Genomic DNA, 115,343 nt, shown 5'->3' on the forward strand with positions numbered 1-115,343 from the left:
GGGAGACCGTCGCTTCGTTCGGCGCGTACGGCTTCTGCCGCGCGCACGCCGTCGCCTTTGCCGTTCCCGCCCTCCAGTCCGCCTTCCTCAAAGCCCATCACCCCGCCGCCCTGTACGCCGGCCTGCTGGAGCACGATCCGGGCATGTGGCCGCGCCGCGTCATCGTCGCCGACGCCCGCCGCCACGACGTGCCCGTCCTGCCCGTCGACGTCAACCACTCCCGCCCGCAGCACAGCGTCGAACCAACCGAGCAGGGCTTCGGCGTACGACTCGCCTTCTCCACGGTCAAGGGCATCAGCGAGCACGAGGTCGCCCGCCTCGCCGCAGGCCAGCCCTACAACAGCCTGCAGGACCTGTGGCAACGCGCCCGACCCTCTCTGCCGATCGCGCAGCGTCTGATCCGCATCGGTGCCCTGGACGCCCTCGCCGCCGACCTGACCCGCCGGCACCTGCTGCTGCAGGCCACCGAACTGCACCGGCAGTACGCCCGCGCCGCCACCGACGGACAGCTCCCGCTCGGCGGCGAACTCGTCACCGCCGAACCCAGCGGCCTGCCCGAGATGACCCGACGCGACAAGCTCAACGCCGAACTGGACGCCCTGTCCATCGACGTCAGCCACCACCTGATGGAGCACCACCACCGCCTGCTGCGCGAGCTCGGCGCCACCGACGCCGCTCACCTCCGCACGATGACCCCCGGCCAGAAGGTACTCGTGGCCGGCGTACGCGCCTCCACCCAGACCCCGCCGATCCCGTCCGGCAAGCGCGTCATCTTCGTCACCCTCGAAGACGGCTCCGGACTCGTCGACATCGCCTTCTTCGAAGACAGCCACGAGCAGGTCGCCCACACCGTGTTCCATTCCGGGATGCTCCTGGTCCGCGGCACCGTCGAAGCACGCGGACCACGCCGCACCGTCGTCGGCGAGAGGGTGTGGGACCTCGAAGAGGTCGCCGCCGCCCGCCGCGACCACGGCCCCCAGGCCGCCCTCGATCTCCTCGGGCGCACCACGCCCGCCCCCACGCCGGCCCAACCCGCCGCACCGGCACGGACCCTCACCGACGGCACCGCCGGGGCCCGCCTCCACCCGTACGCCGACCTCCAGCCCGCCGGCAGCCGATCCGCCGATCTGCGTCGTCTCGGACACCGAAGCCAGGGAAGCGCAGGGTGACCATGGGCGAACAGCACATCCTCCACGTCCACTTCGAGCTTGAGCCCGGCCACGACCCCGAAGTCCTCCAGCGGCTGCGCCGCCTCCTGGAGGACTTCACCCCGCGCGTGCAGATGCTGGAACCAGACAGCGCCGTACTGGACCTCACCGGTGCCCTCAAGTTCTGGGGCGCGACGCCCGCGGCATCACCGAACTCATCCAGCTGCGCGCCCTGGCCTATTTCGGGGTCCGCAGCGCGGCCACGGTCGCCCCCAACCCAAGCCAACGGGTTCGCGGATTCCTGGAGGGGAAATCCAGGGAACCCGAGGGTGGCTGAGCTCCTGGAGGCAGAGTAGCCCGCGGGTTCCGGGCTTCCAACTGGCCTGGACAGCGTGAGCTGGCTCCCTGCCGCCAGTGGGTTTCGGCCCCACTTAGCGATCATTCGGGCATGATCTGTAAGTGTGATTCGACCCCACCCTCGCGGTTCGGTGTGCAGTGCTGGGGTCGGTCATGCCAGATGGGGAGACGTCGGTGATGGGGAGATGCGTGTGATCGTCTGGGTGAACGGTGCGTTCGGCAGCGGGAAGAGCACGCTGGTCGATGAACCTTCGTTCGCGGTGGCCCCGCAGCGCTGGTCTATGACCCGGAGATGGTCGGTTATGTGCTGCGCGAGATCGTGACTGTTCCGACCGGCGACTTCCAGGATCTGCGGTTGCGGCGGCGGCAGGTCGCGCATCTGGTGGGCGGAGGAGATACGCGTGATAGCCGCCGCTTCGTAGCAGAGCGTGACGCTCGAATACGGTGAGTGTGCGTACGCTCCGTGAGCCGACCCTGGCCCCGCTACCGGGATCCTCGCTGTTTATGGTGGCCGCTGTCAGTCGGTCGGGCGGGCGTGGGGACGGGTGATGTGGCGTCGCTGGAGCGGACGGCGTATCCGAGGTTCAAGAGGCTGATCTCGGAACGGGAGTTGCGGGAGTTCTTCACGCCGTCGGCGGAGGATGGGGTCTGTACGGTGGTCGGCGTAGGCCCGGGCGATCGGGTACTCGCGCATGTAGCCGTAGCCGCCGTGCAGTTGGAGGCAGCGGTTGATGACGCGGTTCTGCAGTTCGGTGGCCCACCACTTCGCCTTGGCGGCGTCGATGGCGGTCAGCGTGCCCGTGTTGAGGGCGAGTACACACTGGTCCAGGTAGGCACGGGGGCGGTGCCGACTGATGCGGACACGGATTCGGACATGCTGAAACTCCATTCGGCTGGGGCGATGGGGGTGGCAAGACCTGCCGTCGCGCCGGGGGTGACTCGGCCGTCAAGGAGGCTGCCGCTCTTCCGAGCCGGACATCCGGGGCCCTTGAATCAGAGATGACTGGGAGTCAACTCACGTGGACGTTCGGATTCCATGTGGTCGATATTCCGGAAGGGGTCATCTGTCCCAAAGATGGCCTCAGCAGAGGGCCGGGGCTTCACGCGAGGGGTGGTAGTGATTGCAGTCTTCCGACCGGTTGTCCGAGCGACCTGGTTGAGGAGCGTGGGGTCTGGGCGATTCCTTGGGTTCCGAAGGCGGGCACGCCCTCCAGCAGCCGGCTCGGCCTCCACGGTCCGAGGGCGGACCGTAGCGGCGATGCCCGCCTTCGTGGTGGCCGGCGTCCGAGAGGGGCACCCGGCTGCCGAACGTCAGAGCACTACGTCGAGTCGGGCCGGGCGTCGGATCATGACGAGGCCCTCAGGCGGCTCGCGGTGGTAGCCGGGAGCGAGACGCAGGTCGGGGAAGCGGTCCAGCAACTGCTCCAGGACGACGCGGGCCTGCAGTCGGGCCAGTGGCGCGCCGAGGCAGGTGTGGATGCCGTAGCCGAAGGTCATGGTGGTGGCCTGCCCCGCGGGCCGGTCGAGCGAGTAGTCCGCGGCGTCGGCGCCCCAGGCCCGTTCGTCCCAGTTGGCGGACTGGAGGCTGACGGCGAGGCGATCGCCGGGCTTGACGGGACAGCCGGAGATCTCCCGTTCCTCCGTCACCGTACGCAGCACGTACTGCAGCGGCGCGTCGTGGCGCAGTGACTCCTCGATCGCGGCGGGGACGAGCGACCGGTCGGCGAGGAGGCGTTCCCAGCGGGTGCGGTCGACGAGCAGTTCGTGGAGCAGGTTGGTGATCAGGCTCGCGGTGGTGTCCGTGCCGGCCAGGATCAGCTGGAAGGAGTGGATGACGGCCTCGATGGGGGTGAGCGGTGGCTCGCCGTCGGCGGGGTGCGCGAGACCGTCCAGGACGTCCGCCCCGGTGGACGGGGCGGCGGCGCGGGCGGCGAGCTGCTCTCCGAGGTAGCCGGTGAGGGCCCCGAACTCCGGCATGTCGGTGCGGAGTTCGGGGAGGATGTCGTCGATGGCATCGGCCCACTGGTGCAGACGCTCCCAGTCCTGCTCCGGCAGACCGAGGAAGGCGTACACCACCCGGGTCGGGATCTGACGGGCCAGGTCGGTGTAGATCTCGGCCTTCTGGCCGGGCTGCCAGGTATCCAGGACGCCGGCCACGATCTCGCGGACGCGCGGTTCCTGCGCGCGGAGCTTGGCCGGAGCGAACCAGCGTCTGAGGCGCCCGCGCAGTGCCGTGTGGTAGGGCGGGTCCGCCATGGTGATTGGGATGGCGGGGAGGTCGGCCGTCCTGGTGCCGCCTTCGAGGGAGAAGTTGTCGACCGACGAGTAGGCCTCGTGGTCGGTGAGCACGTCCCGTACGTGCTCGTGGCGGGCGAGGAAGTGCACGCCGGGGCGAGGTTGGGACACCGGGCAGCGGTCACGGGCTTCGGCGAGCCGGGCCGCGGGATCGGCGTGGTGGGCTGGATCGATCGGATCGTAGGGGGCGTTGTGCGGATGAGCCATGGTGTCGTCCTTAGGTACGGGCTGGGGCAGGGGCGGGTGCTCCGGCGCCGAGCCGCTTGAGTTTGATGACGGGGAGGCGGTGATTGACGGCGACGGCTGTGGCCGAGCCCCCGTCGGGATGCCATCTCAGGAGCGCACTGCGGTCGTTCACTGACCCGGCGAGGATGTCGGGGGTCCCGGTGAGCGGCAATTCGCCGCTGATCTTGATGTCGAGCCCGCACTGCTCGGTCCAGAAGTACGGGTCCGGTCGGTACGGCCGCGCAGACGCACCCTGCAACAGGCCGGCCGCGGCTGCCCGGCCCTGCTCGACAGCGTTGGTCCAGTGAGGAGTTCGGCGTCCCTGCCGCGACACGACGTCCCCGGCGGCGACGACCCCGGGGGCGACGCGGCAGCACGCGTCGGCGATCAGGCCGCCGTCGGCGTCCAGGGGAAGGCCGGAGTCCTTCAGCCATTCGGTGTTCGGTACGTCGCCCACCGCGCACACGATCACGTCGGCCTCCAGGACCGACTCGCCGCAGCGGACGCGGTGTTCGCCCATCATGGTGACGCCGTCCGGCGCGACGCGGATACGTATGCCGCGGTCCCGTGCCGCCTCGGCGGCGAGATCGGCCAGCCACGGCCCGAGCAGCCTCAGCAGGGGCGGGACGAGGTCGACCACGGTGACCTCCAAGCCGAGTGCGCGGCAGGTCGAGGCGACCTCCATGCCGAGGAAGCCGCCACCCAGCACGATCGCGCTGCGGGCGGTGGCCAGCCGGGAGGCGAGGGCCTCGGCGTCGTCCAGAGTGCGCACCACCAGGTCGGCATCGCCGGTCAGGCGGCGGGCCCGGGCCCCGGTGGCGACGACCAGCCCGTCGTACGACACCTCGGTGCCGTCGTCCAGCGTCACCGCACGGTTGCGGGCGTCCAGCCGTACGGCCCGCGCCCCGGTACGGAACTCGATGTCCTCGCCCGGCGCGGGAAGCAGGGCGGATTCCGCGGGTTCGCGGCCGGCAAGGACGCCCTTGGACAGCGGGACGCGGGAGTAGGGCTGGTGGGGTTCTTCGGACAGGACGGTCACCTGTCCGTCGAAGCCCTCGGCCCGCAGGCTCTCCGCCGCCGTCAGCGCGGCGATGGACCCGCCGACGACAACGATCCGCTTCACGGCCGGACCCTCAGCGCCGCGACGGGGCACACCCGCACCGCGGCGGCGACGGCCCTTTCGTCCTCCGGGGCCACCTCCTCGTGAGTCAGCTGCAGCTCGCCCTCGTCGTCGAGCCGGAAGACCTCGGGCGCGGTCTGCTCACACAGTCCGTGGCCCTCGCAACGGTCGAAGTCCACCACGATCCTGGACATCTCACTTACTGCCTTTCTGTGCGTACCGTGACGGGCAGCGAAGCCATGCCCCAGATGACGTTGTTGAGCTTGCGGACCGGCTCGCCCGCGAGCTCGATCGACGACACCCGCCATACCAGCGCGCCGAGCACCGCGTGCGCCTCCAGCCGGGCGGGCCAGGCCCTGGCCGGCGCAGCCGTGCACGCCGTAGCCGAGGGCGACGTGGTCGACCGGGTTGCGGCGGACAAGGAACTCCTCCGGGCATTCCCACTTGCGCTCGTCCCGGTTGGCCGAGGCGAACGACAGCAGGACCCTGCTGTCGGCCGGGATGGTGATGCCCTCGATGTCCACCAGCTGGGTGGTGCGCCGGAAGAAGCCCTGTGCGGGGGACTCCAGCCGCAGTGACTCCTCGCGTGGTCGGCCAGAGCCGCGCGGACGTGGTCGTAGCGGGGGAGGACCCAGGCGTCGTAGACGGTCAGCCGTACCGCGGGGCCGGCTTCCCGGAGCTGGCGGAGCGCGGGGTACGGGTCGTGCAGCACGTCGTCGGCGAACAGGCCGACGTCGGAGGTGGGCAGAGGCAAGGTCGCATGCATCGACAACTCTCCTTCGAGTTGCTCGGGCCACGACGGAGCTCCGGAGGTGGGAGAGGACCTGCGCTGTCGGCACGAGGGCGTGGGAAGCGAAGAGAAGCAACCTATGTGTGAGTCAGCACTCACACACGTGGTGAGCATGAGCTCACAACCGCTCGTGCCGCGTCAAGACCTGTGCGCACATGTGTGCGCAACGGCGAGCCGGGAGGTCAGCGGCCGCCCGGCGTGCCGAGGAGGTAGGAGATGACCGCGGTCTGGAGGTGACTGCGCAAGTCGCCCCAGGGCAGCGGGCGGTCGGACTCCAGAAACTCGCCCTGCGTGATGCGGTGCGCGATCGTCGCGTAGACCAGGCGGAAGGCGAAGTCCAGCGCGGCCTCGGGATCCGGGTGTGCGACGGGGATGTGACGCAGAGCCTCAGCGAAGTTGTGGTTGCCCTCGACGCTGACGCGCGTGCCCTCGGCCCGTACCGCTTCATGACGGGTGCCGAGCAGCAGGAAGACGCGCAGCAGGGACTCATGGGCCTGGAAGACGTCCGCGATCGCGCCGACCGCCTCGGCGATCGCCACCGCCGGATCGCGCAGGAGGCGCAACCGCTCCGGGGACATGCGCTGGCCGATCTCGGCCTGGAGGTTCTCGGTGAAGGCGTGCTGGATGGCCAGCAGGAGTCCTTCCTTGTCGCCGAACCGGCGGTAGATGCTGCCGACCGCCATGCCGGCCCGCTCGGCGACCGCGGCCACGGTCAGCGCGTCCTCTCCGCCCTCTTCGAGCAGCGCGTACCCGGCCTGCATGAGGTCCTGCTGCGAACGGCGACTGCTTTCCCGGAGGGCAGCAGGCCTAGGGGTGGGGGACTTGGTCATCTGCGCAGTTTATCGACCGGGCTCTTGACGTCCATGTTGCCGTCGTGTGAATCTCGCTTCACTCCTAGTGTGAATCTAAATTCACACTAGCGGCGGCGTGCACCACACGGTCGAGCCGCGCCCCTCTCCCTTCCCACCACGACCCCTCGCAACGGCGCGGGGCTGTCTTTGGAGGTGTCTGATGGCTCCGCACTATGACGTAGCCGTCGTCGGCTACGGCCCGACCGGACTCGCCGCGGCGTCCCTGCTCGGCCGGCTCGGCCACCGGGTGGTGGTCTGCGAACGCTGGCCAGCCTTGTACGGGCTGCCCCGGCTCACCCACATCGACGACGAGACCGCACGGACCGTCCAGGCGGCGGGCGATGTCGACGAGGCACTGCGGGACTCGTCCCCGTGCGAGTACCTGTGGGTCAACGGCAAGGGCGAGACGCTGGTGCGCATCCCGGCGAACCCCGACGGCCCGATGGGATATCCGGACCACGTCGCCATGTACCAGCCGGACGTGGAGCAGGCGATCGACAAGCGGCTGCGCGGTTACGGCACGGTCGACGTCCGCCAGGGCTGGGCGGTCACCGGCCTCGACCAGGACGACGACGGCGTCACCCTGCGCCTGTGCGGCTGGAACACCGAGACAGGCTGTGCGGATGGTCCGCGCGACGAGGTCCGGGCCCGCTATGTGATCGCCGCCGACGGCAGCCGCAGCGGCGTGCGGGAACTGCTCGCAGTGGAGCGCGAGGACTTCGGCTTCAACGAACAGTGGCTCAACATCGACACCGAGTGGCTGCGCCACCAGCCACCGGAGTTCGCCCACGGCACCCAGTACTGCGATCCCGCACGCGGCCACATGACCATCAACATCGGCACAACCCGCCAGCGCTTCGAGTTCGCCGTCCTGCCGGGCGAGACCCGCGAGGAGATGACCGCGCCCGAGACGGCCTGGCGGCTGCTGCGCGACCACCACGACCTGGGCCCGGACGACGTGCGGATCACCCGCCAGCTCGTCTACCGCTTCGAGGCCCGCATCGCCACCCGCTGGCGCACCGGCAAGGTCTTCCTCGCCGGCGACGCCGCCCACACGATGCCCCCCTACCTCGGCCAGGGCGCGTGCAGCGGCATCCGCGACGCCACCAACCTCGCCTGGAAACTGCACCTCGTCCTCGGTGGCCTGGCGCCCGAGGCGCTGCTGGACACCTACGAGAGCGAGCGCCGTCCGCACGTCACCGCCCTCACCCACATGGCGATCGGCCTCGGAAAGGTCGCCAATACCCACGACGTCGAGGCCGCAGCGGCCCGGGACGCGGCCTTCTTCGCCGGCAAGGTACCCCCGCCGCCGCCGTTCCCGCCGCTGAGCGGCGGAGTGCTGCGCAAGGAAGCCGGCACACCGGTCGGCACCCTCACCCCGCAGGGCCGCGTCCGTCTGGCCGACGGCCGCACCGGACGCCTCGACGACCTGACCGGATACGGCTTCACGCTCGTCACTTGGGAGGATCCCACCGCCGCCCTCGGGCCGCAGCGGCTCGCCCGGCTGGAGCGCCTGCGCTGCGCCGTGGTCGCCCTCGACACCGTCGACGACCTCGACGGACGGCACCGGGAGTACCTCTACCTGCTCGGCGCGGTCGCGTATCTGGCGCGCCCCGACTTCGTGCTGTTCGGTACGGCGGTCGACAGTAAGGACCTGCGCGCGCTGGTGGACGACCTCGACACCACACTGTCCGGGGCACCCGCAACGGCAGGGGCAGCCGGATGACTGCCAACAATCCTGCAGCGGAGGCCGTGCTGCCGCCGCTGGTCGCCGCCCAGCACCGGGCCATGCCCTTCACCCGGCTCACCGACTGCGGCATGGACCCCGCCGACGCCCGACGGCTGCTCGCCGACACCACCGCCGGAATCCCCTGGCAGGATGCCGCCACGACCATCGCCGACGTACAACTGGAGCGCGCTCGGGTGTCGGAAGCAGCGGGCCACCGCACGACCGCCCGGCAGGCATACCGCTACGCCTCCGCGGCCCTGATGTTCGCGCAGATGGCTCACCAGAGCGACACCGCGCAAAAACGGCAGCTGTACGCCCGGCACACCACCGCGACCGCCGCTCTCGCCCCCGGCGTAGAGCGAGTGGAGATCACTCACCGCGACGGCGTCCTCGGTGGCTGGCTGTGTCTGCCGGAGACCGCCGCGCCCCGGGCCACCGTCATCGTCTGGGGCGGGCTCAGCGGCTGGGGCGCCGCATACCTGCCCGTCGCCGACGCCTATACCGCACGCGGCCTGGCCTGCCTGCTCGCGGAAGGTCCCGGGCAGGGCGAGTCGCGGCTGCGCCACGGACTGTACGTCGACGAGCGCGTCACCGAGGGCTTCGCCCGCTTCGTCGACCTGGTCGAGGCCGATGCACGCCTCGGCGGCGCGATCGGGGTGCAGGGCATCAGCTTCGGCGGCTTGTTCGCCGCACATCTGGCCGCCGCCGACCCGCGCGTCGGCGCGGTGGTGGTCAACGGCGCCCCGGCGGTCCCGGCCGTCCCGGAATTCCGGACCGCCCGCGAGCAGATGGCCGCCGTGGTGGGCACCGACGACCCGGGCCGGGTGACCGAGGTCATGGACGCCCTGCGCTTCGACCCGGACAAGCAGCGCATCTCCTGCCCGCTGCTCCTGCTGCACGGCGGCCAGGATCGCCTGGCCCGCTACGAGGACCAGGAGCCGTTCCTGCGCGCCGCCGACCCCGCCGCCGCGACCGTCCGCGTCTGGCCCGACGGCGAACACACTCTCTACAACCACGCGGCCGAACGCGACGCGCTGACCGGAGACTGGTTCACGGACCACCTCACCGGCCAAGCCACCACGAAAGGTTAGGGCCACCAGTGGACTTCACCGTCGAGACCGCCACCGACGAGGTGGTGGAAAGTTTCCTGGAGACCAGGGATCAGCGGCTGCGGCAGACCATGGAGAGCCTGACCCGCCACCTCCACGCCTTCGTGCGGGACATCGAACCCACGATGCAGGAGTGGGAGGCCGCGATCGGCTTCCTCACCGCGGTCGGCCACACGTGCGACGACACCCGCCAGGAGTTCGTCCTGCTCTCCGACGTCCTGGGCGTTTCCATGCTCGTCGAGACCATGAACGGGGCCGAGGAGGGAACCGAGAGCACCGTCCTCGGACCCTTCCACATGACCGAATCCCCCCGCCGCGAGTTCGGCGACTCCATCGACCTCCTCGGCATCGGCCGCCCCTGCGTGGTCTCCGGCCGCGTGCTCGCCCCGGACGGCACCCCGCTGCCGGACACGGAACTCGACGTGTGGCAGTGCTCGGAGGACGGTTTCTACGACGTGCAGCAGCCCGACGTGCAGCCCCCGGGCAACGGGCGCGGCCTCTTCCGCACGGACGAGCACGGCCGCTACCGGTTCCGCACCGTCGTCCCCTCCCACTACCCGATCCCCACCGACGGCCCCGTCGGCCACCTTCTCGAAGCCGCCGGCAGGCACCCCTACCGGCCCGCCCACATCCACTTCATCGCGCGCGCCGAACATCACCGGCCGGTCACCACGCACGCGTTCGTCGCGGGCAGCCCCTACGTCGACTCGGACGCCGTCTTCGCCGTCAAGCGGGGCCTGATCACCGACTTCACCGAGTCCCACGATCAACAGGACGCGGAGCGCTTCGGCGTCACCACACCCTTCACCCAGGCCAGGTTCGACATCGTGCTGGCACCGGAGGCGAAGACGACACCATGACCTTCACCTACGAGGCCCTGCCCATGCGGGTGGTCTTCGGCCCCGGCAGTCTGCGCCAACTGCCCGAGGAAGCAGACCGCTTGGGCCTGCGCCGCCTACTGGTGCTGTCCACGCCCGGTCAGCGCGCTCTCGCCGAGCTCGCGGCCACCCTGCTGGGCGACGCATGCGCGGGTCTCTTCACCGAAGCCAGGATGCACGTGCCGGTCCACGTCGCCGAAGCAGCTCGCACGGCCGCCCACGAGGTCGGCGCGGACGGCTGTCTGGCCATCGGCGGCGGCTCCACCATCGGCCTGGGCAAGGCGATCGCCCTGACCTCCGGGCTCCCCGTGATCAGCGTGCCCACCACCTACGCCGGCTCCGAGATGACCACCGTCTGGGGACTCACCGAGAAGGGCCGCAAGCACACCGGCCGCGACCGGGCCGTCCTGCCCCGCAGCGTGCTCTACGACCCCGAACTCACCCTCGGCCTCCCCGTGGACGTGTCGGTGACCAGCGGATTCAACGCCATCGCCCATGCGGTGGAGGCCCTGTACGCGCCCGACGCCTCGCCAATCGTGTCCCTGATGGCCGAGGAAGGGGTGCGCTCACTGGCCGCAGCCCTGCCCGCCATCGCCACCGACCCCAGCGACATGGCGGCCCGCACCGACGCGCAACGCGGGGCGTGGCTGTGCGGGGCGTGCCTGGGAGCCACCACCATGTCACTGCACCACAAGCTCTGCCACATCCTCGGCGGCACCTTCGACCTGCCCCACGCCGCCACCCACACGGTCCTGCTCCCCTACGTCACTGCCTTCAACCTCCCCGCAGCACCGGCCGCCGAGCAGGCCCTGCGCCGCGCCCTGGCCACGGACCACGTACCGAAGCACCTCGCGCACACATCCGCCGAACTCGGCGCTCCACGCTCACTGGCCAAACTCGGCCTGACAGAGCGCGACCTCGACGAGATCACCGCCCAGGCACAGACCCAGCCCTACGCCAACCCACGCTCCGTCACCGCGCAAGCCCTCCGCTCGCTCCTCACCCAGGCACTGAAAGGAACCCTCGTTCAGTCCCACTGACCCCATCGAACGGTGATGGCCGATCGGCTCGACGTCCTCTGCCATTCGGCGGGCGTGGTCCGGAAACTCGGCAGACGCGTCAGGGCGTCCCCACCGGCGACCTTGGGCGCATGACTCAGACAGAGATCTCGCACGAAACGCCACCCCCGCGGCACGGGGCACCGGCTGAGCCCGTCGGCGTGGTCGAACAGCAGTCGTCGGTGGGGCGGTTGGTCGGGGTGGACGTGGCCCGCGCGCTGGCGGTGTTCGGCATGTTCGCGGTACACGTCGGACCGTTTGCCGTGGATGTGGGTGGCTTCGGCGGCTGGCTGCTGGAGCTGGCCGAGGGCCGGTCGTCGATCCTGTTCGCCACCCTGGCCGGGTTCTCGCTGATGCTGATCGCCGGCCGCCGGGAGTCGAAGACCGGCCTGGCCGGCCGGCAGGCTAGGGTCCGGATCGTGATCCGGGCTGTGGTCCTGCTGGTACTGGGCACCGTGCTGACGATGCTCAAGACCGGGATCCTGGTGATTCTGGCCTTCTACGGGGTGTACTTCCTGCTGGCGCTGCCCCTGATACGGCTGCGGGCCAGGACCCTCGCGATCATCGCGGCCGTGCTCGCGGTCGTTGGCCCGCAGGCGGCGTTCGGCCTGAAGTGGCTGCTGGGGGAGTCGGGGGCGAAGAGCATCGACGCGTACGACCCGATCGCCCGGCTCGGCGGCGACGGACTGTTGGGCCTGCTGCTCCACGGTAACTACCCCGCGATCACCTGGATGCCGTTCGTGATCGCCGGCATGGCGCTGGCCAGGCTCGACCTGGCCGCCGGCGCAGTGCAACGCCGGCTGGCCGCGCTCGGCCCCGCGCTGATCGCGCTCGGGTACGGCACCGCCTGGCTGGCAGCAAAGCTGTACCCGCCCATTCAGGCGGACAGGGCCAAGTTGAAAGAGATGTTCGCGAGCGTGGATTCGAGGTCCTTCAACTCCCTGGAACCGGGATCGGCGGCTTTCGACGCCATCCAGAACAAGCTTGCGAACAGCTCGCCCACGGTCTGGTCGCTGCTGGGATCCGATCCGCACAGCGGTACGACCTTCGAGATCATCGGCGGCCTCGGCGTGGCGATCACCGTGCTCGTCTGCGCGACCGCGGCCATGGCCCGGCTGGCGTGGCTGCGTCGGCTGGCGAGCCCGCTCATCGCCGTGGGCACCATGTCCCTGACCCTCTACGTCGCCCACGTCGCCGCCTACACCATGCTGCCCGACGACGCCACCAACACCCTGGTGCCGCTGTTCGGGTTCATCGCCGGGTCCATCCTGTTCGCCACCGTCTGGTCGCGCTTCTTCCGCCGCGGACCGCTGGAGTACCTGCTCAACAGCACCACCAAACTGGCGAAGTTCGTCCGGTGAGACGCGGCGTGTCAGGGCCCGTTCGCCCTTCGCCCGAACGAGGTCGGCCCTGGCCGGGCCCGGATACGATGACCACGGCCCCCGTCCTCGGGTACGGTCGGCGCCGATCACGGGCTACCGGTCATCACCGCCGCACTGCTGCGGCTGGTGACCCCGGCCGGCGTGGCCCGGAGGCGGCTGCGCTCACCGGTCGGGCGACCGCCCGGCTCGGCGGCCACCGCCGTCGTCGTGGAGGTGCCGTGACAGGCCACGCGAAACTCGCCGAGGTCGTCACCGCCGAGGCGGTGACGACCTGGCAGCACCTGGCACGACAGGGCCGGTTGCTGTTGGCGTGGTGGTTGTTCCTGCCCGCCACGGCGATCGTCACGGCCGTCATCAACGTGCCCGGGCAGTCCGCGACAGCGATCGGCCTGCTGGCCGCCGCTGTTGCCCTGCTCTGCCGGTTCACCTGGCCGATCACCTCACTGCTGGCCGGGACCGGCGTCGCGGCAGTGGCGTTGATCTTGCAGAGCACGACCCTGTTGGCTTCTATCTGGCCGGTGAGCGTGATGCTCGCCTATGCGGTGGGCCGCCAGGTCACGGAAACCCGCCTCGCCGTGGCCGCCTTGGCGCTCGCCACCGGCGTGCAATCCGCGGCCAGCCTCGTCGACCTCGCCGGGCTGACGGTTGACCTGGAGGATGTCGGCCGCATCGTCGTCATCACTGTGCTGCTGGTGGTACTGCCGGGCGCCATCGGTATGCGGCAGGGGGAGCGAGCCCTGGCCATGGATGCCCTGCACGAACGCAACGCCCTGCTGGAACGCGCCAACCTGCTCGGCGAGTCGCAGGCCCGGATGCAGGAAAGGGCGCGCATCGCCGGCGAGATGCACGATCTGCTCGGGCACCGGCTCAGCCTGATCGTCCTGTACGCCGGGGCCCTGGAGATGCGCACCCGCACCGTGGCTCCCGAGATCAACGAGCAGGCCGACCTAGACGAGTCTGTCCAAATGCCTGCGGGAACGGAGAGAGGGTGCTCAAGATCCGTTTGTGACGACAGACCTGAACACCCTCGTGACCGCACTGTACGTGAAGATCGACGACGAGTGGGCCGGCACTGCCCGGCTGCCCGGACGGCCGCCCAGGCTCAGTCACTCGGAGTTGATGTGCCTGGCGGTCATGCAGGCGATGCTCGGCTTCCACTGCGAGGCCCGGTGGCTGCGGCACCTGCGTAAGCACTACCGTCACCTGTTCCCGTTCATCCCGCAGGACTCCGGATACAACAAGCGGCTGCGGGCCGCGCTGCCGCAGATCAAGCGGCTGATCCGGCTGCTGGCGAAGGACACGGACTTCTGGCACGACACCGTAGGGATCACCGACTCGACCCCCGTGCCGTGCGGGATGCCCCGCCCCACGGTCAAACGCTCGGAGTTGGCGTGCTGGGCCAACTACGGCTACTGCGCGTCGCATTCCCGCTTCTTCTGGGGGCTGCGGCTGTACCTGGTGTGCACTCCGGCCGGGATGCCGGTCCTGTGGGCCCTGGCCGATCCGAAGCTCGGCGAGCGGGAAGTGTTGGCCGCGATGCTGGAGATCGACGCCGGCCTGGTCCGCGAGCGGCCGGGCCTGCTCCTGATCAGTGACAAGGGCTTCGCGTCCAAGCCGTTCGAACGGCCACTGTCCGAACAGGGCATCACGCTGCTGCGGCCGTCCCGCAAGAAGGAGGTCCTGCGTCCAGGCGAACCCATGCTGAAGAAGGTCCGCCAGCTCATCGAGTCCGTCAACGACACCCTCAAAGGCCAGCTTGACCTGGAGCAACACGGTGGACGTACCGTCGAGGGCGTAGCGGTCCGGGTTGCCCAGCGCGTGCTGGCTCTGGCTGCAGCGATCTGGCACAACTTCCGGACTGGCCAGGCGGTCAGCCGTTCACTGACCGCCTATGACCACTGACCGTATTCGGACAGACTCGTCTAGTACGGACCACCTCCCGGACCGCACTCGAGGAGCTTCGCGCCGTGCTGGGCATCCTGCGCCTCGACGGCGCCGAACCACCGGACGGCACCGAATCGGTGGTCGGCACGCGCGAGGATGTCACCGACCTGGTCGCCGAAGCCCAGCACGCGGGCCTGCCCCTCACCCTGTCCTGGCGCGGCGGAGACCTCACCGACGCCGACATCGGCATCCGCCGAGCGGTGAACCGCATCGTGCGCGAAGCCCTCACCAACGTGCACAAGCACGCCCCGGGTGCGCCAACACGGCTGACCGTCACCGTCGACACCGAACAACTCACCATCAGCGTCCGCAACGTCGCACGCCCGCCCGCCGTCCCACCGCCCAGCAGCGGCCTGGGACTGGCCGGCCTGCGCGAACGCGCCCGCCTGGCCGGCGGCGACTTCACCGCCGGCACAGACCCGATCACCGGCAACCACGCCCTCACCGCCACCCTCCCCTTGCGCCATAAAAGCCCCGGCACCATGAGCCCGACCATCGATCGATCCGCCCCCGCGGACCGGCAGATGCTCCCCTCCCGTACCGGGGCCGAGGACGGGCCCCACCACGACGCATCACGACGGAAGACCAAGAAGGCCTTCCTCGCCCTCACTGGAGCGGCCGTTGCGGTCTGCGGCGGCCTCGGCTTCAGCGTCTACGACTACCTCCAGTCCGCCGTCGCGCCGCACACCTACCGGCAGATCAAGATCGGCGACACCCAGCACAGAGTGCGCGAGCTGACCGGCGGCGACAACATGACCGCCCGCACAGTGAGCCAGGCAGAGCAACCGGCGGCGCCGGCCGGCACCACGTGCGAGTACGCGCTGGCCGAGGGCTTCGGGCACGTGTTCCGGTTCTGCTTCCAACACGGCAGGCTCGCACAGAAGGACGAGCTGGGGAGGTCGTAGGCGGAACCCGGCAAGCCGATGCTTGGCGTGGGCTCGACGAGGCGGATCAGGAACGGCTGCTGGGCGGAAGAACTCCGGCGTCGTGCGCAAGGATCGCCGCCTGGACCCGGTTGGTGCAGCCAAGGACGGAGAGGATGCGGCTGACGTGAGACTTGGCGGTGCCTTCGCTCATCAGCAGCGCCTTGGCGATCTCAGCGTTCGAGCAGCCCTCACGCAGCAGGCACAGCACGTCGCGCTCGCGGTCGGTCAGAGCCGCGACACGGCGCCGCGCCTCGTCGGCCTGGCTCACGTCGCGGTTGACGTGGCGATCGATCAACTGCTTGGTGACCCGGGGCGACAGGACGGGCTCACCGGCGGCCGCCGCCCGGACAGCCCTGATCAGGTCGTCGGGCGGGGTGTCCTTGAGCAGAAACCCCGCAGCGCCGCAGCGCAGGGCCCGGGTGACGTACTCCTCCTCGCCGAAGGTGGTCAGCATGACCACGCTTGTCCGAGGTGCCACCGTTCTCATCTCGGCGGCCGCGGCCAGCCCGTCGACGCCGGGCATGCGAATGTCGAGCAGTGCCACGTCGACGAGGTGCTTGCGAGCGAGTTCGACGGCGCCGGCACCGTTGTCCGCCTCGGCCACGATCTCGATGTCATCGGCGACATCGAGCACGAACCGGACCCCGGCGCGGATCAATGCCTCGTCGTCGGCCACGAGCACCCGAATCACTTGCCACCCCTCAGGTCGGCCGCGACGCCCCCGACGGCCGACGCGCCGGCCGACTCCGGTCAGAACACCGCGAGTGCCGCAGGCGTTGGCACCCCATTATCGACGGACGGCGTGGCGGCGCGCACCGAACGGCAAAGTACGGCATTTCAGGCTGGTCTGATGGCAATTTCCCGCCCCGTCGCGGCAGCGTCGCCCGAGGGTCAGCTCCCCGCCGGTCATGCGGTGCGCCGAGCCGGCGCGGTCGCCCCGGTCAGCCGGCGCCGTATCACCGCGGTCATCGCCCAGCACACCCGAGACTCCGAACGGCGCGGGATGCGTTCCACGACCTCCACCTCGATGCCCACCGACGGGAGGCGCTGCCTCTGTGGCTCGGACGACGAAGGAGTCATCATCATGGCTCGGCATCGCGTTGTGCTGCGCGGCGGCAACGTCCTCACCATGGATCCGCACCTGGGAAACCTGCCCAGGGGCGATGTGCTGATCGAGGACGGTGTGATCGCCGCGGTGGCACCGGACCTCTCCGTCGACGAGGCGGAGACGGGGGACGTCGCGGGAGACATCGTGGCGCCCGGCATGATCGACACCCACCGGCACGCCTGGCAGACGCAGCTGCGCGCCCTGTACGCCGGCTGGACCCTGGCGGACTATCTTTTCGGCATCCGGCTCGGCGTCTCACCGGCCTATCTCGCCGAGGACGTCCAACTCGGCAGTCACCTCGGCACCCTGGACGCACTGAACTCCGGCGTCACCACGATCCTGGACTTCTCGCACTGCAACAACACGCGCGAGCACGCGGACGCCTCGATCACCGGGCTGCGGGACGCGGGAATCCGCGCGGTGTTCGGCTACGGCTTCGGGACGCAAGGACAGGAACAGACTGACAAGGAGTGAGGAAACCCAGTCCTGCTCGACCTCGCTGACCTGCAAGGACGTCAAGGATGCGCACGGATCGGCAAGGGCCGCCAAGATCCTCAGAGGACTCATAATCCGTCGGCCGTGGGTTCGAGTCCCACCGCCTCACCGGGCAGCACTTTGACCTGCGGAAACGTCTCAGCGGGCGTGCGGATTCAGGACTTTGGGCCATCGGGCCGGATCCGCTGCTCGTGAGTTCATCTGCGGTGGCGTGCACCGGGGTTGTTGCTCGCTGACCTGCCGAGATGGTTCGGCCATGTGGATCGTGAGGGTGTCTGTGAAGCGGATGGATGGCGCGCACGCGACGACTACTGGTGGTGACGCCGTGGCCCGGCGGAGCAGGTCAACGTGACGCGATCCGCCGGGCCGGTGGTAGGAGACGGAGAGCTGGGAACTCTGCTCGCTCCGGGGGGCAGGACTCACTTGAAGGTGTAGCCCTTGCCGCTGGGGCCCTCGTAGGTCTTGCCCAGCTTGAGACCGCCCGGTGTGTCGGCGTCCGCACGGGAGATGAAGACGGTGCGCGTCGGCGGCTGCGACGGGTCGGTGTAGTCGAGAGACGTGGTGAGCAGGCCGTCCAGGTCGAGGTCGGAGGTCTTCCGCATCGCTTCCACGACACCCTCCGGGGTCAGGTTCCCGGCCTCGCAGGCGCCCTTCATGGCATCGGTCAGCAGCTCCGCCTGCGCGTACGCCAACGGCACCTCAAAGCCCTTCGCCCCCTTGGGTGCGGCGGCCTCGTAGAGGTCCACGGCCTTCTTGACCCCCGGCTCGTCCGAGCTGTACGGGGCCGTGCTGGTGAACGCGTAGTAGTTCTTGATCAGGGCCGGGCCGGCCGGGCTGTCCAGCAGGGCCGGGTTGAACGTCGGGGCGTGACCGATGACCGGGACGTTCACCTTCTGGGAGGCGAGGACACCGGCGAGCGAGGCGAGCTGCGGGGGAGCGGCGGCAAGGATCACCGCCGACGCCCCGGCCTTCTTCAGCGCCGACGCCTGAGCGGACATGTCGGTGTCCTTGGGGGTGACTTCCTGCGGCACGATCTTGAGGCCGCGCTTTTCGGCCGCATATTCCGCACCGGCCAAGGAGTCGTTGCCGTAGTCCCCGGTGAAGTAGACGACGCCCACCTTGTCGCCCTTCTTCACTCCGAGCTCGTCGACCAGGTAGTCGATGGCGTTGGCGGACTCGACGCTGTAGGTCGTGCCGGGGATCTGGGCGTTGTCGTACTTCAGGGCGTTGCCCGCCCAGCCGAAGCCGCCGAGGTAGAGATGGTCGGCCTCGGCCAGGGGCAGGACAGCGGCCGACGTCGGGCCGCCCAGCACCTGCTGCAGCGCGACGACGTTCGGTGCCATGCTCCGGTAGAGCGTGACGGCCTTCTGCGGGTCGTAGCCGTGGTCCTGAACGTCCACCTTCACGTCGCGGTCGCAGACGCCGCCGTCCTTGTTGACCTGCTCGTAGTACGCCTTCGTCTCGGCCACCTGGACCGAGGCGCCGGCGGCGAAGGGCCCGGAGAGGTCGGTGAGCATGCCGACCGTGATCGTGTCGGCGGTGACACCGGCGCCCGTCTTGACGTCGCCCTGACCACTGGCCCCGTCTTTGGAGGCGTTCGGGTTCTGGGTGGAGCACGCGGCGAGCGTGGCGATGCAGCAGCCGGCGATGGCCAGCGTGGTGCGGGTCCGGTTTCTCATGACTTCTCCTCAGCGCTGATGGAGACGGAGGGTTGCGAGGGTGGGGGTTCGGTCGTGCCGGACGGATCCGGTGACCGTGTGGGGACAGGGGGCGGGCCGCTTGTGTCGCGCTGCTGTGCTGCGCGCCGGTGGCGGATGCGGCTCGCGGCGCCGGCCAGGCCGCCGCGCAGGAAGAGCAGGACGGCGATGATGGCCGCGCCGTAGAGCAGCCGGGCCAGGGTCGACGCGTCCAGTCCTCCGGAGCCCGGAGCGGCGAGGAACGGCAGCTGGGAGCTGTACTGCGCGAGGATTAGCGGCAGCGCGACCACGAACACGGCGCCGGCCGTGGCGCCCGCGATCGACCCGAGGCCGCCGAGCACGATCATCACCAGGAAGTCGATCGACAGCTGGATGCCGAAGATGTCGGGAGCGATCCGGCCGTAGGCGAGGGCCATCAGCGCACCGGCGGTCCCAGCGTAGGCGGACGAGATGACGAACGCGGTGGCCTTGGCCCGGGCCACGTTGACGCCCATGGCCGCGGCTGCCACCTCGCTGTCGCGGACGTTGGCCAGAGCACGGCCGGTGCGGCCGGCGCGGATGTTGCGGCCCAGCCAGGCGGACAGCACAGCGATGCCGAGGAACAGGTACCAGAGCCGGTGCAGGCCCCCGAACTCGACGCCGGCCACGGCGAGGTAGTCCGGGTCGGCGTTGCTGAAGCTGAAGCCCGGCACGGAGAACGGCTCGACGGTCCGGCCGTTGAAACCACCCGTCATCGACTCGAGGTTGACCATGAGATGCCGGGCGAGGAAGACCAGCCCGATCGTGGCCAGGCCCAGGTAGATGCCCCGCAGGCGGCCGGAGATCGGGCTGAAGAGGCCGCCGGCCACGGCGGCCACCACTCCGGCGAGGACCAGTGCGACGAGCGGTGGCAGCCCGAGGCCGGCTTCCCGCCCCGAGGGATCACCGACCGTCCAGGCGTATGTGTACGCGCCCAGGGCGGCGAAGAAGGCGTGGCCCAGGGAGAGCTGGCCGGCGACGCCGACCAGGAGAGTGAGACCGATCGCTCCGACGACCGAGGCCATGGCGAACAGGCCGGTCTGCAGCCAGAAGTCATCGAGGAGCAGGGGGAGCGAAAGGGCCACGAGCAGGCCCAGGACCACCGGGCCCCGGCGGATGAGGTCAGACACGGACGGCCTCCTTACGGCCGAACAGCCCCGACGGCCGCACGAGCAGGACGAGGATCATCACGGCGTAAGGCACGACCTCGCCCAGGCCGCGTCCGAGGAAGTGCAGTTCGGCTTCGTAACCGACTGCCAGTGCCGTGACGACACCGATGATCAGGCCGCTGATGATCGCGCCGACGACGGAGTCGAAGCCGCCGAGCACCCAGGCGGGGATGGCGGCGAAGGAACTGAGCGCGAGAGAAGGCGCCACGCCGGGCGTGGGGAAGGAGGCGAGGAAGATGCCGCCGACCGCCGCGAGTGCTCCGGCCAGTGCCCAGCCGGCGGCTCCCGTGCGAGACGGCCGGATACCCATCAGCTCCGCGGTGTCGCTGTCCGCGGCCGCCGCCCGCATGGCGACGCCGGCGCCGGTGCGCGCGAACAGGAACCAGAGAAGGCCGAACACAACGATGGCCAGGCCGGCGGCGACCACCCGGCCCGTCGGCAGGGTGATGCCACCGACGGACACCACGTCCGCCCCCCAGGGGGCGCCGATGCGAAGCACTTGGTTGCCGATACGACGGGTGAGCTCGGTGAGCAGCAGGATGTCGACCCCGAGCATCAGGATGGCTGCTGTCCCGGGATTCGCCTCGGCCAGGTTGCGCACGAGGACCGCGTTGATCAGTACCCCGAGCACGGCCGCACCGAGAATGCCGACGGCGGCTGCCGCCCAGAAGCCGATCGGATCGTGCAACGTGGCGACGATGTACGCGCCGCTCAGGAGTACGGATCCGTGCGCGAAGTTCAGCACGCCGGTCGAAGTGAAGACGATGACGAAACCAACGGCGATCAGGCCCAGGATCAGACCGTAGGAAAGGCCGTTGGCCATCTGGGTGAGGAAGTAGGTCATGCCGCCGCCGTTCCGAGGTAGGCGCGCAGGACCTCGGGGTCCTGCTGTACGTCCTGTGGTGATCCCTCGGCAATGCACTTGCCGAAGTCGAGTACGGTGATCCGTTCAGCCAGGCCCATGACGAAGGGCATGTCGTGCTCCACGAGCAGGATGGACAGCCCCAGTTCCTGCTGGACCGCCCGGATGGCGTCCGCCATGGCCATGGACTCTCCGTGGGCCATACCGGCGACCGGCTCGTCGAGCAGCAGCAGCGTGGGCTTGGCCGCGAGCGCGCGGCCCATCTCGACCCGCTTGCGGTCGCCGTACGAGAGGGTGTGCACCTCACGGCCGAGGAGTCGCTCGATACCGAGCAGGGCGGCGATCCGGCGCACGGTCTCGCGTTCGGCGCGCTCCTCTTTCCTCGCCCGGGGGAGCCGCAAGGCCTGCGCGGCGGTACCGGAGTGCATGAGGCGGTGCCGGCCGACGAGCAGGTTGTCCTCGACCGTGGCCTCCAGCGACAGTGAGATGTTCTGGAAGGTGCGGGCGACACCGAGGTCGGCGATCCTGTGCGACGGCAGGGCGGTGACTGTGGCGTCGCCGTAGTGCACCGTGCCGCTGGTGGCGCGGTAGGCGCCCCCGAGGACGTTGATGCAGGTCGACTTGCCGGCACCGTTGGGGCCGATGAGCGCATGGATCGTCCCCGCCTCGACTGTGAAGGACACCTCCGACAGCGCGGTGAGACCGCCGAAGCGGACGGTCAGGTCCTCGACCCGCAACTGCCGGGCTGTTCTCGACGGGCGCTCCAGGTGCACCGGCACATCGACCGGTTCCTTTACCGGGGTCGTCCGCTGGGGGGAGGTGGAGCCCACGCCGAGGTAGCGGTCACGGATCTCGTCGGTCGCCGCCAGCTCGGCCGAGGGCCCTTCGGCGGTTATCGCCCCGACCTCCAGCACGTAGGTGTGGTCGGCGACCCGCAGGCCCATCGCGGCGTTCTGCTCGATGAGCAGTACCGAGGTGCCCTGCGCATGGATCTGCTGAATGATGTCGCCGATCTGCTCGACCATCTGCGGGGCCAGGCCCAGCGACGGCTCGTCGAGCAGCAGCAGCTTGGGCGACGCCATCAGCGCCCGGCCCATCGCGAGCATCTGCTGCTGGCCGCCGGAGAGCAGTCCGCCGCGCGCGTCGCGGCGTTCCGCGAGGGCAGGGAAGAGGTCGAAGACCCGGTCGGACGCCTCCTCGCGGGCACGCTTGTCGCGGACGGTGGAGCTGCCCGCACGCAGGTTCTCTTCGACGGTGAGGTCGCGGAAGATGCGCCGTCCTTCGGGGACCATGACGAGCCCCGAGCGGACCACCCAGGAGGCGTCCCGCCGGGCGAGGTCCTGGCCCTCGAAATGGATGGTGCCCCGGGTGATCGCGCCGTTGACGCTCTGCAGCGAGCGGGAGATCGCCCGCAGCAAGGTCGTCTTGCCGGCGCCGTTGCTGCCGAGCACCGCCACGACGGAACCGCTGTCCACACGCAGGGAGACCCCACGCAGTGCCTGAACGGCGCCGTCGTAGGCGACGGCGAGGTCGTCCGCGGTGAGGAGTGGATCGGGCACGAGAGGCCTTTCCGTCAGGGAGGGAGGAGAGGGGCTCACGACCCGGCGCGGAGCGTCGGCAGGTCGCGGCTGATGCGCTTGGCGTCAGGCAGAAGTTAGATGCCTTCGTGACGCACGTCAATCATCTGTCTAATATCAAAATGAGGGCGGAAGCGGAACTGAGACGGATCGGCGGCTGGGCGGGTTTTGGCAGACTGCGCGACGGTCTCTGCATCGCGCCGGGCACAGTCGACGTCGGTGCCGCCTTCACCGATGCCGGCCTCACCGAGGCGGCGGGCATGGCGGAGTGGTTCGCAGCGGCGCGCCGTCGCCAGGCGTCGGGACGGGGGTCCGAAGGGCGTTGTCCGCTGGAGCGGTTGACACTTCTCGGGGAGGACTGGCTGCCGGTTCTGCGGGCGGAGCCCGACCTGCCGACGCACCTCTTGTCCGCGGATTGGCCGGCTGCCCGGAGCGCCGCGGTGTACCGGCGGTGCTCTGCCGCGTTCTTGCCGGCCAGTCATCATCGCTTGGGCGTGGACCTCGGACTGGCCGCCCGGCTGGCGCCCCACCTCCGTCCCGCGAGTCCTGCGGCGAGCGGCGCCCCCACCGGGCCCACCGGCCAATCGGCTGGCGGTGCGGGCCCGGGTCCGGCAGCGGCCGGCCGGTGGTTTGCAGGAGAACGAAGCACCGGCCGTCGGCTGACTGGCCGTCGGCTGGGGGCGCGGGCCCCGGGGCTGGCAGCGGCCGGCCGGTGGTTTGCAGGGGAACGATGCACCGGCCGTCGGCTGGCTGGCCGTCGGCTGAACAGCGCGGGCCCTGGCCCTGGCAGCGGCCGGCCGGTGGTTTGCAGGGGAACGAAGCACCGGCTGTCGGCTGGCTGGCTGTCGGCTGGTGGTGTGGGCCCTGGGTCCGGCAGGGGGCCTGGCCTGGCCGGGGTCGGTGGTCCGTAGGGGAACGATGCACCGGCCGTCGGCTGGGGGCGCGGGCCCCGGGTCCGGCAGCGGCCGGCCGGTGGTTTGCAGCAGAACGATGCACTGGCTGTCGGCTGGTGGTGTGGGCTCTGGGTCCGGCAGGGGCCTGGCCTGGCCGGGGTCGGTGGTTTGCAGGGGAAGGATGCACTGGCCGTCGGCTGGCGGTGCGGGGCCTGGGTTCGGCAGCGGCCGGCGGGGGGTCTGCGGGGTCGGCCGGCGGTGCGCACGGACATGTGGCACATACCGGGGACCGAGCCCATTGGGGGGAACGCCGATGAGAACGACTGTCTGTCCGCATGCCCTGGACGTGATGGGCAAGGATCTCGCCGCGGAGGCGGCGATGCTGCGGGAGCGGGGGCCCGCGGTGCGGGTGGAGTTGCCGGGCGGGGTCCTGGCCTGGTCGGTGGTGCGCCAGGAGTACGTCGAGCGGCTGCTCACCGACGACCGTGTCTCGCGTGATCCGCGCAGGCACTGGCCGGCGTTCATCGAAGGGAGGATCACGCAGGACTGGCCGCTGTATCCGTGGGTGGCCAACGAGAACATGCTCTTCTCCTACGGGCGGGACCATGCCCGGCTGCGCCGGCTGATCGCGGGGGCGTTCACCGCGCGGCGGTCGCAGGCGCAGCGTCCCAAGGTCCGCCGGATCGCGCGCGAGCTCCTCGACGGCCTGGCCCGCACCCCGCCGGGGACCGAGGTCGACCTGCGCACCTGCTATGCGGATCTGCTGCCGCTGCGGGTGATCTGCGAGCTGTACGGAGTGCCCCGGGGCGATGCGACCGACGAACTGAGCGCGGCCCTGAGCACGGTCTTCTGCAGCACCCTCGGTGCCGGCGAGGTGAGCGCCGCCCGCCTGCGCGCCTACGAGCTGCTCGCCGAGCTGGTCAGGACCAGGCGCAGGGAGCCCGGTGACGATCTGACCACCTCGCTGATCGAGGCCCGGGACAAGGAGGACCGCCTGTCCGAGGAGGAACTGCTCGGCACGCTGTTCATGATGATCGCCGCGGGGCAGGACACCACCTCGGTCCTGATCACCAACGCGGTCGCCGCGCTGCTGGCCCACCCCGAGCAGCTCGATCACGTACGCGCCGGCCGCGCCGGCTGGAGCGACGTGATCGAGGAGACCATGCGGGTCCACACCCCCCCGGCGTTCGCCCCCCTGAGGTACGCGGTGGAGGACATCGACCTGGACGGGGTGCTGATCAAGCAGGGCGAGGCCATCATCGTCGCCTTCCACGGGGGAGGCCTGGAGCCGGAACGCCACGGGCCCGACGCCGCGCGCTTTGACGTGCTGCGCCCGCGGCGCGGGGCTCACCTCGGCTTCGGCCACGGAACGCACCGGTGCCTGGGCGCCCCGCTCGCCGAGATCGAGGCCGGCGTCGCCTTCGCCGAACTCTTCGCGCGTTTCCCGGATCTGTCCCTGGCCTGCACCCCGGCCGAGCTCCAGCCGATGCCCACCTTCATGCTCCACGGCCACCGCTCGCTGCCGGTGCTGCTCGGCTCCTGAAACGAACCCCCGCGCCCTCGCGTGCCCGCCCGGCCCGGCCGCCTGCAGCAGGGCCGCGGACCGGACGGGCACGCCAGAGGCGGCATCCCGGCACCGGCCGCATCCCGGCACCGCGCACCCCGCACCGCGCACCGGCACCGCGCACCCCGCACCGTGCGCTGCCGGGATGCTGCCGGAGCTGCGCAACCGGCCCCTCACGCCCGCTTGTTTCAGCCCTCCCCGGGGGGCAAGGGGGCGGGTGCGGACCGCACGTCACCGGTGCGGCGGACGGGCGCCGGGTCCCTGCGGGCGCGCACCTCGCCGCGGCCCGGGAACACGGCGGGGCCTGGGGCCACGGGCGGGGGCGTGCGTCTCACGCACCCGCCCTCCCTCCGGCGTGAGGTCCTGGTCCTCCGCCGACGCCCCCCGGGGGAGGTCGCCCTCCGCCAGGAGAGGTCCGGTCCCCGTTCCCGTCCCGATTCCCCAGCAGCCCCCCGCAGATTCCCCCGCAGTTTCCCCCGGCAGAATCCCTGTCCCGCGCCGATGTCCCCGGCCGGTTCCCCCGCAGATTCCCCGGCAGACCCCCCCGCAGAATCCCACGCCGGGTTCCGGGCGGGTTCCGGGTTCCGTGGTGCCGGGTGCGTGTCCCTGCGGCGGTGCGGCGGCCGGCCGGTATCTCTCCAGCGGGCCGGAAGCGGTTCTCGAGCCCGGTGGCCGACGGTTGCGGGGAACGGGGACGAAGGGGGGAGAGGGCCGATGAGCAGCACGGACGCCGTACTTCGAGTGGAGCGGGGCCGGGCCACGCGGGAGGAACTGGCCGCGGTCGCCGTCGTGCTGGCGGCGCTGCTGTCCGCGCCGGGCCCGGAAAGCGACCCCGAGCAGCCCCAGTCCCCGCTGTGGCGCCCCGAGCAGGCGCGAGGGGTCTACCGCTCTCCGTACAGCTGGCAGTGAAGCCGGCATTCCACATGATAAATTCGTGTGCGCGCCACCTACAAACCGTCCTTACGGTTTGTTACTTTGACTGGTGTGTTGTTGGCCGCACCGCGAGGAGGGAGTTGTCCCATGACGGTCCTCAATGACCTTCCCCGGGTCTCGGCGGACACGGCGAGCGCGCGCGAGCGGGTGGCCGAGCTGGAGATGGTGCGGGCCGAGGCGCTGGCCGGCCCCGGCCGGAAGGCGACCGAGGCGCAGCACGCCAAGGGCAAGCTGACCGCCCGCGAGCGCATCGGGCTGCTGCTGGACCCGGGCTCCTTCAGCGAGGTCGAGCAGCTGCGCCGGCACCGGGCCACCGGGTTCGGCCTGGAGGCCAGGAAGCCGTACACCGACGGTGTGGTCACCGGCTGGGGCACGGTGGAGGGCCGTACGGTCTTCGTCTACGCGCACGACTTCCGGATCTTCGGCGGGGCGCTGGGCGAGGCCCACGCCACGAAGATCCACAAGATCATGGACATGGCCGTCGCGGCCGGTGCCCCGCTGGTCTCGCTCAACGACGGCGCGGGCGCCCGGATCCAGGAGGGTGTCTCGGCGCTGGCCGGCTACGGCGGCATCTTCCAGCGCAACACCCGGGCCTCGGGCGTCATCCCGCAGATCAGTGTGATGCTGGGCCCGTGTGCGGGCGGCGCGGCCTACAGCCCGGCCCTGACCGACTTCGTGTTCATGGTCCGCGAGACCTCGCAGATGTTCATCACCGGCCCGGACGTCGTCAAGGCGGTCACCGGCGAGGAGATCACCCAGAACGGCCTGGGCGGCGCGGACGTGCACGCCGAGACCTCCGGCGTGGCGCACTTCGCCTACGACGACGAGGAGACCTGCATCGCCGAGGTGCGCTACCTGCTGTCGATGCTCCCGCAGAACAACCGCGAGTTCCCCCCGTGCGTGCCGTGCACCGATCCTCCCGCCCGGACCTCGCAGAGGCTGCTCGACCTGGTCCCGGCCGACGGCAACCGGCCCTACGACATGACCGAGGTCATCGGGGAGATCGTCGACGACGGCGACTTTCTGCAGGTCCACGAGCGCTGGGCCCGCAACATCATCTGCGCCCTGGCCCGCCTCGGCGGCCAGGTCGTCGGCATCGTCGCCAACCAGCCGCAGTCCCTGGCGGGCGTCCTGGACATCGAGGCCAGCGAGAAGGCCGCCCGCTTCGTGCAGATGTGCGACGCCTTCAACATCCCGGTCATCACTCTCGTGGACGTGCCCGGCTTCCTGCCCGGCGTCGGCCAGGAGCACGAAGGGATCATCCGCCACGGCGCGAAACTGCTCTACGCCTACTGCAACGCCACCGTGCCCCGGATCTCGCTGATCCTGCGCAAGGCCTACGGCGGCGCCTACATCGTCATGGACTCCCAGTCCATCGGCGCCGACCTCACCTACGCCTGGCCCACCAACGAGATCGCCGTCATGGGCGCCGAGGGCGCCGCCAACGTCATCTTCCGCCGCCGGATCGCCGAGGCCGAGGACCCCGAGGCGATGCGGGAGCGCATGGTCAAGGAGTACAAGGCCGAGCTGATGCACCCCTACTACGCGGCCGAGCGCGGCCTGGTCGACGACGTCATCGACCCCGCCGGGACCCGCCAGGTGCTGATCGACTCCCTGGCCATGCTCCGCACCAAGCACGCGGACCTCCCCTCGCGCAAGCACGGCAACCCCCCTCAGTAACGGAGCACGCGATGGTCAAACAGGAAAGGGCGGCGCGAACCAGGCAGAAGCTGATCAGATCCGCGGCCGAGGTCTTCGACCGGGAGGGGTACGCGGTCGCCTCGCTCACCACCATCAGCGCACGGGCCGGGGTGAGCAACGGCGCCCTGCACTTCCACTTCGCCAGCAAGACCGCGCTGGCCGAAGCGGTCGCGGACGCGGCGGCCCTGCGCCTGCGCGACATCGTGGACCAGCCGCCCGCCGCCGGCAGCCTGCAGAACCTCGTGGACACCACCCACCGGCTCGCCCGCCAGCTGCGCGCCGACGTCGTGCTGCGCGCGGGGTTCGAACTGGGCCGGGACGCCGGCCGTGAACCGCCCGCCGACGTCTGCGGGCACTGGCAGCACTGGGTCGAGCACCTGCTCGAACGGGCCGACAGCGCCGGCGAGCTGCGCACGGACGTCTCCACCCTGGCCGTGGCCACCGCCGTGGTGGCCACCACCGCGGGACTGGAGGTGCTCGCCCGGCGCGAGGAGCACTGGCTCTCCCGGCAGACCGTCGCCAGGTTCTGGGACCTGCTGCTGCCCACGCTGGCCACCAGGGACCTGCTCCCCGCCCTCAAGCCCAGCGGCACCCACTAACCCGACTCCACGGTCTTTTTCTCTACGCTTCAACAGCACCGAACAGTCTCGACGGTCTGATTCAAAGGTCAACCACCGCGATCTTCCGCAGTGGAAATGCCCCCATTGGGCAGGCTTTAGTGGCGGCTCTGGTGCCGGATCGCCCTCTCTGGCGTGATCATTTCCTCGGGTGTGGCCGGATGATCCTTATAAACAGTAAAGCGAGTCTGGTATTGACAAACCGACTGTGCTGTTTTTTTATGGAGTCACAGGTCGAGATGCATCGGTCCTGAAGCCTGACTCCAGGGGGAGAACGTGGACATCGAAGTGCTGGGTGCGCTGTCGGTGCGCGAGAACGGAGTGTCGGTCGTCCCGACGGCGCCCAAGCCGCGGCAGGTCCTCGCCCTCCTCGCGCTCAACGCCGACCAGGTGGTCTCCGTCGCCACCCTCATCGAGGAACTGTGGGGCCAAAAGCCCCCGCGCAGCGCGCGCACCACCCTGCAGACGTACGTGCTGCAGCTGCGCGAGCTGATCGCCGAGGCGCTGGCGCACGAGGAGAACGAACGCTGCACCGCCAAGGACGTCCTGACCACCGTCCCCGGCGGCTACCGCCTTCAGAGCCGGGGCGGCACGGTGGACTTCCGGGAGTTCGAGCGGCGCGCCGGGGCGGGCTACCGGGCCATGGACGCCGAGGACTACACCGCGGCCGCGCGCCGTCTGGCCGACGCGCTCTCGCTGTGGAACGGCCAGGTGCTCACCGACATCCAGGCCGGCTCCCGGACCGACATGGAGATCCGGCGCCTGGAGGAGTCGCGGCTGTGCGCGCTGGACCAGCGCATCGAGGCCGATCTGCGGCTGGGCCGCCACCGGGAGCTGCTGTCGGAACTGACGGTACTGGTCAAGCAGTACCGCATGCACGAGAGCCTGCACGGCCAGTTCATGCTGGCACTGCACCGCTCCGGCCGGCGCGGCGAGGCACTGAGCGTCTACCAGCGGCTGCGTGCCACCCTCGTGGCCGAGCTGGGCCTGGAACCCTCCACAGCGCTCAGCCGCCTCCAGCGCGCGGTCCTCATGGCCCGCCCCGAGCCGGCACCCCCCGCCGGCGCCGGCGCCGCCGGAGCCCGCCTCATGACCCGCGGCCCCGAACTGGCAGGCCGCTGAGACACCTCCCGGCGGCGCCGCACCCCGCGGCGCCACCCCCGGCACCACCGACACACCCCCAACCCCCACCCCAGCCACACCGCCCTACCGGCCACAGCGGCCCGCCGCCCTCATCGGCCACACCGCCTACCGGCCACACCGCCTACCGGCCACAGCGGCCCGCCGCCCTCATCGGCCACAGCGGCTCACCGGTCTGATCGGCCCCAGGGCCTCACCGGCCCACCCGGCCCACTGGCTCATCCGGCCCAGCGTGCTCACCGGCCCACCGGGACGCCGGCGCTCTAACGGCCCACCGCCCGCGCCCCGTCCACCCGGGGGACGACCCCCTCCACACGGGCCATGAGGTCCACGCGGCCCGCCCCGTCCACCCCCTCCCCGCCGTCCACCCCGGGAACCCCCTCCCCGCCGTCCGCCCCGTCCGCCCCGTCCGTGCGGTCGGCCCGGGCCATGCGGTCCACCCGGTCCGCGCGGTCTCCGCCCGCGCGGTCCGCCCGGTCCAGGCGCTCGGCCAGAACCCGCTGTTCACGGCTCAGGCGCTCGACCTGGCCGCGCAGGTGGAGCAGCTCCTCGTGCAACGCCCGTACCCCGAGCCCGTCGCCCCCCGGACACCCGCCCGCCGGATGCCCGCCCTCGCCGGCCGCGGGCGCCGCGGGGGCGTGTGCCGCCGGCGGTGACAGGGCCGGGGGAGGGGGAGGGGGCCAGGGGTCCTGGCGCAGGATCGTCTCCAGGCAGCCCCGCAGTGCCGGGCCCGGTTCGATGCCCAGGTCGTGCACGAGAGCGCGGCGGGCCCGGTCGTAGGTGCCCAGCGCTTCCGCCTGCCGGCCGCAGCGGTGCAGCGCGCTCATCAGCAGCTCGTAGAAGCGTTCCCGCAGCGGGTGAGCGGCCGTCAGCTCCTCCAGCTCGCCGGTGATCTCCTGGCAGCGCCCGGTGCGCACCTCGGCCTCGTACAGCCGCTCCAGAGCGGTCAGCCGCATCTCCTCCAGCAGCGCCGCCTCACCCGAGCAGACCGCGCCGTGCCCGCTGCCCTGCAGGGCCGGGCCGCGCCACAGCGCCAGGCCCCGGCGCAGCACCTCGGCCGCGCCGGCCGGGTCGGCGCCGGCCAGCGCCCGCCCCTGCTGCGCCAGACGGCGAAAGCGCCGCACGTCCGTCTCGGCGCGGCCCAGACTGAGCACATAGCCCAGGGGCCGGGTCACCAGGAACTCGTGATGCCGCTCGCCCGGGCCCGGCGCTCCCCCCGGCAGCAGCCGCCGCAGCCGGCCCACATGGGCCTGCAGGGCATTGGCCGCGTTCGCCGGCGGATGCCCGCCCCACAGCTCGTCGACGAGAAGCTCGGTGGGCACCAGATGGCCGGCCCGCACCACCAGGGTGCCCAGCAGCGCACGCTGCTTCGCGCCCATGGGCACGACCGGGACACCGCGGCGCTCGTCGTGGACCTGGACCGAACCGAGAACCTGAAATTCCATCTAGTCCTGCCCCGAGAAAACCAGCGAAAAAGACGGCCGGACCCGGAGTGAGGGCGGCCGGATCACCCACCGGGAACGATCCCGGGAAAATTTCTCGGAGACAATACGCCGGGGGCTTTCTTCCTCGGGTGAAGCTAGTCGCCCGGCCGTCACCGCGCCGGATTCACCACCCGTTTCCAGGGGCCCGTGAAGGATTCCTCGAGAGGACCTCAGGCCGCCTGCATCCCCGGACCGGAAAGCCCGCCCGCAGGATGCGGCGACCGCGGACACCCGGCAGGGCCGCAAGCCTCCCGCCGGGCACGGCTGGCAAGAACTCGCACCCCTCCCGCCTGGCGCCGAAGCCGGCGGAGCCGGGGGCGCGGACCCCGGCCGGCTTCGCGAGACGGCTCAGCACCCCCCGGGCGACCGGACCCGCACCCCGACCGGGACCGGCGCCTCAAGCTTCCTTCGCCATGGCCGGAAAACTAACAGCACCCGCCGCCCGCGCGACAGGGGCCCGCCCCCGCCCAGGCACCCCGAAAACGCCATGTCAGCGGTTTATCAGCCGGACATCAGCACAGGTGGACGATCCGACTGCAAAAAGACTCAAGAAATTCTCGAGCCCCCCTGGCGAGCGGCTCAAAAGAAGATCAGGTTCCTCTAGCCTGTGCCTGTCGGCAATGACAAAAGCCGCCGCGGCAGGACACTATTCACAGAGTTGAAAACCGAACGCGCAACCGAAGGACGCCCCGGCTCGGAGGAATCATGGAGATAAAAGTTCTGGGCACGTTGAATGCCGACGTCAATGGAATGTCGATCGTTCCGACCGCGGGCAAGCCCCGCCAGATCCTGGCCCTGCTGGCGCTCTACCCCGGCCGGGTCGTGCCCGTGCCCACCCTCATGGAGGAGATCTGGGGCACCAACCTGCCGCAGAGCTCGCTCACCACGCTCCAGACGTACATCCTCCAGCTGCGCCGCATGCTCGGCACCGCCATGGGCCCCGGCGCCCCGGGCACCGCCAAGGACGTCCTGGCCACCCGCTACGGCGGCTACCTGCTGCAGATACCGGCCGAGTCCGTCGACGTCCACCGCTACGAGCGGCTCCTCACCGAAGGCCGGCAGGCCTTCGAGGACGGCCAGGACGAACGCTCCGCCGCACTCCTGCGCGAGGCACTGCAGCTGTGGGACGGCCCCGCCCTCGTCGACGTCCGCGTCGGACCCATCCTCGAGATCGAGGTCATGCGCCTGGACCAGAGCCGCCTGGTCGCCCAGGAACGCCGCATCGACGCCGACCTCAGACTCGGCCGGCACGTCGAACTCATCGCCGAACTCACCCACCTCATCGCCCGTCACCCCCAGCACGAAGGGCTGCACTCACAGGCCATGCTGGCGCTCTACCGCTCCGGCCGGCAGGCCGCCGCGCTGGACGTCTACCGCCGGCTGCGCCAGCGCCTCATCGACGAACTCGGCGTGGAACCCTCCCCCCAACTGCAGCGCATGCACCAGGCCATGCTCGCCGTGGACCCGCACCTGGACGTCCTGGCCGGCCCCCGGCGCACCTCCACCTTCGACCTGTACGCCGCCTGAGCCCGCACAACCGCCGGCCACCGCCACCCGCCCGGACCGCACCAACGCCCACCCGCGAACCCGCGACACCGAGACGACCAGGCCGGGCAGAACAACACGCACACCGAGCCGGCCAGGCCGCCGGGCAGGACGGCACGCGCACCGAGCCGGCCAGGCCGCCGGGCAGGACGGCACGCGCACCGAGCCGGCCAGGCCGCCGGGCAGGACGGCACGCGCACCGAGCCGGCCAGGCCGCCGGGCAGGACGGCACGCGCACCGAGCCGGCCAGGCCGCCGGGCAGAACGGCACGCACACCGAGCCGGCCAGGCCGCCGGGCAGAACGGCACGCACACCGAGCCGGCCAGGCCGCCGGGCAGGACGGCACGCGCACCGAGCCGGCCGGGCCGCCGGCAGGACGGCACGCGCACCGAGGGGGCGGGGGCCCGCGGACAGGGCCGGTGCCGGTCGAGCGCCGCCCGAGTCGCACGCGTCAGGCTCTGTCAGGCGCGGCGCGAGCACGGGGCAGGCACCGCCGACCGCGAGAAGGCCGCAGCAGAGCCCTGCGCGGCACAGGACCTCAATTCTCAGGAGGGCGAGCGATGGCTTCCCGGACGCGAGACGACGGGGCGGGCGAGGGGCGGTTCAGGCTCTACTGCCTCGCCCACGCCGGCGCGGGCGTGGCCAGCTACCGGCGCTGGCCCGCGGCGGCCGGGACAGCCGTCCAAGTGACACCCCTGCCGCTGCCCGGCCGCGAGAACCGCCGGCGAGAGCCACGCATCACCGACCGCGCCGCCCTCCTGGCCGACCTGCTGCCCGACCTGCTGACCGCGGCCCGCCGCGGCCCCTACGCGCTGTACGGGCACAGCCTGGGCGCCCTCGTCGCCTACACCCTCACCCGGGCCCTGGCCGACGCCCAGGCCCCGCCGCCGCTGCTGCTCGCCGTCGGTGCCTGCCCGCCCCCGCACACCAGCACCGCCCTGGTGGGCGCCGCCGACCTGCCCGACACCGACCTGCTGCCCCTGCTGGAGACCCTCGGCTCCCTGCCCAGCGGAACCTCCGCCCGGCCGGGCGGGCTGTGGCGGCGCAGCGTGCTGCCCGTGCTCCGCGACGACCTGCGCCTGGCCGCCTCCCTGCGCGCCGCCGCCCTCCACCCGGCCACCGGCGGCCCCGTCACCTGCCCGGTGCTGGTCTTCGCCGGCAGCGACGACCCGCTGACCGAACCCGCAACACTCGCCCACTGGCAGCGCTGGACCACCGGCCCCGTCGTCAGCCACACCGTCACCGGCGACCACTTCTTCGCCGATTCCCCCGACCTGCCGCACCTGGTCGCCCGCGCCTGCCGCGACCGCCTGGCCGCCACCGCGACGAGGGGCCGGCGATGAAACGCGTCGTCATCACCGGCCTCGGGGTCGTCGCCCCCAGCGCCATCGGCGCCGCCGACTTCTGGTCGCTGCTCACCTCCGGGCGCACCGCCACCCGCGGCATCACCCTCTTCGACGCCTCCGGCTACCGCTCCCAGGTCGCCGCCGAGGTCGACTTCGACCCCGCCGCCCACGGCTTCACCCTCGCCGACACCGAACGCCTCGACCGCGTCGCCCAGTTCGCACTGGTCAGCGCACGCGAGGCGATCGCCGACAGCGGGCTCGGCGACGCCACGGACGCCCGGGCGCTGCGCACCGGGGTGAGCCTGGGCAGCGCGATCGGCTGCACCACCGCCATGGCCACCCAGTACGCCATCCTCAGCGACTTCGGCAGCACCTGGACGGTGGACCACACCAGAGCCGGCGCCTTCCTCTACGACTACATCGTCCCCAGCTCGCTGGCGGCCGTCGTCGCCCGCGACGTCGGCGCCCAGGGCCCCGTCGGCCTCGTCTCCAGCGGCTGCACCTCCGGCCTGGACGCCATCGGGCACGGCGCCGACCTGATCCGCGAGGGCAGCGCCGACATCGTCGTCGCCGGCGGCGCCGAAGCACCCATCTCCCCGATCACCATGGCCTGCTTCGACCGCATGCGGCTCACCAGCCCCCGCAACGACGACCCGACCACCGCCTGCCGCCCCTTCGACCGCACCCGCGACGGATTCGTCCTCGGCGAGGGCGCCGCCGTCGTCGTCCTGGAAGAACTCGAACACGCCCGCCGCCGCGGCGCCCGCGCCTACGCCGAACTGTCCGGATACGCCGCCCTCAACAGCGCCCACCACATGACCGGACTGCGCCCGGGCGGACAGGAGATGGCCGCCGCCATCCGCGCCGCCCTTGACGAGGCCCGCCTCAACCCCGTCGACGTCGAGTACGTCAACGCCCACGGCGCCGGCACCCGCCCCAACGACCGCCACGAGACCCACGCCATCAAAGCCGGCCTGGGCGAACACGCCCGCTCCATCCCCATCAGCTCCATCAAGTCGATGATCGGACACGCCCTCGGCGCGGCCGGCGCCCTGGACGTGGTGGCCAGCGCGCTGGCCATCCGGCACGACACCGTCCCGCCCACGGCCAACCTGCGCCGACCGGACCCCACCTGCGACCTCGACTACACCCCGCTGATCGCCCGCCAGATGCGCACCAGCACGGTCCTCAGCGTCGCCAGCGGCTTCGGCGGCTTCCACAGCGCCACCGTCCTGACCCAGCCGCAGCTGAAGCAGGCGGTGTGACGATGCACCCAAACACCGCCGCCGGCCCCCGCACAGCCCCCACCCGCCCCGGCCCCGACCGCCCCGCCGACGTCCTGGTCACCGGCATCGGCGTCACCGCCCCCAACGGACTGGGCACGAACGCCTGGTGGCAGGCCGTGCTGCACGGCCGCAGCGGCATCAAAACACTCACCCGCTTCGACGCCACCCGCTACCCGGTACGCCTGGCCGGCGAGATCGGCGACTTCGTCGACGCCGACCACGTCCCCAGCAGACTGCTGCCCGAGACCGACCGCGCCACCCGCCTGATGCTCTGCGCGGCCCGCGAAGCCCTCAGCGACTGCGGCGCCGACCCCGCAGGCCTGCCCGGCCGCACCGCCGGCGTGATCACCGCCAGCTCCGCGGGCGGCACCGAGTTCGGCCAGCGCGGGCTGGCCGCACTGTGGGGCACGGGCGCCCGCAGCGTCAGCGTCTACCAGTCCTCCGGCTTCTTCCACGGCGCCGGCCCCGGACAGATCGCCATCCGCCACCAGCTGCGCGGCACCGGCTCCACCATCATCAGCGAACAGGCCGGCGGCATCGACGCCCTGGCCCGCGCCCGGCGCCGCATCCGCGACGGCGCCCAGCTGATGGTCACCGGCGGCATCGACTCCACCCTGTGCCCGTGGGGCTGGGCGGCCCACCTGGCCGACGGCCGCATGAGCCCCACCCCCGACCCGCTGCGCGCCTACCGGCCCTTCGACGCCGCCGCCGACGGCCATCTGGTCGGGGAGGGCGGGGCCCTGCTCGTCCTGGAGGACGCCGAAGCCGCCGCCGCCCGCGGCACAGCCGGCTACGGCACCGTCGCCGGCTGCGCCGCCACCTTCGACGGCCCCCACACCCCCCGGCTGCAAGAAGCCGCCCAACTCGCCCTCACCGACGCACGGCTCACACCGGGAGACATCGACGTGGTCTTCGCCGACGGCGCGGGCGAACGGGCCGGCGACCTCGCCGAGAGCGCCGCGCTGTGCGCACTGTTCGGGCCCTACGGGGTGCCCGTCACCGTGCCCAAGACGATGACCGGCCGCCTGGCGGCCGGAGGCTCCTCCCTGGACCTGGCGGCAGCCCTGCTCGCCCTGCGCGACGAGGTCATCCCGCCCACCACCGGCACCGGGCCCCCCGCCCCCGACTGCCCCCTCGACCTCGTCCTGGACCGCCCCCGCCCCCGGCCCGGCCTGCGCACCGCCCTGGTCCTGGCCCGAGGCCGCGGCGGCTTCAACGCCGCAGCCGTACTCAAAGCCCCCGGCGCCTGAGACCAGCCCCGCCCCGCCCGCCCTCACAGCACCCAAAAAAAGGGGGGCAGGGGGGTGGCAGGGGAGCGGCCAGGACCTCCCCACCCACCACGCGCTTCCCCGCAGACCCCGGCCGACGCCGACACACCCCGCACCCCGCCACCGCAACACCCGCCACCGCAACACCCGCCACCGCAACACCCGCCACCGCAGCACCCTCCACGGCGGCACCGCGGACACGGCGGCACCGCGGACACGGCGGCACCGCGGACACGGCGGCACCGCGGACACGGCGGCACCGCGGACACGGCGGCACCGCGCGGGAGGGCGCGCGGCAGCCCTAGGGGCGGCGCCCCCGGTGACCGGGCCTGGCATCCGCCAGCTCGCGGGCCAGGCGGCGCTCCAGGGCAGACAGGGGCAGATCGGCGCGCACGCGCTCGGGATGGCCCGGCGGCAGGCCCCGCAGCGGCGCCCGGCGGGCCGCGGCCTGGTACGCCGACGTCTCACCGCACACCGACAGCAGCCCGTAGACCACCAGACCGTCCCACAGACCCCGCACCAGACGCAGGCAGGGACGCAGCAGCTTCACCGCGGGGCCTCCTCGCTCCTCGCTCCGTCAGGTGGCCACCGTCCGCCGCGGCCCTCGAGCGCCCGCCGCCTCCCGCTGGAGCGGCAGACGGCGCCGCACACCCGGCACCCCGGCACCCCACGCCCGCCCGCTGCCCGGCGCGGAGCGCGCCGGCGCGCACCGCCCTGGTGGCGGCCCGCCGCCCGCCACGCCCCCCCCCGCACCGGGCGGGCAGCGGGCGGGCGGCGCCGTAGCGGCCGGGCTCCAGCACCGATCGAGCCGGGCACGGGCGCATCACGAGCGGTTCCGGACAGGGTCGAAGCAACGGCCGCCGACAACGCCGAGACCAGGGGCCACCCCTCTTTCCGGATGCCGCCCGTGCCGCGCGGGACCGCCGCACGGGCCACAGACACAGCCGGGGAAAACCTCCTGCCGGCGCGGCGGCGACGCCGCCTCGAACAACGAAGGGTGTGGACGATGCCCGAACCGCGAGTGCACCGTGCCGTCAGCGATGTGACCGCCTCGGCCCCGGCCGGCGTGCTGTACGGGCTGATCGCCGACGCCACGCAATGGCCGCTGTTCTTCCCCCCGTGCGTCCACGTGGAGCAACTGGACTTCGACGGCAGCCGGGAGCGGCTGCGCCTGTGGGCCGTCGCGGGGGAGAAGGTCAGCTCCTGGGTCTCCAGCCGCCACCTGGACGTCTCCGCCCTGCGCGTTGAGTTCACCCAGGACCTGCCCGAGGCCCCCCTGACCTCCATGAGCGGCCTGTGGACCGTCCAACCGCTCGGCGACGGCTGCCGGGTGACCCTGGAGCACAGCTTCACCGTCGCCGACGACACGCCCGCCGACGTGGCCTGGGTGCACGAGGTCACCGCCGCCAACAGCCGCGCCCAGCTCGACCGGCTGGCCTTCATGGCCGAGCACTGGAGGCGGCTGGACGAGCTCACCCTGTCCTTCGAGGACACCGTGCACGTCCGGGCACCCGCCGAGCTGATCTTCGACTTCCTCTACCGGGCCCGTTCCTGGCCCGCCGAACTGCCGCACGTACGCACCCTGGAGGTCCGCGAGAAGGCCCCCGGCGTGCAGGTGATGTCGATGGGCAGCCTCACCGTCGACGGCACCGCCCACGAGACGGAGTCGGTGCGGATCTGCTTCCCCGGCGCCGGCCGGATCGTCTACAAGCAGACCCGCACCTCACCCCTGCTGGCCGCGCACACCGGCGAATGGCTGCTCGAACCCGACGAGAGCGGCGTCCACCTCACCGCCCGGCACAACATCCTCCTCGACGAGCGCGCCGTCCCGGCCGTCCTGGGCCCCGACACCGACACCGCACAGGCCGCCCGGCACGTGCGCGAGAGGATCGGACAGGCAGGACTGCTGGTGCTGCAGTACGCCACCCAGCACGCCGCCGACGCGGTGCGTGTCCTGTGACCACACCCCGACAGCAGGCCGCCGCCCCCACCGCACCCCGCGGCGGGGAACCCGAGCGGGCCGCCCGCCTGGAGGCCGCGCTCGCAGACCCCTTCGACCCCGCCAACCCCCACGGCCACCTGGCACTGCTGCGCGCCGACGACGCCCGCGAAGTGCCCGAGGCCACCGAGACCCTGCTCGCCCAGGCGGGCCTGGCCGCCGAGTTCGTCCCCGCCGACCTCGGCGGGCACCTCAGCGACCTGGAACGGCTGGCACGCATCCTGCGCCCGCTGTTCCGCCGTGACCTGGCGCTCGGCTACGGCTTCGGCATCACCTCGCTGTTCGCGGCCTCCGCCGTGTGGACCGCCGGCGACGACGCCCAGCGCCGCACCCTGGCCCAGGTCCTCAACGGCGGCGGACGGATCTCGATCGTGCACCGCGAGGTGGCGCACGCCAACGCCATCCTCCGGCACGAACTGCGCGCCGTGCCCGCCCCCGGCGGCGGGTTCCTCCTCAACGGCCGCAAGGACGCCGTCATCAACGCCGACCGCACCGACACCTTCGTCGCCTACGCCCGCACCCGCGCCCAGGACGGCCCCGACAGCCACTCGGTGCTGCTGCTGGGACCCGAACCGCCGGCCGGCGGACAGATACGGCGCCTGGAACGCATCCACACACCCGGCATGCGCGGAGCGCGTTTTTGCGGACTGCAGCTCCTCGACGTGCCCGTGCCCGCCACCGCCGTGGTCGGCGAGGTCGGCGACGGGGTGTCGCTGGCGCTGCGCAGCTTCCAGATCAGCCACTGCCTCATCCCCGGCACCGTCCTGGCCGGCGTGGACAGCGTCCTGCGCCAGGCCGTCCGCGCGGCCACCGTCAACCGCCCCGAGGGCCGGCCCTCGCGCCGCCGGCAACGCGCGCTCGCCGGCGTCTTCGCCGACCTGCTGGCCTGCGACGCGATGGCCGTCACCGGACTGCGCGCGCTCAGCCTCCTGCCCGAGGACGCCTATCTCCTGGCCGCGGCCGTCAAGTACACGATGCCGGACCTGCTGCGCGAGAACCTCGAAGAGCTCGCCGCCGTGCTCGGCGCCCGCGGCTACGACCGCGGCCCGCTCTACGGCGGCTTCCAGAAACTCGCCCGCGACCTGCCGGTGGCCGGACTCGGGCACTCGGGCACAGCCGTGTGCCAGGCGGTGCTCGTGCCCCAGCTGCCCACCCTGGCCCGTACGACATGGTTCCGCTCCGCCGAACCGCCCGCCGCCCTGTTCACCCCCGGCGCCCCGCTGCCCGTCTTCGACCACCGCCGGCTCGCGCACTTCGGCACCGACGACCTGCTCACCGCGTCCCTGATCGGCGCCGCCGAACGGCTCTCCGCCCGGACCGCAGGCGGCCCGCTGGAGCGGGCCCTGTCCGCCCTGGCACGGGCCTTCGTCCAGGAGCTGAAGGTGCTGCGCACCCGGTGCGCGGACCTGCCGGCCGCCGACGGCACCGCCTTCGACCCGCAGGCCTGCGCCCTGGCCGACCGCTACGCCCTCGTCCTGGCCGCGGCGGCCTGCCTGGGTGTCTTCGAGCACCAGGACGGAAGCGACGCCTTCCTGGCCGACCCCGCCTGGGCGGTGCTCGCCCTCGGCCGCATCGGCCGCAGACTCGGCGCCGACGTCCCCGACGTACCGGCCCAGGCCGAACACACCGTCCTGGCCGAACTGCTGCAGCGCTGCCGCGACAGACGCAGCCTGGACCTGTACGCCACCCAGCTGGCCGGCTGACCCCCCACCGGCCCGCCCCGGCGCCCGCCCGCTGCGCCGGCGCGACAGGCCGGCACGACGGGACACCCCCGGCACACCACGCCCGCACACGCCGCACGCGCCGGGCGCCGTCAAGGGGCCCGCCGGGGCGGCCGCCGCCCACCACCGCCCCCTGACCGCCTCCCTCTTCCGCGCGGGCGGGCCGGCAGACCACGACACGCAGGGAGACGACGATGAACCGGGTGAGATGTGCCGTGCCCCTCCATGTGCCGCGGCCGGCGGGACCCTGGCGCGGGGTGCAGGAGAACCTCGCGCACCTGGGCAACGCACTGGTGTACACCACGTGGAGCGAGTGGCTGCCCAGTGTCCTGACCACCCCCCGGCTGCGGGAACTGCTCGGCCGTGACTGGCACCGCTACCGGCGTACACCCGACGCCGCCGTGCGCTACCGGTTCGCCGCCGCACGGCTGCTCATCAAGTACACCGCCGCCGCGGCCCTCGCCACCCCGCCGCAGCACCTGGAGATCGCCTACCGTCTCGGCGGGCGGCCCTACCTGCGCGGCTTCGACCAGATCGAACTGAGCCTCAGCCACACCCAGGACCTGATGGCGGTCGGCCTCAGCCGCACCGGCCGTATCGGCGTGGACGTCGAGCCCGCCGACCGCCCGGTGCGCCTGGACCTGCTCCACAGCCAGATCCTCACCCCCGCCGAGGCACGCGAGGTGGCCGCGATGCCCGAGGACGGGCGCACCGCCCACATCCTGCGGCTGTGGACCCTCAAGGAGGCCTACAGCAAGGCACTGGGCCAGGGACTGCGGCTGGGCTTCAACGAGTTCGGCTTCAGCCCGGGCGGCAGGCTGCGCGCCCCCGACGGAAGCGCGGCCAGCCGCGGCGAGTGGGACTTCGCCACCCATCCGGTGATGGACCGCTATCTGCTGAGCGTGGCCTGTCACGACGCGGGCCTGAACACCGCCGACGACACCTCCGTGCACACCATGCTCGACCGCGGCTTCCTCTCCGCCATGCAGCCCCCGCCCCCGCAGGAACCCTGACACCCCCGCCCGCCCCCAGCCGCCGCGCCCCCAGGCACCACACTCAGGCGCCCCCCCGGCACCCGGCACGGCATCTCGGCGCCGCGGCCTGCCGCTCCGCCCGGACGCGGGGCACGCTGCGGCGGACCTCAAGCGGTGTCAGCGCGCTGTCAGCGGTGCGCCAGCGCGCCCCGGCACGCTGGCCGGCGGAGCGCTACGCCCGCGGGCGGCTCCCGGGCCCCCACGGTGCGGGGCCCGCACCCGACCGGCCGCCGCGGCCGGGGAAAGGAGGGACACATGCCCAGGCCCAGGCCCAGGCCCAGGCGCCCGCGCTCCGGACGCGACCGGGTCCGCGGCACCGCCGCCCCCTCCACCCGGCCCCCGCGCACCGCGCTGGAGGTGCCCCGGCAGCAGGACGACGTGGTGCGCGACGCCCTGGCCCACCGCCGCAGCGGCAGACACGTCGAGCAGCTGACATGGCGCTGGCAGGGCCCGCTGGACACCGGCCGGTTCACCGCCGCCTGGCAGTCCGTCACCGACCGCGAGAGCGTCCTGCGTTCGGCCCTCGCCCAGGGCCCGGCCGCCCCCCTCCTGGTCATCCACGACCGGGCCCGCATCGAGGTCGTCCGCCATGCCGCGGGCAGCGCCGACCTCGCCCGCACGCTGGCCGAGGACCGGGCCCGCGGCTTCGACCTGCGCCGCCCCGGCCCGCTGCGCGTCACCCTCCTGGACGCACCCGCCCCCGGCGCGCCGGCGCCGGCCCGCACGCGGATGCTGCTGACGTTCCACCACGCGCTGCTGGACACCGCCAGCGTCTTCGTACTGCTGGAGGAGTTCTGCCGGGCCTACCTCGCCGGCGGGGTGCTGCCCGGCGGCGAACGCAGGCCCGACCTGCGGGACTGGGCACGCTGGCTGGAGCGACAGGACCCCGCCCCCGCCCGCGAGCTGTGGAGCCGGGCCCTGCCGGCCGGCGCGCCGGCGCTCCTGCCACTGCTGCCCGGCCCCGACACCCGCCAGAAAGGCTGCGGCCGCGCCGAGGTACGGCTGAGCGCCGGCGAGGCCGGGCGGCTGCACCGCTGGGCCGCCGCCCGGGCCCTGCCCGACTCCAGCGCCCTGCAGGCCGTCTGGGCGCTGCTCATCCACCGCGCCCAGCGGGCGCCGGGAGGCCTGCCGGTGGGCTTCGGCGTCACCGTCTCCGGGCGGGGCATCCCCCTGGACGGCGTCGAGCGGCTGGTGGGCCCGCTGCGCACCAGCCTGCCGATGATCGTGACCGTCGACCCCGAACAGCCGCTGAGCCTGCTGCTGGCCGCCCTGCGCGACAGGGCCCTGGACATGGCGGCCTACGAATGGGTCGCCCTCGGGCAGATCCAGGAGTGGACCGGGCGCGCCGCGTCCGGCACACAGCTGGTGCAGAGCCTGGTGGCCGTGGCCTCCGGCCCCCGCCCCCCGGCCGGACTGCGGGCCGCGCTGGCCGCGGCCGGGGTGCGCCTGGAGATGGAACACGCCGACGGCGCGCACCCCGCCGTGCCCGTCGCCCTCCTCGCCCACCGCGGCGCGGACGGCTCCCTGCGCCTGACCGTGACCCACGACCGGGCCCGGGTCTCCGACCGCGACGCCCGCCTGCTGGCCGCGCACTGCGCCCGGCTGCTGCGCCTGCTGCCCGCCACCACGGGCGGCGCGAGGGTCGGCGAGGTGCTCTCCGCACTCGGCTCCGACACACCGCCCCTCATCGCGCCGCCGCGCCCCGGCCGGCGCACCGTGCGGCCCCGGCCGCGCCCCACGGATCCCCAAGGCGCCCTCGACCGGGCCCCGAGCCAGTCTTGACACCCTGAGGCGACCGACACGAAGGAGGCGCCCATGAGCGAGCGCGTTGAGGAGTTCCGGGAGATCGACATGGCGGTGTTCGGGATGGTGCCGGTGGGCATGGCACCGCTGCTCAGGCTGGCCGGCGCCGACGACGAGGACGAGGAGTTCCTCACCATCGTCCGCAGCATCGACTGACACACGAGCACCGACTCAGACACGAGCACCGACTGACACACGAGCACCGACTGACACGAAGCACCGACTGGACACGATCCAGGGCCCGTTCGAGGGGGAGGACGAGAGGGAACATGTCGCTGTCGAAGCAGCGCCCGGCCGCCGTGCGGGTGCCCGCCGAGGTCGAGGCGTTCCTGAACGACCCGGCCGAGGTCGCGGCGTTCACCACCATCCGCCCCGACGGATCGCTCCACGTGGCGCCGGTGCGCTTCACCTTCGACCCGGCCGCCGCCGTGGCCCGGGTCATGACGGTCGCCACCTCGCGCAAGGCGAGGAATCTGCTGGCCGCGCCGGGAAGCCGGGTGGCACTGTGCCAGGTCCACGGCTTCACCTGGGTGACCCTGGAGGGCACCGGCACGGTCGTCGACGATCCCGCACGGGTGACGCTGGGCGCGGGGCTCTACGCCAAACGCTACTGGTCCGCCCCGCCCAACCCGCCCGGCCGGGTCGTCATCGAGATCGCGGTGGACCGCGTCCTGCACCTCAACACCTGACCCACCACCCCGGGGGGACGGCCCACCGGCACACGCGGGCAAAAAAAGAAGGGGGCGGCACCGGGACAGCGCCCGGCACCGCCCCCGCAACGCGCCCCGGAGCCCGCCCTACGCCGACGCCGGCGGCGGGGTGCCCTCGGCCCACAGCAGCCGGAACGACAACAGGCTCAGCCGCCACCCCGCGGCCGTGCGGCGGGCCTCGCCGTCGACGAACGTGCCCGTGGCGAACAGCGGCTCCAGCTCCCCCTGCGGGCGGGCATGACGCGCATGGTGCACATGGGTGGAGATCAGGTTGGCGCGCAGCACGGCCCGCTCGCCCTCCACCCTCACCACGGGCGCAGAGCCCAGGTGCTGGGTGGCCGCGAACGCCCCGAGCGCCGCACGGTGATAGGCGGCCATGCCCTGAACGCCCTGGTGCCGGCTGATCGGGAACGCCACGACGGCGTCCTCGGTGAACAGGCCGGCCGCCCAGGTGTCGTCGAGCTTTTCGTCGTCGAGGGAGACGAAATAGCGGGCCAGGAGATCGGCGACGTCGGCACGGGATCCGCCGGCCGTGACGGGGCGGTCCCCGGGCCGAGGAGAATCATCGATGGTCCGAATGGAGTTCATGCCTGAGAATGCCGCCGATACACCCGTGCCCGGCAAGTGCATTTGACAAAGATCTGACGTTCCCGACGTTCTTCTGGCATTCCTTGCAGAAGACCTGTACCTATGGCTATTTACCGCCGTCGAAAACCCTCGCGATACTGGCCGTACACCAGTGAGGAAGAGGACAGATGAATTTCTTCGACGCGGACGTCATTATTGTGGGGGCGGGTCCCACCGGACTCATGCTCGCGGGTGAACTGAGACTCAACGGAGTCTCGGTTACCGTGCTGGAAAAGCTGGCCGAGCCGATTCGTGAATCACGGGCCCTGGGATTTTCGGCGCGGACCATCGAGGAGTTCGCGCAGCGCGGACTCATGGCCCGGTTCGGTGAGGTCGGCGTCATTCCGGCCGGTCATTTCGGCGGCGTGCCGCTGGACTACCAGGTGATCGAGGGCGGCTCCTACGGCGCCCGCGGCGTCCCCCAGGCCCGCACCGAGGGCGTCCTGGGCGGCTGGGCGGTGCAACTGGGCGCCGTGGTGCGCCGCGGCGTCGAGGTCACCGGCGTGGACCTCGACGACGACGGCGTGAGCGTCACCGTCGCCGGCACGGGCGGCGCCGGCACCCTGCGCGCCCGCTACGTGGTGGGCTGCGACGGCGCCCGCTCCCTGGTGCGCCGGGCCGCCGGCATCGACTTCCCCGGCACCGAACCCACGCTGGAGCTGCGGTTCGCCGACATCACCGGCGTGAGCCTGCGCCCCCGCTTCAGCGGCGAACGCGTGCCCGGCGGCATGATCATGGTGATGCCGCTCGGCCCGGACCGCTGCCGCGTCATCTACTACGACGCCGCGCAGCCCGTGCGCACCGCCGAGGGCCCGATCACCTTCGAGGAGGTCGCCGAGGCGTTCGGGCGGCTGTCGGGCGAGGACATCAGCGGCGCCACCCCGCTGTGGGTCAGCTCCACCACCGACGTCAGCCGGCAGGCCGCCCAGTACCGCAAGGGCCGCGCCCTCGTGGCCGGCGACGCCGCCCACATCCACCTGCCGATCGGCGCGCAGGGCATGAGCGCGGGCATCCAGGACGCCGTCAACCTCGGCTGGAAACTGGCCCTGGAGATCAAGGGCCAGGCCCCCGAAGGACTGCTGGACACCTACCACAGCGAACGCCACCCCGTCGGCGCCCGCATCCTGACCAACACCCTCGCCCAGCGCAGCCTCTACCTCGGCGGCGACGACATGGAACCGATGCGCGAGGTCTTCTCCGAACTGGTGCGGGCACACCCTGCCGTCCAGCGCCACCTGGTGGGCATGGTCACCGGCCTGGACATCCGCCACGACGTCGGCGGCCCCGACCACCCGCTGCTGGGCCGCCGGCTGCCCGAGCGCGACCTGGTCGTCGCCGGCGAGAAGGTCTCCAGCACCACCCTGCTGCACGCCGGCCGGCCCGTACTGCTCGAACTCGGCGGCGACCACGGTCTGGCCCGCGCGGCCGCCGGCTGGCGAGACCGCCTCGAGACCGTCGCCGTCGACTTCGACTGCGACGTGCCCGTGGACGGCATCCTCGTCCGCCCCGACGGCTACGTCGCCTGGGTCGGCCCGGCCGGCACCGGCGCCGACGGCCTCACCGACGCCCTCACCCGCTGGTTCGGCCCCACCGGCTGACCACCGCCGGCCCGCCTGAACCTCACCTCACCCACAGGAAGCGAAGGACCCATGCCCAAGATCTCCGCCGAGGACAAGCACCTGACCGTCCTCAACCTGTTCACCACCGACGCTCCCGAGAAGCAGGACAAGCTGATCGAGGAGATGACGAAGATCGTCGACGCGGCGACGTACGAGGGCTGGATGTCCTCCACCGTGCACGCCGGAGTCCAGAGCCCCGGCACCGCCAACTTCATCCAGTGGCGCAGCGGCGAGGACCTGGAGAAGCGGTACGCGGGCGAGGAGTTCAAGCACCGCACCCTGCCGGTCTTCGGCGAGATCACCACCTCCATCCGCCTGCTGCAGAACGAGGTCGCCTTCGTGCTGACCCAGCCCGGCCAGGGCGGCGTCGCCGACATCGGCCCGCACCGCGACGACTACACCGTCATCGGCGTCTTCGGCGTCGAGGCGAGCGACCAGGACGAACTCCTCGACGCGCTCGGCGAGGGCCAGCGCTGGTTCCTGGACGTGCCCGGCTTCGTCTCGCACATCGTCCTCAAGGGGCTGCGCGCCCGCGGCCTGGACGGCTCCTTCGTCGTCTCCTACTCGCAGTGGGAGAGCAAGGAGGCCTTCGAGGCCTACCGCGACCAGGCGGCCGAGCAGTGGCCCGAGGACCGCGCCAAGGCCGTGGGCCGGGTCCGCGCGGTCGCCACCTCCGCGGACGTGAACACCTACCAGGTGGTCCACACGCGTTCCGCCGGCGAGTGAACCCGGCGCGTCCTCTGTGACGCGCCGCCCCTCCCGCACGCCTCCGGAAACCTCCGGCCGCCCACGGTGTGCCGCCCGCTCCGGAGGCGTACGCATGCCCGCGCCCGCACCACCACCGCACCCGACCAGCGGCGCCCGCGATCCCGCCCGCGCCCGACCACCGGCGCCCGTGTTCCCGCCCGCGCCCGACCAGCGGCGCCCGTGTTCCCGCCCGCGCCCGACCACCGGCGCCCGCGATCCCGCCTGTGTCCAGGCCCCGCCGGCAGCGGCTCCGGCCGGACTCAGGCGCTGCGCGGGCCGGGCGCTACCGCCGGGCCGCACTGTCGAGGCGTCGTGAGAACCGGCGCCCGCGCCGGCCGAACGAAGCGAACCCCTCCACGCACACGCCGAGGAGCCAAACCTATGCACAGCACGCTCATTGTCGCCCGGATGACAGCCACCTCGAGCACCGACGTGGCCCGGCTGTTCGCCGAGTTCGACCGGACCGAGATGCCCCACCGCATGGGAACACGGCGCCGCCAGCTGTTCTCCTACCGGGGCCTGTACTTCCACCTCCAGGACTTCGACGAGGACAACGGCGGCGAACTGATCGAGGCCGCCAAGCAGGACCCCCGCTTCGTGGGGATCAGCGCCGACCTCAAGCCCTTCATCGAGGCCTACGACCCCGCGACCTGGCGCTCCCCGGCCGACGCGATGGCCACCCGCTTCTACCACTGGGAGGCGTCCGCGTGAGCCGGCGTCGCGTTGTCATCACCGGCATCGAGGTGATCGCCCCCGGCGGTGTGGGCCGGGAGAACTTCTGGCAGCTGCTCAGCAGCGGCCGCACCGCCACCCGCGGCATCACCTTCTTCGACCCCTCGCCCTTCCGCTCCCGGGTGGCCGCCGAGGCCGACTTCGCCCCCTACGAGCACGGCCTGAGCCCCCAGGAGGTCCGCCGCCTGGACCGGGCCGCGCAGTTCGCCGTCGTCGCCTCGCGCGGCGCGGTCGCCGACAGCGGCATCGACCTGGCCGCGCTGGAGCCCCACCGCGTCGGCGTCACCGTCGGCAGCGCCGTCGGCGCCACCATGGGCCTGGACCAGGAGTACCGGGTCGTCAGCGACGGCGGCCGCCTCGACGTACTGGACCACACCTACGCCGTGCCGCAGCTCTACGACTACATGGTGCCCAGCTCCTTCGCCTGCGAGGTCGCCTGGGCCGTCGGCGCCGAGGGCCCCTCCACCGTGGTCTCCACCGGCTGCACCTCCGGCATCGACTCCGTCGGCTACGCCGTCGAACTGGTCCGCGAGGGCTCCGCCGACGTCGTGATCGCCGGCTCCTCCGACGCGCCGATCTCACCGATCACCATGGCCTGCTTCGACGCGATCAAGGCCACCACACCCCGCCACGACGAACCCGAGTGCGCCTCCCGGCCCTTCGACAAGACCCGCAACGGATTCGTCCTCGGCGAGGGCGCCGCGTTCTTCGTCCTGGAGGAACTGGCAAGCGCCCAGCAACGCGGAGCGCACATCTACGCCGAGATCGCCGGCTACGCCACCCGCTCCAACGCCTACCACATGACGGGCCTGCGCCCGGACGGCAAGGAGATGGCCGAGGCCATCGACCTCGCCCTCGCCGAGGCACGGCTCAACCCTCAGGCGATCGACTACGTCAACGCCCACGGCTCGGGCACCAAGCAGAACGACCGCCACGAGACCGCCGCGTTCAAACGCAGCCTGGGCGAGCACGCCTACCGCACCCCGGTCAGCTCCATCAAGTCGATGGTGGGCCACTCGCTCGGCGCGATCGGCTCCATCGAGATCGCCGCCTCCGCGCTGGCCATGGAGTACGACGTGGTCCCGCCGACCGCGAACCTGCACCACGCCGACCCCGAGTGCGACCTCGACTACGTGCCCGTCGTCGCCCGCGACCAGCTCATCGACGCCGTCCTGACGGTCGGCAGCGGCTTCGGCGGCTTCCAGAGCGCCATGGTGCTCGCCAGCCCGGAAAGGAGCCTTCTATGACCACCTCCGCGGTGGTGACCGGCCTGGGCGTCGCCGCGCCCAACGGCCTGGGCGTCAAGGACTACTGGTCCGCCACGCTGTCCGGCAAGCACGCACTGGGCCGGGTGACCCGCTTCGACCCCTCCGGCTACCCCAGCCGGCTGGCGGGCGAGATCCCCGCCTTCGTGGCCGAGAACCATCTGCCCAGCCGGCTGCTGCCGCAGACCGACCGGGTCACCCGGCTGGCACTGGTGGCCACCGACTGGGCGCTGGAGGACGCCGGAGCCGACCCCGCGGCGTTCGCCGCATTCGACATGGGCGTCATCACGGCCTCCGCCGCCGGCGGCTTCGAGTTCGGCCAGGGCGAACTGCAGAACCTGTGGAGCCGCGGCAGCCAGTACGTCTCCGCCTACCAGTCCTTCGCCTGGTTCTACGCCGTCAACAGCGGCCAGATCTCCATACGCAACGGCATGAAGGGCCCCGCCGGGGTCGTCGTCAGCGAGGGCGCCGGCGGCCTGGACGCCGTCGCGCAGGCACGCCGCCAGATCCGCAAGGGCACCCCCCTGATCGTCACCGGAGCGGTCGACGCCTCCCTGTGCCCCTGGGGCTGGGTGGCGCAGCTGACCACCGGCAAACTCTCCACCAGCGACGAACCCGACCGCGCCTACCTGCCCTTCGACCGCGACGCCCGCGGCTACGTGCCCGGTGAGGGCGGCGCCATCCTCATCACCGAGGACGCCCACAGCGCCCGCGCGCGGGGCGCGAGGATCTACGGCGAGATCGCCGGCTACGGCGCCACCCTCGACCCCCGGCCCGGCAGCGGACGCCCGACCGCCCTGCGCAAGGCCCTCGAGATCGCCCTCGCCGACGCCGGCGCCGACGCCCGCGACATCGACGTGGTCTTCGCCGACGGCGCCGGCGACCCGGCCGGCGACCTGACCGAGGCCCGCGCCCTCAACGACGTCTTCGGACAGCGCGGCGTGCCCGTGACCGTGCCCAAGACGATGACCGGCCGCCTGTACTCGGGCGGCGCGCCGCTGGACCTCGCGGCCGCCCTGCTGTCGATGCAGGACGGACTCATCCCGCCCACGGTGCACACCGACCCGTGCACGGACTACGGGCTCGACCTCGTCCTCGGCCGGCCCCGCCCGGCCGAGGTGCGCACCGCCCTGGTCCTGGCCCGCGGCAACGGCGGCTTCAACTCCGCCATGGTCCTGCGCCGCCCCGCCTGACCCGCCGGACACCAGCCAACGACCCCCCCTTTCGACGAAAGGACGCACACCCATGACCGCCAAGCTCTTCACCCTCGCCGACCTCAAGCGCACCCTCACGGAGGCCGCCGGAGTCGCCGAGGGCGTCGACCTCGACGCCGACATCCTCGACACCGAGTTCGAGGTGATCGGCTACGAGTCCCTGGCCCTGCTGGAGACCGGCAGCCTCATCGAACGCGAGTACGGCATCTGCCTGGACGAGGAGGCCGTCGGCGAGGCCAACACCCCGCGCGCCTTCATCGACGTCGTCAACGCGCAGCTCGCGCCCGCCCAGGCCGCCTGAGAAGGAGCACCCGCGACATGAGCGACAACACCACCGCGAAGGTCGCCGTCGTCACCGGCGCCACCAGCGGCATCGGCCTGGCCTGCGCACGCCTGCTCGCCGCAACCGGCCACCGCGTCTTCATCGGCGCCCGCAACGCCGACAACATCGCCGCCACCGTCAAGGACCTCCAGGCCGAGGGCCTTGAGGTGGACGGCGCGGTCGTCGACGTCCGGGACAGCGCCTCCGCCGACGCCTTCGTCAGGGCCGCCGTCGACCGCTTCGACACCGTCGACGTCCTCGTCAACAACGCCGGCCGCTCCGGCGGCGGAGTGACCGCCGACCTCACCGACGACCTGTGGCAGGACGTGCTGGAGACCAACCTCACCAGCGTCTTCCGGATGACCCGCGCCGCACTGACCACCGGCGGCATGCGCCACAAGAACCGCGGCCGCATCATCAACATCGCCTCCACCGCCGGCAAGCAGGGCGTCGTCCTCGGCGCCCCCTACTCCGCCTCCAAGCACGGCGTCGTCGGCTTCACCAAGGCCCTGGGCAACGAACTGGCCCCCACCGGCATCACCGTCAACGCCGTCTGCCCCGGCTATGTGGAGACCCCCATGGCCCAGAAGGTCCGCCAGGGCTACGCCGCCGCCTACGACACCTCCGAGGACGCCATCCTCGCAAAGTTCCAGGCCAAGATCCCCCTCGGCCGCTACTCCACACCCGAGGAGGTCGCCGGCCTCGTCGGCTACCTGGCCTCCGACACCGCCGCCTCCATCACCTCCCAGGCCCTCAACGTCTGCGGCGGCCTGGGCAACTTCTGACCGACCCGACCTTCTACGAGGAGAACCTCATGACCACACGTGAGGTCGAGCACGAGATCGGCATCGACGCCCCCGCCGCCGCCGTCTACCACCTGCTCGCGGACGTGACCAACTGGCCGCGGATCTTCCCGCCCACCATCCACGTCGACCGGCTTCAGACACAGGCCGACCAGGAACGCATCCGCATCTGGGCCACCGCCAACGACACGCCCAAGGACTGGACCTCGCACCGGACCCTGGACCCCGACCGCCTGACCATCACCTTCCGCCAGGAGATCCCCGCACCGCCCGTCAAGCACATGGGCGGCACCTGGATCATCGAACCGCTCGGCGAGACGCGCTCGCGGGTGCGCCTGCTGCACGACTACAGCGCCCTCGGCGACGACCCGCACGACCTGCTGTGGATCGAGCGGGCGGTCGACAACAACAGCACCTCGGAACTCGCCGCGCTCAAGGAGAACGTCGAGCGTGCGCACGCCGCCGACACCCAGGAGCTGACCTTCTCCTTCACCGACACCGTGCACATCGCCGGCAGCGCCAAGGACGTCTACGACTTCGTCAACGAGGCCGACCGGTGGGCCGAGCGGCTGCCGCACGTGGCCGTCGTACGCCTCACCGAGGACACACCCGGCCTGCAGGAACTGCAGATGGACACCCGCGCCAAGGACGGCTCGGTGCACACCACCAAGTCCTACCGCGTCGTCTTCCCGCACCACAAGATCGCCTACAAGCAGGTCACACTGCCCGCACTGATGACCCTGCACACCGGCGAATGGACGTTCACCGAGACCCAGGAGGGCACCACCGCCTCCTCGCAGCACACCGTCACCCTCAACACCGACAACATCGCGCGCATCCTCGGCCCCGACGCCACCGTCGCCGACGCCCGCGCGTACGTGCACACCGCGCTGTCCACCAACAGCCGCGCCACCCTGTCCTACGCCAAGGCCCACGCCGAGCAGAAGCGGGCCTGACCGTGACAGCGACACGCCTCACGGCCGATGTGGTCATCGTCGGGGCCGGTCCCGTCGGGCTGATGCTCGCCGGTGAACTGGCCCGCGACGTCCACGTGGTGCTGGTGGAGAAACGGCGCGCCCCCGACACCACGTCGCGGGCCTCCACCCTGCACGCCCGCACCATGGAGATCTTCCAGAGCCGGGGCCTGATACCCGATCTCGGCCAGCCGCCCAGCGAGGTGCGCGGGCACTTCGGCGGCATCCCCCTCGACCTCACCCTGCCCAGCACCCACCCCGGCCAGTGGAAGGTGCAGCAGACCAAGACCGAGGCGGTCCTGGAGGAGTGGGCGCTGGCCTCGGGCGCGGAGCTGAAGTGCAAACACGAACTGGTCGCCGTCGGTGAGGTGGGGGACTGGGTCGAACTCGAAGCCCTCGGCGACGAGGGCGTCCTGCGCCTGCGCTGCCGCTACCTGGTGGCCTGCGACGGCGAGGACAGCACCGTGCGCCGCCTGATCGGCGCCGACTTCCCCGGCCAGGACGCCCGCCGGGAACTGCTGCGCGCCGACATCGCCGGCATCCACATCCCCGACCGGCGCTTCGAACGCCTGGAGCACGGGCTCGCCATCGCCGCGCGCCGCCCCGACGGCGTGACCCGCGTGATGGTGCACGAGTTCGGCTCCGGCGCTGGGCGGCGCTCCGCGGACGCCCAGTTCGAGGAGATCATCACCGTCTGGAAGCGGGTCACCGGCGAGGACATCAGCGGCGGCACCCCGCTGTGGGTCAACGCCTTCACCGACGCCTCCCGGCAGCTGACCCACTACCGGCACGGCCGGATCCTGTTCGCCGGCGACGCCGCCCACCAGAAGATGCCCATCGGCGGCCAGGCCCTCAACCTCGGCCTGCAGGACGCCTTCAACCTCGGCTGGAAACTCGCGCTGCACCTGCGCGGCAAGACCGGCGAGGACCTGCTGGACACCTACCACAGCGAACGGCACGCGGTGGGCCGGCGCGTCCTGGCCAACATCAGGGCCCAGGCCCACCTGCTGCTCGGCGGACCGCAGGTACAGCCGCTGCGCACCCTGCTGGCCGAACTCATCACCCAGCAGGACGTCCGCACCCACCTCGCCTCGATGATCAGCGGCCTGGACGTGCGCTACGACATCGAGGGCGAGCCCCACCCGCTGCTCGGCGCCCGGATGCCGCACACCGCCCTGCACACCGCGCTCGGCCGCGTCCACCCCCCGCGCCTGCTGCGCACCGGCGGCGGCGTCCTGGTCGACCTGCGCCCCGGGGCCCCCACCGAACCGCCGGCCGGCTGGGCCGACCGGGTCAGCACGGTGGCGGTCCGCGCCGAGGACCCCGCCCTCCTCGACGGCGCCGAGCGCCTGCTGCTGCGCCCCGACGGCCACATCGCCTGGGTGGGCCGGGGCGCCGCCGACACCGGCCTTGAGCAGGCCCTGACCCGCTGGTTCGGCCCGCCCAAACCGGTGCCCCGGCTGGAGTACTGACCCCCCACCCCCGGACACCCCCCACCCCCGGACCCCCCACCCCCCCGCGCCCTTCGCACCCTTGCCCCTCTTCTTCTTTCCTCTCCCCGCCCCGCCGGTGACCGCCACCCCCTTGCCGGGCCCGACATGATCCCGTAGCCAGGAAGGAACAACCCCTATGCAACCCGTGGAAGGCACCGCGATGGACACCGACGTCATCGTCGTCGGGGCCGGCCCGACCGGACTGATGCTCGCCGGTGAACTGCGCCTGGGCGGGGCCCGTGTGGTCGTGATCGAGAAGCTCGCCGCCCCCACCGGGCAGTCCCGCGGCCTGGGCTTCACCGCCCGCGCCATGGAGACCTTCGACCAGCGCGGCCTGCTGCCCCGCTTCGGGCAGGGCGAGAGCCTGCAGACCAGCCCGATGGGCCACTTCGGCGGCACCGTCTTCGACTTCACCGTGCTGCCTGACGCCCACTTCGGCGCCCGCGGCATCCCTCAGGGCGACACCGAGGCGGTACTGGAGGCCTGGGCGGCCGAGTCCGGCGCCGACATCCGGCGCGGCTGGGAGTTCGTCTCCCTGGCCGGCGGCCACCTGGACGGCGACACCGTCGAGATCACCGTCCGCACCCCCCAGGGCGAGCAGCGCACACTGCGCGCCGCCTACCTGGTGGGCTGCGACGGCGGCGCCAGCCGGGTGCGCCGGGCCGCCGGTTTCGACTTCCCCGGCAGCGACGCCCGGCGCGGCATGTACCTCGCCGACATCACCGGAGTCACACTGCGCCCCCGTCACCTGGGAGAGCGCTACCCGGGCGGCATGGTGATGTCCGCCCCGCTCACCGAGGACGTCTGGCGCATCATCGTCTGCCCCGACGGCCAGCCCGCCCACGACCGCGAGCGCACCGTCACCTACGCCGAGGTCGCCGAGGCCTGGCGGCACATCACCGGCGAGGACATCGGCGCCGGCAGCGCCTCCTGGGTGAGCTCCTTCACCGACGCCACCCGCCAGGCCTCCGCCTACCGGCGCGGCCGCGTCCTCCTGGCCGGCGACGCCGCCCACATCCACCTGCCCGCCGGCGGCCAGGGCCTGAGCACCGGCGTGCAGGACGCGGCCAACCTCGGCTGGAAACTGGCCGCCGTGCTCCGCGGCGACGCCGGCGAGGCCCTGCTGGACACCTACCACGACGAACGCCACGCCGCCGGCCGCCGCCTGCTGATGAACACCCGCGCCCAGGGCACCGTCTACCTCGGCGGCGCCGAGTCCGAGCCGCTGCGTGAACTGTTCACCGAACTCATCGCCCACGACGACGTCAAACGCCACCTGGCCGGCCTGGTCAGCCACCTCGACATCCACTACGACCTGTCCGTGCCCGGCGAACCCCAGGCGCCCGCCCACCCCCTGACGGGCCGCCGGATGCCTCCGCGGCTGCTGGTCGGCGCCGCCGGCGAGATGCGTGTCGCGCAGCTGCTGCACACCGGACGCGGCGTCCTGCTGGACCTGGCCGACGACGCGCGCACCCGCCGCGCGGCAGTCGGCGGGGAAGACCGGGTCGACGTCGTCACCGCGACACTGAAGCCCGCCGACGGACCCGACGCGCTGGCCGCCGCCACGGCCGTCCTGATCCGCCCCGACGGGTACGTGGCCTGGGCGGCCGACGGCGCCACGACGGCCGGCCTGGAGCCGGCGCTGCGGCACTGGTTCGGCCCCGCCCGCTGACCGGCGGGCAACAGGCGGCCGAGCCGGCCGGACGGCGGGGCACCTGGTGACCGGGTGCCCCGCCGCGGCACGCCCCCGCCCCGCCCCGCCGCGGCACGCCCCCCGGCCCGACACCAGCAACCCCCGGCCGGCACGCGACAACCCGCCCGGCCGGCACGCAACGGCCCCCGCCGGTACGGCAACAGTGCGCCGATCGGTACGGCGAACAGTGCGCCGCCCACGGCAACGGCCCCCGCAGCGCCTCGTCGAGACGCTGCGGGGGCCCTCGCGTGCCGGCCGGGCCGGTCAGACCGGGACCGCCTCGACGATCGAGACCGCCGAGGCCGTCTCCACCACACGCTCCAGGCGGAACCCGGCGCGCAGGAGCAGGTCGGCGTACTGGGCGGCGGTGCGCTCCCTGCCGCCGACCAGCAGCATCAGCCACAGGTCGACGAGCTTGCCCGAGTGCGGCTCGTCGCCGTCCTGCGGGATCACCATCTCCACCAGCAGCAGACGGCCCTCGGGCCGGATCGCGGACCGGACGTTGCGCAGGATCTGCAGCGCCTGCTCCTCGGGCCAGTCGTGGACGATGTGCTTGAGCACATAGGCGTCCCCGCCCTGCACCACCGGGTCGAACAGCCCGCCGGCGTGGGTGGTGCAGCGATCCGCGACGCCCTGCCCGGCGAGGAACTCGGCCGCGCCGTTGCCCTCCACCCGCGGGTCGGACAGGATGCCCCGCACCCCGGGTGCCTGCCGCAGGATGCCCGAGAGCAGCCCGCCGCGTCCGCCGCAGAAGTCGACGACCGTGGCGAAGCGCGAGAAGTCGTAGGCGGCGACCACCGGTCCGGTCTCGGTGTCCGACATGTTGCCCATGCCCCGGATGAACACCTCGCCGTACTCCGGGTTCTGCTCCAGGTACTCGAAGGCACCCATCCCGCGGTGCTTGGGCAGGCTCGGCTCGCCGGTGACGACCGAGTCCAGCAGACGGCTCCAGTCCTCCCAGTGCGTGGGGTGGCCCATCAGGACGGCGAGGTCACGCATCGTCATGGGATGCCCGGCACGCAACGCGTCCGCCATGGGCGTCAGTTCCCAGGTGCCGTCCGGGCGTCCGGCGAAGACACCGTGCGAGGCGAGCAGCCGCAGCACCCGGCCCAGGGCGTCGGCGTCGGCACCGGTGCGCTCGGCGAGCTGCTCGACACCGAGCGGGCCGTCCGCGAGTTCCTCGGCGACCCGCAGCCGTGCCACGACATGCAGCGCCTGCGTGACCATGGACCCCATGCACAGCTCCAGCAGGGCGAACGGCGCAGGCGCCAGCTGACGGCTCTGCCGCTGCAGATCCGCACGGGCCTTCTCCGCTTCCCGGACGACGTGCGGGGGCGGCAGTTCGGGCATCAGATTCCTCCAGGACAGGGGCGGAAAAGACAAGGCCCCGACCGCCGGAAGGGACCGGCCACCACCGTAGGGACGGGCCTTGGCGCGGCCCTGGAGAGCGACTCGGACCCCGCTGGAGTTTCGGCGCACCGGTTTGACAACGCCCCGAAGGACCCCGCCCGCACGACGACACCGCCCGTTCGGCGGCGGCCATGAACCGGATCCTCCGCTCCCGCCCCGACCACAGCGCATCCACCCCCATGCGGAGTGCCCCGTGCCCCCGGGCCGCGGCCCCACGCCTGCCGCGCCACCGCCGGGCTCCGCGGGGAGCGCCCCGGCGGGCGCGCACCACATCCGGCGCAGAGCGGCTCGCGGTCCGCTCGACGCACGCCGGAGAACGACGCCCGCCCGCCGGGCCGCTCGGCATTCTGGCCGGGCATCCGCTTGCCGAGCCGCCCCGCACCGACCTCATGGAGGCTGCCTGTGTCCCCTCACCCCAAGACTCCCGACGCCCCCGCGCCGACCGGCGTGTGGCTGGTCGGGGCGCGCGGATCGCTCGCCACGACGGCGATCGCCGGCTGCGCCGCGCTGACGGCCGGACTGATACCGCCCACGGGCCTGGTCACCGAGACCGGCGCCTTCGCCGACAGCGGCCTGCCCCCGCTGCCCTCGCTGGTCTTCGGCGGCCACGACACGGCCGCCACCCCGCTGGCCAAACGGGCCGAGGACCTCGCCGCCCAAGGGGTGCTGCCGCACTGGATGCCGGCCGCGGTCCGGGAGGAACTGGCCGCCGCCGAGAGGCGGATCCGCCCCGGCGTGCCCCTGCCCGGCGACGGACGCGGCCACGAGGAACTGACCGGCGTCCTCGCCGGACACCTGCGGGAGTTCGCGCACACCACCGGCGCGGCCCGCACGGTCGTGGTGAACGTCGCCACCACCGAACCGGCCCCCGAGCCCGGCGCCTGGCCCGCCAGCTCCCTGTACGCGGCCGCCGCCCTGCGCGTGGGCTGTTCCTACGTCAACTTCACGCCCTCGACCGGGCTGCGCCACCCCCAGCTCGCCGTGACCGCGCCGGTGACGGGCCTGCCGTACGCCGGCCAGGACGGCAAGACCGGGCAGACGCTGCTCCGCTCGGTGCTGGGGCCGATGTTCGCCCAGCGGGCGCTCGCCGTGCGGGCCTGGTCCGGCACCAACCTGCTGGGCGGCGGCGACGGGGCCTCGCTCGCCGACCCGGCCGCGGCGGCCGCGAAGAACGCCGGCAAAGAACGGGTCCTCACCGACACCCTCGGCACGACGCCCGAGGGCGAGGTGCACATCGACGACGTCCCCGCGCTCGGTGACTGGAAGACCGCCTGGGACCACGTCGCCTTCGACGGCTTCCTGGGGACCCGCATGGTCCTGCAGACGATCTGGCAGGGCTGCGACTCCGCCCTGGCCGCCCCGCTGGTCCTGGACCTGGCCCGGCTGCTGGCCCGCGCCCATGAACGCGGCCTGTCCGGCCCGCGCCCCGAACTCGCCTTCTACTTCAAGGACGCCGACCCCGGCGCCCCGGCCTCCCTGGCCGAGCAGTACACCCGCCTGCTCGCCTTCGCCGAACGCCTGAAGGACCCCCGATGAGCACACCGGCAGAACCGAAAGAACCGGCAGGACCGGCAGGACCGGCAGGACCGGCAGGACCGGCAGGACCGGCGGGACCGGCAGGACCGGCGGGACCGGTGGGAGTGGCGGGACCGGTGGGAGTGGCGGGACCGGTGGGAGTGGCGGGAGTGGCGGGACCGGCGGCCTGGCCGGCGTGCGGGCCGGCACCGTCCCGCACGCTCGCCGCTCGCCTTGCAGCCGCCCGCCCGCCGGCCCCTCGCCCCGCGCCCGGGGACACCGTGCGGGCCTGGGCCGGACCGCTCAGGCTCCCGGCGCTCCCGCGCGTCGCCGGTGACACGCCCGCGGGGGCACGGCCGGGGCGCCGGGTGAGCGCGGCATGAGCGGGCTGCGCCTGGGATACGGCACCAACGGGCTGACCGACCTGCGCCTGGACGACGCCCTCGCGCTTTTGGCCGACCTCGGCTACGACGGCGTCGGACTGACGCTCGACCACATGCACCTCGACCCGCTCGCCCCCCACCTCACCGCCCGGACCCGCCGCGTACGGCAGCGGCTGGACGCGCTCGGACTCGGCGTGAGCGTGGAGACCGGCGCCCGCTACGTCCTCGATCCCCGCCGCAAGCACGGCCCCAGCCTGCTGGACGAGGACAAGGACGCCCGCTGGGCCCGCGTCCGGCTGCTGATCCGCGCGGTCCGCGTCGCCGCCGGCCTCGGCGCACACGCCGTCCACCTCTTCAGCGGCGTCCTGCCGGGCGGCGTGGACCCGGGCACGGGCTTCACCCGGCTGACCGACGCGCTCGCCCCGGTGCTGGAGGCCGCCGAGGAGGCCGGAGTGCCGCTGGCCGTCGAACCGGAGCCCGGCCATCTGCTGGCCGACCTCGCCGGCTTCCACCGGCTGCGCACCGAACTCGGCGACCCCGGCGCACTGGGCCTGACGCTCGACATCGGCCACTGCCAGTGCCTGGAGCCCCTTTCGCCGCAGGAGTGCGTGCGCCAGTCCGCGCCCTGGCTGAAGCACGTACAGATCGAGGACATGCGGCGCGGGGTGCACGAGCACCTGCCGTTCGGCCAGGGGGAGATCGACTTCCCGCCCGTGCTGCGGGCCCTGGAAGACAGCGGCTACCAAGGGCTGACCGTGGTGGAACTGCCCCGCCACTCCCACGCCGGGCCCGCCCTCGCCGCGCACTCCCTGGACTTCCTGCGCAACGGAGGGACGAGATGAACGCCCCCATCGCCACCGCACCGCACCTCTGGCTGGAGCAGGCCCTGGCCCAGGCCGCCGCCCGCACGCCCGGCTGGACGCTGCGCTTCGCCGAAGCCGGCCGCCGCTGCGGGCCCGGCGCGCTCCAGGCCCGCGTGCGGCTGCTGGCCGCGGCCCGCCCCGGCCCGGCCGAGGTGAGCCTGCTGTACCGGCAGGGCACGCCCGCCGAGCGCCGCGCCGTCCTGCTGGCCCTGCCCCGCCTCGACCTCCCGGCGGCGGACGGGGTGCCGCTGGTGCAGGACGCCCTGCGCACCAACGACACCGGTCTGCTGGCCGCCGCCCTCGGCCCGTACGCCGCCCGGCACCTGGACGCCCACACCTGGCGGCACGCCGTCCTGAAGTGCCTGTTCACCGGCGTTCCCGTGCGCGGTGTGGCCCGCCTCGCCGAACGGGCCCACGCAGACGGGGAGCTGGCCCGCATGCTGCGTGCCCACGCCGCCGAGCGCACCGCCGCCGGCCGGCCTGTCCCCGAGGACCTCGACCACGTGCTCGCCCTGACCGGGCACCCCCAGGACCCCCCGCCCGGCCCCTAGCCCCCCTTGCCCGCCCAGCCGACCGAGCACCGACCGAGCACCGAGCGAGGAGAACGGCGTTGCGCATCTTCGACCCGCACATCCACATGACCTCACGCACCACCGACGACTACGAGGCGATGCGCGCCGCCGGTGTCCGCGCGGTGGTGGAACCCTCCTTCTGGCTGGGCCAGCCACGCACCTCGGTGGCCTCCTTCGTGGACTACTTCGACGCGCTGCTGGGCTGGGAGCCGTTCAGGGCCGCCCAGTACGGCATCGCCCACCACTGCACGATCGCCCTCAACCCCAAGGAGGCCAACGACCCGCGCTGCGCACCGGTCCTGGCGGAACTGCCCCGCTATCTGGTCAAGGACCGGGTCGTGGCCGTCGGCGAGATCGGCTACGACTCGATGACCCCGGCCGAGGACACCGCGCTCGCCGCCCAGCTGCAACTGGCCGCCGACCACCACCTGCCCGCCCTCGTGCACACCCCGCACCGCGACAAGCTCGCCGGACTCCAGCGCACCCTGGACGCCGTGGCCGCATCCGCGCTGGACACCGGCCGGGTGCTGCTGGACCACCTGAACGAGACCACCGTCGCCGCCGCCCGCGACAGCGGCTGCTGGCTGGGGTTCTCGGTCTACCCGGACACCAAGATGGACGAGAACCGGATGGTGGCGGTGCTCAAGGAGTACGGGCCCGAACGGGTCCTGGTCAACTCCGCCGCCGACTGGGGCAGGAGCGATCCGCTGAAGACGGCGAAGGTGGGCCGGGCCATGCTCGCCGCGGGCTTCGACGAGGACGACGTGGACCTCGTGCTGTGGCGCAACCCGGTCGCCTTCTACTCCCTCTCCGGCCGCCTCGACCTCTCCCTCACCGCCACCGGACCCACCCACCAGGGCAACTCCGTGCTGCGCGGCACACCCGTCCGGAATCAGCCCCTCCCCAGGGCTCGACCCGGTCTTTAACTCAGCTCAGGGACCGGTCGAGATACGTCCCGGAACATCAAGGGCGTCCGACTCCGGCTGTGGTCAAGACGACTCACGAAAAAGGTCTCCGCCGTGAAAAAGATCGCCTCGTCGGCCGCGCTGTCCGGGCGGGCCGAACGGATCGCCGAACGCGCCCGCCCCGACAACTTCAAGAAGCCGCCCCGCCGTATCGAGAAGTCCGAGTGCATCACCTGCGACACCTGCCTGCGCAGCTGCCCCGCGGAGTTCGGGGCCATCTTCGACCGCGGCCTGGACGTGGTGATCATCCCCGAGCTGTGCTCGGGATGCCCCGCGTGCGTGCTGGAGTGCCCCGTCGACTGCATCTACGTCGACGAGGACTGGACGCCGACCGACGAGGCGATGTGGAACCACATCGGGCTGACCGCCGAGGAAACCCCGTGAGAGGCCAGGAACGGGCCGAGTCCCGCCGCGCCGCCAACGCCCGCAAGCGGATCAGCCGCCGCCCCAGCCGGCTCGGCATCCCGGCCGGCACCCAGAAACCCGACCACGCCTTCGACCCGGACGCCGGCTTCCCCGCTCTGCTGAAGGACACCTGGCGCCGCGCCGAACAGGCCGCCGGCCTGCGCTCGTTCGTCGAGGTGCTGCTGACCCTCGACGGGCACGTCCCCGCCGACGTGCAGCTGCGCGCGCTCGGCACGGCGCAGGAGGCCGCGCTGCAGGCACTGTGCGCCCTGTCCTGGCGCGAGGAGAACACCCCCGCGCCGGCGCCGGCGCCGGGGGAGGGGCGGGAAGCCGCCTTCCTCGGCGAGATCGGGCTGTCCACCGGCGGCCGCATCAGGGTGCGGGTGCCCGGGGACGAGCCGCTGGAGCGGCACGAACTGGTCGGCGGGGCACGGCAGGTGCCCTGGACGGCCCGCACCCTGCAGACCTACCAGGAGCTGCTGCGGCACGCCGCCGAACGCGAGGACCGCTCGGCCGCCGACTGCCGCACCTGGCTGCACCAGCAGGGCGAAGAAGGCCGGCAGGAACTGCTGGAGCAGGCCAAGGAAGCGGCCCTGCGCACCGCCCCGTTCGTGCTGTACCAGCAGGACAAGCTGTACACGAACTTCCGCGGCCCCAACAATCTCACCGGCAAGACCCTGTGGCCCGGCCACCCCGACTGCACCCTGAGCGACCTTCAGCAAAGGCCGCTGGACCTGTGGTCCGACAGCGAGGTGCAGCTGCTGGTCTGCCTGACCCTGCTCATCCGCTCGGCCGGCCCCGGCCGGGTGGAGGAGGCCAACGGCACCCAGCTGACCGTCGGCCACGTCGCCCACATGCTGGAGCGGATCCGCCGCGGCTACAACAGCGTGCTGGGCGGCGAGACCATCGCCCCGGCCGCCTCACAGGACATCCGCGCGCTGGACGCCCTCGCCGTCTCCTTGCGCGCGCACCGCCCCGCCACCCAGCGCGGCGCCCAGCTCTACCGCGAGATCCACGGCGCGCTCATGCACAAGATCGAGCGGGTGGCCGCCGCCCCGGGGCAGCGGGCCCGCGCCCGTGAGGACGCCGTCCGCACCCGGCTGAGCGAGAGGCTTCCGCTGGCCGGCACCACGCTGGCCGAACTCGGCGACCATCTCGCCGCCTCCCCCCACTGGCTCGCCGACCCGCACGGCGACTTCGAAACCGGCCTGGAGTCCCTGGTCCACGAGACGGTCGCGGCGACCACCGAGGCGTTCGAGGCCGACTTCACCATGAGCCGCGGCATGCGTTCGCTGCCCGAACTGATCTCGGCCCTGCGCGAGGAACGCTGGGCGGAGATTTGCGACTGGGACATCACCCGCTTCTTCTGCTGCGTGGTCCCCGACCCCCGGGCAGCCCGCCACTTCGGCGGCTCCCCGGCCGCCCTCGCCGACGCGGCCTGGGCGATGTCCTCGCGCATGCAGTACAACTCCTGGCACTTCATCGCCGGCAACCTGCCCCGCGAACCCGAGGTGAGGGACCGCGACCACTTCGTGCCCCCCACCATCCCCGACATCTCCTTCCACTCCGACCAGCACCACCACGGGCACGTCAACAACAACGTGCGGTTCGCGCTGCGCACCCCGCAGACGGTCGAGGTCGACGGACACCGGTTCCACGGCTTCATGGACCTCAGGCTGCTGCGCTGCGCCGGCGAGCCCTTCGACGAGCAGGACCTGCTCGCCGCGCACCGCGTGTCGGCGTTCGTCGCCCGCGCCACGACCCTGGTCGCCGCGATGGCCGCGGCCGGCCGGCCCGTCGAGGTCACCGCCTTCGACTCCCCGTGGCACTGGTCGGCCATCGCGGGCGGCACCGACGCCACCGACGCCGGGCAGGTCCGCCGTGCGTCCTGACCCCCGCGGCGGACCCCGCCGCTGCCCGCACCCCAGCGCTCGGGCAAGGACAGTGCGATGACCGCCCGCGGCATCAGCCACCTCAAGGACCTCCTCTCCCGAGGCGAGCTCACCGTCGTCGACCACGTCCGCTCCGTCCTGGCCGACATCCGCGAACGCGACACCCTGGGCGCCTACGTCGCCGCCGGCGGCGAGGAGGCCCTCAAAGCCGCCGAGCAGGCCGACGCCCGTATCCGCGAACGCGGCCGCGAGGCCTGGTGGGAGCAGCCGCTGCTGGGCGTCACCGTCTCCGTCAAGGACCTGCTGCAGACCCGGGACCTGCCCACCACCCGCGGCTCGCTGCTGCCCAACGACCGGCCCCGCGAGGACGCCCCGGCCGTCGCCCGGCTGCGCGCGGCCGGCGCCGTCGTGGTCGGCAAGACCACCACCTCCGAGTTCGGCTGGAGCGCCTGCACCGTCGGCCGCGTCGCCCCGCCCACCCGCAACCCCTACGACCCGCGGCTGACCGCGGGCGGCTCCAGCGGAGGCGCGGGCGCCGCGGTCGCCGCCGGACTGTGCGAGGGGGCGCTGGGCACCGACGGATCCGGCTCCATCCGCATCCCGGCCGCGTTCTGCGGCGTCGTGGGCTACAAACCCTCCTACGGCCGGGTGCCCTACTGGCCCAACGGCGCCGACCGCCTCGCCCACCAGGGCCCCCTGGCCGCCTCCGTCGCCGACGTCGGCCTGCTCGGCCAGGTCATCGCCGGCCCCCACCCCACCGACCCCGACTCCGGCCTCGGCTCCCTGGACTCCCCGCGCGACCTGCGGGCCCTCAGGATCGGCTGGATCGAGTACGAGGGCACCGACGAGGAGATCCGCCGCGTCACCGAACAGGGCCGAGCGGCACTGCTGGCCGAGGGGCACCGGGTCGAGGACATCGAGGTGCGCTGCCAGAACCTCTACCCGGCCGTCGTCGACATCCTCGCCGCCACCGAGGCCGCCGGCACCCCGCCGGAGATCGAGTCCTTCTGCGACCCCGGCCGCCTGGAGATCGTCCGCCACGGCCGCACCCTCAGCGGCGTACGGGTCATCCGCGCCGAGGAGGTGCGCCAGAACCTGCGCGCCACCCTGCGCTCGGTCATGGACCGCTACGACCTGCTCGCCATGGCCACCGTGCCCGTCGAACCCTTCGCGGCCGACGCCGTCGGACCCCCCTGGGCGGCCGACCCGCGCGACCTGCTGTGGCTGTCCTGGGCACCCGCCTCCTACCCGTACAACATGACCGGCCAGCCGGCCGTGTCCCTGCCCGCCGGACTGACCCGCTCCGGGCTCCCGGCCGGACTCCAGCTCGTCGGCCCGGTCGGTGCCGACGACCTCGTGCTGACCGTGGCCCGCCGCCTGGAGGCGATGCTGGCGCCGCTGCCGCGCCCGCCCGTGCCCGACCTCACCCCCGCCGTCACCGGCGAAAGGACGCTCTGAAGCCATGTATGCCAGGTCATGGTCCGTCCCCGTCGCCGAAGGCAGCGCCGGACGCCCGTCGTTCGTCACCGACCACGGGCTGTGGGACGCCGCCCAACTGGACGCCGCCGAACGCCTCGAAGCAGCCCTGGACGACGTCGACCTCGTGCGCCTCGTCTTCGCCGACCCGCACGGCCTCGCCCGCTCCAAGACCCTCACCGCCCAGGCCTTCCGCGGCGTGCTGCAGGGCGGCATGAACTTCAGCCCCGGCCCGTTCCTGTTCGACACCGGGCACGCCGTCGCCGTCGACTTCCGCGGCGAGCACGGCATCGGCGTCGACGAGATCACCGGCGCCGGCAACTTCGTCCTGGTGCCCGACCCGCTGACCTTCCAGGTGCTGCCCGGCCCCGGCCCGCGCACCGCCTGGGTGATCGGCGACGAGTACCTGCGCGACGGCACCGAACACCCGCTGTCCGCGCGGGCCGTCCTGCGCCGCGTCCTGGCCGCCTACACCGGCCGCCGGCTCACCCCCGTGCTCGGCCTGGAGGTCGAGTGGTACCTCACCCGCCGCCTCGACGACGCCCCCGGCAACGAGGGCAACGGCTTCGGCCTGCAGGGCCGGGCCCCGGGCGTGTCCGCCGTCAACGCCGGCTACCAGTTCAACCTGGACGCCGCCTACGACACGGTCGCCCCCGTCACCGACCCGCTCGCCCTGGACCTGCTCGCCCTGGGCCTGCCCCTGCGCTCGATGGAGCACGAGTCGGGCCCCGGCCAGGTGGAGACCACCTTCAGCCCCATGTCGGCCATGGACACCGCCGACGCGATGCTGCTGTTCCGCACCCACACCAAGCGGTTCTGCGCCCGCCGCGGCCACCACGCCTCCTTCATGTCCCAGCCGCTGCTGCCCGCTGCCGACCCCAGCGGCTGGCACCTGAACCAGTCCGTCACCGACAGCGCCACCGGCCGCAACATCTTCTCCGCCGAGGGCTTCTCCGGCGGAGAGTCCCCGCAGAGCAAGGCGTACGCCGAGGGCCTCATGTCCTGGGCCCGCGAGCTGTGCCTGCTGTCGGTGCCCACCGTCAACGGCTACCGCCGCCTGGCCGCCGAGCACGCCCTGGCCCCCACCCGCGTCGGCTACAGCGTGGAGGACCGCACCGCCATGCTCCGCCTGGTCGGCAGCGGCGCCGGCGCCCACATCGAGAACCGCATGGGCGAGCCGTGCGCCAACCCCTATCTCACCATCGCCGCCCAGCTGTTCGCCGGCCTCGACGGCCTGACCGCCCGCCCGGCCGCGACCGGGGCCGACGACAGGGGCGGGCCCGACGACGGACCCGGCCAAGTGGTGCCCCAGCACCTGCGCCAGGCCCTGGAGGCCTTCACCGCCGGCCGCGCCGACCGGCTCCTGGGCGCCCCGCTGACCGCCTGCCTGACCAGGCTCAAGGAGAGCGAACTGCGCCGCTACGAGGCCTGGACGACACACGCCGCCCCCGCCCCGGGCCAGGTCACCGAGTGGGAGCAGCGCGAGTACTTCGGAGCGTACTGAGGCAAACGCTGCCGAAGCCGGGCCCCGTGCGGGCCGCGGACACACCCCCCGCACCGCCCCCCCGGCCCACGCCCCTTCCGCCCACCACCCCCGGACGAAGGCCGACGATGATTCCTCGCTACACCCTGCCCGAGATGGCCGACCTGTTCACCGACCAGTCGCGCTACGCCACCTGGGTCGAGGTCGAGATCCTCGCCACCGAGGCCCAGGTGGAACTCGGCCGCGTACCCCGCCGGGCCCTCGACGACATGCGCCGCGCGCCCGTCCCGCTCGCCACCCGCGTCGCCGAGATCGAGAAGGAACGCGACCACGAGGTGCTGTCCTTCCTCGCCGCCTACTGCGAGGCGATCCCGGAAGACTCCGCCCGCTTCGTCCACCTCGGCATGACCAGCTACGACCTGGTCGACACCGCCCTCGGCCACACCCTGGCCCGCGCCACCGACCTGCTCATCACCGCCGCCCGGCGGCTGCGGCGCGTCCTGGCGACGCGGGCCCTGGAACACTGGGACACCGTCATGGTGGCCCGCACCCACGGCATCCACGCCGAGCCCACCACGTTCGGGCACAAACTCGGCGGCTACGCCTTCGCCGCCGACCGCTCCCTGGCCCGGCTGACCGCCGCCCGCCAGGCCGTGGCCGTCGGCACGGTCTCCGGCTCGGTCGGCACCTACTCCCTGATCGACCCGGCCGTCGAGGCCCACGTGTGCCGGGCGCTCGGCCTGGGCGTGGAGCCCGTGCCCAGCCAGGTCGTCGCCCGCGACCGGCACGCCCAGCTCCTGCAGGCGGTCGCCGCGCTCGGCGCCTGCGTCGAACAGGTCGCCCTGGAGCTGCGGCTGCTGCAGCGCACCGAGGTCCGCGAGGTCGAGGAGCCCCGGGCCGGCGCCTACCAGGGCTCCAGCGCCATGCCGCACAAACGCAACCCCACCACCAGCGAACGGCTGTGCGGGCTGGCCCGGCTGCTGCGCGGCTACGCCTCCGCCGCGCTGGAGAACGTGGCGCTGTGGCACGAGCGGGACCTGGCCCACCAGTCGGTGGAACGGGTCGTCCTGCCCGACAGCCTGTCCGTGGGCCACTTCCAGGCGACGAAGGCGGCCGAACTGGTGCAGGCACTGACCGTGCACCCCGAGCGCATGCGCGCGCACCTGGACGCCACCGACGGCCTGATCTACTCCTCGCCGGTCCTCGCCGACCTGCTGGGCGAGGGCGTCGAACGCGAACGGGCCTACCGTTCGGTGCAGGCCGCGGCGAACCGGACCATCGCCACCGGCGAGCACTTCTCCGCCACGCTCGCCCACGAGGGCATCGACCCGCCCGCGCTCGGGCCCGAGCGTTTCCTCACCCACCACGACGTGGTGCGCAGCCGATTGGAGATCCTTCGTGACCTGGACGATTGAGCGGGTCGAGGGCGCCGCCCTGGACCTTCAGGAGGTACTGGAGGTGTACCGCTCCTCCGGCCTGGGCCGGCGGCGCCCGGCCGAGGACCGCGAGCGGATGGCGGCGATGGTGCGCAACGCCAACCTCGTCCTGGCCGCCCGCGACGCCGACGGCACCCTCGTCGGCATCGCCCGCAGCGTGTCCGACTTCTCCTACGTCACCTACCTGTCCGACATCGCGGTGGCCCGCACCCACCAGCGCTCCGGCATCGGCCGCGCCCTGATCGACGCCACCCGCAAGGAGGCCCCGACGGCGAAGATCGTGCTGCTGTCGGCCCCGGCCGCGACGGAGTACTACCCGCACATCGGCTTCACCGCCCACCACTCGGCGTGGGTGCTGAACCCGTAGGACCACCGGCGACCGGAGAACCGGAGCACCGGTCCGCGCACCCAGCGGCCGCCCACCCGGGCTTCAGCGGGACTCGACCGCCGGTGCCTACGGTCGTGAGCGGCACGCGGCCGGCCCCGCCCGCGCACGCGGATCGGGGCCGGCCGGATCCGGCCGCCGCGGCAGGCGGCGCGGGACGGACCAGCGCCAGATCCCTGGGGGAGGCATGAGCCAGACGACGACGGCACAGATGCTGCCGGAGCTCCACACACCCGACCCGCAGCCGGTTCGCCCGGCCGACGGCGTACCCGCGGCCCTCGCGGCCCCGACGACGGCCGCCGCCTCCACGGCGGTGCGCGTGCTGGTGGTGGACCCCGACCTCGGCGACCCCCTGATCGCCCAGCTGCGCCGGCACGGCCACCAGCCCGTCGGCGTCACCCGCGGCGGCGCGGCGCTGCAGGCCTACGGCGACGCCGACCTGGTGCTGCTCGCGCTGGAACTGCCCGACCTGGACGGGCTGGAGGTGTGCCGCGCCATCCGCTCGGCCAGCCGCGTCCCCGTCATCATCGTCACCGCCCGCCACTCGGAGCTGGACTGTGTCCTTGGCCTGCAGGCCGGCGCCGACGACTACGTCACCAAGCCCTACGGGATGCGCGAGCTGATGGCCCGCATCGAGGCCGTGATGCGCCGCACCCGGTGGCAGCCCAGCACGGTCGAGGAGATCCGGCACGGCTCGCTGCGCATCGACGTCAACTCCCGCGAGGTCACCGTGGACGGCGTCGCGGTGCCCCTCACCCGCAAGGAGTTCGACCTGCTGTGCCTGCTCGCCTCGCACCCCGAGACGGTCATCCCGCGCAAGCAGCTGCTCCACCGGGTCTGGGGTGACACATGGTCACGCCGCACGGTCGACACCCACGTCAGCAGCCTGCGCGGCAAACTCGGCGCCAGCGGCTGGATCGTGACCGTGCGCGGCGTCGGCTTCAAACTCGGGCACGGCTGACCCCGCCCCGCCTGCACCCGGCCTCGACGCGCCCTCGAGCAGCCCTTGCTGTACTGCCTGCCGCGCGCCGGTGGCGCCGACGACGAGCGGGGGAGAAGGGGGTGGATCCGCTTGCCTCAGCGACCGGCACGGCACCCGCTGCGCCCCGAGGACGCCACAGCCACGCCGCGCACACCCCGCACGGCAGCCGTACGGCGCACACCCCTCACGGCAGCCCTACGGCGCGCCGGGCCCGTGGTGCGCCGCCATGCCGTGAGCCTGCTGCTGCCCCCGCTCGTCCTGGCGATCCTGCTCTGCCAGCTGGACGTGTCCGCGGCGCGCGGCGGCCCGTCGTGGGCGGCCGGCGGGTCCCCGCTGGTGACGGCCGCCGCGCTGCCCGCCCTCGGGGCCCTCGCCGACCGGCACGGACGCCGCCGCGCCGTGATCGGCTCCCTCGCCCTCCTCGTGGCGGGCACGGTGCTGGGGGCCGCCGTCCGGGACGCGGGCCCGCTGCTCGCCGCGCGCCTCGTCCAGGGCCTGGGGACGGGCGGGGCGACGGCCGGCGTGGTGGCGCTGTTCGCCGAACGCCTCCCCGCCCGTGAACGGGGCCCGTACCTGGCCACCCTCGTCGGTGCGAGCGTGCTGGCGCTGTCCACCGGCCGTCTGGCCGACGTCACCCTCGCCACCCACCTGTGGGTGCCCTGGGCCACCGTCTGCCTCGGCGCGCTGGCGCTCGCCCTGGCCGTGGCGCTGCCTGCGCCGCTGCACGGCAGGGCCTGCGGCGACTACCGCCGCGCGGCCCTGCTGCTGCTCGCGGTCACCGCCCTGGCGCACCTGACGACCCGCGCCCGCACCACGCCCGCCCCGGCCGTGGACGGCGTGGTGCAGATGCTCCTCGGCGCCGCCGGCCGGCTGGCCTCCCTGCTGCCCGGCCTGCCCGCCGTCTGACGTCCCCCAGCTCCGAAACCCTGACGCCCTGTCAGAACGTCCTGCCCGACGCCCTGCCCGACGCCCGGTCGGCCCCGGTCAGCCCCGGTCGGCCCCTGCCGGGCCGCCCTGGCCACCACGTCCTCCCCGCTGGTGCCTCCAGCGCCGTCCCACCCCCGTTTGAGCGCCTGGGCCGACCGTGGCGGCGGAGCAGGGAGACGTCGAGGACGGCACACGCGCCCCGCTCCGCCCGAAACCCTCAGGAAGAGGTCTGTCCTTGTGAGCAGCGGACGTATGGAAGTGTGCCTCGTCGGCGCCGGACCGCGGGGGCTGTCCGTCCTGGAACGGCTGTGCGCCCAGGAACGCAGCTCCCCGCGCTGGGCCGAACTCACCGTGCACGTGGTCGACCCCGGCCCGGCCGGAGCGGGCCGGGTGTGGCGGCCCTCGCAGTCCCGGCACCTGCTGATGAACACCGTCGCCTCGCAGGTCACCCTCTACACCGACGCCAGCGTCGGCATCGAGGGACCGCTGGAGGAGGGCCCGAGCCTGTACGAGTGGGCGGCGGCCCTCGGCCCGGGCGCCCGGATCCCGGGCACCGGCCTGCCGCTGGGCGAGGAGATCCTCGCCGAGGCACGCGACCTCGGCCCGGACGGATACCCCACCCGCGCCCTGTACGGCCACTACCTGACCTGGGTGTTCGACCAGGTCACCGCGGGCGCCCCGGACCACGTCACCGTGGCGGTGCACGCCCAGCGGGCCGTGGCCCTGGAGGAGGACGCCGGCGCCGAGCCGGACGCGGCCCCCCAGACGGTGGTGCTGGAGGACGGCACCCGGCTGACCGGGCTGTCCGCGGTGGTGCTGGCCCAGGGCCATGTGCCGGTCCTGCCGACGGACACCGAAGCCGGCCTGGCGGCCTTCGCCGAGGGCCACGGCCTGACCTACGTCCTGCCCGCCAACCCCGCCGACGTGGACCTGTCGGGCGTCGCACCGGGCGAGAACGTCCTGCTGCGCGGCCTGGGCCTGAACTTCTTCGACTACATGGCGCTGTTCACGCACGCCCGCGGCGGTGTCTTCGAACGCGCCGCCGACGGCCGCCTGTTCTACCGCCCCTCGGGCCGCGAACCGCGTCTGTACGCCGGCTCGCGGCGCGGGGTGCCCTACCAGGCGCGCGGCGACAACGAGAAGGGCGCGCACGGCCGTTACCTCCCGCGCCTGCTCACCGAGGAGTACCTCGCCGCGCTGCGCGCGCCCGGCCGGCGGCCGCTGCGGTTCGGCACCGACCTGTGGCCGCTGATCGCGAAGGAGGTGGCGTGCGTCTACAGCGAGACGCTGCTGGCGGGCCGTCAGGAGGCGGACCGCATCGCCGAGTTCGCGCGCCGCTACCTCGCCTGCGCGCCGGGCCGCCAGGAGGAGCGGCTGCTGCAGGAGGCGGGCATCGCTCCCGAGGAGCGCTGGGACTGGCGGCGGGTCACCCGCCCCTGGGGCGAGCGCCGCTTCGAGGACGCGGCGTCCTTCGGTGTGTGGCTGCGCGGCCACCTGGAGCAGGACGTGCGCCTGGCCCGCCAGGGCAATGTCAGCGGCCCCGTGAAGGCGGCCCTGGACGTGCTGCGGGACCTGCGCAACGAGGTGCGGCTCGCGGTCGACCACGCCGGGCTCGACGCCGACTCCCATCGCGCGGAGCTGGACGGCTGGTACACGCCGCTCAACGCCTATCTGTCGATCGGGCCGCCGGCCTCGCGGGTGGAGGAGATGGCCGCGCTGATGGACGCCGGGATCCTCCAGGTCACCGGCCCCGGCATCCGGATCGAGACCGACACGGACGGCGCCTGCTTCGTGGCGACCTCCACACACATCGAGGACGTGCGGGTGTGCGCGCGGGTGCTGATCGAGGCCCGGCTGCCCGAGATCGACCTGCGGCGCACCGCGGACCCGCTGATGCGGCAGCTGCTGCGCACCGGCGGGTGCCGGCCCCATCGCGTCCCCGGCGCCGACGGGGACTACGAGACCGGGGGACTGGCGGTGACCGAGCGCCCCTACCGCCTGCTGGACGCCCGGGACGTGCCCCATCCGCGGCGCTTCGCCTACGGGGTGCCCACCGAGTCCGTGCACTGGGTGACCGCGGCCGGGATCAGGCCGGGGGTCGGCTCGGTCACGCTGGAGGACTCCGACGCCATCGCGGGCGCGGTGCTCGCCCTGCCCGCGGCCCTGACCCGGGCCCCCGCCACGCTCCGGCCGGCCCCCGCGGCCCGCGACATGGCCCCCGCCACGGCCGGGACGAGAACGACCCCCGCCGCGGCGGCGGTGCCGGCGACGCAGCGGAGCGCGGCATGACCACGACGCATGAACCGCCGCCCGCCGCCCGCAGGCCGACCGGCCAGCCGGACGCCGGGCTGCTCTCCCCGGTGCGCGCCGGCACCCCCGTCGAGGCCGCGGTCGGCGACGTCGCCTGGCTGCAGGCCATGCTGGACGCGGAGGCGGCCCTGGCCCGCGCCCAGGCGCGCTGCGGCACCGTTCCTGCGTCGGCCGCAGCGGCGATCACCGCCGCGGCGCGCGCCGAGCGGATCGACGTACGGCAGGTGGCGCTGGCCGCCCGGGAGACGGCGAACCCGGTCGTCCCCCTGATCGCGGCGCTGACGGCCGCGCTGGCGAAGGACGCGCCGCACGCCGTGGAGTTCGTGCACCGGGGCTCCACCAGCCAGGACATCTTCGACACCGGCGCGATGCTGGTGGCCGCCCGGGCGCTGCGGCTGATCACCGCCGACCTGCGCACGGTGGCCGCCGCGCTCGCGCCGCTGGCCGCCGAGCACCGGGAGACGGTGATGGCGGGACGCACCCTGGCCCTGCACGCCGTGCCCACCACGTTCGGGCTGAAGGCGGCCGGCTGGCGGCAGTTGGTGCTCGACGCCGTCGAGCGCCTGGAGCGGGTGCGGGGGGAGGGGCTGGCGGTGTCCCTGGGCGGCGCGGCCGGCACCCTGGCGGGCTATGCGCAGTACGCGGGCGCGGACACCGCCCCCGCCGGCCTGCTCCAGACGCTGCTGCCCGCCTTCGCCGCGGAGACGGGGCTGGCCGTGCCCGTCCTGCCCTGGCACGCGCTGCGCACCCCCGTCGCCGACCTGGGAGCCGCCCTGGCCTGCGCCACGGGCGCCCTCGGCAAGATCGCCGCGGATGTGCTGGTGCTGGCGCGCACCGAGATCGCGGAGGTGGCCGAGCCGGCCGTCGAGGGCCGCGGCGTGTCGTCGGCGATGCCGCACAAGCGCAACCCGGTCCTGGCCACGCTGATCCGCTCCGCCGCCCTCCAGGTGCCCGCGCTGGCCATGGTCCTGGCGCAGTGCCTGCCGGCCGAGGACGAACGCTCGGCGGGTGTGTGGCACGCGGAGTGGCAGCCCCTGCGCGAGTGCCTGCGGCTGACCGGCGGCGCCGCCCACACGGCCGTGGAACTGGTCGGGGGCCTGACGGTGCGTCCGCAGGCGATGCGCGCCAACCTGGCGGCCACCGGCGGGCAGATCGTCTCCGAACGGGCCGCGGCGGCCCTCGCCCCGCAGCTGGGCAGGGCCGCGGCCGGGCGGCTGCTGGCCGCCGCCTCGCTGCGGGCGGCCCAGACGTCCCGGCCGCTCGCCGACGTCCTGGCCGAACACCCCGACGTCCGGCGCCACTTCACGCCCCGCGCGGTGGCCCGGCTGCTCGATCCGGCCGACTGCACGGGAGCCGCCGCGGCCCTGGTGGACCGGGCACTCCACCGGACCGCCCCCGAGCCGTGACCCCCCCCGGAAAACCACCGGACGAATATCCCCGGAGCCTCACTCGAATTCCAATCAAATACGCCCGGAAAATGCTTTCCCTCGGTTATTCGAAAACCATTTCTCCCCTATTCTGGCGCAGAATTGCACAGCTGCTCGGAAGAAGCGGGAGCCAAGAGCGAGTCAGGGAGAATCATGTCGATATCACGCAGGTCCTGGGGAACGGGCCTGATGACGGCGGCCGCCGCCACCGTCGTCGCGGCCCCCGCGCTGACCGCCCCGGCGGCGCACGCCGGCACCACGGCCACGATCGAGGTCCTGGCCGACCATCTGAAGAACCCCCGCGGCATCACCGTCCTGTCCGACGGCACGATCCTCGTCGCCGAGGCCGGCGAGGGCCTTCCCGGCTGCGCCGAGGGGCAGAGCTGCGTCGGACCCACCGGCGGCGTCTACAAGGTCAAGGGCAGCTTCAAGGGCCGCGTGGCGAGCGGACTGGCCTCCCACGCACAAGGGGTGGCGGCCGGCGCCCCGGTCAGCGCGACCGGACCGACCGACGCCGTGCCCGATGCGCACGGCGGCTACGACGTCGTCAGCAACCTCGGCGGCACCACCGACTACCGGACGTCGCTGGGCCCCGACGCGGCCACCCTGGGCACGGTCTTCCGCACCCGCGACGGCAAGATCCTCGGCGATCTCGCCGCCCACGAGACCCGGCTCAACCCCGACGGCGGCGAGGTGCACGCCAACCCCTGGGGCCTGGTCCGCAGCGGCTCGGGCTTCCTGGTCACCGACGCCGGCTCCAACGACCTCGTCCGCGTCCACGGCGACGGCACCACCTCCACCGACTTCCTGGTGCCCGTCAACGTCACCCCCGTGCGCACCGCCGAGGCCGTCCCCACCGGCATCGTCCGCGCCAAGGACGGCACGGTGTACTTCGCCGACATGAGCGGCATGGTCGCCGGCTCCGCCCGGATCTGGAAGGCCGCACCCGGCAAGCAGCCCGAGGTGCTCGTCACCGGCCTGACGAACCTGATCGACCTGGCGGTGGACTGCCAGGGCGACCTGCTGGCCCTGTCCTTCACCGAGGGCTTCCAGGCCGGACCGCCGCTGCCGGCGAAGCTGTCGAAGATCGACACCGGCAGCAGGACCGTCACCGAGATCCCGACCGGCGGGCAGCTGAGGCAGCCCACCGGCCTCGCCGTCGGCCCCCGCAACCAGGTGTACGTCACCAACAACGCCCACAGCGCGGACGGCCAGCTCGTCCGGGTCCACCCCTGACCCTCCCCCCAGCGCGGCCCCGTCGGCATTCCCCCGCCCGACGGGGCCGCCCCCCGTCCCGGCCCCGCCCATTCCCCGACTCCTGCTGCCGCCGCACCACTTGAGCCGGACTGCACCGCCCGTCGAGACCAGCGGGCTTTCCTGATCCCCATCCACCTGTACCGAGGAGTCGACATGCCACACGGCGTGATCATCGTGGGAGCCGGCCCGGCCGGCCTGATGCTCGCGGGCGAACTCGCCCTCGGTGGCGCGGACGTCGTCGTCTACGACAAGCTGCCCGCCCCGAGCGGTGAATCCCGGGGCCTGGGATTCACCAGCCGCACCGCCGAAGTCTTCGACCAGCGCGGCCTGCTGGAACGCCTCGGCGACATCCGCTGGGGCAGCAAGGGCCACTACGGCGGTGTCCGTATCGACTTCTCCCTGCTGGAGGAGAGCCACTTCGGTGTCATGGGCCTGGCCCAGTCGGTCACCGAGGACATGCTCGGCACCTGGGTCACCGAACTCGGCGTCGAGGTCCGCCGCGGACACGAGCTGACCTCCTTCACCGAGACCGACGACGAAATCGTCGCCCGCTTCACCGGCCCCGCCGGCCCCGTTACGGACACGGCCTCCTACCTCGTGGGCTGCGACGGCGGCAACAGCACCGTGCGCCGCCTGGCCGGCATCGCCTTCCCCGGCAGCAAGGCCACCCGCGGCCTGTACCTGGCCGACGTGGTCGGCGCCGACCTGCGGATGCGGCCCATCGGCGAACGCATCCCCGGCGGCGGCATGGTCCTGTCCGTCACCCTCGAACCCGGCGTCGACCGCATCGTCATCCACGAACCCGGTATCCGCCCCCACCACGGCGAGGGCGAACTGACCTTCACCGAGGTCGCCGACGCCTGGCAGCGGCTGACCGGCGAGGACATCCACCACGCCGACGCCACCTGGATGTGCGCCCTGACCAACGCCACCGGCCTGGCCGCCCAGTACCGCAAGGGCCGCGTCCTCCTGGCCGGCGACGCCGCCCACGACCACGCCCCGCTCGGCGCCCAGGGCGTCAGCGTCGGCCTCCAGGACGCCGTCAACCTCGGCTTCAAACTCGCCGCCGTCCTGCGCGGCCACGCCGACGACGACCTCCTGGACACCTACCACGGCGAACGGCACCCGATCGGCGAGAAACTCATGACCGACGTGCACGCCATGTCCCTGCTCTACCTCAGCGGCGAGGAGATGGAGCCGCTGCGCGCCGTCATGCGCGAACTGGTGCAGCTGCAGCCCGTCGCCCGCCACCTCGCCGGACGCGTCAGCGGCCTGCACATCCGCTACGACGTCGGCCCCGCCGGCCACCCCCACCTCGGCCTGCGCCTGGCCCCCCACCACGTCCTCGAACGCCCCGACGGCAGCCGGACGAGGGTCGCCGAACTCCTCCGCAGCGCCCGCGGCGTCCTCATCGTCACCGGCGACGACGAGCCGGCGGCGAAGACGGCCGCCGACTGGGCCGACCGCGTCGACACCGTCACCGGCACCTGGGCCCCGCCGGACACCGCCGCCGCGCCCCCGCCGGCCCGCGTCCTGGTGCGCCCCGACGGCCACATCGTGTGGACCGACGACCCCGACGACCCCGACGGCGCAGACCTGCGCGAGGCACTGCACCGCTGGTTCGGCCGCCCCGCCGCCTGACGCCCCCGCGACCCCCTCCAGGAGAGGCAGACCCTGTCATGACCGTCCTCGTCACCGGCAGCCGCGGCAAGGTCGGATCGCTGCTCGTCCGGCTCCTCGCCGACCACGGCGTGCCCGTCACAGCCGCCTCCGCGAGCCCCGAGAAGCTGACCCCGCCCGACGGCGTCCCCACCGTGCACCTCGCCCTGGACGACCCCACCACCTTCGCCACCGCCCTCGACGGCGTCACCTCGGTGTTCCTGTACTGCGACCCCACCCACATCGAGCGGTTCACCGCCGACGCCGTCGCCGCCGGCGTCGAGCACGTCGTGGTGATGTCCGCCGACGCCGTGCTGCGCGCCGACGCCGCCACCAACCCGATCGCCGCCCCGCACCTGGCGGTCGAACGCGCGCTGGCCGCCTCCCCGCTGACCGTCACCACCCTCAACTGCGGGGCACTGGCCTCCAACGCCGCCTCCTGGGCGTACGTGCTGCGGGCCCGCGGCGCCGTCACCCTGCCCTTCCCCGACAGTTACGCCGACCCGATCGACGAGCGGGACATCGCCGAGTGCGCCTACGCCGCCCTCACCCGCCCCGAGACGCGCGGCCGTTCCTACCACCTCACCGGCCCCGCCTCGCTGAGCTTCCGCGAGGAGGTCGCCGTCATCGCCGCAGCCGCCGGCCGGGACATCCCCGTGCAGCCGATCCCGCCTGCGGTGTGGCGCGCCCACAAGCCCGACTCGATGCCCGGCGACATCGCCGACGCCCTGATCGAGCTGTGGGCGGCCTCCACCGGGCCCGTCCCCCTCAGCGGGGACGTCCAGCTGCTCACCGGGCACCCCGCCCGCCCCTTCAGCGCATGGGCGAAGCAGAACGCGGCCGCCTTCGCCGCCTGACCCACTCGCCCGCTGCCCGACGCCCCCCGGAGAAGAGGGACATGACAGCGCAAGCCGGCCGCACCCCGACCGACGAGGAACTCGCGCGCGAACTGCCCGGCGACTTCACCAGCCACCACGCCGACGCAGGCGGCACCCGGCTGCACTACGTCACCGGCGGCAGCGGCGAACCGCTGGTGCTGCTGCCTGGCTACCCGCAGACCTGGTGGGCCTGGCACAAGGTGCTGCCCGACCTGGCGCGGCACTTCACCGTCATCGCGGCCGACCTGCGCGGCATGGGCGGATCCGCCCGGCCCGCCGACGGCTACGACAAGAAGACGATGGCCGCCGACATCCACGCGCTGATCCGCCACCTCGGCCACCACGGCGTCCACATCGCCGGCCACGACATGGGCGCCATGGTCGCCTTCGCCTTCGCCGCCAACCACCCCCAAGCCACCCGAAAGGTCGCGCTCCTGGACACCGCACACCCCGACGACAGCTACTACGACCTGCGGCTGATCGCCCGCCCGGGCACCGGCATCACCCGCTGGTGGTGGGCGTTCAACCAGGTCCAGCACCTGCCCCAGGTGCTGTACGCCGGCCATATGCGCCAGGTCATCGACTGGCTGTTCACCCACGCCCTGGACGACCAGTCACTGATCGGCGACCGCGACCGCGACATCTACGCCGCCGCCTACGACCACCCCGACGGCATCCGCGCCGCCTGCGCCTGGTACCAGGCCTACCACCAGGACATCGCGGACCTGAAGACCTACCCCAAAATCACCGCGCCCCTGCTGGGCATCGGCTCCCGCTTCTCCCACGACCACTTCCGCACCACGCTGCCCACGCTGGCCGACGACGTGCGCGTGGAACGGGTCAAGCAGTCGGTGCACTACTTCCCCGAGGAAGAACCCGAGCTCATCACCCACCACCTCCTGGACTTCTTCCGCCAGCCACCGGCCGCCGACCACCGGCCGCCGACCGCCGACCGCTGACCCGGTTCTGACCCGACTGACCACAGCCGACCTGGCAACCGCCCGCCCGCGGCGGCCAGTTGCGTGAAGGAGTACGACATGCCAAAGGGCGCAATCATCGTCGGCGCCGGGCCGGTCGGGCTGATGCTCGCCGGCGAACTGCGCCTGGGCGGCGCCGACGTCACCGTGCTGGAGAAACTGCCCGCCCCCAGCGGCGAATCCCGCGGCGTGGGCTTCACCCGCCGCGCCGCCGAAGTCTTCGACCAGCGCGGCCTGCTCGCCCGCTTCGGCGACGTCGAATGGGCCCAGGGCCACTTCGGCGGCGTACGCATCGACTTCTCCCAGCTGCAGGACAACCACTTCAGCGTGCGCGGCATCCCGCAGTACCGCACCGAACAGATCCTGTGCGAGTGGCTCGACGAACTCGGCGTCGACATCCGCCGCTCGCACGAGGTCCTCGGCTGCCACGAGAGTGACGACGGCGTCGTCGTCGACTACCAGGGCCCCGACGGACCCGGCCGGCTCGCCGCCCAGTACCTCGTGGGCTGCGACGGCGCCCGCAGCCTGGTGCGCCGCATGGCCGGCATCGACTTCCCCGGCTGGGAGGCCACCCGCGGGATGTACATGGCCGACCTGGTCAACACCGACATCCCCCACCGGCCCATCGGCGAACGCGTCCCCGGCGGCATGGTGATGTCCTTCAACCTCCAGAACGGCGTCACCCGCATCGTCATCCACAACGAGTCCCTGCGCCCGCCGGAGGACAAGAGCCACCTGACCTTCGGTGTGATCGCCGACGCCTGGCAGGAGATGACCGGGGAGAGCATCCACGACGCCGACGTACGCTGGATCAGCTCCTTCACCGACACCACCCGCCAGGCCGCCCGGTACCGCAAGGGCCGCGTCCTGCTCGCCGGCGACGCCGCCCACATCCACATGCCCGCCGGAGCCCAGGGCATGAGCGTGGGCGTACAGGACGCCGCCAACCTCGGCTTCAAACTCGCCGCCGTCATCAACGGCCGCGCCCCCGAAGAACTCCTGGACACCTACCACACCGAACGCCACCCCGTCGGCCGGCTCCTGATGCGCAACACCCGCGCCCAGACCAAGCTCTACCTCAGCGGCGAGGACATGCAGCCGCTGCGCGCCGTCATGCAGGAACTCGTCGCCGACCCCGACGTCGCCCGCCACCTCGCCGGCCAGGTCAGCGGCCTCGACATCCGCTACGACATGGGCGCCGGCTCCCACCCCCGCCTCGGCCAGAGACTGCGCCCCGACCTGCCGCTCAAACACGCCGACGGCAACCCCGGCCGCGTCGCCGACCTGCTGCACACCGCCCGCGGCGTCCTGCTCATCACCTCCGCCGCCCACGACGCCGAAACCCTGCGCACCACCGCCGCACCCTGGGCCGGCCGGGTCGACGTCGTCACGGCCGACTTCGACGACGACCGTCATCCGGAGACCCCGCACGCCCTGCTGGTGCGCCCCGACGGGCACATCGCCTGGGCCGCACCCGACGAGGCGGACCTCGAACAGGCGCTTCTGCGCTGGTTCGGGACCGCTTGAGGACCGATCCACCCGCCCGCCCCGTCCAGCCGGGCGGCCCTAGGGTCGAAGACGCCCCAGGGCGCCACCCGGCAGGCGGCGGCAGACACCCGGACGCGGCGCACACGCGCCCCGCCCCCGCCGCCTCCCGCCCGCCGCCGACCTGTCCGGCGAGGACCCGGACACCAGACCGGTGCGCACACCGCGCGGGGCACCAGGACGCGCGAGCCGAAAGGCACCACATGAGCCACCCACCCCTGCACGTCGCCGTCGTCGGAGCGGGCATCGGCGGACTGACCACCGCGATAGCCCTGCGCCGCCTGGGCATCGGCGTCGACGTCTACGAACAGGCGCCCGCGCTGGGCGAGATCGGCGCCGGCATCCACCTCGCCCCCAACGGCAGCCGGCTGCTCGCCCGCCTCGGCCTCGGCGCCCAGCTGCACGCCGCAGCCGTACAACCCGAGACGATGCAGGTACGGGCCTTCGACACCGGCGCCGTCCTCGTGCGCCAGCCCATGGGCAAGCTCTGGGCGGACCGCTTCGACGGCCCCCACTACACCCTGCACCGGGCCGACCTGCACGCCCTGCTCGCCGCCCAGGTGCCCGCCGCCCACATCCACCTCGGCCGGCGCGCGGTCGCCGTCACCGAGGACACCGGCGGCGTGACGATCGACTTCGCCGACGGCACCGCCGTCCGCGCGGACGTGGCCGTCGGCGCGGACGGCGTGCACTCCGTGCTGCGCCGGGCCCTGGCCGGCCCCGAGCGGCCGGTGTTCTCGGGCAGCGCCGCGATCCGGGCCGTCGTCCCCGCCGGCGACGTCACCGGCCTGCCCGCCGGCACCCTGCTCACCTGGACCGGCCCGGCCGGACGGCTGCTGGCCCACCCCGTGCGCTCCCACCGGGCCTGGGCGTTCGTCGCCGTCGTCCCCGAGGCGCGGGCGGCCGGCGACTCCTGGAGCCGCACGGCCGACCTCAGCGCGCTGCGGGCCGCGTTCACCGGCGCCGAACCGGCCGCCCGCACCCTCCTCGAGGCCGCCACCGAAGCCGGGCACTGGAGCCTGTACGACCGCGAGCCCCTGCCGCGCTGGAGCACCGCCCGCACCACCCTGCTGGGCGACGCCGCCCACCCGATGCTGCCCCACCACGGCCAGGGCGCCAGCCAGGCCGTGGAGGACGCGGTGGCCCTGGCCGCCTGCCTCGCCCGGCGCGGCGACGGCCCGAACGCGCCCGCCGCCGCCCTGGCCCGCTACGAGAACCTGCGCCTGGCCCACACCAGCCGCGTACGCGAGGGCTCCCTCGGCGGCGGCTCCGAGCGCCTGTCCACCCCGCCGAGCACACCCGGCGCGCCGCGCGCGGGCATCCGGCAGCTGGTCCGCGACGTCGCCCTGGCGCAGTCCTACGACGTGGAGGCGGACCTGGCCGCGCGAGTGTGACCCCGCGCGGGGCCCACGCCGCCGGGCGCCCCGGCTTCAGCGGGCCGCGTCGACGAACGCCTTGAACAACCCCGCCGTGTCCTCGCCCAGTTCGGCATGCGCCTGCAGGCCCACCACGAACCGGGCCGAGGGATCCTCGACGACCTCGACGAGCCCGTCCTCGGCCCAGCCGGTGGCCACCAGCCCCGCGCCCAGCACGTCCACGGACTGGTGGTGATGGCAGTACACGCTCGCCGACGCTCCCATCACCTGCCCGGCGAGCGAGCCGGGCGCCAGACGCACGGTGCGCCGGTCGTAGCGGCCGGGCACCTTCGGCGAGTGCCGCGGATGATGCTCGTGCAGGGTGCCGCCGCGGGAGACCGAGATCAGCTGCAGACCCCGGCAGACCCCCAGCACCGGGATGCCCCGCCGTGCGGCCACGGCCAGCGCCCGCAGCTCCGCCTCGTCGCGCACCGGGTCCGGCGGCAGGGCATACGGCCCGGGCACCGCGCCGTAACGGGCGGGCTCGATGTCCTGCCCCCCGCTCATCAGCAGCGCGTCGACCCGCTCCATCACCTCCTCGACGGCGTCGGGCAGCGGCGGCAGCAGCACCGGCGAACCGCCCGCACCGGTCACCTTCTCCAGATAGGCCAACGGCAGGACGGCCGCGGGCACGTCCTTCCAGATGGTCCAGCTGAGCATGCTCGTATCGGCCGTGACGGCCACCACCGGTCCGCTCATGGGCGATGCACATCCTTCACTGAGTCGACGTCCGTCCTGTCCGCTGCCGCACGGCAGCCACCGCAGCCCACCGCACGCCCCTGGACCCTCACTCGCGCGGGCCGCCGCACACCCCCCTTGAAGAACCCCTCGCCCCGGTCACCCCGCCCGCCCCGGTGCCCCGCCCGCCCGGCGCGGCGCCCACAGCAGCAGCGCCGCCGCGGCACCCGCCACCAGCAGCACCACCACCGCCCCCAGCGCGACGGTGAACCCGTGCACGGCGGCCTCGGCCCGCGCCCCCGGCGCCTGCGTCCGCGGGAGCCGGCCGGCCGCCACGGACGCCGCCACCGTGTTCAGCACCGCCGTCCCCACCGACCCGCCGACCTGCTGCGCGGCGGTGAACACCGCCGACGCCGCCCCCAGGTCGCAGGGCGCCACCCCCGCCGTCGCCACCGTCATCGCCGTCATCGCCGCACCGCCCAGCCCCACCCCGCACAGCACCAGCGCCGGCAACACCACCGCCGTGTAGGAGGAGCCGGCGGTCATCCGCGTCAGCAGCAGCGCCCCGGCCGCCGCCACCAGCAGCGCCGGCGTGACCAAGGACCGCGCCGGCGACCGCGGAGCCAGCCGCGCCGCGAGCGTCACCCCGACCGTCATCCCCGCCGTCAGCGGCAGGAACGCCACCCCCGCGAGCACCGCCGAATACCCGAGGACCACCTGCAGGTAGTACGTCACGAACAGCAGCACCGCGAACGTGCCGATCTGCCCCAGCGCCGCGATCCCCAGCGCACCCGCCCGCACCCGCTCCCGCACCACCCGCAGCGGCAGCAGCGGATCACGCACCCGGCCCTGACGCACGGCGAACACCCCGAGCAGCACCACCGCCGCGGCCAGCACCCCCAGCACCGTCGCGTCGGCCCAGCCCCGCGCCTCGGCCGCGCTGAAGCCGTACACGGCCGCCGTCACCCCGCCGCAGCCCCACACCGCCCCCGCCACGTCCAGCCGTGCCCCGCCCGGGCCCCGCTCGTCCCCGCGCAGCACCCGCAGCCCGCCACCGATCGCGACCAGGGCGATCGGCACGTTGACGTACATGCACCACCGCCACCCCAGGTACTCGGTGAGCAGCCCGCCGAGGATCAGCCCCGCGGCCGAGCCGACACCGGAGACCGTCCCGAACACCCCGAACGCCCGGCCCCTGTCTTTGGGGTCGGTGAACATCGTGACCACCAGCGACAGGGCGGTCGGCATCAGCAGCGCGGCGAACGCCCCCTGCCCGGCCCGCGCCGCGAACAGCATCACCGGCGTCGTCGCGGCGCCCCCCACGGCGGAGGCGACGCTGAAGCCCAGCAGCCCGACGACGAACGCCCGCTTGCGGCCCATCAGGTCCGCCACACGCCCGCCGAGCAGCAACAGCCCGCCCAGCGCCAGGGAGTAGGCGGTGATCACCCACTGCCGGCTGCCGTCCCCCATGCCCAGCTCGGCCTGCGCCGAGGGCAGCGCGATGTTCACGATCGTGCCGTCCAGCAGCACGGTCAGCTGGGCCAGCGAGACGACCGCCAGCGCCCACCAGCGCAGCGGATCGGGCCCGCCCGCCCGCGGACCGGCCCGCCGGAACACGAAGGCGGCGTCCGGCCGGGCGGGAGGTGTGCTCGTCATGACGGGTGTCCTTCACGGGGGCGGGCGGGCACGACACGGCTGCCGCCACCCCAACACGCCGCACCGGACGCCTTCTTGAGCCGGGCTCAAGCCCCGCACGGCCCCGCACCGCCCGGCCCGCGTCGGCCCGCAGCCCGCCCCGCGGCCGCCCAACGCCCGCGCGCGGCGCCCGCGTCGGGCCGTGCGAGGGCGGGCTCAAGTCAGTCTCGAGCCGTTCTGTGCCGGGGGCCTGTGTACTTTCCAAGACCCGTCCTCGGGCCGCAGGGGCGCCGCGCCGCGTGCGTGACCCTGCCCCCGGCAGCGGGCGTTACGGCACACCCGGCGGCTCCTTCGTCCAGGACCGCTTTTCGACGATCCGATCCTGCACAGTTGAGGAGTTCACAATGGCTGCCCCCGACTCAACCACGAGCCGACCAGGCCTCGGGGCGGGATTCAACCCCGGGGCGATCCTGGCCTTCGTGTGCATGGGCCAGTTCATGGTCTTCACCGACGTGTCGATCGTGAACCTCGCTCTGCCGTCGATCCAGAGCGGGCTCGACATGTCCGATGTCAGTCTGAACTACATCGTCACGGCGTACGCGACGGTTCTCGGCGGTTTCCTCCTGCTCGGCGGACGCCTCGCCGACACCTTCGGCCGCCGCCGGATGATCCAGATCGGCTTCACGATCTTCGCCCTGGCGTCGCTCACCTCCGGTCTCGCCGAGAGCGGCGACGTACTGATCATCTCCCGTGCCGTCCAGGGCCTGGGCGCCGCCATGATCACCCCGGCCGCGCTGGCGATCCTGACCAACACCTTCACCGAGGGCCCCGAACGCAACAAGGCACTGGGCCTGTGGGGATCCCTCTCCGGCATCGCCTCCATCCTCGGCGTCATCCTCGGCGGCGTGCTGGCCGACGCGGCCAGCTGGCGGTGGATCTTCTGGATCAACGTGCCGATCGGCCTGGGCGCCGCCCTGCTCGCCCCGCGCATCATCCCCGAGAGCAAGGCCGAGACCCGCGGCCAGTTCGACACCTTCGGCGCCGCCACCCTCACCGGCGGCCTGCTGCTGCTGATCTTCACGCTCGGCGAGGCCACCACCGTCGGCTGGGACAGCCTGCGCACCATCGGCTCGCTCGTCGCCGTGGCCGCCCTGCTCACCGCCTTCCTCGTCATCGAGTCCAAGGTCAAGTCCCCGATGATGCCGCTGAAGTTCTTCCGCCTGAAGACCATGCGCACCGCCAACCTCTCCGCGGTGCTGGTCTTCGGCACCTTCAGCGCCCTGTTCTTCTTCGCCAGCCTCTTCATGCAGGACGTCTTCGGCTACTCCCCGCTCAAGGCGGGCTTCGCCTACGTGCCGCTGGCCGTCTCCGTGGCCGTCGGCGCCGGCATCGCCTCCGGCCTGGTCAACAAGGTCGCCGCCCGCGCCGTGGTGATGCTGGGCCTGGCCCTGACGGTCACCGGCCTGCTGCTGCTGGTGCGCGCCCCGGCCGACGGCCACTACGCGGTGGACCTGCTGGCCCCGTTCATCCTGCTGGGCCTGGGCTGCGGCATGGTCTTCGTGACCCTGCAGATCGCCGCGTTCGTCGGCGTCTCCGGCGAGGAGGCCGGCGTCGGCGCCGGCATGATCAACACCAGCCAGGAGGCCGGCGGCGCACTCGGCCTCGCCGTCATCGCCACCATCGCCTACAACGGCATGGGCACCAGGCTCGCCTCCGCGAACGGCGATCCGGGCCTGGTCACCAAGGCGTACGAGACCGCCAACCACCACGCCTTCCTGTCGGCCGCGGTCCTCGGTTTCGTCGCCCTGCTCGTCGTCACCTTCCTGATGCCGCGCGGCCAGAAGCCGGCGAACTCCACCACCCAGGAACCCGCCGAGGCCGCCGGGCCCGCCGCGGAGGCGGCACCGGCGGGCGCCGTCCTCGCCACCGACAGCCGTCCCTGACACCCACCCCGCCCCCCTCCGGCCCCGCCGCCCCCTCCAGGGACGGCGGGGCCCCTTTCATGCCTGGACCACGCCCCCGGAAAAAGAAGTCCGGCCGGAAAAAGAAGTCCGGCCGGAAAAAGAAGTCCGGCCGGACACGGAAGCCGCAGACGAAGCGGCTCCGTGCCCGGCCGGACACGAACGCGACCGAAGGACGACGCTCAGCCGGCCAGCGACTGCGCGGGCTGACGGGTGGTCGGCATCAGCCGGTGCCACAGGTTGTTGAAGCCGATCGCCAGCAACAGACCGGCGAGCTCCTGCTCGTTGTAGTGCTTGGCGGCCTCGGCCCACACGTCGTCCGAGACCGGGTCGGGACCGGCCAGCCGGGTCGCCTCCTCGGCGAGGGCCAGCGCCGCACGCTCGGCGTCCGTGAAGAACGGCGCGTCGCGCCAGGCCGCCACGGTGTTCACCCGCTCGTCGCTCTCACCGGCAGCCTTCAGGTCGAAGGCGTGCTTGTTCACGTTCCAGCTGGAGCCGTTGATCTGGCTGGCCCGCAGGTAGACGAGGTGGAGCGTCGTCTCCGGCAGCCCGGTCTTGTTCACGGCCCCCGCCACCCCCATCAGCGCCGGAAGGACGTCCGGGCCGGCGGTGATGGCGGGATTCGGGATACGGGCGGTCATGGTTCCTCCAAAATTCACAGGGCGCCTACTGCTCCGCACCGACGAGCCGGACCACGACGGGTGACGGCGGCGCCCGCGGAGCACATGCCGGAAAACTTCTGCGGCACGTGCCCGACGTCGCCCCCTTCCGGCCTGCGTCCGCAGGAGACCGAGAACCACCATGCCCTACCTCCCGCACCCCGGCGGCCCGCCCGGACCCGCCCTCCACCAGCTGCGAAGCGGTCCTTGAGCCACTCTTGAGCGAACGTCAGGCAACCAGCCCCAACGCCTGAAGCCGCTCCGGATCGGTCAGGACGTCCATCGCCGCGATACGCCCGCCCCGGACCGTGAACGACAGCACCGAGATCGCCCGCCCGCCGGCGAACGACACCACCCCGGGCGATCCGTTGACCAGCACGACACGGGCGTCCTGGGCGAACCTGGCGAACTCCACCGCCTGCGAGGCGACATCGGCCGCCCCGCGCCGCAGCAGACTCGCCACCTGCCCGCCCCCGTCCGAACAGGCCACCACATCCGGATCGAGGATCGCCATCAGCGCCTCGAAGTCACCCCCGCGCGACGCGTTCAAGAACGCGTCCACCACCTCATGCTTGCGCGCCGTGTCCGTGTCGGCGGCCGGGACGGCCCCCTGCACCCGCCGCCGCGCCCGGCTGGCGAGCTGCCGGGTCGCGGCCGGCGTCCGCCCCAGCACGGACGCGATGTCCTCGAAGGGCACGTCGAACATGTCGTGCAGCACGAACGCCAGCCGCTCCGCCGGCGACAGCGTCTCCAGGACGACCATCAGCGCGATCCCGACCGAATCCGCGACCATGATCTCCTGCTCCGGATCGACCACCCCGAGCCCGCTGATCACCGGATCGGGCAGCCGCACCCGGCCGTCCTGCTCGGGCAGCGGATCCTCCCGCCGCGCCGCACGGGAGCGCAGGATGTCCAGACAGACCCGCCCCACCACGGTCGTCAGCCACGCGGCGAGATTCCGCACCTCGCCGACGTCGCTGCGGCTGAGCTTGAGCCACGACTCCTGAACGGCGTCCTCCGCCTCGGCGATCGTCCCCAGCATCCGGTAGGCCACCGACCGCAGCCGGACCCGCTCCGCCTCGAACCGCTCGGCCAGAACTTTCTCTTCCCGCACTGTCACACCCTCGCGTCGGCGTCCGTCGTACTGGTGAGGGACGCTAACCGATGCAAAGGACAGCCGAGATGAACGCTCGCATGAAGAACCCCGCCGTGGTACTGCCGGACGCCATGAAGGGCATCCAGAACATCTACAAGGCCATGTACCAGGGCGGAGTCTCCCCCCGGCTGCTGGAACTGGTCCACCTGCGCGCCAGCCAGATCAACGCCTGCAGCGCCTGCCTGTACGCGGGCGTGGAGGGCGCGAAGAAGCACGGAGAGACCGACGAGCGCCTGCACGCGGTCGCGGCCTGGCGCGAGGCCCCGTTCTTCACCGAGGAGGAGCGCGCGGCACTGGAACTCACCGAGGCCGCCACCCGCATCGCCGACCGTTTCGGAAAGGCGGTCCCCGACGAGGTCTGGGACCGGGCGGCCGACCACTTCGACGAGGAACAGCTCTCCGCGATCATCCTCATGATCGGCCTGACCAACTTCTTCAACCGCATCAACACCACCATCGAGGAGCCCGCCGGCGCCTCCTGGAACTGACACCTCCCGCTCCGGCCCGCGCCTTCGTCCTGGGACCGTGTGATCAGCGTGGGTCAAGGGCGCAGCGCCTGCCCGGTGCGCTACGTGTGCATCCGGAACGGGCACGAACCTCACCGGCAGCGGCGGGGGTTACAGCGGCACCATCGCACGCGGTGAAGCGGTGAAGCGGTGAAGCGGTGAAGCGGTGAAGCGGTGAAGCGGTGACGGGGTGACGGGGTGACGGGGTGACGGGGTGACGCGGTGACGGGGTGACGCGGTGACGCGGTGACGGGGTGACGCGGTGACGCGGTGACGCGGTGACGCGGTGACGCGGTGACGGGGTGACGGGGTGCGACCCCGTGTGGCAGGACCGCGTCTGCTCGGCGTTCCGCAACACCCTCTCCGTCCCGAGCACTTTCCTCGACGTCCGCGGCAGTACCGGGGAGTCCCATCGGCAGTCTCGACCCCGGCACCTGGGTCGCCGGCCGCGAGAAGTCGGGTCCGTGCCGGTTCCGTCCGGCACGGACCCACGGCGAACGTACCCGGCCCATGGCCCGAGGCATCTCCTCGGGCCATGGGCCGGTATCACGCCGGCGGCGCCGCCTCAGTGACCCGGGGAGACCGCGACGATGTCCGACGAAACTGAAGGCGTACCTGTCAGAAACATTGACGTCATCACGCCCCAAACCTATCTTCTGCTCGAAGTGTCGCACGTTGTTCGCAATTTCGAACGATGGTGAGTCCTGCTACGGCGATCGGCCAAGCGGACCAGCCGGTCCGGAGGATGAGTTGGAGAGACCCTCAAGAACGCTGCTCGCTCTGTCGAGGCCGCTCCGGCCGGCCGGGGTGCACGATGGCCGCGTTCGCCAACTCCCGTGCGTCGGACATACCGCCGTCGAGCAGAGCGGCACCTTCACGATCGTGCCCGGCCTCGCCGCCGCCGACTGCCGTCCCTTCCGCGACTGCCCCGGCCGCTGCTCCCGCCGCTTCGCCCACGCGCCGCGCGCGGACCACCAGAGCACCGACACCTTCCGCGCCGACAGTTCCCCCTCAGTGGTCACCCCTTGACCTGACCACTTCCGCTCACCGAAAGGTTCGCGATGTCCTCCTCCCTCAGCAGACGGCGCCTCCTCCAGGCAGCCGGGGCCACCGTGGCCGCATCTGCCGCCGGGTCCTTCCTCGGCGCGTCTGCCGCCCGCGCGGCGGTCCCACCCGCAAGGGCCGACATCGGGGTCTCGGCGCACCCCTTCGCGCTCGACGAGGTCCGGCTCACCGCGAGCCGGTGGCTGGACAACCAGAACCGTACGCGCAACTACCTGCGGTTCGTCGATGTCGACCGGCTGCTGTACAACTTCCGCGCCAACCACAAGCTGTCCACCAACGGCGCGGCCGCCACCGGCGGCTGGGACGCTCCGAACTTCCCCTTCCGCACCCACGTCCAGGGCCACTTCCTCACGGCCTGGGCGCAGCTGTACGCCGTGACCGGGGACACCGTCTGCCGGGACAAGGCCACGTACATGGTCGCGGAGCTGGCCAAGTGCCAGGCCAACAACAGTGCCGCCGGTTTCAGCGCCGGCTACCTGTCCGGCTACCCCGAGTCCGACTTCACCGCTCTCGAGCAGCGGACCCTGAGCAACGGCAACGTGCCGTACTACACCATCCACAAGACCCTCGTCGGCCTGCTGGACGTGTGGCGTCACCTCGGCAGCACGCAGGCCCGTGACGTGCTGCTCGCGCTGGCGGGATGGGTCGACGTGCGCACCGGCCGGCTGACCGGCCAGCAGATGCAGGCCATGCTGCAGACCGAGTTCGGCGGCATGAACACCGTGCTGGCCGACCTCTACCAGCAGACCGGTGACGCGCGCTGGCTCACGGTCGCCCGGCGGTTCGACCACGCCGCGGTGTTCGATCCTCTGGCCGCGGGCCAGGACCGGCTCAGCGGACTGCACGCCAACACCCAGGTGCCCAAGTGGATCGGGGCCGCCCGGGAGTTCAAGGCGACCGGCACCACCCGCTACCGGGACATCGCCACCAACGCCTGGAACATCACCGTCGACGCGCACACCTACGCCATCGGCGGCAACAGCCAGGCGGAGCACTTCCGCGCCCCGAACGCCATCGCCGGCTTCCTGAACAACGACACGTGCGAAAGCTGCAACACCTTCAACATGCTCGTCCTCACCCGTGAGTTGTTCGCACTGGACCCGGACCGCGCCGAGCTGTTCGACTACTACGAGCGGGCGTGGCTGAACCAGATGATCGGCCAGCAGAACCCGGCCGACGACCACGGTCACGTCACCTACTTCACCCCGCTCAAGCCGGGCGGCCGCCGCGGTGTGGGTCCCGCGTGGGGCGGCGGCACCTGGAGCACCGACTACGGCACCTTCTGGTGCTGCCAGGGCACGGGCCTGGAGATGCACACCAGGCTGATGGACTCCCTGTACTTCCGCACCGGCACCACGCTCATCGTGAACATGTTCGTGCCCTCCGTGCTCACCTGGTCGGAGCGCGGCATCACGGTCACCCAGACCACGTCGTACCCGACCAGTGACACCACGAACCTGCAGGTCACCGGTAGTGTCGGCGGGACGTGGGCGATGCGCATCCGTATCCCGAGCTGGACCACCGGGGCCACCGTCAGCGTCAACGGTGTCAAGCAGGACATCGCCACCGCCCCCGGCAGCTACGCCACCTTGAACCGTTCCTGGACGTCCGGCGACACGGTCACCGTCCGCCTGCCCATGCGGGTCGTGATGCGAGCGGCCAACGACAACGCGAACGTCGCCGCGATCACCTACGGCCCGGTCGTCCTGTCCGGCAACTACGGCGACACGTCGCTCGGTTCGCTGCCGACGCTGAACACGTCGTCGATCACACGGACCAGCAGCAGCTCGCTCGCCTTCACCGCCACTGCGGGCGGCGCAACCGTCAACCTGGGCCCGTTCCACGACGCGCACGGCCACAACTACACCGTCTACTGGAACACCACCGGCAGCGTCCGTCTCGTCAACGCGGCCAGCGGTCTGCTGCTGGGCATCCAGAACATGTCCACGGCCGACGGCGGACGCGCTCTGCAGTGGTCGGACAACGGCACCGCCGACCACGACTGGTACATGATCACCGACGGGGACGGGTTCCGCTTCCGCAACGTCCACAGCGGCAAGGTCCTCGGCGTCCTGAACATGTCCACCGCGGACGGCGCGACGGTGCTGCAGTGGTCGGACAACGGCACCGCCGACCACCGGTGGACGCTGCTCGACCAGGGGGACGGGACCTACAAGATCCGCAACGTCAACAGCGGCAAGCTGCTCGCCATCGCGGGCAACTCCACCGCTGTCGGCGCGTTCGCGGTCCAGGACGCGGACGACGGCACCGCCGACAACCGGTGGCGCATCGTGCGCAACTGAGTCCGCCGCGCAACCGGCGCTCCACCGCTGCCCGCCTCCCCCCTCGAACGCCTGACCTCCCGGCCATCGCTCGGCACTGCGGACATCTCTGCCCGGTCGCAGCGCTGACCGGGCGCGTCATCCCGGCCCATGACCATGCCCCCGACGCCCGCACAGCGGCTTTCGCCGTGCGGGCCAGGAAGGACCCCCCTCATGGCACCCCTGCACACACGACTGCTACGTCTCCTGACAGCCACCGCGCTCACGCTCACCGCCTGCGTCACCGCCTCCGCCGGTTCGGTCGCCGAGGCCGCACCGGGCAGCCCCGCGCTCACCCCGCCCCTGGGCTGGAACAGCTGGAACAGCTTCGGATGCGGGATCACCGAGGCACAGGTCCGCCAGGCCGCCGACGCGATGGTGTCCTCCGGCATGAAGGACGCCGGCTACCAGTACGTCGTCGTCGACGACTGCTGGTTCGACCCGCAGCGTGACAGCGCGGGCAACCTCCGGGCCAACCCGACCAAGTTCCCCAGCGGCATGAAGGCGCTGGGCGACTACATCCACAGCAAGGGCCTGAAGTTCGGCATCTACCAGGCACCCAACGAAAAGACGTGCGCCCAGGGTGTCGGCACCTACCCCGGCTCCACCGGCAGCAAGGGGCACGAGGCCCAGGACGCGGCCTCGTTCGCCTCATGGGGCGTGGACTACCTCAAGTACGACTGGTGCTCCGGCAACGGCACCCTCAGCGAGCAGATCGCGCAGTTCACCACCATGCGTGACGCCCTGCGCGCCACCGGGCGTCCGATCGTCTACAGCATCAACCCCAACAGCTTCCACGCTCCCACCGGCGCCTCCTACAACTGGGGCCAGGTCGCCGACCTGTGGCGGACGACCGAGGACCTCCTCGACATCTGGCAGAACAACAACACCAACAGCTATCCCATGGGCGTCGGGAACGTCCTGGACATCACCGCGCCGCTCGCGGCGCAGTCGGGCCCGGGACACTGGAACGACCCGGACATGCTGGTCGTCGGGCGTCCCGGTCTGTCGCTGACCGAGGCCCGCTCCCACTTCGCCCTGTGGTCGCTGCTCTCGGCTCCCCTCATGGCCGGCAACGACATCCGCACCATGTCCGCCGACGTGAGCGCGATCCTGCGCAACCCCCGCCTGCTGGCGGTGAACCAGGACCGGCTGGGCGAAGGCGGGCGCCGGGTGCGCGACGACGGCGCCACCGAGGTCTTCGCCAAGCGCCTGTCCGACGGCTCGGTCGCCGTGGGCCTGTTCAACCGGGGCGCCAGCACCGCGACGATCACCACCAACGCCGCCCAGGTCGGCCTGAGCGGCGGATCGTTCACCCTCACCGACCTGTGGACCGGCGGCACGTCGAGCACGTCCGGTCAGATCTCGGCGAGCGTCCCGGCGCACGGTGTCGCCGTGTTCAAGATGAGCGGCGGCAGCCCCCTGTCCTCCACCACGGCACGCCTGCGCGGCACCGGATCCGGCCGCTGCCTGGACGTGGAGGGCGGCAGCACCGCGGCCGGGACGGCGACGCTGATCTGGGACTGCCACACCGCCGCCAACCAGCTCTGGACCACCTGGGCCGGCGGCGAGATCCGCGTCTTCGGCGACAAGTGCCTTGACGCCAGCAACCAGGGCACCACCAACGGCACCCAGGTCGTCATCTGGCCCTGCAACGGCCAGAACAACCAGAAGTGGACCGCGCAGGCCGACGGCTCGATCCGCAACGTCAACGCCGGGCTGTGCCTCGACGTCAGCGGGGCCGCCACCGCGAACGGGACCCGGCTGGTCCTGTGGACCTGCAACGGCCAGAACAACCAGAAGTGGACCTCCCTGGCGTAACAGCCCCTGCTTCGCGGGCAGACGCGCGACAGCAGGACCTCCGACAGGAAGGGGACAGCCCCCTGCGGCGTGCCGCGCCGCGGGGGGCTGCCTGGGCGAGCCGGTCAGTACGGGCAGGTGTCCATCCAGCGCGTGACCAGGGCTGTGTTGTTCTTGTCGGCGTCACGTACGGGACCGCACAAGAACGGGCTGAAACGGGTGTCGGCACGCAGCCAGAGGCTGAGGAACGACACGATCCACTTGCCCTGCTTGGCCTTGTTGCCGTAGCCCGTCATCGGGCACAGGTGGTCACCCGGAACCTCGACGTAGAACTTCTCGGCCCCGGACATGGAGGTGTACCAGGGCACCGCGTAGTCGTTGCCGTGGGCGACCGGGTCGCTTTGACAGGTCAGGAAGAAAGTGGGCTCGGTGACCGCGGAGAAGTTCGCGTTCGGGTAGTACGGGGCCGTGGGCACGCCCGCCCTGAAGCGCGCGTCGTCCCGCAGGGCCGCCATGACGCCACCGCCGCCCATCGAGTGCCCGACCGCGCCGAGCGTGCCGTTGACCTTCCCGGATATCGGGTTGCCGGCGACGTTGCCGAGCGCGAGCAACTGGCTACCGGCGGCCGTGATCTGGCGGCCGCGCGACTCGGGACTGTCGGTCGGCGTGTTGGTGCCGACGTTGATGACGACGAAGCCCCAGGAGGCGAGGCGGGGTGCGAGCCACTGCAGGTTCTGCTGGGTGCCCTGATAGCCCGGCATCAGGACGACGCCCGGGTACGAGCCGCTGTTCGTCGGATACGTGACCGTGCCGGAGCCGTACCCGCTCGGGCTGGGAACGGTGTAGGTGGCGGTGGTCAGCGGCCCGCCCGCGGCCTCCAGTGAAGCGGTCGTCGGGTCCGGGATCTCGTTGCCCGGAGGGGTGCCCTCACCGGAGCCGTACACCTGGAACTCCCACAGCGAGTAGCCGTAGGCGGTGCCGCGCTGGGTGCCGTGGATGCGGACGTACCGGCCGCTGCCGTTCACGTCGAGGCTCTGCACGCCGCCGGTGCCGGTCGTGGTCGAGTGGACGGTGGTCCAGGCGGTGCCGTTGTCGGAGGTCTGGATCCGGAACGCGCGGGCGTACGCGGCCTCCCAGCGCAGCACCACGCGGCTGATGGCGGCGGTGGCGCCCAGATCGACTTCCAACCACTGCGGATCGCCGAACGCGCTCGACCAGCGCGTTGCGGTGTTGCCGTCCACCGCCGCCGACGCGGAAGTGGACGCGTTCTCGGTGGACGAGGACGTCGCGGGTCTGCCCTGGGACAGCAGGTCGGCGGCGGCGGCCGGCGGGGCGGCCGCCGTCAGCAGGGCCAGCGCCACACCGATGACGGTCGCCACGCAGATCAGTGCCGTCACGGCACGGCGCCGGGCCGGTAACTGCGGGCTCGTGCGAGGGGAACGACGTGATGGACGCATTGCGTTACCTCCGGATGGCGGTGAGAGCGCGGTAACCGGACAGCGGGGTGCGCCCGCGCTGTGAGGGCAGTTCGGACGCGCCGGGAGATGATGTCTCACAGTGCGGAAGGAAAAGGAAGGGGCGGCCGCGTGCGGCGGCTACCGGGACTGTGCGAAGAGCCAGTCGACGACCACGTCGTTCTCGTACGTCTGGGCCCATGACAGATGCGGGTTCACCGGTGTCGTTCCGGCCGTGTAGCTCGTGAACAGTACGTGGCTGCGCGTGGCCCGGGCCTGCCGCAGGAGCGCCCGGGACCGGGCCTCGAACTGTGCCTTCGGCAGATCGTTGGCCCACTCCCCACGGGTGACGCGAGCACCGGCGCTCTCCAGCGCGTTCATCAGGGTCCAGGTGCCGGGTTTGCCGAACCGGCCCTCCCGGTAGGGGACGACCGGGTCGTCGACGGAGTGGTCGGCCCACATCGGGATGTGCGTGATCCGGTCCATGGCGGCCCTCTCGCCCCAGCCGGCCGTGGGCAGGGCGGCCGCGAACACCTCGGGCCGCTTCGCCAGCAGGCTGTAGATGCCGCGCGCGCCCGAGGACAGGCCGACGAGATAGAGCCGGGCTGTGTCCACGTTTCGGGAGTGCTCGCTCACGAAGGTGTCGACGAGTTCGATCAGAGCGGCCTGGACCCTGGCGTCGGTCCAGTCCGTGCCGTCGGGTCCGTCCATGGGACGGGGCACGGGGATCTGCGGCGAGAGGACGAACGCGGGGTCGCGGCGCTGCCGTTGCGGTTTGGCGAACGTGACCGCGATCCGGTTGGAGGTGAGCTGGGTCATGTTGTTGTCCGCGACTTCGCCACCGCCGTGCAGGGTGACGACGAGCGGGTACCGCTCGCGCGTCCGCGGGTTCTGCACGAATCCCTCGGGCCGGTACAGCCGGAAGTCCAGTTCGAAACCCGCGGAGTCGGTGAAGGAACCGGCGGCGAAGTCGTCGACGACGGCAGTGATGACGTCGTCGTTCCGGCTCGCGAACGGGCCGGCCTTGAGCACCGTTTCGCCTTCCGGTGTGTGCACGTCCGCCACTTGTCTGACGGAGTAGGCGCGGTCGAGCGGAAGGGGGTCGGTGCCCGATGCCCGCGCGTTGGAGTCGTTCGGGTCGAGTTCGATGATCAGGCGGTCACCCGGCCGTCCGGGGCGAGAGCGGTCGTCCACTTCGGCGGTGGTGCTGGAGTAGACCCGGGTCACCGTGCGCGTGGCCGTCTGTCCGCCCACGGTGGCCTTCACCTGGAAGGCCGAGGGCGGGATCACCCCGCCGCGCAGGTCGATGCGGTACGAGTACCGCAGGGCGAGGGCTGTCACCAGCCAGTTGTTCCTCGGCGTCACCCGCGTGAGGAGGTCCGTTCGCAGGACCGGGTTGTGCCCGGGGGCCGCTCGCCGTCCCTGAGGTGCGGCCGTCCTGTTGTCGGCGGCCGAGGCGGCAGCCGTGCTCACGCCCGGCGCCGTGAGAGCATCTGCTGTGACTGCGAGCGCCGTACGTCTGGAGATCCCTCTCATGCGTCCTCGTCTCGGTCGGTGGGGCACCCGGGCCGGGTGCCCGGTCTGTATGGAGGCCGTCCGTTCGCTGAACTCCCGGGAACGGGTCACCGGTCACAGGGAGATGGCACCGGTCAGCAGGGCGCTGGCGGTCATGACCAGGGTGGTGGCGAAGGCCCAGCGGAAGATGAAGCGCTGGTGCTCGCCGAGCGGCACACCGCTCATGCCGACCAGGATGAACGTGGACGCGGTCAGCGGACTGAGCGGGAACCCCGTGGTCATCTGGCCGAGAACGGCGGCCCTGGCGACCTCGGCCGGGTCCGTGCCGAAGCCCTGCGCGGTCTCGGCGAGCACGGGCAGTACGCCGAAGTAGTAGGCGTCCGGAGTGAAGACCAGACTCAGCGGCATGCCGGTGACGGCCACCGCGACGGGCAGGTGCGAGCCGAGGGAGCCGGGGACGACCGAGACGAGCGCCTCGGCCATCTCGTCGATCATCCTGGTGCCGGTGAGGATCCCGGTGAGAACGCCGGCCGCGAAGATCATCGTGGTGACCAGGACCACGCTCTTGGCGTGCTTGTCGAGCAGCGCCTGCTGCTGTTCCCAGGTGGGGTGGTTGACCACCAGCGCGATCGCGAACCCGAGGACGAACAGCACCGCGAGCGGCATCACCTCCCGGATCAGGCAGACCACGAGGGCGACGGTGAGCAGGAGATTGAAGACGTTCAGCCAGGTCCGCGGCAGCGGCGCGACCCGGACGGTCCCGGGCCCCTCCCCGGCAGCGCGCAGGACCTCACGCTCCCCGTCCGCCGTCGCGGCGGTGGCGCGCCGACCCGACCCGGCCTCCGCGGCCGCCGTGGCCGTCGTCGAAGCGGCGGGCCCACGGCCGTCCCGCTCGTCCTCGCCCTCGCCGACGTCCGTGACCGGACCCGGCGGGGACAGCGCGGCAAGACGGCTGCGTTCCCGGCGGCCCAGCAGGTAGGAGGCCACCAGCACCCAGGCGACACCGAAGCCCATCGCGGGCAGCACGGGGGTGAAGACCTCGGAACTGTCCAGCTCCAGCGCCGCCATGGCGCGTACCGTCGGGCCACCCCAGGGGACCATGTTCATCACGCCCGCGCCCAGGCAGACCACCCCGGACAGCACCAGGGGGTTCATACCGAGCCTCCGGTAGACCGGCAGCAGGGCGGAGACGGTGATGAGGAAGGTGGAGGCGCCGTCCCCGTCCAGGGCCACGCACAGCGTGAGAACGGCTGTGGCGACGGTGATCCGCAACGGGTCGCCACGCGCCACGCGCAACAGACCGCGGATCAGGGGGTCGAAGAGACCGGCGTCCACCATCAGACTGAAGTACAGGACCGCGAAGGCGATCATGATGCCGGTGGGAGCCACCTTCGACAGCCCACCGAGAATCAACTCGCCCAGATCGCCCGCGAATCCACCGATGAGCGCCGCCAGCACCGGAAGCAGGATCAGAGCGACCAGCACCGACACGCGCCTGGTCAGGGTGACCAGCAGCAGGACGGCGATCGTGGCGAAGCCCAGGGCTGCCAGCATGGCGGCGCTCGCTTTCTCGGGGACGGCCCTCGGCGGCGGGCTGGAGCTGGGCGCAGGGAGCAGGCCGAGGCGTTACGCGAGAGTTTCGGAGCAGCGGCAGATCGGTGTCCAGCATCAAACCGAGATCTGTTCATGCGTTAAGTGCATCAATCCCAGCCGGGGCCGCCTAAGCTCGTCGGCCATGGAGGCCACCACCTTGCGTCAACTGTCGGCGTACACGGCCGTCGCCCGCGCCGCGAGCTTCACCGCGGCCGCCGCGCAGATGCACGTCTCCCAGTCCTCGCTCAGCCGCGCGGTCGCGGACCTGGAGCGGCAGCTCGGCGTCCAACTCCTCGAACGGGACACCCGCAACGTGCAGTTGACCGCGGCGGGCGCCGAAACCCTGCGGGTGGCCGAACAGATCGTCACCGCTCACCGGGCGGGCATGCAGGAGCTCAGGCGGTACCTGCTCGGAGAGTCGGGAACGGTCGCCGTGGCCACCCTTCCCTCCGTCGCGGCCGTGCTCCTGCCGCAGGTGATCTCCGACTTCCGCGAGCGGCGGCCCCAGGCGGCGGTACGTCTCCTCGACGGCCTGGAGCGGCCGGTACTCGACCGGGTCCTGTCCGGCGACGCCGACTTCGCGATCACCACCGTCGCCAGCCCGCCCGAGCAGTTGGAGCACCACCCCCTGGTCAGGGACCGCTTCGTCGCGGTGCTGCCCGAAGGCCACCCGCTCACCGACCGCCAGGAGATCGCCTGGGAGGACCTGGCTCGTCAGCCGTTCCTGGCCGTCGGACGCGACTCGAGCGTGCGCCGGCTCACGGACGCGGCGTTCGCCCAGATCGACGCGCACGCGCAACCGGCGGCCGAGGCGGGCAGTATCGCGACCGTGGGGGGACTGGTGACCGCCGGCCTCGGGGTGTCGGCGATGCCCGCCCTCGTGCTCCCGCTGACGGGTGCCGGACCCGTCGTCTGCCGTCCTCTGGTGGACCCAGTGGTGGACCGGCGCCTGGACATCGCACTGCGCGCCCGACGCACACTCCCGGCCGTGACGCAGCGCTTCCTCCAGACACTCGAAGAGTTCCGCCTCCGGGGGCACCCCCTTCCGCCCGGCGTTTCGTGGGCCTGAACCCAACCGGCCGCCCACCCCCTCGATTCATGCGTTTTCCGCATTGATTCATGGCCTTCTGTTGCTCGACAGGCATTTCTGCGCTCCGGCAGTCTGAGGACGACGGCGACGGGTCTCGCCGCACCCACGCGGACGACGACGCCGGGGACCCACGCGGAACGGCAGGGCAAGGGAGCTGAAGCGGTGCCGGACGACGAGCGCAACACCACCGGAAGCGGGCAGTTGCACGGCCTGAAAGTGGTCGAGTTCGCCCATGTGGTGGCCGGCCCGCTGGCGGGCTCGATGCTCGCCGACCAAGGGGCCGACGTCGTACACGTCGAGCCCCCCGGCGCCGGAGACGCGGCCCGCGCCATGGGGCCCCGACGCGACGGTGTCCCCCTGTGGTTCAAGGTCGCCGGCCGCAACAAACGCTCGGTCACCCTCGATCTGCACCACGAGGCCGGCCGGCTCGTCGCCCACCGGCTCGTCGCCTGGGCGGACGTCGTCATCGCCACCCTGCGCACCGGACGCCTGCACAGCTGGGGACTCGACTGGGACTCCGTGCACCGGATCAACCCCCGGGCCGTGCTGCTGCAGATCTCCGGCTTCGGCGCCACCTCCTCACAGGCGGACGCCCCCGGCTTCGGCAAGGTGGGCGAGGCACGCAGCGGCGTCGTGCACCTGACCGGCTTTCCCGACGGCCCGCCCGTGCACACCGGCTTCTCGCACGGCGACGCCGTCACCGGCCTGATGGGCGCCTACGCGGTCCTCGCCGCCCTCCACCGCCGCGACCACGACCCCGCCTTCGACGGCGAGTGGATCGACCTCGCCCTCTTCGAGTCCCTGTTCCGTCTGGTCGAGTGGCAGGTCATCGTCCACGACCAGTTGGGAGACGTACCCGAACGCTCCGGCAACCAGCTGGCGGTCGCCCCGGGGGCCGTGATCAACACCTACCGCTCCCACGACGGCGAGTGGATCACCGTGACCTCCGCGACACCGCGATCGGTCCGCAACATCGCCCGCCTGCTGGGACTCCCCGAGGAGGAGTTCACCACGGCTCAGCAACAGTACGACCGACGCGAACAGCTGGACGAAGACCTGCGGAACTGGGTGGCCCAGCGCGGCACCGGCGAGTGTCTGGAGGAGTTCGCCCGTGCCGAAGTCGTGGCCTCAACGGTCTTCGACGCCGCGGACATCGCCGCCGACCCCGTGTACGCCGAACGCGAAGACATCGTCACCGTCGACGACCCCGAACTCGGTCCGGTGCGTATGCAGGCGGTGATCCCGCACTTCCGGCAGCGCCCCGGGCGGGTCTGGCGGACGGGGCCCGCCCTCGGGCAGGACAACCACCTGGTCTACGGACAGTGGCTCGGACTCAGCGCGGACGAGCTGGCCGACCTGGAGAAGAGCCATGTCATCTGAGGAGTCCTCCAGATCCTCCCGGAGCCCTGCCGAGACGGACGCGGCAACGGCCGGCCGGCCCCCGCTGCGCTCCCTGCTCTTCGTCCCCGGCACCAGAACCGACTGGCTGCCCAAGGCCCGGGCGGCGGGCGCCGACGCGGCCATCCTCGACCTGGAGGACGCGGTGCCCGCCGCGGACAAGCCCGCCGCCCGCGCACAGGTGGCCGACGCCGTCGCACGGGCCGCCGCCACGCCGGCCGAGCAGACGGGACGGATGGCGCTGTTCGTCCGCGTCAACCCGCTGGACGGCTGGGCGGCTGCCGAGGAACTGCGCGCGGTCCTCACACCCGGCCTCGCCGGCATCGTGCTCCCCAAGGTCCGCTGCGCCCAGGACGTGAGGCTCGCCGACCGGCTGCTGGGCTGGTGCGAACAGGAACAGGGCCTGCCACCGGGACGCGTCGCCCTGGTGCCCCTGCTGGAGACGGCGCGCGGCCTGCGCGAGGCCTACGACATCGCCCGCGCCGCCTCGCGCATCGCCTACCTGGGCGCTCTCACCGCCCCCGGCGGCGACGCGGAACGCGCCGTCGGCTACCGCTGGAGCCCTGAGGGAACCGAAACGGTGGCACTGCGCTCCCGGGTCCTGCTGGACGCCAGGGCAGCCGGAGTGCCGTGCCCGGTCAGCGGATTGTGGACGCGCATCGGCGACCTGCCGGGGCTGCGCGCCTTCGCCGAACAGAACCGCTCCCTCGGCTACGAGGGCATGATGGCGATCCACCCCTCCCATGTCCCCGTGATCAACGAGGTGTTCTCTCCCGGTCCGGCCGAACTCGCCCGCTGCGCAGAGCTGATCGCGGCCGTCGAGGCGGCACAGGGACAAGGCACCGGCGCCGTGACGTTCCAAGGCGAGATGGTCGACGAGGCCATGGCCCGTACGGCCCGCCTCGTTCTGGAACGACACCGGGCGCAGGTTCGCTCGTGTGGCGGCCGGGGCGCTCGGAGTGCGGAGCCGGGCGAAGGACAGTGACGGTCCGCGCGCGTCGAGCCAGCCACCCGCTGATCCGACCGCTCGCTCGCGCTCGATGCCGCAGCTCCCCGAACGGACCGTGACGAACAGCGGCGGGGGAGGGGCAGTTGGGCACGAGGACTCACACACCCGGGCGCTGTCGCACAGCCGTACCCGGCCCTCAGCCCCTGCCGCGGCCGGCGCGGGGCCGTCCGGACCAAGACCTCGTCCCATGTGGAGTGCTGGGTAGTCTGCACCGTGTGGTGATGGTCGAGCGCATGGTGCCGGACGAGTTGTGGGAGCTGTTCCAGCGGGTGGCTCCGCCCGCTCCATCACGGCCACAGGGCGGCGGCCGGACCCGGTACGGGGATCGTGAGGTGCTGGCCGCGATCATCTTCGTGGCCACGACCGGCTGCGCCTGGCGGCAGCTGCCGCCGGTCTTCGGCCCGTCGGGGCCGACGGCGCACCGGCGCTTCACCGAGTGGAGTGCCGCCCGGCTCTGGGCGAAGCTGCACCGCCTCATCCCCGACGAACCGGGCTCGCGCGGAGAGCTGGACTGGTCGCGCTGCGCGATCGACTCGGTGAACATGCGGGCCCTGGAAGGGGGGACCTGACAGGTCCGCCTCCTGCGGACCGGGACAAGAAGGGCTCGAAGATCCACTTGATCACCGAGCGCACCGGTGTACCCCTCCCGGTCGGGATCTCCGGCGCCAACCCGCACGACAGCCGGGCCTGCTGGGCGATCACGTGGACCGCATCCTGGTCGCCGAGAACGAGCTGAGCGGCCTGAGCGAGAACGAGCCGCACGCCGGGCAGGCCCGCACCGCGCTTCAGCGATGCGTGCGGGACTACCGGCGCATCGCCCGCGGCGACTTCGACCACCACAGCCAAGTCCGCCGCTGCACCGGAGCCGGCTCCTGACAGCGCAGGCCCTGCCGCACGCTCACAAGATGCTGTCGCCCGGGGCGAGATGAACCATGGTCCGGCGCAGCACAAGCCGAGCCGCACCGACTCCAGCGCTGCATCGCCGGCGAAGACGCAGCGTTCCATCCCTGCGCGCTGTGCATGCGCCGCTGCTGACGCAACGGGCGTTTTCGTGCTGTGCCTCGCCGAGCACTCGCTGCCCCTCGCGGGCGACGCGGTGGACCGTAGGCATCACTGAAGCCCCTGATACATCCGATGCACCCGTGTATGCGCCGGTATACGGTCCACCGCCGCGACGGCCCTCCCACGTTGCTCCGAACCAGAAGCTCACACCGTCCGTGTTGTTCTGGGAAGAGTCAGGGGAGGGACGTTGTCCGACCGATCAGTCGCCGCCGCGTGCCGCCCGGTGTGGCCTCGAGCGCCTCGACCGCCGACGGCGGCGCGGTCATCCGGTGGCCCTGGAGCGAACCGGCAGAGCCCGGGCGGTTCCGGCCAGGGCGACGGACCCGACCAGTGAACCGGCGACGACGGCGACAACCGGCCGTGGAGGCTGGTGCCTTCGGTCAAGGGCCACTACCGGTTCGTCAACGTCCGCGACGGCTGGTGCGCCGACGTCAAGGACGCCTCCCCGCCGACGGTGCCAAGGTCACCCGGTGGCCCTCCACCGGCGGCTCCGCCCTGGACTGGCAGATCCACGCCGTGAGCCGCCGCAACGCCCGGTGAGCACGGAGCTGTCCGGCCCGGATCGGTGGCAAAAAAGGGTGCCGAGTGGCCGGCACCGACGGCTGTTCCCCTCCACCCGCTGATGCACCATCACTCGCAGAAGAGGACGTCTGTATGAGAAAGCCCTGGATTTTGCCCCTGGTCACGCTTGTCGCCGCCGTGCTCGGGGTGACGGCCGCGGGTGCGGCCCCTGCCTCCGCCGCCTCCGACACCCCTTTGCGGGTCATGCCGTTGGGTGACTCGATCACCTGGGGCGTGGGCAGCAGCAACGGCAACGGCTACCGCGCACCGTTGTGGAACAGGCTTGCCGCGGACGGACATCCGCTGGACTTCGTGGGCACGGGACGGAGCGGCCCGATGTCCGACCCCGACAACGAAGGCCACTCCGGATACAAGATCCACCAGGTCGCCGCACTCACCGACGCCTCGCTGACCCGTTACCGGCCCAACGTCGTGACGCTGCACATCGGCACCAACGACCTCAACGAGAGCTACCAGGTCTCCACCGCCACCGCCCGGCTGAGGTCGCTGGTCGACCAGATCACCGTCGCCGCCCCCGACGCGACCGTCCTGGTGGCCTCCCTGGTCGTGTCCACCAGCGGCTCGGAGGAGCAGTACCGGGGCGCGTACAACCAGGCGATCCCGCAGATCGTGAGGGACGCACAGTCCGCAGGCAAGCGCGTCGCCTACGTCGACATGAGCGGCCTGACCACGGCCGACCTGGCCGACACCCTGCATCCCAACGACGCCGGCTACCAGAAGATGGCCGATGCCTTCCACCGCGGCGTGCAGGCCGCAGACAGCGCGGGGTGGCTGAGGAACCCCGCCCCCGCACCCGCACGCGTGCAGTCCGGCATCGCCGGCAAGTGCATGGACGTCAACGGCGCCGGCACCGCCGACGGGACCGCCGTCCAGACGTGGAGCTGCGGCGACAGCGCCAACCAGTACTGGTCCGCCTACACCGACGGCACCCTGCGCTCCATGGGCAAATGCCTCGACGCCGCCGGCGGGAGCACCGCCAACGGCACCAAGGTGCAGATCTGGGCCTGCCACGGCGGCGCCAACCAGGTCTGGCAGCCCCACAACGGCGGCTACCGCAACCCCGCCTCCGGCCGCTGCCTCGACGTTCCGGGCGCCTCCACGACCAACGGCACACAGCTCGTGCTGTGGGACTGCAACGGCGGCTCCAACCAGAAGTGGACCACCCTCGCCACCGGATGACCCCCACTCCCGGGGCCTGAACCCCCTCCGGGTTCTCCTCGCGTGAGGCCGACCCCTGTCCGGCCACCCGAACAAGGAACGGCCCGCCGCACCAGGAACACCGGGTACGGCGGGCCGCTCGCACTTCTCAACTCTGCTGCAGGCAAGCCAGGAGGAACACCGCGCGTCACCACCCGGCGGCCGCATCGACGATCGGCCCAATTCCACCGAGCAGAACCACAGCCCCGTCTTCTGAGGCCCCGCAGCCGCTGGACGGCCTCCGTGGGTGCCGGTCGCATCCCGCAGGCCACTGAGGTTGACCCCGTCGAAGTCGCAGGCCTGGGTGGCCAGTGCGTGGACGCAGGCGGAGCGCAGGCTGGCACCGGAGAGATCCGAACGCTCCACGCCCGGACAGACCGTGGGCGGTGTGGGCCGAGCACAGGTGACCTCCCCGACGCCGGTCAGGGGCGCCCTTCTGAGAAACTGCCACCATGGCAGACGACGACACAGGTGCCATCACCATGGCTGCTCTCTTCGATCCCGAACCGGAAAGGTGGGGTCTGCGTGGCGACCCCCACCTCTGGCGAGCCCTTCACGACCACCTGTCTGATGTTGACTTTCCGGCATCGGTCGACGAAGCGGTCAGCCGCCTGGGCACGGCTTTCAGCGAGCTCGTGGGCCTGGACCTCGGCAGGGATGTGCAGTCGTCGGTGTACCGGGAGGCCTACGCCCACGGAGGCATGTCCAGCGGAATGATCTGTCTCGACACTTGGCGAGAGCGCTTGATGCCGTTGCTCGCCGAGCGCGCGAGAATCCTGCTGAAGGCTTGATCACATCAGCTGCACACGGATCGTTGACGGGCGCACGGCGGCCGTCGGTGGTCGGGCCCGGCATCGCCGACCCGAAGCGTTACCTCAGCTCGTCGAGCCTCCATGATCACCAGGAAGGCCAGCTGCAGCCGCCCAGAAGAATACGTGCCCGCACCCGGGGGACGGCATGCGCGAGCGTTCGGCCAGGACACTCAGTGCACCGCGCAGCTCTGTGCCCAGCTGGAATAGCCGGCGACTGTACTGCCCGCCCCTGTAGGCGTACAGCCGGAAGACCTTGACGGCCAGTTCATCTCGGCCGTCGGCGAAGGTGTTCGGGAGGCCGGCGAGCAACTCGAAGTCGCATTTGCCGGTCGCCGCGTCGGCCACCGCGCTCAGAGGAAGGAGGTCGAGCTCTGCGGCAGACACGGAAGTGTCGACCGCGACGGCATGGGCGGCCAGGGCCGCGAAGACCTCGATCAGCCGCTCGCCTTCCGCGGTGTCGATGCCCCAGGCCTCCAGACGTTCGTGACGGCGGGCCTGTCGCCACGCCTCCTCGTCCACCACAGGCAGCAGGACACGACCCAGGTGCGCGCAGCGACGCCACAGCATGTCCTGATCGGAGGCCACAGCCGACCCTCCCTAGGACGGGTGGAACACCTGAGGCTGAGGACCAGCCTGACCGGCGCGGGCCCTCAACTTCCCACTACCCGCAATGCACGTACAGGGCGCAGGCCAAGATCCCCGACAGCGTCACGCACTCAAGCGAGCCACGTATGGCCGAGCCTTGTTCGCCCTCCTCCGGACCCGGATTCTCCCCCAGCCATGAGGGCTGTGACTCATGCTCGCCTGATGCGACGAGCCTGGTGGCGAAGGCCGCTCTCAGGGTGTCCGCCCTCAGCAGCAGCTCAGGGCTGGAAGTTCCCTCCACGCGGACAGAGACCTCATTGCCACCCACGGCCTGCGCAAGGTGCACTCTGAGGTGATGGTCCGATCCGACGAGTGGACAGCTGTACCAGCGATCCGGTTGCTCCTCATCGGTGGCCTCAAGGCCGAGTTCGACCGCCTGCCAGTCGTGCCATCCAATGCGTAGCCGGCGTAACGCGCCGAGAGGGCCAAGAAGGGCTGGACGTTCTCGTTCCAGATCCAGCACCATCCTCGGGTCGAGCCAGGAGATCTTCTCGACCCGGGGCGGCATCAGGTGGGGCGCCGCGCCGCGTTCCGCGCTGCCCCCGCCGGCGCCTTCTGCGGTATCGCCGGAGGGCGGACGCCGGGAACGGTGGCGACGGGCCGGGTGAGGACGGCAAGGCGCCCGCGCTCAAAGGCTGTTGACGCCCTCCGGTACGGCCCCGGCCCGGGCGGTGTCGCGGGACAGCCGGCCGAGTGCGGCCGACAGCCACAGCAGGATCCCGCCGACCGCGAGGTGAAGCGCGCTGGTCAGCGGCGAGTCGGGCAGCCCCGTCAGGAACGCGAACAGCGGCACGACCACGGCGTACCCCCACGACGGCACCCTCGGGAACACCTGGCCGCGGACCATCGCCGCCCCGAACAGGGCGCAGCCCAGGGCGAACACGGCCGCAGAGCCGAGCAGCGCCGGAATCGTGGGGCCGGTCAGCGTGGCCTTGATCGTGTCCTCGTCGAGGTGGAACAGCACGAGGTTCGCCGCGTAGGCGGCCCCGCCGAACAGCCCCAGTCCGACCAGGTTGACCACATGGGCGACATCGCCGAAGCGTCCGCCGACCGGACCCTGCCGCCGGTGCAGCGCGGTGAGCAGCGGCAGCGCGAGGGCGGGGGCGACGGCGAGGAGCAGGCTTGTGGTGGCGGTCTCACCGGTGAAGGCCTCCACCAGCGCGGGCAGCGCGATCAGCAGACCGGACAGCGCCCCGCACAGGGCGCCGGCACGCAGGAACAGCGCGGACATGAAAGTCAACTCCCTTGATTCGACGGGAAGATCAGGCTCGAACCGTAGGAAGGCGGCGGCCGGGCGGGGGAGATGAAGAACGGGGAGACCGGTAACCGGAGGTCACCGGCCATGGCGCCGGCCGGCATGTGCCGTTCGGCCACACTTGCCCCGCGCCCCGGGATGCCCCGCCGGACAGCGCCTAGCCTGACCGCGAGGGAAAGAAGGGGGCGCGCATGGCGGGCAGTGTGCCGGTGCGGTGGGTGGCGCCGTTGCTGTACGGCGCGGTTCTGGCCGGCGGGCTGTACCACGCCGCGGCGGACCTGGACGACGGCCCCGGGCCACCGCTGTGGCGGACGGCCGGCTTCGGCGCGGCGCTGGCCGCGCTGTTCGCCCTGGAGGAGACCGTCCGGCGGCGGCCCGCAGCCCGGCTGCCGGTCATGCTGGCCCGGGCCGCCCTGATCGGCGCGGTGGTGCTCCTCGACGCCTCGGGGCTCTCCCAGGTCCTGATCGTACTGCTGCCGTTCACCGCCTACTTCGCCTTCGGCGCGGCGACCGCGCTGGCGCTGGCCACGCTGTGTCCGGCCGGTCTGCTCACCGCCTACATGGTCGGCCCGCCCGGCTGGTACCGGGACGTGGACCGGGTGAACGACCTGCTGATGCTGCTCGTCGGGCTGGTACTGGCGCTCGCCATGGCGGCCGTCGCCGTCGGCGAACAGCGCGCCCGGCACGCCCTGCAGGAGTACGCGGACCGCGTCGCGGAGCTCTCCGCCGCCGCCGAGCGCAACCGGCTCGCCCGGGACCTGCACGACAGTCTCGGCCATCATCTCACCGCGATGTCCGTGCAGTTGGAGATGGCGTCGGAGTTCCGCACCCGCGATCCCGAGGCGGCCCGGGAGGCCGTGGACGAGGCGCGGCGCTCGGTGACCCTCGCGCTGGCCGACGTACGTCAGTCAGTGCGGGTGCTGCGCGGCCAGGCGTCACGGCCCGCCCTGGCCGCCGACCTCGCCGCCCTGGCCCGCGAGGGCGATGCGCGGCCGCGGATCACCGTGGAGGTGAGCGGCCCGGAGGACGGCTACGGGACCGCTGAGCTGACGACCCTGTACCGGGCGGCGCAGGAGGCCGTGACCAATGCGCGCCGGCATGCCCGGGCCTCCCGGGTGACGGTCGCGCTGCGGCTCGCGGACGAGGCGGCCAGCCTGGTCGTCGCCGACGACGGCAGGGGATTCGTCCCCGACGCCGCCGACGCGGGGTACGGTCTGCTGGGCATGCGGGAACGGGTGCAACTGGTGGCGGGGACCGTGCACATCGACAGCAGCCCCGGCGCCGGCACACGACTGACGGTGACCGTGCCCAGGGGAGGGACCGGATGAGCTGGGAGCCCGCGGGGTCGGATCCGGGGCCGGGGGTGCCGGAGCCTGTGCGGGTGCTGGTCGTGGATGACCAGCGGCTCATCCGGGACGGCATCGCCTCGCTGCTCTCCGTCCGGCCGGGTATCGACATCGTCGGCACCGCCGTCGACGGCCGCGACGCCGTGGCCAAGACGCTCGAACTGCGACCCGACGTGGTCCTCATGGACGTCCGGATGCCGGAGCTCGACGGCGTCGAGGCGGTCGCCGCCTTGCGAGGCAGGGCGCCGCGATGCCGCGTGGTGATGCTGACGACCTTCGACGACGAGGAGTACGTGGTCCAGGCCCTGCGCGCCGGAGCGAGCGGTTACCTCCTCAAGGACCTGCCGGCCGACGACCTCGCCCATGCGGTCCGGCTGGCGCACGCCGGTGTCACCCAGCTCGACTCCTCGGTGGCCCGCCGCCTCACCGACTCCCTGACCTCCTCGACGGCCTCCTCCGCCTCCATCTCTTCCGGCCCGCGCCCCGAAGTCCCGCTCAGCCCACGCGAGATCGACATTCTCCGGCTGGTGGCGCACGGGCACACCAACCGGGAGATCGCCGCCCGGCTGTATCTGAGCGAGGGCACCGTCAAGAACCACGTCTCCCGCATCCTGGGCCGCCTCGCCCTGCGCGACCGCACCCAGGCCGCGGTGCGAGCCCGGGACCTCGGCCTGCTGTGACACCCGCCTGCCGCCGGTGCGGGTCCGGCCGGCCGGTGCCGGGTGATGTGCCCTCAGCGGCTTGGCGCCGGGGCCGGGCCTGCCGGTCCGGTACAGGGCGTCCGGTCCTCGGGCCCCGCCGCCCAGGCGCCCTGTTGGACGACGGAAAACCGGTACCCGGGCGCCTGCACGACTGGCTAGGCTTCACCCCTCTCTGACCGGCACAGATGTGGGGAACGCATGACACAGCGGTTCACCGACCGCCAGGGCCGGGCGGTGGTGCTCGAGGAGATCACGGAGGACAACTGGCGCGATGTCGCCGACGTGGCGCCCGCCGACGAGCAGCGCCGGTACGTGGCCGCGCTCGCGGCGCGCTATCTCCTGCTCTCCCAGCGCGGCGAGGTGTGGACGTCCCTCGGCGTCCGCGCCGGTGACGACGTCGTGGGCCACGTCATGTGGGCGTACGACGACGAGGACGGCACCCACTGGATCGGCGGCATGGTGGTGAGCGCGTCCGAACAGGGCAAGGGGACGGGCCGCGCCGCCCTGGGCGCCGTGATCGAGCGCCTGTCGGCGCTGCCGGAGTGCCGGGAGATCCGTCTCTCGTACCACCCGGACAATACTCCCGCTGGCCGCCTCTACACCTCGTTCGGCTTCCGGCCGACCGGGGATCTCGAGGGCGAGGAGATCGTGCTGGCGCGTGCAGTCAGCTAGGACGTGCCAGCCCGGTCATGTGGCTGTCGCCACCCTTGCTCGATGGCTCGGGCACGGGGCGGGGCGATCCGACAGATGCAGAGTGGCAGCGGCCCAGTGCACGCCGACCGCGTACGACATGACGGTGGGGCGGCACCAGGCCGCCCCACCGCACCCCCTGTCACCCGATCGGCTCGCTCAGCGCAGGAGCGCGCCGAAGCGGGCGCCCGTGGCGGGCGCCGAGAGGTCGCCGGCGCCGAACGCGAGGGACGACGTGGCCGTGAGACCGGTCGCCGTGCCGCGCAGCACCCAGACCGCGCCGTTCCAGCTGTTCTCGGCCAGGGAACCGGCCGCGAGGTCGGCGTGGCCGTCACCGTCGACGTCCAGCAGAGCGCTGCTCGCGCCGAACTGGTCGTCGTTCTCGGCGACTCCGGGTACTCCGGCGGTGTCCTGGTGGAAGACCTGCGTACCGGCGCCCGTGACACCGGAGGCGCTGCCGGGGACCAGGGCGACGGACCCGGCGTCGGTGATGTCGCCGATGTCCTCGCCCGGGATGCCGAGCGCGATGTCGCCGAAGCCGTCACCGTTGACGTCCGCCACCGAGACCGTGGAGCCGATCCCGTCGCCCTCCTCCTCCACGCCGGGGAAGCCGGGCAGGTCCTGGTCGAAGGTCTGTACGCGCTCCTCGGACAGGCCGGAGGCCGACCCGAACGCGATTCGGACCTTGCCGCTGTTCCAGTCGTTGCCCACCACGACGTCGTCGAACCCGTCGTTGTTCACGTCCCCGATGCCGGTGCCCGTACCGGTCGCCGTGCCGTCCGCGGGGACCCAGCCGCTGGTGAAGCCCGTGCTGCCGCCGCCGAGGAACAGACGGTTGCCCCACTGGCCGTCGCCCGCGTACTTCCAGGCGACGATGTCGTCCTTGCCGTCGCCGTTGACGTCGCCGGTCCGGGTGGAGCGGATGGGCCCGCTGATCGAGTCGCCGTCCTCCTGGCAGCCGCCGTTGGTGGCGCAGGACGCGTCGCCGGCGTCGTAGCCCCACCAGTCGGCCTTGTCCAGCAGCGGCAGGGTGGCGGCGGGCTGTCCGGCACGGCTGACCGGGCCCTTCCACACGGTGGCGTCGCCGCTCGCCGGGTCGTCGCCCGCGCCGGACAGGTAGGAGAACAGGGCGAGGTCCGTCTTGCCGTCGCCGTCGAAGTCGCCGGTCGTGGGGGACTGCCCGTACCCGGGTACGGCCGTGCCGCCGGTGAGTCCGGAGGCGGAGCCCCAGAGGATGACGGAGCCGGGACTGCCGCCCGAGATCACCAGGTCGCTGAAGCCGTCGCCGTCCAGGTCGCCCTTGGTGAAGTTGGTCCCGAAGCGCTGGTTGGCGGTGGCGGAGCCGGGAACGCCGCTGGTGGAGCGGCTGATGAGCGTCTTGTTGGCGGCGGAGACCCCACCCGCGGAGCCGTACGTGACGGCCACGTAGCCCGCCTTGGCCTTGCCGGAGATCGTGGCGTCCGGAGCCGACACGACCAGGTCGGCGTAGCCGTCGCCGTTGAAGTCGTCCTGCGTGTCCGCGGACCCGGCGGCCGCCAGCGCCGGACCCCCGGTGAGAGCCATGACGCCGAATCCTCCGGCGAGCAGCACCGCGGCTGCCAGGGGTGCGGTGAGCGCGGTACGGGTTCGGCGGTGTGCTCGGGACATACGTGAGCCTTTCGAGTCGGTCGGTTCTGTACGCGGAAGGCCGCGTTCAGTGGGTACGACTCGAGCCGGGCGATCCCAGTTGTACGTCCCAATGTCATGGCTTCGTAACCGAGGAGACAGGTGCGGCGCCGAACTCCCTTGTCACCAAAGGGAATACAGCGCGAGTCACCGCCCGTCCACCACTCGCCTCGACCCACACGGGGCGGTCGATGAATGGCTCGCGCCAGGACAGGGTGTTCTCGCCGGTGAGGCGGCGGGCCATCAGGTCGGTGTAGTCGATGTCGTCGAGGGTGACGTCGAGGGGGTTGCCGCAGCAGTACCAGTGCACGTTGCCCCACTCGTAGTCGTGCCACAGATCCCGCTCGGGCCGGTGGGCGTAGTTCTTCCCCAGGCCCACAGCCGTGCTGACATCGCCTGGCTGCAGATAGTTGCGGGTGTGCTCGATGCGGCCGCGCCGATCTCGGACAGTGCACGCGAGACAGGCCGTCGATGACTGGCCTTGCACCCGTTATCAGGTGGCGGCCGGGGGCGCCGGCGCGGATCTGTCCTGGCCGTCTACGCGGCATCGGGAACGAGCCCAGCTCGTCGACAGGTCCCGCCAGGGCGAGTTGGTGCGGTACTTCCACGCGATGGCCTCAAGGGTGCGGCGGTGATCATCCAGCAGGCACGCTAGACGTGCACCTCGGGAGGAAAGCCCGTCCAGCGCAGCTCGCGAGGCAGATGCCGCATGTCGTATCGATGGACACAGCCTGCTTCGGCGCCGGTTCCCGCATCAAAGAGACAGAACCTGGCCCTCGGCCGATCACGGTGGTGTTGCGGCGTCTGGGTCAAGGCGCCGTGGACCGCGGAGAGGCGGGCGGCCGGGCGGGCACAGGCCGGAGTCGCGGAGACCAGCCTGTCGGGATCGGAGGCTGCGGGCCGAGGGGACGGCGGCCGAACGCAGTGCCGAGATCCGGCCGTCCGGGTTGCTGTGGCAGGACGGGGCCGACCGGCCTTTACTGGAAGGAGAGGATCACCGGTACAGGCGGCCACATCACTTCGTCCGCCTCCGGGCGCTTCGCCAAGGCAGGAGGTCGTGCCATGGACCAGCCTCAGCGAGAGCGCAGCTTGCCGCAACTCGTGGTCGACCGACCGGACCGGATGCGCGGCCGGGTCTTCGTCATCGACAACCAGCCGATGCTGGTCGGTCGGGACTCCGACTGCCAGATCCAGGTGGGCGATCCGGGTGTCAGCCGACGGCACGCGGTGGTGTGGCGGGCCTCGGGCCGGACCACCGTCGAGGATCTCGCCTCCACCAACGGCACCATGGTGAACGGGCACCCGGTGCTCGGGCAGCAGGTGCTGCACTCGGGCGATGTGCTGGATTTCGGGCCCCTGGAGGTGCATTACGAAGAGCAGCGCCCCGCCGACCGGACCGTTCAGGCCCCCAAGCCCGGAGCCGGCGGCACCCCGGACGCCATGCCGGGCTGGGGCCCCGCCCATGCGCCCCGGCCCACGCCCCACGGCGCTCCCGGCGCAGGGCCGCCACCCCCCGGCCCGCCGGGCGGCCCGGCACCGCGCGAGGCCGGCCGTACGCCGCCGCCCGGCGGCGAACGGCGGTTCGACATCGGAGGACAGCAGGCCGACCGGCTGAGCAACATCGCCGGGGACCAGTACAACTACGTTCAGCAGGCGCAGCGCGAGAGCTTCTTCAAAGAGATCGCCGCGACCCGTACCAGGGCGCGACACCTGATCCTGCTCGGCTTCCTGCTGTTCTTGGTCGGGGGCGGAATCTACGGCTGGGTGATCATTCGGTTCATTTCCGGCGCCGACGACGATTTTTCGTCGGGGAGTTCGAACTTCGACTCTTCCCCGGAACTGCTCGGGCCGAAGGTGGCCGGGGTGCCGGTAGGGGCGGTCGGGTTCGCGATGGCGGCTGTCGGGACGGTCCTGATGGTCATCGGGATTGTTCTGCACGTCGTGGCGACGTCCCGACGCCGCCGTTTCGAGGATGCCGAGCGGCAGGCGTTCTGGCGGCAGCGGTGAGGAGATGGGGAGCCATGGCCTTCAACATCGGCAACCAGCAGGGCGGCGTGGTCAACAACGTCGCCGGGAACCAGACCGTTCACGATGGCCAGTCGGCCGTCTTCACGGCGGGCGGACAGGAAGTACGCGGCCTGGTCCGGGAACTACGGGCGTCCATCGAGCAGACGGCACTGCCGCCGGCCATCGAGCCCGAGGTGCGGGCCGAGCTGGACTCGCTGGACGAGGAAGTCGCCCAGCCGGAGCCAGACCGGCAGGCGGTGGCGGGCCGGCTCGGCCGGATCACCCGGCTGCTGTCCTCGGCGGGTGCGCTGGCCACGGCCGGCACGAGTTTGATCGGGCCGCTTGGAGCGCTCGCGGGCTGGCTCGGCACACTCGGCCAGCCGATCCTGCGGGCGATCACAGGCTGAGGGAGGAGGCTGTCTTCGCGAGCGCGCCGCTGCCGACGCGGCCTCCGGAGGGCTGGCGCACCAGGCTCGAACTGTCCGCAGCGGTCCAGTGGCGCCTCTACCAGGCGCATCCCTGGCTGGCCGCGTCCCTCAATCTCAGCCGGCCCCTGCTTGTGCCGCACGGCAGGCGGCACATTGACTGTGCCCCGGCAGCCCCGGCAGCCCCGGCAGCCCCGGCAGCCCCGGACGGCGTCGGGCTGGACGCAGACACCCGTATGCACGCGGCAGTCACCCGCTTTGGATACGTCCGAGGCCAGGCAGTCGACACGGAACCCGAAGCACGAGCCACCCGGACCAGCGGCATCACCGCAGAGCAGTGGATGGACGCCCAGCACGACCGAGCACGACCGCATGACCACCCTGCCGGCTCAGGCCGCCTTCCCCATTTCTCCACGGCTTCATGGTGAGGCGGAACACCGAAGGCAAGTACGTCTTCGTGGATGGAGACGGCGACTGGCGACAGGCCGGCTACAACCACCGCACCTGCAGCTGATACCTGTTCCGCAGGCCAACGCCGCCTGAGTCGCACCAGGTCACCTCAGCGGCGGACCGTGAGTCTGTGGGGTGGCGGGGATCTTCCGCACGCATTGCTCGTGAGCCGACCATGAAGTGGCGGGTCAGCCGCAGCGTGAGAGGAGGGGACTGCCTGTCGGCCCGGAGTCGCCGCCGGTCCCGCTGAAGCCGCGGGGAAGGGGCGCCGAACTGCGGCTGCACTGCGAAGAGGTCTGCGGAAAGGCCTGAGGGCGGCACGGGCAGACCTCTTGCTGAGCTGACGCACTCCCGATCCGACGCCTCATCGGGTCGGGTCGAGGAGGCTCCCGCCGGGGCTGACGGTGACCAAGGCGCGCCAAGCCCGTTGGCCGCCCTGCGGGGGCCTGCCGCGCTGAACGCGTGGGTCCGTTACGTGGACTCGCGCACCACCAGCTCGGTCGGCAGCGTGACCTGCCGCCGTGGCGCGCCGTGCTGGGTGATGTCGGTGAGGATGCGGGCCATCGTGCGACCGAGTTCCTCGACGGGCTGGCGCACCGTGGTCAGCGGCGGGTTGGTGTGGCGGGCGAGGACGGAGTCCTCGAATCCGGCGACGGCGACATCGCGCGGCACCTGCCGCTTCTGCCGCTTCAGTTCGGTGAGGGCGCCGACGGCCATGAGGTCCGAGGCGGCGAAGACCGCGTCGAGGTCAGGGGCGCGTTCAAGAAGCGAACGCATCGCGCGGACGCCGCTCTCCTCGGTGAAGTCTCCTTCCTCGACGAGCGCCTCGTCCGCGGAAAGGCGCGCCTCGCGGTGTGCGGTGTGCCAGCCGGCGAGCCGGTTGCGGCTGACGTCCATGTCCAGGGGGCCGGTGATGGTGGCCACGCGCCGCCGGCCGCGTTCGAGCAGATGGTGGACCGCCGCGGTGGCGCCTCCGGCGTTGTCGGCGTTCACGTAACTCAGCTGTTCGCCGGCGTCGCGGCGGCCCGCGAGCACGGTGGGCAGGCCCATCTCCTCGAGCATGCCGGGCAGTCGGTCCGTGGAGTGCACGGAGACCAGGAGCACGCCGTCCACCCGGCGGGTCGCCACCGATTCGGTCAGCTGATCGCGTTCGGCCTGGTCGCGGACGAGTATCAGCTGCAACTGGGTGCGGCTGTCGGCGAGGGCACCGCTGACACCGCGGATGAGTGCGGC

General features: G+C 72.4%; 98 protein-coding genes and 5 pseudogenes (2 of these 103 running past the window's edge). 72 read left to right on the plus strand and 31 right to left on the minus strand.

The genetic code is table 11. The annotated features are described in order from the left end of the window. A pseudogene (locus tag GWK25_RS24775) lies at positions 1-1,169 on the plus strand (OB-fold nucleic acid binding domain-containing protein); its annotated part reaches 382 nt to the left of the window's first position; the annotation flags it as partial. Between the two features lie 487 nt (positions 1,170-1,656). Here GWK25_RS24775 and GWK25_RS44570 read toward each other — a convergent pair. The 8 genes and pseudogenes from GWK25_RS44570 to GWK25_RS24810 all read right to left on the minus strand — a co-directional run bounded on the left by GWK25_RS44570 (position 1,657) and on the right by GWK25_RS24810 (position 6,765). Then, positions 1,657-1,884 carry a hypothetical protein gene (locus GWK25_RS44570; RefSeq protein WP_215453073.1) on the minus strand — a complete coding sequence of 76 codons (228 nt, stop codon included), beginning with the start codon at positions 1,882-1,884 and terminating at the stop codon, positions 1,657-1,659. A gap of 138 nt (positions 1,885-2,022) precedes the next feature. Beyond that, entirely contained in the window at positions 2,023-2,394 is a 372-nt protein-coding gene (locus tag GWK25_RS24785; RefSeq protein ID WP_215453074.1) for an acyl-CoA dehydrogenase family protein, read from the minus strand. Positions 2,395-2,816: 422 nt separating this feature from the next. Beyond that, positions 2,817-4,007 (minus strand): cytochrome P450, encoded by a 1,191-nt coding sequence (locus GWK25_RS24790; RefSeq protein ID WP_251829023.1) that lies wholly within the window; start codon positions 4,005-4,007, stop codon positions 2,817-2,819. 10 nt (positions 4,008-4,017) lie between these two features. Continuing rightward, positions 4,018-5,148 (minus strand): NAD(P)/FAD-dependent oxidoreductase, encoded by a 1,131-nt coding sequence (locus tag GWK25_RS24795; protein ID WP_215453075.1) that lies wholly within the window; start codon positions 5,146-5,148, stop codon positions 4,018-4,020. Continuing rightward, a complete protein-coding gene (locus GWK25_RS24800; protein ID WP_215453077.1) occupies positions 5,145-5,339 on the minus strand; it encodes a ferredoxin in 195 nt (64 codons plus the stop codon). Before GWK25_RS24800 ends, GWK25_RS24795 begins: the two co-directional genes overlap by 4 nt. A gap of 5 nt (positions 5,340-5,344) precedes the next feature. Continuing rightward, entirely contained in the window at positions 5,345-5,566 is a 222-nt protein-coding gene (locus GWK25_RS43715; protein WP_251830815.1) for a hypothetical protein, read from the minus strand. Further along, positions 5,550-5,984, minus strand: a pseudogene (locus GWK25_RS44330) (cytochrome P450); the annotation flags it as partial. The gene GWK25_RS43715 and the pseudogene GWK25_RS44330, both read right to left, overlap by 17 nt. Positions 5,985-6,117: 133 nt before the next feature. Next, a complete protein-coding gene (locus GWK25_RS24810) occupies positions 6,118-6,765 on the minus strand; it encodes a TetR/AcrR family transcriptional regulator (protein WP_215453079.1) in 648 nt (215 codons plus the stop codon). Between the two features lie 181 nt (positions 6,766-6,946). Here GWK25_RS24810 and GWK25_RS24815 point away from each other — a divergent pair, with 181 nt between their 5' ends. The 8 genes from GWK25_RS24815 (at position 6,947) to GWK25_RS24850 (ending at position 15,791) form a co-directional block, all read left to right on the plus strand. Continuing rightward, entirely contained in the window at positions 6,947-8,512 is a 1,566-nt protein-coding gene (locus GWK25_RS24815) for a bifunctional 3-(3-hydroxy-phenyl)propionate/3-hydroxycinnamic acid hydroxylase (protein ID WP_215453081.1), read from the plus strand. Continuing rightward, entirely contained in the window at positions 8,509-9,606 is a 1,098-nt protein-coding gene (locus GWK25_RS24820) for a S9 family peptidase (protein WP_215453083.1), read from the plus strand. The genes GWK25_RS24815 and GWK25_RS24820 overlap by 4 nt, the downstream gene beginning before the upstream one ends. A gap of 8 nt (positions 9,607-9,614) precedes the next feature. Then, positions 9,615-10,484 (plus strand): dioxygenase, encoded by an 870-nt coding sequence (locus tag GWK25_RS24825; RefSeq protein ID WP_215453086.1) that lies wholly within the window; start codon positions 9,615-9,617, stop codon positions 10,482-10,484. Beyond that, positions 10,481-11,542 (plus strand): maleylacetate reductase, encoded by a 1,062-nt coding sequence (locus tag GWK25_RS24830; protein WP_215453088.1) that lies wholly within the window; start codon positions 10,481-10,483, stop codon positions 11,540-11,542. Before GWK25_RS24825 ends, GWK25_RS24830 begins: the two co-directional genes overlap by 4 nt. 110 nt (positions 11,543-11,652) lie before the next feature. Then, complete coding sequence (locus GWK25_RS24835; protein WP_215453090.1) at positions 11,653-12,921, plus strand: DUF418 domain-containing protein; 1,269 nt, start codon at positions 11,653-11,655, stop codon at positions 12,919-12,921. A 239-nt stretch (positions 12,922-13,160) separates the two neighbouring features. Beyond that, entirely contained in the window at positions 13,161-14,132 is a 972-nt protein-coding gene (locus tag GWK25_RS44575; protein WP_308404309.1) for a histidine kinase, read from the plus strand. After that, entirely contained in the window at positions 14,023-14,844 is an 822-nt protein-coding gene (locus GWK25_RS24845) for an IS982 family transposase (RefSeq protein ID WP_251830163.1), read from the plus strand. Before GWK25_RS44575 ends, GWK25_RS24845 begins: the two co-directional genes overlap by 110 nt. A 65-nt stretch (positions 14,845-14,909) precedes the next feature. Beyond that, positions 14,910-15,791: a sensor histidine kinase gene (locus GWK25_RS24850; protein WP_215453094.1), complete on the plus strand. Its 882-nt coding sequence runs from the start codon at positions 14,910-14,912 to the stop codon at positions 15,789-15,791. Positions 15,792-15,837: 46 nt separating this feature from the next. Here GWK25_RS24850 and GWK25_RS24855 read toward each other — a convergent pair whose 3' ends face one another. Then, positions 15,838-16,503: a response regulator transcription factor gene (locus tag GWK25_RS24855; protein WP_215453096.1), complete on the minus strand. Its 666-nt coding sequence runs from the start codon at positions 16,501-16,503 to the stop codon at positions 15,838-15,840. 159 nt (positions 16,504-16,662) lie between these two features. On the opposite strand from GWK25_RS24855, the gene GWK25_RS24860 reads away from it, so the two are divergent. After that, the gene (locus GWK25_RS24860; protein WP_215453098.1) at positions 16,663-17,394 is read left to right on the plus strand and encodes an amidohydrolase family protein; all 732 of its coding nucleotides are present in this window, start codon (positions 16,663-16,665) and stop codon (positions 17,392-17,394) included. A gap of 440 nt (positions 17,395-17,834) precedes the next feature. Here GWK25_RS24860 and GWK25_RS24865 read toward each other — a convergent pair whose 3' ends face one another. From GWK25_RS24865 to GWK25_RS44820, 5 genes and pseudogenes are all read right to left on the minus strand, one after another. After that, positions 17,835-19,094, minus strand: a complete 1,260-nt coding sequence (locus GWK25_RS24865) for an ABC transporter substrate-binding protein (RefSeq protein WP_215453100.1) — start codon at positions 19,092-19,094, stop codon at positions 17,835-17,837. Beyond that, complete coding sequence (locus GWK25_RS24870; RefSeq protein WP_308404310.1) at positions 19,091-20,260, minus strand: branched-chain amino acid ABC transporter permease; 1,170 nt, start codon at positions 20,258-20,260, stop codon at positions 19,091-19,093. Before GWK25_RS24870 ends, GWK25_RS24865 begins: the two co-directional genes overlap by 4 nt. Beyond that, entirely contained in the window at positions 20,253-21,143 is an 891-nt protein-coding gene (locus GWK25_RS24875) for a branched-chain amino acid ABC transporter permease (RefSeq protein WP_215453103.1), read from the minus strand. The genes GWK25_RS24870 and GWK25_RS24875 overlap by 8 nt, the downstream gene beginning before the upstream one ends. Then, a complete protein-coding gene (locus GWK25_RS44815) occupies positions 21,140-21,928 on the minus strand; it encodes an ABC transporter ATP-binding protein (protein ID WP_215457557.1) in 789 nt (262 codons plus the stop codon). The genes GWK25_RS24875 and GWK25_RS44815 overlap by 4 nt, the downstream gene beginning before the upstream one ends. Before the next feature lie 336 nt (positions 21,929-22,264). Beyond that, positions 22,265-22,759 (minus strand): annotated as a pseudogene (locus GWK25_RS44820) (ABC transporter ATP-binding protein); the annotation flags it as partial. A gap of 1,185 nt (positions 22,760-23,944) precedes the next feature. Between GWK25_RS44820 and GWK25_RS24890 the strand changes: the two are divergent. From GWK25_RS24890 to GWK25_RS24910, 5 genes are all read left to right on the plus strand, one after another. Further along, positions 23,945-25,174 (plus strand): cytochrome P450, encoded by a 1,230-nt coding sequence (locus GWK25_RS24890; RefSeq protein WP_215453105.1) that lies wholly within the window; start codon positions 23,945-23,947, stop codon positions 25,172-25,174. A gap of 735 nt (positions 25,175-25,909) precedes the next feature. Continuing rightward, a complete protein-coding gene (locus GWK25_RS24895) occupies positions 25,910-26,104 on the plus strand; it encodes an acyl-CoA carboxylase epsilon subunit (protein WP_215453107.1) in 195 nt (64 codons plus the stop codon). A gap of 111 nt (positions 26,105-26,215) precedes the next feature. Then, entirely contained in the window at positions 26,216-27,808 is a 1,593-nt protein-coding gene (locus tag GWK25_RS24900; RefSeq protein WP_215453109.1) for an acyl-CoA carboxylase subunit beta, read from the plus strand. An 11-nt stretch (positions 27,809-27,819) separates the two neighbouring features. Next, on the plus strand, positions 27,820-28,428 hold the full coding sequence (locus tag GWK25_RS24905) for a ScbR family autoregulator-binding transcription factor (protein ID WP_215453110.1): 609 nt from the start codon (positions 27,820-27,822) through the stop codon (positions 28,426-28,428). A gap of 294 nt (positions 28,429-28,722) precedes the next feature. After that, positions 28,723-29,568: an AfsR/SARP family transcriptional regulator gene (locus GWK25_RS24910; RefSeq protein ID WP_215453111.1), complete on the plus strand. Its 846-nt coding sequence runs from the start codon at positions 28,723-28,725 to the stop codon at positions 29,566-29,568. 281 nt (positions 29,569-29,849) lie between these two features. Here the strand turns inward: GWK25_RS24910 and GWK25_RS44335 are convergent, their stop codons facing one another. Continuing rightward, positions 29,850-31,031 (minus strand): AfsR/SARP family transcriptional regulator, encoded by a 1,182-nt coding sequence (locus GWK25_RS44335; RefSeq protein ID WP_286014547.1) that lies wholly within the window; start codon positions 31,029-31,031, stop codon positions 29,850-29,852. A gap of 744 nt (positions 31,032-31,775) precedes the next feature. Between GWK25_RS44335 and GWK25_RS24920 the strand changes: the two genes are divergently transcribed. From GWK25_RS24920 to GWK25_RS24935, 4 genes are all read left to right on the plus strand, one after another. After that, positions 31,776-32,597, plus strand: coding sequence for an AfsR/SARP family transcriptional regulator (locus GWK25_RS24920; protein WP_215453112.1), 822 nt, complete (start codon positions 31,776-31,778; stop codon positions 32,595-32,597). A gap of 578 nt (positions 32,598-33,175) precedes the next feature. Continuing rightward, the gene (locus GWK25_RS24925) at positions 33,176-33,958 is read left to right on the plus strand and encodes a thioesterase II family protein (protein ID WP_215453113.1); all 783 of its coding nucleotides are present in this window, start codon (positions 33,176-33,178) and stop codon (positions 33,956-33,958) included. Continuing rightward, positions 33,955-35,226, plus strand: coding sequence for a beta-ketoacyl synthase (locus tag GWK25_RS24930; protein ID WP_215453114.1), 1,272 nt, complete (start codon positions 33,955-33,957; stop codon positions 35,224-35,226). The genes GWK25_RS24925 and GWK25_RS24930 overlap by 4 nt, the downstream gene beginning before the upstream one ends. 2 nt (positions 35,227-35,228) lie before the next feature. Continuing rightward, positions 35,229-36,497: a beta-ketoacyl synthase N-terminal-like domain-containing protein gene (locus GWK25_RS24935; RefSeq protein ID WP_215457558.1), complete on the plus strand. Its 1,269-nt coding sequence runs from the start codon at positions 35,229-35,231 to the stop codon at positions 36,495-36,497. Between the two features lie 319 nt (positions 36,498-36,816). On the opposite strand, the gene GWK25_RS24940 is transcribed toward GWK25_RS24935, so the two are convergent. Beyond that, on the minus strand, positions 36,817-37,065 hold the full coding sequence (locus tag GWK25_RS24940; RefSeq protein ID WP_215453116.1) for a DUF6059 family protein: 249 nt from the start codon (positions 37,063-37,065) through the stop codon (positions 36,817-36,819). A 456-nt stretch (positions 37,066-37,521) separates the two neighbouring features. Between GWK25_RS24940 and GWK25_RS24945 the strand changes: the two genes are divergently transcribed. The 6 genes from GWK25_RS24945 to GWK25_RS24970 all read left to right on the plus strand — a co-directional run bounded on the left by GWK25_RS24945 (position 37,522) and on the right by GWK25_RS24970 (position 43,761). Continuing rightward, a complete protein-coding gene (locus tag GWK25_RS24945) occupies positions 37,522-38,475 on the plus strand; it encodes an aromatase/cyclase (RefSeq protein WP_215453119.1) in 954 nt (317 codons plus the stop codon). Beyond that, positions 38,472-40,217, plus strand: a complete 1,746-nt coding sequence (locus GWK25_RS24950; protein WP_215453121.1) for an acyl-CoA dehydrogenase — start codon at positions 38,472-38,474, stop codon at positions 40,215-40,217. Before GWK25_RS24945 ends, GWK25_RS24950 begins: the two co-directional genes overlap by 4 nt. A gap of 212 nt (positions 40,218-40,429) precedes the next feature. After that, positions 40,430-41,248 carry a 4'-phosphopantetheinyl transferase superfamily protein gene (locus tag GWK25_RS24955; RefSeq protein WP_215453124.1) on the plus strand — a complete coding sequence of 273 codons (819 nt, stop codon included), beginning with the start codon at positions 40,430-40,432 and terminating at the stop codon, positions 41,246-41,248. 276 nt (positions 41,249-41,524) lie between these two features. Then, a complete protein-coding gene (locus tag GWK25_RS24960) occupies positions 41,525-43,051 on the plus strand; it encodes a condensation domain-containing protein (RefSeq protein WP_215453127.1) in 1,527 nt (508 codons plus the stop codon). 33 nt (positions 43,052-43,084) lie between these two features. Further along, positions 43,085-43,228 carry a hypothetical protein gene (locus GWK25_RS24965; protein WP_215453129.1) on the plus strand — a complete coding sequence of 48 codons (144 nt, stop codon included), beginning with the start codon at positions 43,085-43,087 and terminating at the stop codon, positions 43,226-43,228. Between the two features lie 113 nt (positions 43,229-43,341). Further along, positions 43,342-43,761, plus strand: a complete 420-nt coding sequence (locus GWK25_RS24970; RefSeq protein WP_215453131.1) for a pyridoxamine 5'-phosphate oxidase family protein — start codon at positions 43,342-43,344, stop codon at positions 43,759-43,761. A gap of 108 nt (positions 43,762-43,869) precedes the next feature. Here GWK25_RS24970 and GWK25_RS24975 read toward each other — a convergent pair whose 3' ends face one another. Beyond that, the gene (locus GWK25_RS24975; protein ID WP_215453134.1) at positions 43,870-44,370 is read right to left on the minus strand and encodes a nuclear transport factor 2 family protein; all 501 of its coding nucleotides are present in this window, start codon (positions 44,368-44,370) and stop codon (positions 43,870-43,872) included. Positions 44,371-44,537: 167 nt separating this feature from the next. On the opposite strand from GWK25_RS24975, the gene GWK25_RS24980 reads away from it, so the two are divergent. The 10 genes from GWK25_RS24980 (at position 44,538) to GWK25_RS25025 (ending at position 55,250) form a co-directional block, all read left to right on the plus strand. Then, complete coding sequence (locus tag GWK25_RS24980) at positions 44,538-46,007, plus strand: FAD-dependent monooxygenase (protein ID WP_215453136.1); 1,470 nt, start codon at positions 44,538-44,540, stop codon at positions 46,005-46,007. 51 nt (positions 46,008-46,058) lie between these two features. Continuing rightward, positions 46,059-46,754, plus strand: a complete 696-nt coding sequence (locus GWK25_RS24985) for an antibiotic biosynthesis monooxygenase (protein ID WP_215453139.1) — start codon at positions 46,059-46,061, stop codon at positions 46,752-46,754. Positions 46,755-47,156: 402 nt separating this feature from the next. After that, positions 47,157-47,486 carry a TcmI family type II polyketide cyclase gene (locus tag GWK25_RS24990; RefSeq protein ID WP_215453141.1) on the plus strand — a complete coding sequence of 110 codons (330 nt, stop codon included), beginning with the start codon at positions 47,157-47,159 and terminating at the stop codon, positions 47,484-47,486. Further along, positions 47,483-48,754 (plus strand): beta-ketoacyl synthase, encoded by a 1,272-nt coding sequence (locus tag GWK25_RS24995; RefSeq protein ID WP_215453143.1) that lies wholly within the window; start codon positions 47,483-47,485, stop codon positions 48,752-48,754. Before GWK25_RS24990 ends, GWK25_RS24995 begins: the two co-directional genes overlap by 4 nt. Then, complete coding sequence (locus GWK25_RS25000; RefSeq protein WP_215453145.1) at positions 48,751-49,965, plus strand: ketosynthase chain-length factor; 1,215 nt, start codon at positions 48,751-48,753, stop codon at positions 49,963-49,965. The genes GWK25_RS24995 and GWK25_RS25000 overlap by 4 nt, the downstream gene beginning before the upstream one ends. A gap of 52 nt (positions 49,966-50,017) precedes the next feature. Continuing rightward, positions 50,018-50,287 (plus strand): acyl carrier protein, encoded by a 270-nt coding sequence (locus GWK25_RS25005; protein ID WP_215453147.1) that lies wholly within the window; start codon positions 50,018-50,020, stop codon positions 50,285-50,287. A gap of 17 nt (positions 50,288-50,304) precedes the next feature. Further along, positions 50,305-51,093 (plus strand): 3-oxoacyl-ACP reductase FabG, encoded by a 789-nt coding sequence (gene fabG, locus GWK25_RS25010; RefSeq protein WP_215453149.1) that lies wholly within the window; start codon positions 50,305-50,307, stop codon positions 51,091-51,093. A 29-nt stretch (positions 51,094-51,122) separates the two neighbouring features. Next, the gene (locus tag GWK25_RS25015) at positions 51,123-52,067 is read left to right on the plus strand and encodes an aromatase/cyclase (RefSeq protein ID WP_215453152.1); all 945 of its coding nucleotides are present in this window, start codon (positions 51,123-51,125) and stop codon (positions 52,065-52,067) included. A 2-nt stretch (positions 52,068-52,069) separates the two neighbouring features. Next, the gene (locus tag GWK25_RS25020) at positions 52,070-53,557 is read left to right on the plus strand and encodes an FAD-dependent monooxygenase (protein ID WP_215453155.1); all 1,488 of its coding nucleotides are present in this window, start codon (positions 52,070-52,072) and stop codon (positions 53,555-53,557) included. 157 nt (positions 53,558-53,714) lie between these two features. Further along, positions 53,715-55,250, plus strand: coding sequence for an FAD-dependent monooxygenase (locus GWK25_RS25025; RefSeq protein WP_251829024.1), 1,536 nt, complete (start codon positions 53,715-53,717; stop codon positions 55,248-55,250). Between the two features lie 285 nt (positions 55,251-55,535). Here GWK25_RS25025 and GWK25_RS25030 read toward each other — a convergent pair whose 3' ends face one another. Beyond that, positions 55,536-56,621, minus strand: coding sequence for a methyltransferase (locus GWK25_RS25030; RefSeq protein WP_215453157.1), 1,086 nt, complete (start codon positions 56,619-56,621; stop codon positions 55,536-55,538). Positions 56,622-57,083: 462 nt separating this feature from the next. On the opposite strand from GWK25_RS25030, the gene GWK25_RS25035 reads away from it, so the two are divergent. The 20 genes from GWK25_RS25035 (at position 57,084) to GWK25_RS25130 (ending at position 81,412) form a co-directional block, all read left to right on the plus strand. Continuing rightward, positions 57,084-58,217: an inositol-3-phosphate synthase gene (locus GWK25_RS25035; protein ID WP_308404312.1), complete on the plus strand. Its 1,134-nt coding sequence runs from the start codon at positions 57,084-57,086 to the stop codon at positions 58,215-58,217. A gap of 358 nt (positions 58,218-58,575) precedes the next feature. Beyond that, positions 58,576-59,421, plus strand: a complete 846-nt coding sequence (locus tag GWK25_RS25040) for a sugar phosphate isomerase/epimerase (protein ID WP_215453160.1) — start codon at positions 58,576-58,578, stop codon at positions 59,419-59,421. Beyond that, on the plus strand, positions 59,418-59,993 hold the full coding sequence (locus tag GWK25_RS25045; protein ID WP_215453162.1) for an EboA domain-containing protein: 576 nt from the start codon (positions 59,418-59,420) through the stop codon (positions 59,991-59,993). Before GWK25_RS25040 ends, GWK25_RS25045 begins: the two co-directional genes overlap by 4 nt. A 59-nt stretch (positions 59,994-60,052) precedes the next feature. Beyond that, positions 60,053-60,940 (plus strand): TatD family hydrolase, encoded by an 888-nt coding sequence (locus tag GWK25_RS25050; RefSeq protein ID WP_215453165.1) that lies wholly within the window; start codon positions 60,053-60,055, stop codon positions 60,938-60,940. A gap of 93 nt (positions 60,941-61,033) precedes the next feature. Beyond that, positions 61,034-61,363 (plus strand): 4Fe-4S dicluster-binding protein, encoded by a 330-nt coding sequence (locus GWK25_RS25055; protein ID WP_215453168.1) that lies wholly within the window; start codon positions 61,034-61,036, stop codon positions 61,361-61,363. Beyond that, the gene (locus tag GWK25_RS25060; RefSeq protein WP_215453173.1) at positions 61,360-63,276 is read left to right on the plus strand and encodes a hypothetical protein; all 1,917 of its coding nucleotides are present in this window, start codon (positions 61,360-61,362) and stop codon (positions 63,274-63,276) included. The genes GWK25_RS25055 and GWK25_RS25060 overlap by 4 nt, the downstream gene beginning before the upstream one ends. A gap of 57 nt (positions 63,277-63,333) precedes the next feature. Beyond that, on the plus strand, positions 63,334-64,734 hold the full coding sequence (locus GWK25_RS25065; RefSeq protein WP_215453177.1) for an amidase: 1,401 nt from the start codon (positions 63,334-63,336) through the stop codon (positions 64,732-64,734). A gap of 4 nt (positions 64,735-64,738) precedes the next feature. Next, the gene (locus GWK25_RS25070) at positions 64,739-66,256 is read left to right on the plus strand and encodes a glutamine synthetase family protein (RefSeq protein ID WP_215453180.1); all 1,518 of its coding nucleotides are present in this window, start codon (positions 64,739-64,741) and stop codon (positions 66,254-66,256) included. Positions 66,257-66,363: 107 nt separating this feature from the next. Next, positions 66,364-67,650, plus strand: a complete 1,287-nt coding sequence (gene purB / locus GWK25_RS25075; RefSeq protein ID WP_215453182.1) for an adenylosuccinate lyase — start codon at positions 66,364-66,366, stop codon at positions 67,648-67,650. Further along, complete coding sequence (locus GWK25_RS25080; protein ID WP_215453184.1) at positions 67,634-68,038, plus strand: GNAT family N-acetyltransferase; 405 nt, start codon at positions 67,634-67,636, stop codon at positions 68,036-68,038. The genes purB and GWK25_RS25080 overlap by 17 nt, the downstream gene beginning before the upstream one ends. A 205-nt stretch (positions 68,039-68,243) precedes the next feature. Continuing rightward, positions 68,244-69,017 carry a response regulator transcription factor gene (locus tag GWK25_RS25085; RefSeq protein WP_215453185.1) on the plus strand — a complete coding sequence of 258 codons (774 nt, stop codon included), beginning with the start codon at positions 68,244-68,246 and terminating at the stop codon, positions 69,015-69,017. A 111-nt stretch (positions 69,018-69,128) separates the two neighbouring features. Then, positions 69,129-69,944 carry an MFS transporter gene (locus GWK25_RS25090; protein WP_215453187.1) on the plus strand — a complete coding sequence of 272 codons (816 nt, stop codon included), beginning with the start codon at positions 69,129-69,131 and terminating at the stop codon, positions 69,942-69,944. A gap of 258 nt (positions 69,945-70,202) precedes the next feature. Further along, positions 70,203-72,254 (plus strand): FAD/NAD(P)-binding protein, encoded by a 2,052-nt coding sequence (locus tag GWK25_RS25095; RefSeq protein WP_374200640.1) that lies wholly within the window; start codon positions 70,203-70,205, stop codon positions 72,252-72,254. Further along, complete coding sequence (gene pcaB, locus GWK25_RS25100; RefSeq protein WP_215453188.1) at positions 72,251-73,681, plus strand: 3-carboxy-cis,cis-muconate cycloisomerase; 1,431 nt, start codon at positions 72,251-72,253, stop codon at positions 73,679-73,681. Before GWK25_RS25095 ends, pcaB begins: the two co-directional genes overlap by 4 nt. A gap of 174 nt (positions 73,682-73,855) precedes the next feature. Then, positions 73,856-74,938: a ScyD/ScyE family protein gene (locus tag GWK25_RS25105; RefSeq protein WP_215453190.1), complete on the plus strand. Its 1,083-nt coding sequence runs from the start codon at positions 73,856-73,858 to the stop codon at positions 74,936-74,938. Positions 74,939-75,112: 174 nt separating this feature from the next. Continuing rightward, positions 75,113-76,600 carry an FAD-dependent monooxygenase gene (locus tag GWK25_RS25110; RefSeq protein WP_215453193.1) on the plus strand — a complete coding sequence of 496 codons (1,488 nt, stop codon included), beginning with the start codon at positions 75,113-75,115 and terminating at the stop codon, positions 76,598-76,600. A 38-nt stretch (positions 76,601-76,638) separates the two neighbouring features. Then, positions 76,639-77,475, plus strand: coding sequence for an NAD(P)H-binding protein (locus GWK25_RS25115; RefSeq protein WP_215453195.1), 837 nt, complete (start codon positions 76,639-76,641; stop codon positions 77,473-77,475). A 41-nt stretch (positions 77,476-77,516) separates the two neighbouring features. After that, complete coding sequence (locus tag GWK25_RS25120; protein ID WP_215453197.1) at positions 77,517-78,455, plus strand: alpha/beta fold hydrolase; 939 nt, start codon at positions 77,517-77,519, stop codon at positions 78,453-78,455. Positions 78,456-78,533: 78 nt separating this feature from the next. Further along, entirely contained in the window at positions 78,534-80,000 is a 1,467-nt protein-coding gene (locus tag GWK25_RS25125; RefSeq protein ID WP_215453200.1) for an FAD-dependent monooxygenase, read from the plus strand. A 221-nt stretch (positions 80,001-80,221) separates the two neighbouring features. Beyond that, positions 80,222-81,412, plus strand: coding sequence for an FAD-dependent monooxygenase (locus tag GWK25_RS25130; RefSeq protein WP_215453203.1), 1,191 nt, complete (start codon positions 80,222-80,224; stop codon positions 81,410-81,412). Between the two features lie 36 nt (positions 81,413-81,448). Here the strand turns inward: GWK25_RS25130 and GWK25_RS25135 are convergent, their stop codons facing one another. Together GWK25_RS25135 and GWK25_RS25140 are read right to left on the minus strand one after the other, a co-directional pair. Further along, a complete protein-coding gene (locus GWK25_RS25135) occupies positions 81,449-82,132 on the minus strand; it encodes a gamma-glutamyl-gamma-aminobutyrate hydrolase family protein (protein WP_251829025.1) in 684 nt (227 codons plus the stop codon). A 138-nt stretch (positions 82,133-82,270) separates the two neighbouring features. Further along, positions 82,271-83,767 (minus strand): MFS transporter, encoded by a 1,497-nt coding sequence (locus GWK25_RS25140; protein WP_215453205.1) that lies wholly within the window; start codon positions 83,765-83,767, stop codon positions 82,271-82,273. Positions 83,768-84,150: 383 nt separating this feature from the next. On the opposite strand from GWK25_RS25140, the gene GWK25_RS25145 reads away from it, so the two are divergent. Then, positions 84,151-85,689, plus strand: a complete 1,539-nt coding sequence (locus GWK25_RS25145) for an MFS transporter (protein WP_215453207.1) — start codon at positions 84,151-84,153, stop codon at positions 85,687-85,689. Positions 85,690-85,889: 200 nt separating this feature from the next. Here the strand turns inward: GWK25_RS25145 and GWK25_RS25150 are convergent, their stop codons facing one another. Both GWK25_RS25150 and sigJ read right to left on the minus strand, forming a co-directional pair. Next, on the minus strand, positions 85,890-86,348 hold the full coding sequence (locus GWK25_RS25150) for a carboxymuconolactone decarboxylase family protein (protein ID WP_215453210.1): 459 nt from the start codon (positions 86,346-86,348) through the stop codon (positions 85,890-85,892). Positions 86,349-86,595: 247 nt separating this feature from the next. Continuing rightward, a complete protein-coding gene (sigJ, locus tag GWK25_RS25155; protein ID WP_215453214.1) occupies positions 86,596-87,480 on the minus strand; it encodes an RNA polymerase sigma factor SigJ in 885 nt (294 codons plus the stop codon). Positions 87,481-87,548: 68 nt separating this feature from the next. Here sigJ and GWK25_RS25160 point away from each other — a divergent pair, with 68 nt between their 5' ends. The 4 genes from GWK25_RS25160 (at position 87,549) to GWK25_RS25175 (ending at position 93,235) form a co-directional block, all read left to right on the plus strand. Continuing rightward, a complete protein-coding gene (locus tag GWK25_RS25160; protein ID WP_215453217.1) occupies positions 87,549-88,010 on the plus strand; it encodes a carboxymuconolactone decarboxylase family protein in 462 nt (153 codons plus the stop codon). Between the two features lie 900 nt (positions 88,011-88,910). Then, on the plus strand, positions 88,911-89,057 hold the full coding sequence (locus GWK25_RS25165) for a hypothetical protein (RefSeq protein WP_215453222.1): 147 nt from the start codon (positions 88,911-88,913) through the stop codon (positions 89,055-89,057). 32 nt (positions 89,058-89,089) lie between these two features. Beyond that, positions 89,090-91,396: a beta-L-arabinofuranosidase domain-containing protein gene (locus GWK25_RS25170; RefSeq protein ID WP_215453226.1), complete on the plus strand. Its 2,307-nt coding sequence runs from the start codon at positions 89,090-89,092 to the stop codon at positions 91,394-91,396. A gap of 192 nt (positions 91,397-91,588) precedes the next feature. Beyond that, the gene (locus GWK25_RS25175; RefSeq protein ID WP_215453231.1) at positions 91,589-93,235 is read left to right on the plus strand and encodes a lectin; all 1,647 of its coding nucleotides are present in this window, start codon (positions 91,589-91,591) and stop codon (positions 93,233-93,235) included. Between the two features lie 104 nt (positions 93,236-93,339). On the opposite strand, the gene GWK25_RS25180 is transcribed toward GWK25_RS25175, so the two are convergent. From GWK25_RS25180 to GWK25_RS25190, 3 genes are all read right to left on the minus strand, one after another. Next, positions 93,340-94,611: a discoidin domain-containing protein gene (locus tag GWK25_RS25180; RefSeq protein ID WP_215453233.1), complete on the minus strand. Its 1,272-nt coding sequence runs from the start codon at positions 94,609-94,611 to the stop codon at positions 93,340-93,342. A 198-nt stretch (positions 94,612-94,809) separates the two neighbouring features. After that, complete coding sequence (locus tag GWK25_RS25185; protein ID WP_215453236.1) at positions 94,810-96,204, minus strand: PHB depolymerase family esterase; 1,395 nt, start codon at positions 96,202-96,204, stop codon at positions 94,810-94,812. Positions 96,205-96,297: 93 nt separating this feature from the next. Further along, entirely contained in the window at positions 96,298-97,737 is a 1,440-nt protein-coding gene (locus GWK25_RS25190; RefSeq protein WP_215453243.1) for a CitMHS family transporter, read from the minus strand. Positions 97,738-97,918: 181 nt separating this feature from the next. On the opposite strand from GWK25_RS25190, the gene GWK25_RS25195 reads away from it, so the two are divergent. The 7 genes and pseudogenes from GWK25_RS25195 (at position 97,919) to GWK25_RS25225 (ending at position 104,905) form a co-directional block, all read left to right on the plus strand. Further along, the gene (locus GWK25_RS25195; protein ID WP_215453248.1) at positions 97,919-98,845 is read left to right on the plus strand and encodes a LysR family transcriptional regulator; all 927 of its coding nucleotides are present in this window, start codon (positions 97,919-97,921) and stop codon (positions 98,843-98,845) included. 183 nt (positions 98,846-99,028) lie between these two features. After that, positions 99,029-100,246, plus strand: a complete 1,218-nt coding sequence (locus GWK25_RS25200; protein ID WP_215453251.1) for a CaiB/BaiF CoA-transferase family protein — start codon at positions 99,029-99,031, stop codon at positions 100,244-100,246. Then, positions 100,236-101,249 (plus strand): CoA ester lyase, encoded by a 1,014-nt coding sequence (locus GWK25_RS25205; RefSeq protein WP_215453255.1) that lies wholly within the window; start codon positions 100,236-100,238, stop codon positions 101,247-101,249. The genes GWK25_RS25200 and GWK25_RS25205 overlap by 11 nt, the downstream gene beginning before the upstream one ends. A gap of 245 nt (positions 101,250-101,494) precedes the next feature. After that, positions 101,495-101,961: pseudogene (locus GWK25_RS25210) on the plus strand (IS5 family transposase); the annotation flags it as partial. Between the two features lie 14 nt (positions 101,962-101,975). After that, positions 101,976-102,149 (plus strand): hypothetical protein, encoded by a 174-nt coding sequence (locus tag GWK25_RS25215; protein ID WP_215453257.1) that lies wholly within the window; start codon positions 101,976-101,978, stop codon positions 102,147-102,149. Between the two features lie 840 nt (positions 102,150-102,989). Continuing rightward, entirely contained in the window at positions 102,990-104,096 is a 1,107-nt protein-coding gene (locus GWK25_RS25220) for a ricin-type beta-trefoil lectin domain protein (protein ID WP_215453259.1), read from the plus strand. Between the two features lie 470 nt (positions 104,097-104,566). After that, positions 104,567-104,905 (plus strand): hypothetical protein, encoded by a 339-nt coding sequence (locus GWK25_RS25225; protein ID WP_215453261.1) that lies wholly within the window; start codon positions 104,567-104,569, stop codon positions 104,903-104,905. An 84-nt stretch (positions 104,906-104,989) separates the two neighbouring features. Here GWK25_RS25225 and GWK25_RS25230 read toward each other — a convergent pair whose 3' ends face one another. After that, a complete protein-coding gene (locus GWK25_RS25230; protein ID WP_215453263.1) occupies positions 104,990-105,511 on the minus strand; it encodes a hypothetical protein in 522 nt (173 codons plus the stop codon). A 688-nt stretch (positions 105,512-106,199) separates the two neighbouring features. Continuing rightward, entirely contained in the window at positions 106,200-106,802 is a 603-nt protein-coding gene (locus tag GWK25_RS25235) for a hypothetical protein (protein WP_215453265.1), read from the minus strand. Positions 106,803-107,017: 215 nt separating this feature from the next. Between GWK25_RS25235 and GWK25_RS25240 the strand changes: the two genes are divergently transcribed. From GWK25_RS25240 to GWK25_RS25250, 3 genes are all read left to right on the plus strand, one after another. Further along, a complete protein-coding gene (locus tag GWK25_RS25240) occupies positions 107,018-108,154 on the plus strand; it encodes a sensor histidine kinase (protein WP_215453266.1) in 1,137 nt (378 codons plus the stop codon). Further along, on the plus strand, positions 108,151-108,852 hold the full coding sequence (locus GWK25_RS25245; RefSeq protein ID WP_215453268.1) for a response regulator transcription factor: 702 nt from the start codon (positions 108,151-108,153) through the stop codon (positions 108,850-108,852). The genes GWK25_RS25240 and GWK25_RS25245 overlap by 4 nt, the downstream gene beginning before the upstream one ends. Before the next feature lie 219 nt (positions 108,853-109,071). Further along, a complete protein-coding gene (locus GWK25_RS25250) occupies positions 109,072-109,545 on the plus strand; it encodes an N-acetyltransferase (protein WP_215453270.1) in 474 nt (157 codons plus the stop codon). 177 nt (positions 109,546-109,722) lie between these two features. Here GWK25_RS25250 and GWK25_RS25255 read toward each other — a convergent pair whose 3' ends face one another. The 3 genes and pseudogenes from GWK25_RS25255 to GWK25_RS44825 form a co-directional block, all read right to left on the minus strand. Further along, positions 109,723-111,210, minus strand: coding sequence for an FG-GAP and VCBS repeat-containing protein (locus GWK25_RS25255; RefSeq protein ID WP_215453272.1), 1,488 nt, complete (start codon positions 111,208-111,210; stop codon positions 109,723-109,725). Between the two features lie 94 nt (positions 111,211-111,304). Next, on the minus strand, positions 111,305-111,607 hold the full coding sequence (locus GWK25_RS25260) for a hypothetical protein (protein WP_215453276.1): 303 nt from the start codon (positions 111,605-111,607) through the stop codon (positions 111,305-111,307). A 153-nt stretch (positions 111,608-111,760) separates the two neighbouring features. After that, a pseudogene (locus GWK25_RS44825) lies at positions 111,761-111,865 on the minus strand (IS5/IS1182 family transposase); the annotation flags it as partial. A 425-nt stretch (positions 111,866-112,290) separates the two neighbouring features. Between GWK25_RS44825 and GWK25_RS25265 the strand changes: the two are divergent. Then, complete coding sequence (locus GWK25_RS25265; protein WP_215453280.1) at positions 112,291-113,235, plus strand: FHA domain-containing protein; 945 nt, start codon at positions 112,291-112,293, stop codon at positions 113,233-113,235. 14 nt (positions 113,236-113,249) lie between these two features. After that, positions 113,250-113,642, plus strand: coding sequence for a hypothetical protein (locus tag GWK25_RS25270; RefSeq protein ID WP_215453283.1), 393 nt, complete (start codon positions 113,250-113,252; stop codon positions 113,640-113,642). 939 nt (positions 113,643-114,581) lie between these two features. Here the strand turns inward: GWK25_RS25270 and GWK25_RS25275 are convergent. Then, on the minus strand, positions 114,582-115,343 hold the 3' portion of the coding sequence (locus tag GWK25_RS25275) for a LacI family DNA-binding transcriptional regulator (RefSeq protein ID WP_215453285.1). 252 nt of this gene lie beyond the right edge of the window; 762 of the gene's 1,014 nt are visible here — the last part of the coding sequence; its start codon lies beyond the right edge, outside the window; its stop codon occupies positions 114,582-114,584.

Origin of the sequence: Streptomyces sp. ATCC 21386 (assembly GCF_018728545.1) — a bacterium.
In the GTDB taxonomy this organism is placed as follows: domain Bacteria; phylum Actinomycetota; class Actinomycetes; order Streptomycetales; family Streptomycetaceae; genus Streptomyces.

What these genes read in the sequence shown, in the direction of transcription:
- GWK25_RS44570 (WP_215453073.1), bottom strand. Translation starts at nt 1,884, where the DNA reads ATGCGCGACCTGCCGCCGCCGCAACCGCAGATCCTGGAAGTCGCCGGT.
- GWK25_RS24785 (WP_215453074.1), bottom strand. Translation starts at nt 2,394, where the DNA reads ATGGAGTTTCAGCATGTCCGAATCCGTGTCCGCATCAGTCGGCACCGC.
- GWK25_RS24790 (WP_251829023.1), bottom strand. Translation starts at nt 4,007, where the DNA reads ATGGCTCATCCGCACAACGCCCCCTACGATCCGATCGATCCAGCCCAC.
- GWK25_RS24800 (WP_215453077.1), bottom strand. Translation starts at nt 5,339, where the DNA reads ATGTCCAGGATCGTGGTGGACTTCGACCGTTGCGAGGGCCACGGACTG.
- GWK25_RS24810 (WP_215453079.1), bottom strand. Translation starts at nt 6,765, where the DNA reads ATGACCAAGTCCCCCACCCCTAGGCCTGCTGCCCTCCGGGAAAGCAGT.
- GWK25_RS24815 (WP_215453081.1), top strand. Translation starts at nt 6,947, where the DNA reads ATGGCTCCGCACTATGACGTAGCCGTCGTCGGCTACGGCCCGACCGGA.
- GWK25_RS24820 (WP_215453083.1), top strand. Translation starts at nt 8,509, where the DNA reads ATGACTGCCAACAATCCTGCAGCGGAGGCCGTGCTGCCGCCGCTGGTC.
- GWK25_RS24830 (WP_215453088.1), top strand. Translation starts at nt 10,481, where the DNA reads ATGACCTTCACCTACGAGGCCCTGCCCATGCGGGTGGTCTTCGGCCCC.
- GWK25_RS24835 (WP_215453090.1), top strand. Translation starts at nt 11,653, where the DNA reads ATGACTCAGACAGAGATCTCGCACGAAACGCCACCCCCGCGGCACGGG.
- GWK25_RS24860 (WP_215453098.1), top strand. Translation starts at nt 16,663, where the DNA reads ATGGCAATTTCCCGCCCCGTCGCGGCAGCGTCGCCCGAGGGTCAGCTC.
- GWK25_RS24865 (WP_215453100.1), bottom strand. Translation starts at nt 19,094, where the DNA reads ATGAGAAACCGGACCCGCACCACGCTGGCCATCGCCGGCTGCTGCATC.
- GWK25_RS24875 (WP_215453103.1), bottom strand. Translation starts at nt 21,143, where the DNA reads ATGACCTACTTCCTCACCCAGATGGCCAACGGCCTTTCCTACGGTCTG.
- GWK25_RS24890 (WP_215453105.1), top strand. Translation starts at nt 23,945, where the DNA reads ATGAGAACGACTGTCTGTCCGCATGCCCTGGACGTGATGGGCAAGGAT.
- GWK25_RS24895 (WP_215453107.1), top strand. Translation starts at nt 25,910, where the DNA reads ATGAGCAGCACGGACGCCGTACTTCGAGTGGAGCGGGGCCGGGCCACG.
- GWK25_RS24900 (WP_215453109.1), top strand. Translation starts at nt 26,216, where the DNA reads ATGACGGTCCTCAATGACCTTCCCCGGGTCTCGGCGGACACGGCGAGC.
- GWK25_RS24905 (WP_215453110.1), top strand. Translation starts at nt 27,820, where the DNA reads ATGGTCAAACAGGAAAGGGCGGCGCGAACCAGGCAGAAGCTGATCAGA.
- GWK25_RS44335 (WP_286014547.1), bottom strand. Translation starts at nt 31,031, where the DNA reads ATGGAATTTCAGGTTCTCGGTTCGGTCCAGGTCCACGACGAGCGCCGC.
- GWK25_RS24920 (WP_215453112.1), top strand. Translation starts at nt 31,776, where the DNA reads ATGGAGATAAAAGTTCTGGGCACGTTGAATGCCGACGTCAATGGAATG.
- GWK25_RS24925 (WP_215453113.1), top strand. Translation starts at nt 33,176, where the DNA reads ATGGCTTCCCGGACGCGAGACGACGGGGCGGGCGAGGGGCGGTTCAGG.
- GWK25_RS24930 (WP_215453114.1), top strand. Translation starts at nt 33,955, where the DNA reads ATGAAACGCGTCGTCATCACCGGCCTCGGGGTCGTCGCCCCCAGCGCC.
- GWK25_RS24935 (WP_215457558.1), top strand. Translation starts at nt 35,229, where the DNA reads ATGCACCCAAACACCGCCGCCGGCCCCCGCACAGCCCCCACCCGCCCC.
- GWK25_RS24945 (WP_215453119.1), top strand. Translation starts at nt 37,522, where the DNA reads ATGCCCGAACCGCGAGTGCACCGTGCCGTCAGCGATGTGACCGCCTCG.
- GWK25_RS24955 (WP_215453124.1), top strand. Translation starts at nt 40,430, where the DNA reads ATGAACCGGGTGAGATGTGCCGTGCCCCTCCATGTGCCGCGGCCGGCG.
- GWK25_RS24960 (WP_215453127.1), top strand. Translation starts at nt 41,525, where the DNA reads ATGCCCAGGCCCAGGCCCAGGCCCAGGCGCCCGCGCTCCGGACGCGAC.
- GWK25_RS24965 (WP_215453129.1), top strand. Translation starts at nt 43,085, where the DNA reads ATGAGCGAGCGCGTTGAGGAGTTCCGGGAGATCGACATGGCGGTGTTC.
- GWK25_RS24970 (WP_215453131.1), top strand. Translation starts at nt 43,342, where the DNA reads ATGTCGCTGTCGAAGCAGCGCCCGGCCGCCGTGCGGGTGCCCGCCGAG.
- GWK25_RS24975 (WP_215453134.1), bottom strand. Translation starts at nt 44,370, where the DNA reads ATGAACTCCATTCGGACCATCGATGATTCTCCTCGGCCCGGGGACCGC.
- GWK25_RS24980 (WP_215453136.1), top strand. Translation starts at nt 44,538, where the DNA reads ATGAATTTCTTCGACGCGGACGTCATTATTGTGGGGGCGGGTCCCACC.
- GWK25_RS24985 (WP_215453139.1), top strand. Translation starts at nt 46,059, where the DNA reads ATGCCCAAGATCTCCGCCGAGGACAAGCACCTGACCGTCCTCAACCTG.
- GWK25_RS24990 (WP_215453141.1), top strand. Translation starts at nt 47,157, where the DNA reads ATGCACAGCACGCTCATTGTCGCCCGGATGACAGCCACCTCGAGCACC.
- GWK25_RS25000 (WP_215453145.1), top strand. Translation starts at nt 48,751, where the DNA reads ATGACCACCTCCGCGGTGGTGACCGGCCTGGGCGTCGCCGCGCCCAAC.
- GWK25_RS25005 (WP_215453147.1), top strand. Translation starts at nt 50,018, where the DNA reads ATGACCGCCAAGCTCTTCACCCTCGCCGACCTCAAGCGCACCCTCACG.
- fabG (WP_215453149.1), top strand. Translation starts at nt 50,305, where the DNA reads ATGAGCGACAACACCACCGCGAAGGTCGCCGTCGTCACCGGCGCCACC.
- GWK25_RS25015 (WP_215453152.1), top strand. Translation starts at nt 51,123, where the DNA reads ATGACCACACGTGAGGTCGAGCACGAGATCGGCATCGACGCCCCCGCC.
- GWK25_RS25025 (WP_251829024.1), top strand. Translation starts at nt 53,715, where the DNA reads ATGCAACCCGTGGAAGGCACCGCGATGGACACCGACGTCATCGTCGTC.
- GWK25_RS25030 (WP_215453157.1), bottom strand. Translation starts at nt 56,621, where the DNA reads ATGCCCGAACTGCCGCCCCCGCACGTCGTCCGGGAAGCGGAGAAGGCC.
- GWK25_RS25040 (WP_215453160.1), top strand. Translation starts at nt 58,576, where the DNA reads ATGAGCGGGCTGCGCCTGGGATACGGCACCAACGGGCTGACCGACCTG.
- GWK25_RS25045 (WP_215453162.1), top strand. Translation starts at nt 59,418, where the DNA reads ATGAACGCCCCCATCGCCACCGCACCGCACCTCTGGCTGGAGCAGGCC.
- GWK25_RS25065 (WP_215453177.1), top strand. Translation starts at nt 63,334, where the DNA reads ATGACCGCCCGCGGCATCAGCCACCTCAAGGACCTCCTCTCCCGAGGC.
- GWK25_RS25070 (WP_215453180.1), top strand. Translation starts at nt 64,739, where the DNA reads ATGTATGCCAGGTCATGGTCCGTCCCCGTCGCCGAAGGCAGCGCCGGA.
- purB (WP_215453182.1), top strand. Translation starts at nt 66,364, where the DNA reads ATGATTCCTCGCTACACCCTGCCCGAGATGGCCGACCTGTTCACCGAC.
- GWK25_RS25085 (WP_215453185.1), top strand. Translation starts at nt 68,244, where the DNA reads ATGAGCCAGACGACGACGGCACAGATGCTGCCGGAGCTCCACACACCC.
- pcaB (WP_215453188.1), top strand. Translation starts at nt 72,251, where the DNA reads ATGACCACGACGCATGAACCGCCGCCCGCCGCCCGCAGGCCGACCGGC.
- GWK25_RS25105 (WP_215453190.1), top strand. Translation starts at nt 73,856, where the DNA reads ATGTCGATATCACGCAGGTCCTGGGGAACGGGCCTGATGACGGCGGCC.
- GWK25_RS25110 (WP_215453193.1), top strand. Translation starts at nt 75,113, where the DNA reads ATGCCACACGGCGTGATCATCGTGGGAGCCGGCCCGGCCGGCCTGATG.
- GWK25_RS25115 (WP_215453195.1), top strand. Translation starts at nt 76,639, where the DNA reads ATGACCGTCCTCGTCACCGGCAGCCGCGGCAAGGTCGGATCGCTGCTC.
- GWK25_RS25120 (WP_215453197.1), top strand. Translation starts at nt 77,517, where the DNA reads ATGACAGCGCAAGCCGGCCGCACCCCGACCGACGAGGAACTCGCGCGC.
- GWK25_RS25125 (WP_215453200.1), top strand. Translation starts at nt 78,534, where the DNA reads ATGCCAAAGGGCGCAATCATCGTCGGCGCCGGGCCGGTCGGGCTGATG.
- GWK25_RS25130 (WP_215453203.1), top strand. Translation starts at nt 80,222, where the DNA reads ATGAGCCACCCACCCCTGCACGTCGCCGTCGTCGGAGCGGGCATCGGC.
- GWK25_RS25135 (WP_251829025.1), bottom strand. Translation starts at nt 82,132, where the DNA reads ATGAGCGGACCGGTGGTGGCCGTCACGGCCGATACGAGCATGCTCAGC.
- GWK25_RS25140 (WP_215453205.1), bottom strand. Translation starts at nt 83,767, where the DNA reads ATGACGAGCACACCTCCCGCCCGGCCGGACGCCGCCTTCGTGTTCCGG.
- GWK25_RS25145 (WP_215453207.1), top strand. Translation starts at nt 84,151, where the DNA reads ATGGCTGCCCCCGACTCAACCACGAGCCGACCAGGCCTCGGGGCGGGA.
- GWK25_RS25150 (WP_215453210.1), bottom strand. Translation starts at nt 86,348, where the DNA reads ATGACCGCCCGTATCCCGAATCCCGCCATCACCGCCGGCCCGGACGTC.
- GWK25_RS25160 (WP_215453217.1), top strand. Translation starts at nt 87,549, where the DNA reads ATGAACGCTCGCATGAAGAACCCCGCCGTGGTACTGCCGGACGCCATG.
- GWK25_RS25170 (WP_215453226.1), top strand. Translation starts at nt 89,090, where the DNA reads ATGTCCTCCTCCCTCAGCAGACGGCGCCTCCTCCAGGCAGCCGGGGCC.
- GWK25_RS25175 (WP_215453231.1), top strand. Translation starts at nt 91,589, where the DNA reads ATGGCACCCCTGCACACACGACTGCTACGTCTCCTGACAGCCACCGCG.
- GWK25_RS25185 (WP_215453236.1), bottom strand. Translation starts at nt 96,204, where the DNA reads ATGAGAGGGATCTCCAGACGTACGGCGCTCGCAGTCACAGCAGATGCT.
- GWK25_RS25190 (WP_215453243.1), bottom strand. Translation starts at nt 97,737, where the DNA reads ATGCTGGCAGCCCTGGGCTTCGCCACGATCGCCGTCCTGCTGCTGGTC.
- GWK25_RS25195 (WP_215453248.1), top strand. Translation starts at nt 97,919, where the DNA reads ATGGAGGCCACCACCTTGCGTCAACTGTCGGCGTACACGGCCGTCGCC.
- GWK25_RS25205 (WP_215453255.1), top strand. Translation starts at nt 100,236, where the DNA reads ATGTCATCTGAGGAGTCCTCCAGATCCTCCCGGAGCCCTGCCGAGACG.
- GWK25_RS25220 (WP_215453259.1), top strand. Translation starts at nt 102,990, where the DNA reads ATGAGAAAGCCCTGGATTTTGCCCCTGGTCACGCTTGTCGCCGCCGTG.
- GWK25_RS25225 (WP_215453261.1), top strand. Translation starts at nt 104,567, where the DNA reads ATGGCAGACGACGACACAGGTGCCATCACCATGGCTGCTCTCTTCGAT.
- GWK25_RS25235 (WP_215453265.1), bottom strand. Translation starts at nt 106,802, where the DNA reads ATGTCCGCGCTGTTCCTGCGTGCCGGCGCCCTGTGCGGGGCGCTGTCC.
- GWK25_RS25240 (WP_215453266.1), top strand. Translation starts at nt 107,018, where the DNA reads ATGGCGGGCAGTGTGCCGGTGCGGTGGGTGGCGCCGTTGCTGTACGGC.
- GWK25_RS25245 (WP_215453268.1), top strand. Translation starts at nt 108,151, where the DNA reads ATGAGCTGGGAGCCCGCGGGGTCGGATCCGGGGCCGGGGGTGCCGGAG.
- GWK25_RS25250 (WP_215453270.1), top strand. Translation starts at nt 109,072, where the DNA reads ATGACACAGCGGTTCACCGACCGCCAGGGCCGGGCGGTGGTGCTCGAG.
- GWK25_RS25255 (WP_215453272.1), bottom strand. Translation starts at nt 111,210, where the DNA reads ATGTCCCGAGCACACCGCCGAACCCGTACCGCGCTCACCGCACCCCTG.
- GWK25_RS25265 (WP_215453280.1), top strand. Translation starts at nt 112,291, where the DNA reads ATGGACCAGCCTCAGCGAGAGCGCAGCTTGCCGCAACTCGTGGTCGAC.
- GWK25_RS25270 (WP_215453283.1), top strand. Translation starts at nt 113,250, where the DNA reads ATGGCCTTCAACATCGGCAACCAGCAGGGCGGCGTGGTCAACAACGTC.